This window comes from Spiroplasma endosymbiont of Polydrusus pterygomalis (assembly GCF_964030825.1).
GTDB lineage: Bacteria > Bacillota_I > Bacilli_A > Mycoplasmatales > VBWQ01 > Spiroplasma_E.
This window is the reverse complement of sequence record NZ_OZ034964.1, coordinates 57,672-173,014: the sequence shown is the minus strand read 5'-3', so window position 1 is coordinate 173,014 and position 115,343 is coordinate 57,672. Positions and strand designations below refer to the sequence as shown.

General features: G+C 23.9%; 112 protein-coding genes, 1 pseudogene and 1 CRISPR repeat array (2 of these 114 cut by a window edge). Of the genes and pseudogenes, 29 read left to right on the top strand and 84 right to left on the bottom strand.

The genetic code is table 4. The features are described 5' to 3' along the window. From ACQH25_RS00835 to ACQH25_RS00815, 5 genes are all read left to right on the top strand, one after another. Nucleotides 1-988 carry the 3' portion of an APC family permease gene (locus ACQH25_RS00835; protein ID WP_425381396.1) on the top strand. Its footprint begins 425 nt before the window's first position, so the window shows 988 of its 1,413 coding nt (coding positions 426-1,413); the start codon falls outside the window, past its left edge; the stop codon is at nt 986-988. Between the two features lie 265 nt (nt 989-1,253). Then, nucleotides 1,254-1,937, top strand: coding sequence for a hypothetical protein (locus ACQH25_RS00830; RefSeq protein ID WP_425381395.1), 684 nt, complete (start codon nt 1,254-1,256; stop codon nt 1,935-1,937). 26 nt (nt 1,938-1,963) lie between these two features. Beyond that, nucleotides 1,964-2,320, top strand: a complete 357-nt coding sequence (locus ACQH25_RS00825) for a GIY-YIG nuclease family protein (RefSeq protein WP_425381394.1) — start codon at nt 1,964-1,966, stop codon at nt 2,318-2,320. A 210-nt stretch (nt 2,321-2,530) separates the two neighbouring features. Next, on the top strand, nt 2,531-3,778 hold the full coding sequence (locus tag ACQH25_RS00820) for an ankyrin repeat domain-containing protein (protein ID WP_425381393.1): 1,248 nt from the start codon (nt 2,531-2,533) through the stop codon (nt 3,776-3,778). 757 nt (nt 3,779-4,535) lie between these two features. Continuing rightward, a complete protein-coding gene (locus tag ACQH25_RS00815) occupies nt 4,536-4,733 on the top strand; it encodes a hypothetical protein (RefSeq protein WP_425381392.1) in 198 nt (65 codons plus the stop codon). 96 nt (nt 4,734-4,829) lie between these two features. Here ACQH25_RS00815 and ACQH25_RS00810 read toward each other — a convergent pair whose 3' ends face one another. Both ACQH25_RS00810 and uvrB read right to left on the bottom strand, forming a co-directional pair. Next, complete coding sequence (locus ACQH25_RS00810) at nt 4,830-5,285, bottom strand: methylated-DNA--[protein]-cysteine S-methyltransferase (RefSeq protein WP_425381391.1); 456 nt, start codon at nt 5,283-5,285, stop codon at nt 4,830-4,832. Nucleotides 5,286-5,299: 14 nt separating this feature from the next. Continuing rightward, nucleotides 5,300-7,285, bottom strand: a complete 1,986-nt coding sequence (uvrB, locus tag ACQH25_RS00805) for an excinuclease ABC subunit UvrB (RefSeq protein ID WP_425381390.1) — start codon at nt 7,283-7,285, stop codon at nt 5,300-5,302. A 273-nt stretch (nt 7,286-7,558) separates the two neighbouring features. Here uvrB and ACQH25_RS00800 point away from each other — a divergent pair, with 273 nt between their 5' ends. After that, a complete protein-coding gene (locus ACQH25_RS00800) occupies nt 7,559-7,687 on the top strand; it encodes a hypothetical protein (RefSeq protein WP_425381389.1) in 129 nt (42 codons plus the stop codon). A gap of 60 nt (nt 7,688-7,747) precedes the next feature. On the opposite strand, the gene ACQH25_RS00795 is transcribed toward ACQH25_RS00800, so the two are convergent. Together ACQH25_RS00795 and ACQH25_RS00790 are read right to left on the bottom strand one after the other, a co-directional pair. Next, nucleotides 7,748-8,005 (bottom strand): PTS lactose/cellobiose transporter subunit IIA, encoded by a 258-nt coding sequence (locus ACQH25_RS00795; protein ID WP_425381388.1) that lies wholly within the window; start codon nt 8,003-8,005, stop codon nt 7,748-7,750. A gap of 4 nt (nt 8,006-8,009) precedes the next feature. Further along, nucleotides 8,010-8,327, bottom strand: coding sequence for a PTS sugar transporter subunit IIB (locus tag ACQH25_RS00790; RefSeq protein ID WP_425381387.1), 318 nt, complete (start codon nt 8,325-8,327; stop codon nt 8,010-8,012). Nucleotides 8,328-8,617: 290 nt separating this feature from the next. Between ACQH25_RS00790 and ACQH25_RS00785 the strand changes: the two genes are divergently transcribed. After that, nucleotides 8,618-10,183: a sodium-dependent transporter gene (locus ACQH25_RS00785; protein WP_425381386.1), complete on the top strand. Its 1,566-nt coding sequence runs from the start codon at nt 8,618-8,620 to the stop codon at nt 10,181-10,183. Nucleotides 10,184-10,341: 158 nt separating this feature from the next. Here the strand turns inward: ACQH25_RS00785 and glyA are convergent, their stop codons facing one another. Together glyA and rpiB are read right to left on the bottom strand one after the other, a co-directional pair. Further along, entirely contained in the window at nt 10,342-11,640 is a 1,299-nt protein-coding gene (glyA, locus tag ACQH25_RS00780; RefSeq protein ID WP_425381385.1) for a serine hydroxymethyltransferase, read from the bottom strand. 30 nt (nt 11,641-11,670) lie between these two features. After that, nucleotides 11,671-12,099: a ribose 5-phosphate isomerase B gene (gene rpiB, locus ACQH25_RS00775; protein WP_425381832.1), complete on the bottom strand. Its 429-nt coding sequence runs from the start codon at nt 12,097-12,099 to the stop codon at nt 11,671-11,673. Nucleotides 12,100-12,292: 193 nt separating this feature from the next. Here rpiB and ACQH25_RS00770 point away from each other — a divergent pair, with 193 nt between their 5' ends. Continuing rightward, nucleotides 12,293-12,730 (top strand): PPC domain-containing DNA-binding protein, encoded by a 438-nt coding sequence (locus ACQH25_RS00770; protein ID WP_425381384.1) that lies wholly within the window; start codon nt 12,293-12,295, stop codon nt 12,728-12,730. On the opposite strand, the gene fba is transcribed toward ACQH25_RS00770, so the two are convergent. The 11 genes from fba to ACQH25_RS00715 form a co-directional block, all read right to left on the bottom strand. Further along, a complete protein-coding gene (gene fba, locus ACQH25_RS00765) occupies nt 12,727-13,596 on the bottom strand; it encodes a class II fructose-1,6-bisphosphate aldolase (RefSeq protein WP_425381383.1) in 870 nt (289 codons plus the stop codon). The genes ACQH25_RS00770 and fba overlap by 4 nt on opposite strands. 142 nt (nt 13,597-13,738) lie before the next feature. Next, nucleotides 13,739-15,337 carry a CTP synthase gene (locus ACQH25_RS00760; protein ID WP_425381382.1) on the bottom strand — a complete coding sequence of 533 codons (1,599 nt, stop codon included), beginning with the start codon at nt 15,335-15,337 and terminating at the stop codon, nt 13,739-13,741. Nucleotides 15,338-15,375: 38 nt separating this feature from the next. Then, on the bottom strand, nt 15,376-15,774 hold the full coding sequence (gene rpoE / locus ACQH25_RS00755) for a DNA-directed RNA polymerase subunit delta (protein WP_425381381.1): 399 nt from the start codon (nt 15,772-15,774) through the stop codon (nt 15,376-15,378). Between the two features lie 63 nt (nt 15,775-15,837). Continuing rightward, nucleotides 15,838-17,478, bottom strand: coding sequence for an arginine--tRNA ligase (argS, locus tag ACQH25_RS00750; RefSeq protein ID WP_425381380.1), 1,641 nt, complete (start codon nt 17,476-17,478; stop codon nt 15,838-15,840). 83 nt (nt 17,479-17,561) lie between these two features. Further along, nucleotides 17,562-18,656, bottom strand: a complete 1,095-nt coding sequence (locus ACQH25_RS00745) for a hypothetical protein (RefSeq protein WP_425381379.1) — start codon at nt 18,654-18,656, stop codon at nt 17,562-17,564. 39 nt (nt 18,657-18,695) lie between these two features. Continuing rightward, nucleotides 18,696-19,889 carry an HD domain-containing protein gene (locus ACQH25_RS00740; protein WP_425381378.1) on the bottom strand — a complete coding sequence of 398 codons (1,194 nt, stop codon included), beginning with the start codon at nt 19,887-19,889 and terminating at the stop codon, nt 18,696-18,698. A gap of 99 nt (nt 19,890-19,988) precedes the next feature. Then, nucleotides 19,989-21,443, bottom strand: coding sequence for a glutamate--tRNA ligase (gene gltX / locus ACQH25_RS00735; protein ID WP_425381377.1), 1,455 nt, complete (start codon nt 21,441-21,443; stop codon nt 19,989-19,991). Nucleotides 21,444-21,520: 77 nt separating this feature from the next. Further along, nucleotides 21,521-22,258, bottom strand: coding sequence for a hypothetical protein (locus tag ACQH25_RS00730; protein WP_425381376.1), 738 nt, complete (start codon nt 22,256-22,258; stop codon nt 21,521-21,523). A gap of 67 nt (nt 22,259-22,325) precedes the next feature. Further along, entirely contained in the window at nt 22,326-22,928 is a 603-nt protein-coding gene (locus ACQH25_RS00725) for a hypothetical protein (RefSeq protein ID WP_425381375.1), read from the bottom strand. A gap of 14 nt (nt 22,929-22,942) precedes the next feature. Continuing rightward, nucleotides 22,943-23,446, bottom strand: coding sequence for a hypothetical protein (locus tag ACQH25_RS00720; RefSeq protein WP_425381374.1), 504 nt, complete (start codon nt 23,444-23,446; stop codon nt 22,943-22,945). A 321-nt stretch (nt 23,447-23,767) separates the two neighbouring features. After that, a complete protein-coding gene (locus ACQH25_RS00715; RefSeq protein ID WP_425381009.1) occupies nt 23,768-24,922 on the bottom strand; it encodes an Mbov_0401 family ICE element transposase-like protein in 1,155 nt (384 codons plus the stop codon). 68 nt (nt 24,923-24,990) lie between these two features. Between ACQH25_RS00715 and ACQH25_RS00710 the strand changes: the two genes are divergently transcribed. After that, nucleotides 24,991-26,697, top strand: a complete 1,707-nt coding sequence (locus ACQH25_RS00710) for a hypothetical protein (RefSeq protein ID WP_425381236.1) — start codon at nt 24,991-24,993, stop codon at nt 26,695-26,697. A gap of 216 nt (nt 26,698-26,913) precedes the next feature. Continuing rightward, nucleotides 26,914-27,312, top strand: a complete 399-nt coding sequence (locus ACQH25_RS00705; RefSeq protein ID WP_425381237.1) for a hypothetical protein — start codon at nt 26,914-26,916, stop codon at nt 27,310-27,312. Nucleotides 27,313-27,396: 84 nt separating this feature from the next. On the opposite strand, the gene ACQH25_RS00700 is transcribed toward ACQH25_RS00705, so the two are convergent. From ACQH25_RS00700 to ACQH25_RS00600, 21 genes are all read right to left on the bottom strand, one after another. After that, nucleotides 27,397-29,427 carry a hypothetical protein gene (locus ACQH25_RS00700; protein ID WP_425381006.1) on the bottom strand — a complete coding sequence of 677 codons (2,031 nt, stop codon included), beginning with the start codon at nt 29,425-29,427 and terminating at the stop codon, nt 27,397-27,399. Then, nucleotides 29,372-30,619: a hypothetical protein gene (locus ACQH25_RS00695; RefSeq protein WP_425381005.1), complete on the bottom strand. Its 1,248-nt coding sequence runs from the start codon at nt 30,617-30,619 to the stop codon at nt 29,372-29,374. Before ACQH25_RS00695 ends, ACQH25_RS00700 begins: the two co-directional genes overlap by 56 nt. A 16-nt stretch (nt 30,620-30,635) precedes the next feature. Next, complete coding sequence (locus ACQH25_RS00690; RefSeq protein ID WP_425380902.1) at nt 30,636-30,758, bottom strand: hypothetical protein; 123 nt, start codon at nt 30,756-30,758, stop codon at nt 30,636-30,638. Between the two features lie 4 nt (nt 30,759-30,762). Further along, a complete protein-coding gene (locus ACQH25_RS00685; protein WP_425381238.1) occupies nt 30,763-33,234 on the bottom strand; it encodes a hypothetical protein in 2,472 nt (823 codons plus the stop codon). Between the two features lie 3 nt (nt 33,235-33,237). After that, nucleotides 33,238-34,935 (bottom strand): hypothetical protein, encoded by a 1,698-nt coding sequence (locus ACQH25_RS00680; RefSeq protein WP_425380802.1) that lies wholly within the window; start codon nt 34,933-34,935, stop codon nt 33,238-33,240. Nucleotides 34,936-34,949: 14 nt separating this feature from the next. Continuing rightward, nucleotides 34,950-36,131: a hypothetical protein gene (locus tag ACQH25_RS00675; protein WP_425381002.1), complete on the bottom strand. Its 1,182-nt coding sequence runs from the start codon at nt 36,129-36,131 to the stop codon at nt 34,950-34,952. Between the two features lie 18 nt (nt 36,132-36,149). Beyond that, the gene (locus ACQH25_RS00670; RefSeq protein WP_425380725.1) at nt 36,150-36,527 is read right to left on the bottom strand and encodes a hypothetical protein; all 378 of its coding nucleotides are present in this window, start codon (nt 36,525-36,527) and stop codon (nt 36,150-36,152) included. Between the two features lie 13 nt (nt 36,528-36,540). Next, complete coding sequence (locus tag ACQH25_RS00665) at nt 36,541-36,735, bottom strand: hypothetical protein (protein ID WP_425380726.1); 195 nt, start codon at nt 36,733-36,735, stop codon at nt 36,541-36,543. A gap of 17 nt (nt 36,736-36,752) precedes the next feature. Beyond that, nucleotides 36,753-37,568, bottom strand: a complete 816-nt coding sequence (locus tag ACQH25_RS00660) for a hypothetical protein (RefSeq protein WP_425381239.1) — start codon at nt 37,566-37,568, stop codon at nt 36,753-36,755. Nucleotides 37,569-37,631: 63 nt separating this feature from the next. Continuing rightward, the gene (locus ACQH25_RS00655) at nt 37,632-37,817 is read right to left on the bottom strand and encodes a hypothetical protein (protein WP_425381240.1); all 186 of its coding nucleotides are present in this window, start codon (nt 37,815-37,817) and stop codon (nt 37,632-37,634) included. Continuing rightward, nucleotides 37,817-38,071 (bottom strand): hypothetical protein, encoded by a 255-nt coding sequence (locus ACQH25_RS00650; RefSeq protein ID WP_425380729.1) that lies wholly within the window; start codon nt 38,069-38,071, stop codon nt 37,817-37,819. The genes ACQH25_RS00655 and ACQH25_RS00650 overlap by 1 nt, the downstream gene beginning before the upstream one ends. 229 nt (nt 38,072-38,300) lie before the next feature. Then, nucleotides 38,301-38,594 (bottom strand): hypothetical protein, encoded by a 294-nt coding sequence (locus tag ACQH25_RS00645; protein WP_425380730.1) that lies wholly within the window; start codon nt 38,592-38,594, stop codon nt 38,301-38,303. Next, nucleotides 38,584-39,021: a hypothetical protein gene (locus ACQH25_RS00640; protein WP_425380731.1), complete on the bottom strand. Its 438-nt coding sequence runs from the start codon at nt 39,019-39,021 to the stop codon at nt 38,584-38,586. The genes ACQH25_RS00645 and ACQH25_RS00640 overlap by 11 nt, the downstream gene beginning before the upstream one ends. Before the next feature lie 193 nt (nt 39,022-39,214). Beyond that, nucleotides 39,215-39,376: a hypothetical protein gene (locus ACQH25_RS00635; protein WP_425380732.1), complete on the bottom strand. Its 162-nt coding sequence runs from the start codon at nt 39,374-39,376 to the stop codon at nt 39,215-39,217. Between the two features lie 696 nt (nt 39,377-40,072). Further along, entirely contained in the window at nt 40,073-41,170 is a 1,098-nt protein-coding gene (gene ychF, locus ACQH25_RS00630; RefSeq protein WP_425381373.1) for a redox-regulated ATPase YchF, read from the bottom strand. An 82-nt stretch (nt 41,171-41,252) separates the two neighbouring features. Then, nucleotides 41,253-44,177, bottom strand: a complete 2,925-nt coding sequence (locus ACQH25_RS00625) for a hypothetical protein (RefSeq protein ID WP_425381372.1) — start codon at nt 44,175-44,177, stop codon at nt 41,253-41,255. A 197-nt stretch (nt 44,178-44,374) separates the two neighbouring features. Next, the gene (locus ACQH25_RS00620) at nt 44,375-45,412 is read right to left on the bottom strand and encodes a hypothetical protein (protein ID WP_425381371.1); all 1,038 of its coding nucleotides are present in this window, start codon (nt 45,410-45,412) and stop codon (nt 44,375-44,377) included. 1,458 nt (nt 45,413-46,870) lie between these two features. After that, nucleotides 46,871-47,218 carry a hypothetical protein gene (locus tag ACQH25_RS00615; protein ID WP_425381370.1) on the bottom strand — a complete coding sequence of 116 codons (348 nt, stop codon included), beginning with the start codon at nt 47,216-47,218 and terminating at the stop codon, nt 46,871-46,873. Next, nucleotides 47,200-47,445 (bottom strand): hypothetical protein, encoded by a 246-nt coding sequence (locus ACQH25_RS00610; RefSeq protein WP_425381369.1) that lies wholly within the window; start codon nt 47,443-47,445, stop codon nt 47,200-47,202. The genes ACQH25_RS00615 and ACQH25_RS00610 overlap by 19 nt, the downstream gene beginning before the upstream one ends. A gap of 387 nt (nt 47,446-47,832) precedes the next feature. Beyond that, nucleotides 47,833-48,006 carry a hypothetical protein gene (locus ACQH25_RS00605; RefSeq protein WP_425381368.1) on the bottom strand — a complete coding sequence of 58 codons (174 nt, stop codon included), beginning with the start codon at nt 48,004-48,006 and terminating at the stop codon, nt 47,833-47,835. Further along, nucleotides 47,997-48,239, bottom strand: coding sequence for a hypothetical protein (locus ACQH25_RS00600; RefSeq protein WP_425381367.1), 243 nt, complete (start codon nt 48,237-48,239; stop codon nt 47,997-47,999). Before ACQH25_RS00600 ends, ACQH25_RS00605 begins: the two co-directional genes overlap by 10 nt. Nucleotides 48,240-48,363: 124 nt before the next feature. Between ACQH25_RS00600 and ACQH25_RS00595 the strand changes: the two genes are divergently transcribed. Then, nucleotides 48,364-48,504 (top strand): hypothetical protein, encoded by a 141-nt coding sequence (locus ACQH25_RS00595; RefSeq protein ID WP_425381366.1) that lies wholly within the window; start codon nt 48,364-48,366, stop codon nt 48,502-48,504. A 64-nt stretch (nt 48,505-48,568) separates the two neighbouring features. Here ACQH25_RS00595 and ACQH25_RS00590 read toward each other — a convergent pair whose 3' ends face one another. The 13 genes from ACQH25_RS00590 to ACQH25_RS00530 all read right to left on the bottom strand — a co-directional run bounded on the left by ACQH25_RS00590 (nt 48,569) and on the right by ACQH25_RS00530 (nt 61,917). After that, the gene (locus ACQH25_RS00590; RefSeq protein WP_425381365.1) at nt 48,569-49,456 is read right to left on the bottom strand and encodes a ParB/RepB/Spo0J family partition protein; all 888 of its coding nucleotides are present in this window, start codon (nt 49,454-49,456) and stop codon (nt 48,569-48,571) included. Next, nucleotides 49,449-50,213, bottom strand: coding sequence for a ParA family protein (locus tag ACQH25_RS00585; protein ID WP_425381364.1), 765 nt, complete (start codon nt 50,211-50,213; stop codon nt 49,449-49,451). Before ACQH25_RS00585 ends, ACQH25_RS00590 begins: the two co-directional genes overlap by 8 nt. A gap of 77 nt (nt 50,214-50,290) precedes the next feature. Continuing rightward, the gene (rsmG, locus tag ACQH25_RS00580; RefSeq protein WP_425381363.1) at nt 50,291-50,986 is read right to left on the bottom strand and encodes a 16S rRNA (guanine(527)-N(7))-methyltransferase RsmG; all 696 of its coding nucleotides are present in this window, start codon (nt 50,984-50,986) and stop codon (nt 50,291-50,293) included. A gap of 489 nt (nt 50,987-51,475) precedes the next feature. Then, entirely contained in the window at nt 51,476-51,772 is a 297-nt protein-coding gene (locus tag ACQH25_RS00575) for a hypothetical protein (RefSeq protein ID WP_425381362.1), read from the bottom strand. Between the two features lie 126 nt (nt 51,773-51,898). Beyond that, on the bottom strand, nt 51,899-52,813 hold the full coding sequence (locus tag ACQH25_RS00570) for an ABC transporter permease subunit (RefSeq protein ID WP_425381361.1): 915 nt from the start codon (nt 52,811-52,813) through the stop codon (nt 51,899-51,901). A gap of 2 nt (nt 52,814-52,815) precedes the next feature. Beyond that, the gene (locus tag ACQH25_RS00565; protein ID WP_425381360.1) at nt 52,816-54,039 is read right to left on the bottom strand and encodes an ABC transporter permease; all 1,224 of its coding nucleotides are present in this window, start codon (nt 54,037-54,039) and stop codon (nt 52,816-52,818) included. A gap of 3 nt (nt 54,040-54,042) precedes the next feature. Then, nucleotides 54,043-55,737, bottom strand: coding sequence for an ATP-binding cassette domain-containing protein (locus ACQH25_RS00560; RefSeq protein ID WP_425381359.1), 1,695 nt, complete (start codon nt 55,735-55,737; stop codon nt 54,043-54,045). Between the two features lie 15 nt (nt 55,738-55,752). Then, nucleotides 55,753-56,859 (bottom strand): hypothetical protein, encoded by a 1,107-nt coding sequence (locus ACQH25_RS00555; RefSeq protein ID WP_425381358.1) that lies wholly within the window; start codon nt 56,857-56,859, stop codon nt 55,753-55,755. Between the two features lie 430 nt (nt 56,860-57,289). After that, nucleotides 57,290-58,000, bottom strand: coding sequence for a hypothetical protein (locus tag ACQH25_RS00550; protein WP_425381357.1), 711 nt, complete (start codon nt 57,998-58,000; stop codon nt 57,290-57,292). Between the two features lie 115 nt (nt 58,001-58,115). Further along, a complete protein-coding gene (locus tag ACQH25_RS00545; RefSeq protein ID WP_425381356.1) occupies nt 58,116-58,322 on the bottom strand; it encodes a hypothetical protein in 207 nt (68 codons plus the stop codon). A 314-nt stretch (nt 58,323-58,636) separates the two neighbouring features. Continuing rightward, the gene (mnmG, locus tag ACQH25_RS00540) at nt 58,637-60,520 is read right to left on the bottom strand and encodes a tRNA uridine-5-carboxymethylaminomethyl(34) synthesis enzyme MnmG (protein WP_425381355.1); all 1,884 of its coding nucleotides are present in this window, start codon (nt 60,518-60,520) and stop codon (nt 58,637-58,639) included. A 345-nt stretch (nt 60,521-60,865) separates the two neighbouring features. After that, nucleotides 60,866-60,994 carry a hypothetical protein gene (locus ACQH25_RS00535; RefSeq protein WP_425381354.1) on the bottom strand — a complete coding sequence of 43 codons (129 nt, stop codon included), beginning with the start codon at nt 60,992-60,994 and terminating at the stop codon, nt 60,866-60,868. A 155-nt stretch (nt 60,995-61,149) separates the two neighbouring features. Further along, nucleotides 61,150-61,917: an exonuclease domain-containing protein gene (locus ACQH25_RS00530; protein WP_425381353.1), complete on the bottom strand. Its 768-nt coding sequence runs from the start codon at nt 61,915-61,917 to the stop codon at nt 61,150-61,152. Nucleotides 61,918-62,636: 719 nt separating this feature from the next. Here ACQH25_RS00530 and cas1 point away from each other — a divergent pair. Together cas1 and cas2 are read left to right on the top strand one after the other, a co-directional pair. After that, nucleotides 62,637-63,572: a type II CRISPR-associated endonuclease Cas1 gene (gene cas1 / locus ACQH25_RS00525; RefSeq protein ID WP_425381831.1), complete on the top strand. Its 936-nt coding sequence runs from the start codon at nt 62,637-62,639 to the stop codon at nt 63,570-63,572. A gap of 16 nt (nt 63,573-63,588) precedes the next feature. Continuing rightward, nucleotides 63,589-63,897 carry a CRISPR-associated endonuclease Cas2 gene (gene cas2, locus ACQH25_RS00520; protein ID WP_425381352.1) on the top strand — a complete coding sequence of 103 codons (309 nt, stop codon included), beginning with the start codon at nt 63,589-63,591 and terminating at the stop codon, nt 63,895-63,897. A 1,180-nt stretch (nt 63,898-65,077) separates the two neighbouring features. Further along, a CRISPR array of direct repeats spans nt 65,078-66,961; the repeat unit is 36 nt; unit sequence GTTATATTTTACACAAAAATGTCAGAGGACTAAAAC. Between the two features lie 49 nt (nt 66,962-67,010). Here the strand turns inward: cas2 and ACQH25_RS00515 are convergent. From ACQH25_RS00515 to ACQH25_RS00490, 6 genes are all read right to left on the bottom strand, one after another. Further along, nucleotides 67,011-67,409, bottom strand: a complete 399-nt coding sequence (locus ACQH25_RS00515) for a hypothetical protein (protein WP_425381351.1) — start codon at nt 67,407-67,409, stop codon at nt 67,011-67,013. 72 nt (nt 67,410-67,481) lie between these two features. Then, complete coding sequence (locus tag ACQH25_RS00510; protein WP_425381350.1) at nt 67,482-68,153, bottom strand: hypothetical protein; 672 nt, start codon at nt 68,151-68,153, stop codon at nt 67,482-67,484. A gap of 65 nt (nt 68,154-68,218) precedes the next feature. Next, complete coding sequence (cas9, locus tag ACQH25_RS00505; RefSeq protein WP_425381830.1) at nt 68,219-70,129, bottom strand: type II CRISPR RNA-guided endonuclease Cas9; 1,911 nt, start codon at nt 70,127-70,129, stop codon at nt 68,219-68,221. A gap of 21 nt (nt 70,130-70,150) precedes the next feature. Continuing rightward, nucleotides 70,151-70,435 (bottom strand): hypothetical protein, encoded by a 285-nt coding sequence (locus ACQH25_RS00500; protein ID WP_425381349.1) that lies wholly within the window; start codon nt 70,433-70,435, stop codon nt 70,151-70,153. A gap of 299 nt (nt 70,436-70,734) precedes the next feature. Then, nucleotides 70,735-71,304 (bottom strand): GNAT family N-acetyltransferase, encoded by a 570-nt coding sequence (locus tag ACQH25_RS00495; RefSeq protein ID WP_425381348.1) that lies wholly within the window; start codon nt 71,302-71,304, stop codon nt 70,735-70,737. Between the two features lie 17 nt (nt 71,305-71,321). After that, complete coding sequence (locus ACQH25_RS00490) at nt 71,322-71,615, bottom strand: hypothetical protein (RefSeq protein ID WP_425381347.1); 294 nt, start codon at nt 71,613-71,615, stop codon at nt 71,322-71,324. 255 nt (nt 71,616-71,870) lie between these two features. Here ACQH25_RS00490 and ACQH25_RS00485 point away from each other — a divergent pair. The 11 genes and pseudogenes from ACQH25_RS00485 to ACQH25_RS00435 all read left to right on the top strand — a co-directional run. Then, a pseudogene (locus tag ACQH25_RS00485) lies at nt 71,871-72,194 on the top strand (transposase family protein); the annotation flags it as partial. A gap of 534 nt (nt 72,195-72,728) precedes the next feature. Then, the gene (locus tag ACQH25_RS00480; RefSeq protein WP_425381346.1) at nt 72,729-73,895 is read left to right on the top strand and encodes a restriction endonuclease subunit S; all 1,167 of its coding nucleotides are present in this window, start codon (nt 72,729-72,731) and stop codon (nt 73,893-73,895) included. A 1,060-nt stretch (nt 73,896-74,955) separates the two neighbouring features. Continuing rightward, nucleotides 74,956-75,267 carry an HU family DNA-binding protein gene (locus tag ACQH25_RS00475; protein WP_425381345.1) on the top strand — a complete coding sequence of 104 codons (312 nt, stop codon included), beginning with the start codon at nt 74,956-74,958 and terminating at the stop codon, nt 75,265-75,267. Nucleotides 75,268-75,304: 37 nt separating this feature from the next. Continuing rightward, nucleotides 75,305-76,318 carry an alpha/beta hydrolase gene (locus ACQH25_RS00470; RefSeq protein ID WP_425381344.1) on the top strand — a complete coding sequence of 338 codons (1,014 nt, stop codon included), beginning with the start codon at nt 75,305-75,307 and terminating at the stop codon, nt 76,316-76,318. 77 nt (nt 76,319-76,395) lie between these two features. Further along, on the top strand, nt 76,396-77,847 hold the full coding sequence (locus ACQH25_RS00465; protein WP_425381343.1) for an FAD-dependent oxidoreductase: 1,452 nt from the start codon (nt 76,396-76,398) through the stop codon (nt 77,845-77,847). Between the two features lie 35 nt (nt 77,848-77,882). After that, nucleotides 77,883-79,229, top strand: coding sequence for a cation:dicarboxylate symporter family transporter (locus tag ACQH25_RS00460; RefSeq protein WP_425381342.1), 1,347 nt, complete (start codon nt 77,883-77,885; stop codon nt 79,227-79,229). Nucleotides 79,230-79,392: 163 nt separating this feature from the next. Beyond that, nucleotides 79,393-79,560: a hypothetical protein gene (locus tag ACQH25_RS00455; protein WP_425381341.1), complete on the top strand. Its 168-nt coding sequence runs from the start codon at nt 79,393-79,395 to the stop codon at nt 79,558-79,560. A 221-nt stretch (nt 79,561-79,781) separates the two neighbouring features. Further along, entirely contained in the window at nt 79,782-80,540 is a 759-nt protein-coding gene (locus ACQH25_RS00450) for a hypothetical protein (protein ID WP_425381340.1), read from the top strand. A 14-nt stretch (nt 80,541-80,554) separates the two neighbouring features. Next, nucleotides 80,555-80,950 carry a hypothetical protein gene (locus tag ACQH25_RS00445; RefSeq protein ID WP_425381339.1) on the top strand — a complete coding sequence of 132 codons (396 nt, stop codon included), beginning with the start codon at nt 80,555-80,557 and terminating at the stop codon, nt 80,948-80,950. A 462-nt stretch (nt 80,951-81,412) separates the two neighbouring features. Continuing rightward, nucleotides 81,413-82,099, top strand: coding sequence for a hypothetical protein (locus ACQH25_RS00440; protein WP_425381338.1), 687 nt, complete (start codon nt 81,413-81,415; stop codon nt 82,097-82,099). Nucleotides 82,100-82,164: 65 nt separating this feature from the next. Further along, entirely contained in the window at nt 82,165-82,572 is a 408-nt protein-coding gene (locus ACQH25_RS00435; RefSeq protein WP_425381337.1) for a hypothetical protein, read from the top strand. Between the two features lie 295 nt (nt 82,573-82,867). Here ACQH25_RS00435 and ACQH25_RS00430 read toward each other — a convergent pair whose 3' ends face one another. The 4 genes from ACQH25_RS00430 to ACQH25_RS00415 form a co-directional block, all read right to left on the bottom strand. Continuing rightward, nucleotides 82,868-83,017, bottom strand: a complete 150-nt coding sequence (locus ACQH25_RS00430) for a hypothetical protein (RefSeq protein WP_425381829.1) — start codon at nt 83,015-83,017, stop codon at nt 82,868-82,870. Between the two features lie 713 nt (nt 83,018-83,730). Beyond that, nucleotides 83,731-86,418, bottom strand: a complete 2,688-nt coding sequence (locus tag ACQH25_RS00425) for a cation-translocating P-type ATPase (protein WP_425381336.1) — start codon at nt 86,416-86,418, stop codon at nt 83,731-83,733. Between the two features lie 22 nt (nt 86,419-86,440). Then, nucleotides 86,441-87,316 (bottom strand): aldo/keto reductase, encoded by an 876-nt coding sequence (locus ACQH25_RS00420; RefSeq protein ID WP_425381335.1) that lies wholly within the window; start codon nt 87,314-87,316, stop codon nt 86,441-86,443. A gap of 23 nt (nt 87,317-87,339) precedes the next feature. Beyond that, on the bottom strand, nt 87,340-87,993 hold the full coding sequence (locus ACQH25_RS00415) for an NAD(P)-dependent oxidoreductase (protein ID WP_425381334.1): 654 nt from the start codon (nt 87,991-87,993) through the stop codon (nt 87,340-87,342). Nucleotides 87,994-88,305: 312 nt separating this feature from the next. Between ACQH25_RS00415 and ACQH25_RS00410 the strand changes: the two genes are divergently transcribed. Continuing rightward, nucleotides 88,306-88,473, top strand: a complete 168-nt coding sequence (locus tag ACQH25_RS00410) for a hypothetical protein (protein ID WP_425381333.1) — start codon at nt 88,306-88,308, stop codon at nt 88,471-88,473. Nucleotides 88,474-88,916: 443 nt separating this feature from the next. Here ACQH25_RS00410 and ACQH25_RS00405 read toward each other — a convergent pair whose 3' ends face one another. From ACQH25_RS00405 to ACQH25_RS00370, 8 genes are all read right to left on the bottom strand, one after another. After that, nucleotides 88,917-89,342 (bottom strand): hypothetical protein, encoded by a 426-nt coding sequence (locus ACQH25_RS00405; protein ID WP_425381332.1) that lies wholly within the window; start codon nt 89,340-89,342, stop codon nt 88,917-88,919. A gap of 61 nt (nt 89,343-89,403) precedes the next feature. Continuing rightward, complete coding sequence (locus tag ACQH25_RS00400; protein WP_425381331.1) at nt 89,404-89,733, bottom strand: hypothetical protein; 330 nt, start codon at nt 89,731-89,733, stop codon at nt 89,404-89,406. A 27-nt stretch (nt 89,734-89,760) separates the two neighbouring features. Next, nucleotides 89,761-90,408, bottom strand: a complete 648-nt coding sequence (locus ACQH25_RS00395; protein ID WP_425381330.1) for a nitroreductase family protein — start codon at nt 90,406-90,408, stop codon at nt 89,761-89,763. Nucleotides 90,409-90,506: 98 nt separating this feature from the next. Next, nucleotides 90,507-91,763, bottom strand: a complete 1,257-nt coding sequence (gene tuf, locus ACQH25_RS00390; RefSeq protein ID WP_425381329.1) for an elongation factor Tu — start codon at nt 91,761-91,763, stop codon at nt 90,507-90,509. A gap of 106 nt (nt 91,764-91,869) precedes the next feature. Then, nucleotides 91,870-93,960, bottom strand: coding sequence for an elongation factor G (gene fusA / locus ACQH25_RS00385; RefSeq protein WP_425381828.1), 2,091 nt, complete (start codon nt 93,958-93,960; stop codon nt 91,870-91,872). A 28-nt stretch (nt 93,961-93,988) separates the two neighbouring features. Further along, nucleotides 93,989-94,456, bottom strand: coding sequence for a 30S ribosomal protein S7 (gene rpsG, locus ACQH25_RS00380; protein WP_425381328.1), 468 nt, complete (start codon nt 94,454-94,456; stop codon nt 93,989-93,991). 14 nt (nt 94,457-94,470) lie between these two features. Next, entirely contained in the window at nt 94,471-94,890 is a 420-nt protein-coding gene (rpsL, locus tag ACQH25_RS00375; RefSeq protein ID WP_425381327.1) for a 30S ribosomal protein S12, read from the bottom strand. A 192-nt stretch (nt 94,891-95,082) separates the two neighbouring features. Then, nucleotides 95,083-96,285, bottom strand: coding sequence for a hypothetical protein (locus ACQH25_RS00370; protein WP_425381326.1), 1,203 nt, complete (start codon nt 96,283-96,285; stop codon nt 95,083-95,085). Between the two features lie 244 nt (nt 96,286-96,529). On the opposite strand from ACQH25_RS00370, the gene ACQH25_RS00365 reads away from it, so the two are divergent. Beyond that, nucleotides 96,530-96,850, top strand: coding sequence for an HU family DNA-binding protein (locus ACQH25_RS00365; RefSeq protein WP_425381325.1), 321 nt, complete (start codon nt 96,530-96,532; stop codon nt 96,848-96,850). A gap of 184 nt (nt 96,851-97,034) precedes the next feature. Here ACQH25_RS00365 and ACQH25_RS00360 read toward each other — a convergent pair whose 3' ends face one another. Further along, the gene (locus ACQH25_RS00360; protein WP_425381324.1) at nt 97,035-98,642 is read right to left on the bottom strand and encodes an MATE family efflux transporter; all 1,608 of its coding nucleotides are present in this window, start codon (nt 98,640-98,642) and stop codon (nt 97,035-97,037) included. Between the two features lie 713 nt (nt 98,643-99,355). On the opposite strand from ACQH25_RS00360, the gene ACQH25_RS00355 reads away from it, so the two are divergent. From ACQH25_RS00355 to ACQH25_RS00345, 3 genes are all read left to right on the top strand, one after another. Then, a complete protein-coding gene (locus ACQH25_RS00355; RefSeq protein WP_425381323.1) occupies nt 99,356-100,963 on the top strand; it encodes a lipoprotein in 1,608 nt (535 codons plus the stop codon). 79 nt (nt 100,964-101,042) lie between these two features. Beyond that, nucleotides 101,043-102,722, top strand: a complete 1,680-nt coding sequence (locus tag ACQH25_RS00350) for an ABC transporter permease (RefSeq protein WP_425381322.1) — start codon at nt 101,043-101,045, stop codon at nt 102,720-102,722. An 11-nt stretch (nt 102,723-102,733) separates the two neighbouring features. After that, on the top strand, nt 102,734-103,639 hold the full coding sequence (locus ACQH25_RS00345; RefSeq protein WP_425381321.1) for an ATP-binding cassette domain-containing protein: 906 nt from the start codon (nt 102,734-102,736) through the stop codon (nt 103,637-103,639). A 619-nt stretch (nt 103,640-104,258) separates the two neighbouring features. Here ACQH25_RS00345 and ACQH25_RS00340 read toward each other — a convergent pair. From ACQH25_RS00340 to ACQH25_RS00275, 14 genes are all read right to left on the bottom strand, one after another. Beyond that, nucleotides 104,259-105,377 carry a restriction endonuclease subunit S gene (locus ACQH25_RS00340; protein WP_425381320.1) on the bottom strand — a complete coding sequence of 373 codons (1,119 nt, stop codon included), beginning with the start codon at nt 105,375-105,377 and terminating at the stop codon, nt 104,259-104,261. Then, nucleotides 105,370-106,923 (bottom strand): type I restriction-modification system subunit M, encoded by a 1,554-nt coding sequence (locus tag ACQH25_RS00335; protein WP_425381319.1) that lies wholly within the window; start codon nt 106,921-106,923, stop codon nt 105,370-105,372. The genes ACQH25_RS00340 and ACQH25_RS00335 overlap by 8 nt, the downstream gene beginning before the upstream one ends. Before the next feature lie 848 nt (nt 106,924-107,771). After that, nucleotides 107,772-108,137, bottom strand: a complete 366-nt coding sequence (locus ACQH25_RS00330; RefSeq protein WP_425381318.1) for a hypothetical protein — start codon at nt 108,135-108,137, stop codon at nt 107,772-107,774. Nucleotides 108,138-108,153: 16 nt separating this feature from the next. Next, the gene (locus ACQH25_RS00325) at nt 108,154-108,534 is read right to left on the bottom strand and encodes a hypothetical protein (protein ID WP_425381317.1); all 381 of its coding nucleotides are present in this window, start codon (nt 108,532-108,534) and stop codon (nt 108,154-108,156) included. A gap of 169 nt (nt 108,535-108,703) precedes the next feature. Beyond that, nucleotides 108,704-109,384: a 50S ribosomal protein L1 gene (gene rplA, locus ACQH25_RS00320; protein WP_425381827.1), complete on the bottom strand. Its 681-nt coding sequence runs from the start codon at nt 109,382-109,384 to the stop codon at nt 108,704-108,706. Between the two features lies 1 nt (nt 109,385). Then, complete coding sequence (gene rplK, locus ACQH25_RS00315) at nt 109,386-109,832, bottom strand: 50S ribosomal protein L11 (protein ID WP_425381316.1); 447 nt, start codon at nt 109,830-109,832, stop codon at nt 109,386-109,388. Between the two features lie 351 nt (nt 109,833-110,183). Beyond that, a complete protein-coding gene (gene nusG, locus ACQH25_RS00310; RefSeq protein ID WP_425381315.1) occupies nt 110,184-110,798 on the bottom strand; it encodes a transcription termination/antitermination protein NusG in 615 nt (204 codons plus the stop codon). An 18-nt stretch (nt 110,799-110,816) separates the two neighbouring features. Then, nucleotides 110,817-111,248: a preprotein translocase subunit SecE gene (secE, locus tag ACQH25_RS00305; protein ID WP_425381314.1), complete on the bottom strand. Its 432-nt coding sequence runs from the start codon at nt 111,246-111,248 to the stop codon at nt 110,817-110,819. Between the two features lie 12 nt (nt 111,249-111,260). After that, nucleotides 111,261-111,410 carry a 50S ribosomal protein L33 gene (rpmG, locus tag ACQH25_RS00300; protein WP_425381313.1) on the bottom strand — a complete coding sequence of 50 codons (150 nt, stop codon included), beginning with the start codon at nt 111,408-111,410 and terminating at the stop codon, nt 111,261-111,263. Nucleotides 111,411-111,622: 212 nt separating this feature from the next. Continuing rightward, a complete protein-coding gene (locus ACQH25_RS00295) occupies nt 111,623-111,775 on the bottom strand; it encodes a hypothetical protein (protein WP_425381312.1) in 153 nt (50 codons plus the stop codon). Nucleotides 111,776-111,919: 144 nt separating this feature from the next. Then, nucleotides 111,920-112,324: a hypothetical protein gene (locus ACQH25_RS00290; protein ID WP_425381311.1), complete on the bottom strand. Its 405-nt coding sequence runs from the start codon at nt 112,322-112,324 to the stop codon at nt 111,920-111,922. Between the two features lie 73 nt (nt 112,325-112,397). Further along, nucleotides 112,398-112,724: a hypothetical protein gene (locus tag ACQH25_RS00285; RefSeq protein WP_425381310.1), complete on the bottom strand. Its 327-nt coding sequence runs from the start codon at nt 112,722-112,724 to the stop codon at nt 112,398-112,400. Between the two features lie 286 nt (nt 112,725-113,010). After that, complete coding sequence (locus ACQH25_RS00280) at nt 113,011-114,132, bottom strand: hypothetical protein (RefSeq protein ID WP_425381309.1); 1,122 nt, start codon at nt 114,130-114,132, stop codon at nt 113,011-113,013. Between the two features lie 21 nt (nt 114,133-114,153). Continuing rightward, nucleotides 114,154-115,343: the 3' portion of a replication-associated recombination protein A gene (locus tag ACQH25_RS00275; protein ID WP_425381308.1), read on the bottom strand. It continues 55 nt past the right edge of the window; the window shows 1,190 of its 1,245 coding nt (coding positions 56-1,245); the start codon falls outside the window, past its right edge; its stop codon occupies nt 114,154-114,156.

The following is a 115,343-nucleotide window of genomic DNA, read 5'->3' as shown; positions in this document are numbered from 1 at the left end:
ATTTATTAAAAATAGTTCAGGAAAAACACAAATTATTTTTACAACTTTAAAAGGACTGCCAATTATTTTTGTCTTATTTATTGCTATGATTTATGGTAATACCGATAATTTTAATAGTGAAATAATTAAAAAAGATTTATCAAAAATTTTTCTAGCAACTTATGTGTTATTACCAGCGACAACAATGACATTATTTGCTTACTCAGGAATTGAAGCAATAACCTATGTTACTGAAGAAGTAGAAAATCCCAGAAAAAATATCCTTTGAGCATTAGTTGCTGCGACAATATTAATTATTACTTTATATTTAGTATTAATAATTGCCTTGTTAACTATTAATAAACCTTGATCATGAATAGATGAAAATGGTGGATTTAGTAATGTTTGATATTATGCCATTATTAATAATCCTAATATTCCTTCAGTTTTAGCTTATATTTTTTCGGGATTAGCAATTTTATTATTTGTTGGATCATTAAATGCCTTTTTACTTTATCAATCACGATTAATTTTTAAAATGAGTGAAGAGCAAGATTTATTTAAAGTTTTCCAAAAAACGACTAAAAAAAGTAATATCCCATGAGCAGCAATGCTGCTATTAATATGTGCTGCTTTAATTTATATTTTATGAAATCAATTATATGAAGTAACTAATTATTTTATTATTGCTATTAGTTTTTTAAAGTTAATTGTTAATTCAGTTATTATCTTTTTACGAAGAAAACATCAAGCATATCAAAAAATTTTTAATAATTTTTGATTTTATTTTTTTATTATTATTGGTTATTTAGGTGCAATGATAGCGATTGTTGGATCATTTTTGGCGATGTATTATTATGGTACACATAATAATAATATGTGAGCATTATGAAACGCATTAATTTTAATTGCCATCATGTTAGCTGGATATCCAATTTATTATCTTAAAAATTATTTAGTTAAAGTTGTTAATAATTCTAAAAAAGCAAAAAGTCATAAAAACACTTAAAAAAGTTATTATAACTATGATAAAATTAATAATAAACAAAATATTAACATTAATAAATGAAATACTAGGTACATATATAATTATTTATTAATTGATTATCCACCAACAATCCAACAATTAGTTTTAATTTTATCTAATTTAGTTATTATTCTAAAAAAAATTATTTTTATAAAAATCGAAAATAATTTAAATAGTATTTTAAATAATTAATATTACTAATATCAAAAATAAATAGATGAAGAACTGATTAAAAAAGGGCAATAATATGTGGAAAAAAGTAATAAAAGAAATTTATAAAAATAATAATTTTGATGGAACTGATATTATTGAATATGATTTTATAACAAACCTAAACTTTGCCAAAGCAACAAATAGATTACAATTTACTATTAAGCATTATACTAAAAAACCAAAAATTACTAGATATGTTACATCAAATTATGTAAAAACTCCCATATATGAAGATTATTCAGAACGAACTAAAATAGTGAAAAAATTTAATAAAATCATTAATCCTTTAAAATTTGTCAATGAAGATATTTTACAATTAAATTTACAAAAAAAATTTATTTTAAAAATTATTGATGAAATAAAAATTATTCCAGAGTGAAGAAAAAAAGAAATCAAGTTGGAAAAAATAGATAATGAAATAAAATTATATAAAAATTCTTTTAGAAATTTTGATACTGAAAAAAATAAATATAATTTTAAAATTATTAATTTAAAAGAAAAAGCTAGTAATTTTTGATTAACATTGTTCGGAGGATTTTTTACTTTTTTTCTAACTTTTATCTGGTTTATAAGTAAAAAACAAGCAGCAATCAACAAAAATATAAATCAAAAAAATAAAAAATGAAATGAAAAACATAAAATCAAAATTGATTTAAAAAATGAAAAACTTTTAAATGAAATTAACAATTTTAATCAAGATTTAAAATTCAAAATCTAATAGATAAAGCAAATAAAATTAAAGAAATGAAAATTAAATTGGAAAAAACAGATAAAGATAAATGAATTGATTTAAGAAATGCTTCAAATTTTAATTACTCAAATTTAAATTTAAAAAAAGGCGTTTATATAATTTGAAATAAAACTAAAAATAAATATTATGTTGGACAATCAAAAAATTTAAAAAACAGATTGTTGCAACATTTTAAAAATGGTAATGTTAAAAATATTTTATTTGCAAAAGATTGATATAATGGTGATGACTTTTTTTATAAATATTTTTTTTGCGAAACAAAAGATGATTTAGATAAATTAGAAAAAAAATATATTGATGAATATTTTGCATTTGAAAAAGGATATAATTCAACTAATGGCAACTTATAAAAAAAATAATAAAAACACTTAAAAATATTAGTAATAAAATAAACAATAATTGCAAATAATAATTTATTATAAATTAAATATTTTTTAAAAATTTTTTATGATAAAATCATAACTATGATTTAATAATTGTCTTTTCCTAGTATAGAAATTTATCTATATTAGGTTTTTTTATTAAATTAAAGAATTAAATAAAGGAAGATTAAAATAATTATGATTAATAATAAAAAATTAATAGAAGCAATTATATCGAATGATTTAGAAAAAATTAAATCATTAATTAGTAAAGACAATATTAACTACCAAAACAATGAAGGCAACACCGCCTTACATTTTGCTACAAAATATAGAAATTTAGATGCACTTAGTTTTTTAATAGCAAACAAAGCAAACATCAACATTCAAAACAATGAAGGCAACACCGCTTTAATGAACATTGTTAATAATATACATTTATTAGATACAGTTAAATATTTAATAACACATGGGGCTAAAATCAACATTGAAAATAAAGATGGCAATACAGCTTTAGATTTAGCTGCTATGTATGATGTTTTCTATGTAGTAAAGCATTTACTTGAAAAAAAAGCGAATATCAACTTTAAAAATAATGCATTATTTTTGTATGCTGCTAGAATTGGTGATTTAGAAATAATAAAAGCATTTTTAGCAAATGGTATTGATATCAACACACAAGATAAAGATGGCAATACCACTTTACATTTTGCTACAAAAAATCGCCGTTTAAAGACAGTTACATTTTTATTAGCACATGGCATCAACATCAATCAACAAAATAAAGATGGCAATACAGCGCTACATCTTGCCACAAATTATTGAAATTTAAATATTGTTAATGTTTTAATAGCAAATAGCGCCAATATCAATCAACAAAATAAAAAAAATGAAACAGCATTTATGAATATCCAAAAAAATATAAATAAGGACTTATTTGCACCAACACATTTTTGTTCAGAAATTGATTCAATATTAACAACATTTTCTCAATTTTTAAATCAACAAAATAAATTTGGTGATTCACCATTAATGACCCAAATAAGATATAAAAATATCGCTATGATAAATTGTTTACTAACGAAAGATGTTAATCTTAATTTACAAAATGAAGATAATGATACTGCATTTAGTCTTAGTCTTATCTTTCTGCTTAACAAAACAGCATTACATCAGCAATTTTTTAATCCAGAAATAGCCAAAATTACTTTAAATCAACAAGCAACAAAAGAAATTGCTACTTTTTTTATAGGAAAAGATGGTACAAATTACAAATATATATTTACCGTTAAAAAAGAAGAAAATGATGAATACACTTTTAGTAAACCAGTTATTACTAAATCAAAAGCAATAACTGCCAAAATATTTGTTGTTGATTTTGCTATTAATATAATAATAATAATAATGGTATTCAAAAAAATAGCCTTTTTGAATTACAATCACTAGATGACTCTGGTTTAGACGGAGAGGAAGCACATCATCATACGCTATATTTAAAACAAGTATTTAAACAATTATTACCAAACAGCAATTTTTATTATCCTGGTGATCACAAAAGAAAAACGATATTTTTAAATGCAAATCATAATGATAATAAAATAGTAGTTTTTAAACAATGTCATTCCGATATTAATCATAAAGCGTTACAATTATTTATCGCTCATGTTAAGTGTAACCTTAAAAATGATGGTTCAACATATCCAATTAGCAAAATTTATTGCTCACAAACAAATGATGAAAAAATAGCAAACATTTTACAAACTATAAAAAATGGGAATATTGAACAAGGAGTTTTAAAAGCATTTCGTGAATATCTAGGAAATGGTAACACTTTTGTTGATTTTAGAAACGAACAATTAAATAAACGTCATCTTAAAGATAATAAAATTCTTTTTCAAGAAAATATTAGTTGTCTAAGTCAAGAAAATGGTAAATATAATTCTTTTCGCGGACTTGTTATTTTTTTGAAGATGATAATTATCAACAATATAATAATGCTATCATCTTCTCAAAAACCTGCACTAGTGACTGTGACTCTCATAATATCCAAAGTAATGATTATAAAGAATTTTTTTATTGTAATCCAAAACATTCAACACAAAATAAAAAATATCTCGGTATCGTACCAGAAGTAAGTCAATTAAAAAAATATAATAAACAATCATTTGATTTTTTAAGTAGTTTCATTCCCGTTGTCAAAATAATGGATAACTATTTACAGCAACAATGAAAAGAAAAAGAATGAATGGAAAAAATGGAAAAAGAAGTAACTATCTTTAATAATGCCGCTGATAATGCGCTTGCTGCAAGAACTAAAATAGAACCATTTAATGCAAGTTTTATTAATTTATTAAACAGCAATGTTAATAACAAACCAATAAGACAAATAATTAGTTTATAACAAAAATAAGCAAAGATACAAACAACAATTTAGCAAGAAATAATTCTTGCTTTTTTGATAATGTTAAAAACTAATAATGATATTTTTATTAAAAATTTATTTACTTTCTTGCGCTAATAAAAACTTTTTAATATCAGCACCATAAAGATAATTAACAATATTCTTATTTTTATTAACAACGCGATGACAAGGAACAATAATTGCTAATGGATTTTTTGCTAATGCTGTTCCTACTGCTCTACTTGCTTTTGGATAACCAATCTTTCGTGCTAACTCTTGATAAGTTACAGTACTACCAGCTTTAATACTACAAGTTTTACTCCATACTAATTCTTGAAAAGGAGTTCCTTTCAATGCCAGTGGTAAATTAAATTCAGTTAATGTTCTATCAAAATACATTGTTAATTGTTGCTGACAGTTAGCAATTACCATATCACTGCTATCTTCAACAAATTGACGACTATTAACAAAACTAATTTTTACTACTTGTCCAACAACTACTGCTATTTCAATTAATCCGATCTTAGTAGTTAAATAGCCATATTTTTTCATATTTATGTGTTCCTTTATTTTTCACTTTCAATACTTAAAATTAAATCACGAAGTGAAGCTGCCTTTTCAAAATTTAAATTCTTAGCTGCTTGCAACATTTCAACTCTTAAATCAGCAATTATTTTTGCTTTAGCAGTAGTTTTTGCTTTTCCTTTACTTTTATTTAAAATTTTTAAGTCAACATCTAATTCTCTAGTACTTACAATTTCACTTAATGGTTTTTTAACAGTAACTGCCACTATCTCATTTTTTTTATTATAAGCAATTTGAATTTCTCTTCTTCTTTGTGTTTCTTGTACTGCTTGCAACATTGCTTCTGTTTTAATATCTCCATATAGTATAACATGACCATTAACATTTCGTGCAGCACGACCAATAGTTTGAATTAAAGATTTAGTATTACGTAAAAACCCAGTTTTATCAGCATCTAAAATACAAATTAAAGATACTTCTGGCACATCTAATCCTTCTCGTAATAAATTAATACCAACAATAACATCAAAAACACCTTTTCTTAAATCTAATAAAACTTTAGTTCGTTCTAATGTTTTTAATTCATTATGAATATAGGCAACTTTAATATTTTTTTCTTGCAAAAAATTTGATAATTCTTCGGCCATTCTAATTGTTAAAGTAGTAATGAATACTCTTTCATTATTTTTTATTCGTAATTTTATTTGATTAATAATATCTTCTATTTGATTTTTAGTTGGTTTAATTTCTATTGTTGGATCTAATAAACCAGTTGGACGAATAATTTGTTGCACTGGAATATTAAAAGGTTGTGGTTGAACTTTAATTAAAGATAATTCATAATCAGCAGGAGTTGCTGAAGTATAAATAACCTGCTTTAATTTATTAGAAAATTCATTAAAATTCAAAGGACGGTTATCTAAAGCACTGGGTAAGCGAAAACCATATTTTACTAATGTTTCTTTTCTACTGCGATCAGTATTATACATTCCTCTAATTTGTGGTAATGTCATATGCGATTCATCAATGATTGTTAAAAAATCATCAGGAAAAAAGTCAATCAAAGTATAAGGGGGTGTTCCTACTGCTCTATTTTCTAAATGACGAGAATAATTTTCAATACCACTACAAATGCCAAACTCTTTTAATGATTCCAAATCATGTTCTGTTCTTTGCTCTAATCTTTGTGCTTCTACTAACATATTATTTTTTCTTAATTGTGCTAACGTTACTTTTAACTCTGCAGTAATCTTAATAATCGCCTGTGCAACACGTTCTTTACTAGTAATATAGTTTTGTGCTGGAAAAATGGTAATAAAGGGGAAACGTTCTAAAACATTAGCACCTAATGTATCAATGCGTGCTATTTCTTCAATTTCATCACCAAATAAACTAATTCTTAAATAAAACTGATCATTTCAAGATGGTGCTAATTTTATCAAATCACCTTTCGCACTAAAACTACCAGGTTCTAAACTAACATCATTACGAAGATATCCATTTTTAATTAATCGTAATAATAAATCTTTTCTATTAATTTGTTGTCCTTTTCGTAATTCAAAAAAATTATTTTTATATGCTGTTGGTTCTTGTTCACCATAAATTGCTGCTACTGATGCAACAACAATCACATCTTTACTAACTGACAAAGCATTTAAAGCACTTAATCTTAACATTTCGATTTCTTGATTTTGTTTAGAATTTTTATCAATATAAGTATCAGTTTTTGGTAAATATGCTTCTGGTTGATAAAAATCAAAATATGAAACAAAGTACTCAACACGATTTTCTGGAAAAAAAGTTTTTAATTCTCCATACAATTGCATAGCTAATGTTTTGTTATGAACTAAAATTAAAGTTGGTTTTTGTACTTGAACAATAACATTAGCCATAGTAAAAGTTTTACCAGTCCCAGTAGCTCCTAATAATACTTGGTATTTAATATTATTTTTAATACCTAATACTAATTTTTTTATTGCTTGAGGTTGATCACCCGTTGGTTGATAAGGTGCTTTTAATTTAAACATAATTTTATATTTCCTTTAAAATTGCATAGATTATCCGCCATTATTCAAATAAAATAATTATAAAGTAACATTGATATGATATTAGTTTCTAATTTCTATCGATATAAGCATTATAATAAATTTCTTAAAAATTTCAAAGTTTGCCATTATCTTTTTTATTTTATTTCTCAATTTGTAGCAAGACAACAAAAATAGTAAAAATCACATTTTAATTCGCAATTTACAATATAATAAAAGCAAAAGTAAAAATAATAGAAAGTGAGAACAAAACAAATGTTTAAAAAAATTTTTAAAAAGAAAAAATGACATTGTGATTATTGTAAAAATAATTATCCTGAGATTTGTCCAATCAAAGGATTAGAAAAAGATAGAGAAGACTTTGAACAAAAACCAAAAGATTAATTTAATAAACATATAACTTTATATTATATTATTTAATTAAAAATAAGCATTTGCTAATTTTTAATTATTTTTAAATTCGATAAACTTATATAAATTAATAAATTCTTTACTGATTTCAATTATCATTTGCGAAGAATTTAACTGATCCTCAGCATGCATAAATAATACTGAAAAAGGTAACTGGTATCCTTGACCTTCTTTGGCAATACTAATTGCTTGCATCGCTAAAGATTTTGCTTTTCCAGCATAAGTAATTATTGTAAAGGAATTTGTTTCCAAATCAATACTAATATTTTTCTGATTTGATTTCACACTCATAATTTTAGTTTTTATTTTCTAATGAACTCATTACTAATTCTATTGTTTCTTTACCCTGTACCATGGCATAAATTGCTGCTGGAATAATATTAAGAACAGCATTACCAATAATATTAGTAAAATCATCTTTCATATAACTTACTTGTGGACCTAGTAATACTACATCTCACTTTTCACCTTTAGCAAAAGATTGTTTTGCAGCAAGAGCTGCTAATGCTTTAACTTCATAATCCAAATTTGCTTCTTTAATGTACTGATTCATATTTGCTTCCAGTCTTGAAGTACTCATTCCTGCTGAACATGTAAGTAGTATCTTTATCATCTATTTTCCTCCTAAATAAACAAAAAAATTATATACATAACCTAAGAATATTATACATTTATATTTTTTAATTTCAGTTTTAATGTTTTTAATAAAAAATTAACATATTTATAATTTTAATTTAAGACAAAAGTTCATTAATTAACACACATAAAATTAATGATATTTTATTAAAAATATTATTTAATGTTATTTTTAATATAAAAAAACTACATATTTATCAATAAATGTTGTAACTTTAATAACTATTGTGTACAATTCATAATACTATCTAAAAAAGGACTGATTATATGAAAGGTAAAAAGAAAAAACACATAACTAAATGAGGATTCATTATGGCAGTGCTTGGCGCTGCTGTTGGATTAGGAAGTATTTGAGGGTTTCCTAATCAAATGAATAAGCACGGTGTTATCTTTTTAATTCCATTCTTTATCGCACTAATCATTTGTGCGTTACCAATCTTATTAATAGAAGTTAATTTAGGAAATAAATATCGCAAAAATCATGTTGAAATTTTTAAAGATTTAGGCAAAACGCCTGGTACTTTCTTTAGATTTCTACAAACGGCAGTTATTTGAATCATGAGTGTTTTTTTTAGTGTTCTTGTTGCATGATCATTACTAGCAGTAGTTATGGCCTTTCTTCCTAGTTTAACGCAACAGGGATTTTTTTTAAATAAATTAATTGGTCAAACTACTAATAATGCACCACAAAATTCTAATCAACTAGGTAATATTAGTATCTGAGTACTAATTAGCTTAATTATTGTTTGAATTATTACTGGTGTTATTTTATTAGGTGGTGTTGTCAAAGGGATTGATATCGCAAATAAAATCTTTATTCCTAGTTTATTTATTATGATTTTAATGATGATGATTTATGTTTTAACTTTACCGGGTGCTCTTAGTGGTTTACAAACAATGTTTAATTTTGATGGTAGCAAAATCTTAAGTAGCAGCATTTGAACCGATGCCTTTGGACAAGCTTTCTTTATGCTTTCAACTTGTACCGGTGTCATTATTATTTTTTCAAGTCATGCTCCAATTGGCACTAGTAATACTAACAAAGGTTTCATTATTATGATTGGCACTGTTGTTGTTGCGTTACTAACTACTTGTACTGTTTTTGGTGCCATTGCCCATAGTCAACATAAAACTATTGATGAAATCTTTATTCCAGGCCCAACTTTAATTTTTCAAGTTTTTCCACAAGTTTTTGCAATAATTACTGAGCAAACACATGTTCCATTTTTAAGTCATACTTTAGCTTTCATTTTCTTTTTATCAGTATTTTTTGCTGGTATATCTTCACTAATAGCAATTGCTGAAGTAGTTGTTAATCCACTAATTAGTTGTTATGGTATTAAACGTTATCAAGCATTATTAATAACTATTATTAGTAGCTTTATCCTTAGTTTAGTATTCTGCTTTAATAATAGTGGTGCTTTAATTGATGGCATTGCCGTTTGAGTAACTGGAATTTGACAAATGATAATTGGTATTATTGAACTAATTGGTGTTATTATTATTTGAAAATGCTATGATACCTTGCAACAATTTAATAATCAATATTCATGAATTAAATGAAATAAAGGTTTTAAATACTTATGTTTAATTATTATTCCAATAATTATTTTAATTAATTTAGGTTTTGCCTTATATCAATTAATTAATAGCATAATTAATAATCCTTTTATTTTCTTAACTATTGGTTTGACACTGGGTGTTGTTGCTGTCTTATTATTTACTGTAATTTTTACTTTCTGAAATGATATTAAACTATATTTTACAAAAATTAATAATAAATTATACGAGCGAAAAGCAAAAACTAATATCACAAAAATTACTACTGAATAATTTTTCTACAAATTAATTACTTTTTTATAAATATTTTAATATTGATAAAGTTGAAAAAATAATAATCAATAATAATACTTTATTATTATTGATTGATTTATAAAATAAAAAAATTCTAGTAATTAATCTAGAATTTTTAGTTATTAAATATTTTTTTGCTAAGGTAATTTTATATCTTCATAAATTGGAAATTTTATTAAAAGAATATCAACTCTTTTTCTTAAGGCATCTAAACCTTGATCATTGATACCATTAGGTAATTTTCAAGCACTAATAATAATTTTTCCCAGTTCAATAAATTGTTCTTCTTTAAAACCTCTTGTTGTCATAGCAGGACTACCAAAACGAACACCACTAGTAACTGCTGGTGGTAATGGATCAAAGGGAACACCATTTTTGTTAGCAATAATATTAATTTTTTCCAAAATATCAACGGCTTCTTTACCATTTAACCCATTAATGTTAGTAACATTAACCGTTAGCAAATGATTATCAGTGCCACCTGCCACCACATGAAAATTGGCATCAAGAAAAGTTTTTGCTAATGCTTGTGCATTTTTAATTACTTGGTTCTGATAGATTTTAAATTCTGGTGTCAATGCTTCATAAAAAGCTTGTGCTTTAGCAGCAATAATATGTTCTAATGGTCCACCTTGATTTCCAGGAAAGACTGCACTATCAACTTTCTTTTTTAATTCTTCAGTGCAAAGAATGGCACCACCACGTGGTCCTCTTAATGTTTTATGAGTTGTTGTTGTGGTAATATCAGCATAACAAATTGGATTTTGATGTAATCCAGCAGCAATTAATCCTGCAATATGCGCCATATCAACCATTAAATATGCACCAACAGTGTCAGTAATTTTGCGAAACTTTGATCAATCAATAAGTCTTGAATAAGCACTAGCACCAGCGATAATAATTTTTGGTTTACATGCTTTAGCTATTTTTAAAATTTCATCATAATCTAAATATTCATCTTTTTTACTAACACCATAATTAACACCTTGATAAATTTTACCAGAGAAGTTAATTTTATAACCATGAGTCAAATGACCACCAGCATCAAGTTCCATACCAAGAATAGTATCACCTGGACTTAATATTGCAGCATACGCTTCAGCATTAGCCTGACTACCAGAATGAGGTTGGACATTGGCATGAAAATTACCTTTTTTACATTGACCTGGTTGATGATGGCAATTAAATAATTGTTTAAATCGTTCAATTGCTAAATTTTCACTTTTATCAACAATTTCACAACCATTATAATATCTTCTACCTGGATACCCTTCTGCATACTTATTAGTTAATACTGTACCACTAAGCATCAACACTGCTGGTGATACATAATTTTCTGAAGCAATTAATTCAATATGATTTTGTTGACGTTGTCATTCATCTTTAACAACTTTTTTAAGTTCTGGGTCAAGACCCTTATTAAACGATTTATCCATTTTTAAATATTCCTTTCTTTAAAAGCAAATTTATTTTAATTTTTCAACTCTTAATTGATGCCTTTTGTCAATACTTGTTTTAGTTTCTAAAAACAATTTTACAAGAGCTACTGCTTTACAACTAGCAATAATGCGAGCACCTAATGCTAAAACATTGGCATTATTATGAAGTCTTGCCAATCTTACTGTTTCTTCTTCATAACAAAGCGCACAACGAACACCATTAATACGATTGGCAGCAATGCTAATGCCAATACCAGTACCACAAATTACAATACCAAAATCTGCTTTTTTACTAACAATAACAGCTGCAACATCAAAACCAAAATTAGGATAATCAATGGCATCACTAGTATTTGTTCCTAAATCTAAAACTTGATAACCTTCTGTTTGTAAATATTTAATAATTGGTTGTTTAAATTCATAAGCAGTATGGTCATTACCAATAGCAATTACTAACCCATGAGTTTTCAAATTTATCACTTCCTTAATTAAAATATTAGTTTCATTATACCTATTAATTTTAAAACTTAGTATCATTTTCTTTTTAAAATATTTTTTTCTTATAATTATTTGCAATTAGGAAAGTTAAGCATTATTATCATTATTAAGTATGATAAAATACAACTAAAAGAAAAATGAGGTTATGACTATGAAAAAGAAAAAAATGTTAGCAAATAAATATGCGTTAATTATTGAAAAAGATGAAATGATTATTAAATCTTTAGAACAATTTGCTATTAACGAAAAAATAGGAATGGCACAATTCCAAATGATTGGTGCTATTACCAATGTCATTTTAGGCTATGTTCCAAAAAACGGTACTGATTATGTAAAAAAAGAATTTCTTCAACAATATGAATTATTATCAACTATTGGTTCAATAGTTTGAGATGATAAAGTTGAAAATAAACCAATTATTCATTGCCATACAACTTTTGGTGATAATAATTTTAATGTGATCGGTGGTCATCTGTTAGAAGCAAAAGTTGCCCTTAAAGTTGAAGTAATTATTGATGTTTTAAGTAATGAAAAAATAAAACAAGTTATTGATAATAAAACTAATTTTCCGATTTGAAATTTATTTTAAGATTTTCCTAATGAACCAAATTCTGTTAACAATTCTTTAACTTTAAGTTTAATTGCTTCAATACCAGGTTTAAATACTTTTCTTGGATCAAAACCTTTATCTTCCTTAAGTTTTCCACTGGTAACATATTTTTCGATAGCAGCAGCAAATACTTCTTGTAATTCAGTATTAACATTAATTTTACTAATTCCCAAACTAATAGCTTTTTGAACTTGTTCTTTTGGTATCCCAGAACCACCATGTAATACCATTGGTTTATTAGCAGCGACTGATAAATTTTTTAATACATCAAATTTTAAGCCATCTCAGTTTGGAGGATATTTGCCATGAATATTATTTATTCCCGCTGCTAATAAATCAATTCCTAAAGCTGCTAACGCTTTACAATCTTCTTCACTAGCAATCTCACCACTACCAATAACTCCATCTTCTTCGCCACCAATTGTTCCTGCTTCTGCTTCAACTGATGCATTTTTTTTCTTAGCATACATAACTACTTCCTTAGTTCCTTTGATATTCTCATTAAAATTTAAATGAGAACCATCAAACATAACAGAACTAAAACCAGCATCTAATGCTTTTTTACATGAAATTACTGATTGACCATGATCTAAATGTAATGCTATTGGAACAGTAATATTTAAATCATTTAATAAGGCTAAACTCATAGCAACAACAGTATTAAAACCACCCATATACTTGATAGCACCTTCTGAAACACCTAAAATAACAGATGTTTTAGTTTCTTGTGCGGTTTCAAGAATGGCTCTTGTTCACTCTAAATTATTAATATTAAAATGAGCAATAGCATATTTACCTAACTTTGCTCTATCAACCATTTTTTTTGCATTAACAAATTTATGCATATCTTTTCCTTCTTTCTCAAAATATTATAATTTTATATCATATATTTTTACAAAAAATCTTGCTGCATATATCTTTTAAAAATATACAATTCATAGAAATTATAACAATTTTAAAACTAAAATATCTTACTTTATTATTTTTTTAAATAATACTTTTAATTAATCCTAAAAATAAAGGATTTGACCTATTAATCCTTGATGTAAACTCAGGATGAAATTGACTTGCAATAAAAAAAGGATGGATCTCTTTTGGTAATTCAATTACTTCTACTAATTTTTCTTTATTATAGATGCCACTAAAAACTAAACCTTTTTTTGTAAATAGTTCTTTATAACTATTATTAAACTCATAACGATGACGATGACGTTCAATAATAACATCTTGCTTATAAAGTGATTTTGCTAAAGAACCATTAGTTAAGGTAGTTGGATAATTACCTAATCTTAAAGTTCCACCAATTTGATCATTTTTGTTTTTTCCACGTAATAAATCAAAAATAGGATTTTTAGTTTTTTCATTAAATTCAGTAGAATTAGCATCTGGTAAATTACATACATTACGAGCATACTCAATACAAGTTAATTGCATACCCAAACATAATCCTAAAAAAGGAATTTTATTAGTACGAACATAATTAATTGCAGTAATCTTTCCCTCAACGCCACGATTACCAAAACCACCAGGAACAATGATTGCTTGAAAAGGAGCAATCATCATTTCAATATTTTTACTATTCAAACTTTCGGCATTAATAATTTTATAATTCACTTTTGTATTAAGATTATAACCAGCAATTTTTAATGATTCAATTACTGATAAATATGCATCACTCAAATTTGAATATTTTGCAATAATACCAACGTTAACTTCTTGCTTAATATTTTCTAACTTATTAACAATTGCTTGTCATTCTGACATATCTGGCTTATTTTTATTTAACTTCAATAACTCTGAAACAACTTCATCAATGTTTTGTTCTGCCAATGATAATGGTACCTTATAAATACTATCACAATCAGGAATTGCTAAAACATGACTACGCTTAATGTTACAAAATAATGATAATTTATCAAAAATATGATTAGGTGGCATTGTTTCACTACGACAAACTAAAATATCAGGCTGAATACCTAAAGATAATATTTCTTTTACTGAATGCTGACTAGGTTTTGTTTTAAATTCACCAACTGAATGTAAATAAGGAATTAATGTGGTATGAATAACAATAACATTTTCATGACCTTTTTCATTTTTAACTTGTCTAATTGCTTCAATAAAAGCTAGTGATTCAATATCACCAACCGTTCCACCAATTTCAGTAATAATAATTTCGGCTTTACTATTAATTGCAGAATTAAAAATATGCTTTTTAATCTCATCAGTAACGTGAGGTACAACTTGTACTGTTTTTCCTTGATAAAAACCATCACGTTCTTTTTTTAAAACAGTCTGATATATTTTTCCAGCAGTAATATTAGAATCTTTAGTAAGATTTTCGTCAATGAATCGTTCATAATGTCCTAAATCTAAATCAGTTTCTGCACCATCACTAGTTACATATACTTCACCATGTTGATAAGGACTCATAGTCCCTGGATCAACATTAATATAAGGATCAAACTTTTGCATAAAAATTTTAATTTTTTTTTGTTTTAAAATACGACCAAGTGATGCTGCAGTAATTCCTTTACCCAAAGATGAAACAACACCACCAGTAATAAATATATATTTTGAATTCATTGCTAACTTCTCCTAAATATCATTAATAAACAAGATTACTACTCATCATCATAACTATCTTCTAATGGCTGAATATTAATCGTATCTAAATCATCTTCTTCATTATCTGATTCATCAATTAAATTTGTAGTTTCATCATCAGCAAAAGTTTCAGTACTATCAATTTCTTCTTTATTATTTTTCACTCGTATCATATGTTGTTCTTTAATTTCTTCTAATGAAACTTCACTACGTGGATATCAAAACTTATCATTTTTTAAGAAAAAATTAGTATTTAAAATAATTCCGGTATAAAGTTCACCAGCAACTTTTTCTTCATCTTCTTTAGCAATATTACATTGTTTCTTAACATGCGTTCAAATTTCATTAAAACTACTTTTTTTCTTTTTGCATAAAAAATTATATGCTATTTCTACTAACGTTTGTTTACTTTCCATTTCTTAATCACCTTCTAAATTGTATACTATATTGTATATTATAAAAAATAAAAAACATATTTTTTACATTTTTTTAGGCGCATCAACACCAATCAAATTTAAAGCATTAGCCATTATTTGTTTAATCGCCAAAACCAATGTTAATCGTTGAACAGTCAGCATTTTATCTTCACTAATAACCTTATATTTATTATAATAAGAATGAAATAATTTGGCTAATTTTTGAATATAATTTGTTAATAAATGTACTTGATGTTGTTTTTCAATTTTTTGTAAAACAATCACATATTCATCTAAAGTAATCAATAATTCTCTTTCTTTTTGTGCTACTAATAAATTAATACTATGTGCAATCTCAAACTTTGGATAATTCTCAATAATTTGATTGATACGGGCATGAACATATTGTGCGTAAAAAACAGGATTTTCATTAGATTGTTGCTTAGCAAGTGCTAAATCAATATCAAGATGTGATTCAGCAGATCTTGATACTAAAAAATAACGCAATGCATCTTTTCCAATTAAATTTATCATCTGTCTTAAAGTTATTGATGTTCCTGCTCGTTTTGACATTTTTTGTTCTTTACCATTATCAATAACTTTTACCATTTGCATACATAAAATGTCAAGTTTACTAGCATTATCATTAAGCATGGTTAATCCTGCTTTAATTCTTGGAATATATCCATAATGATCAGCACCTCAAACATTAATCAATAAATCACTACGTTGAAACTTAATGTGATGATAAGCTAAATCAGGAAGCATATATGTATAAGTTTTATCTTTTTTAACAATTACACGATCTTTATCATCTTTAAATAAAGTAGTTTTTAAAAAAATAGCACCACCAAGTTGATAAGTATTGCCTTGCATTTCTAATTGTTTAACTAAATTAATAATAATATTTTCTTTATATAAAGTTGATTCGGAAAATCAAATATTAATTTTAACTTTAAATTTTTTTAAATCTTTTTTAATTTCTGAAAGCATATAACTAATACCGAATTCTTTAAAAATTAAAGCAACTGCTTTATTAAAAGTTTTATTGGCAAATTTTTTACCATTTAATGTCAAAAATTTTTGGGCTGCAGTTAATATTTCAGATCCATGATAACTTTCATTTGGCAACTTAATAGGATTACCACAAAGATTTTGATAATTTACAAAAATAGAATGCGCTAAAATACTAACTTGGTTACCGGCATCATTAATGTAATACTCACGAACTACATCATAACCTCGATGTGCTAAAATATTAGCTAAACTATCACCAATAGCTGCATTTCTGGCATGTCCTAAATGTAAAAGTCCAGTTGGATTAGCACTAATAAACTCAACATTATAAGTAATATTTTTCCTATCAGCTTGACCAAATAATGACTTCTCATTAATAATTGTCATTAATAACAAACTAAATATTTCAATGTTAATGTTAATGTTAATAAAACCAGGAATAACATAATCAATTTTTTTAATTAATGGATGTTTTTGATGAATATTTTTAACTATGATTTCAGCAATGTCTAATGGCTTTTGTTTATATTTTTTTGCTAATATCATTGCGATTGATGTAGAGTAATCACCTAAAGCATTGTTTTTATTAATTTCAATAGTAATTTGATTGAATTCTACTTCATAATTTGCAAGTGTTACTGCATCAAAAATAATAGTAGTAAGCTCATTAATAACATAACTATTCACAATTCAAGCCCCTTTCAATATTTGAAGTATTATACTGATAAATTTAATTTATATCATATAAAAAAATAAAAATAAATACTTTTCTATAAAAGTTGTTCAATTATATCATTAACATACTGCATAAAACCAATTCTAATTAAAAACTCTAAAATAACAACATCATTATATTTTAAATCAATTAATTCTTGATAATTACCAAAAATTTGATTATCTAACACATTTCTTAATTTATCGTTTATTTTTATTGAATCATCTTCACTAGTAATTCCAGAGACTTTAACCAATTCTGAATCAATTGTTTTTTGTGCTTTAACTTTAGTAGTATCTTTATCTCTATATAATTCTATTAATTTTAAATATAGTTCTTGAAGTAAACTTAAAGCTTTAACAAAATTACTTAGTAATTCTTTTTCATTAATGAAATTTGAATTTAAATTATGAAAATAACTTTGATTAATTTCTGCTTCATATCGTGCTGCTTGACCACCAGGATTAATTTGTTCAAAATAGCGTAAATGTTCTCTTAAAGTAAGTAATAACTTACTCATTTCCTCATCTTCAACTCTTGTTGTACTAATTAATTTAATTAATCTCACTAAATTATGAAAATTAAATTTTTTCTTACTAGCTGAAGGTTCAACCTGAATATATTTTCTTAAACAATGTTTTAACTTTAATTCTAATGATTGATATACCGAAAAAAGAATAATATGAAAATTATCATAGCCAATACCTTTCTTAATATTTAAAATAGCATTAACTGCATACATATTAGCGCGATCATTATCATTACCTAAAACATTAGTTAAATGTAAAGTTCGGGGAAATTTATTAATCATTGTCATTAATGTTGTTTTAAATTTTGCTTTTAAAGTCTTATCCATGAGTTTAATTTGATTTTTTTGAACTAAGTTTATATCATTATATTCATTACCAATAATAAGGTAAGCAAAAACAGCAAAATAAATAATAATTTTTTCTTTAACATTTATTCAACTAAAATTTAAAGTTTTAATAGCATTTTCAATTTTTTCTTTATTAATTAAAATGCCCAATATTACTATTACTTCTTGCGTTAGTAAATGATATTGATGTGAATTTAAGTAAAAATCTCCTGGTGTTAAATCTAAAATATCCGCATGTTCAAAAACTTTATTAATTGATTTTAAAATTTTCATAATTACCTCATTTTATAATTTCTTTAAATAAATTAATTACTATTTTTCTTTTAAAAAATATATTGTACTTTTCATCTTCATTGGATCTTGTAAAATTTGTGAAATTTTTTCTAAAGCGATATATTGTTCATTTTTAGTTTTAATAATAATTGGATCTTTTTTAAAACAATAAAGTACATTTTTTAAATCTTGTTTAATACCTACAACATGAAGACTATTTTGACTTGTTAATAACAACAACTCACTTTCTCAATTAAAACAAAATAAAATTAATTTTGATATTTTTACTAAATTATTATCATCTTCTAACCTAATAATATCTTGCATTAACTCAATTAAAGTAGCATCAATTAAATTTAAATATGTTTCTACTTCAATGCTTTTACCCTCAAAAATAGCAATAAAATTTTGAATATTAATTTTAAATAAATAATTTTTATCAAAATATAACTCTGTCATTCTTGCAAATAACTTTTGTAAATTAAGATCAAAAAAAACTCCACTTTTGTGATAATAAACTTGCGAATACATATGAAATCTTGTAATTAAATAATTCTCAATAGCAGAAATTGCCTTATATGAAAAAACCAAACCTTGCTTAATATCTATTATCATATTGGTAATAATTCAATCAAGATCAATACCTCCGTATTCAACACCCGTAAAATATCCATCACGCATTAAATAATCAATACGATCACAATCTAATTGTGAAGACACTAATTGAATTTGATATTTAGGATAATTTTTATAATCTTTCCTAATAATACCAATAATAGCATTAATATTAATATTAAATTGTTTTAAAATCATATTAATCTCACTATTATTATCATTAATAATAGCACAAGTATAATCTTCATGAGTAAAATCTTGCTTTTTATTAACATTAAGATTTATAATTTTTTCAAAAGTATGTGAGAAAGGACCATGACCTAAATCATGTAGTAAACCAGCAATTTTAATATTAGTTTTTTCTTTTTCATCAAGTGAAGAAGCACCATTAACTTCATTAAGAACTCGATTTAAGATATGATATACACCAATACTATGAACATATCTAGTATGAGTAGCATTAGGAAAAGCAATTTGTACTCCACCAAGTTGATTAATTCATCTTAATCTTTGAAATTCTTTACAAGCTATTAATGATTGAATAACAGGTTCACTAATATTAATGTTTTTGTGGACAGTATCACGAATAAAAGTTAATTTATAATTGCTAGTTAACATAAGTTTTATCCTTTCATAAATTATTTTATAAATTTTAAACTTACTAATTATTATTTTTATTAAAATTAATCATATATTATTTATATATAAAAGCAATAACTATTTTTCTTTAATTTTAAAATTCAAACGTAAATTATTAATAATAGTATTATATCCTAATAATTTAATTGTACTAATTAAATCAGGACCATGCATTTGACCAGTACTAATAATTCTAATTGGCATAAATAATAATTTACCATTAATATTAGTTTTTGTTTTTACTTCATTAATAATCTTTTTAATATTGTCACTAGTTCAATTTTCACAGAGAATAACTTTATTAATAAAAGTTGTACAAACTAATTTACAATCATTATTATTTAAAAAAACTTTAGCTTCGGCATCTAATTTATAATTACTTTTAAAAAATAGAGTTACTAATTCATTAATTTGTCTACCATATTCTAATTGTGATTGATAAATTAATAATACTTCTTTTCATCATTCACTAGTTTTACTATTTCAATCATATTTTTTTTTAATAAAAGGTGTAACTAATGCTAAATATTGTTCAACATTTAATTTTTTAATATAATAATTATTCATTCATACTAATTTTTCTGGATCAAACATGCTTGGTGCTTTACTTAAATACTTTGGAGTAAATAATTTAATTAATTGTTCTTTAGAATAAATTTCTTTTTCTTCATGGGAACTTCATCCTAATAAAGCAATAAAATTAAAAATTGCTTCTGGTAAATAACCTTCATCACGATATTGATGAATAAATTGCATAACACTACCATCCCGTTTTGATAACTTTTTACGTTCATTATTAACAATTAGTGTTAAGTGAGCAAAAATTGGAATTTTTCAATTAAAATATTGATAAATAACTAATTGTTTTGGTGTATTAGATAAATGTTCTTCACCACGAAAAACATGACTTATTTCCATTAGATGATCATCAATAACAACAGCAAAATTATAAGTAGCAACACCATTAGATTTAATAATAATGTAATCTCCTAAATCTACTGAATTAAATTCAACATCACCACGAACTAAATCTTTAATTTTGTAACTTTTATTAGCGGGAATTTTAATTCTAATTGCATATGGGATTTTATTTTTTAAATTATTTGCAATTATAGATTGTTCTAATTTTAAACATGTGCCATCATATTGAAATGCTAAAATATTTTTTGCTTTTTGTTTATTTCTCATTTTATCTAAATATTGAATTGTACAAAAACAATAGTATGCTTTTTTTTCTTTTATTAACATTAAAGCATATTTTATGTATATATTTAAACGTTCAGTTTGTCTATAAGGACCATATTTACCTGGTAAATCAATTGTTTCATCAGGAATTATTCCCATCCAACGCAAATTATCTAATTGTGAACTAATACCATCTTTAATATTACGTTCTAAATCAGTATCCTCAATTCTAACAATAAAATCTCCTTTATTATTTTTTGCAAATAAGTAATTAAATAATGCTGTTCTAGCACCACCAATATGCAAATACCCAGTAGGACTGGGCGCATATCGTACACGAATTTTCATATTTTCCTCCAACCGTATTAACTTAAGAAATCTTAAGTTTATTATTTTTTTATTTTTATTAATTCTATTTTTAGAATTTAACTTTTTTTCTGTTTTTTCCTAGTAGATTTTTTACGTTGTTTCCTTGATTTTATTTTTTCACTTACTTCTTCATCAAGAAAAATAGTAATAGTTTGCGTATCATTTGGATCAAATTCATTAGAACTTGGTAATGGCTGTTTTAATTCTGGTTCAAAATCTGTTTCTGCTTCAAGACGCTGACGATAAAAATGATACGTTTGAATATTAATTAAATTTAATTTAAATAATAAAATAACAGCCGCCACCAGTAATCCAAAATATAATCCAAAAATTGTTCAAACAATTGTTGAAGAAACTCAATTTTGATAGTAAAAATTTGGTGAATTAACTGCTCCTCCTTGATTAGGTAAAATTTTTGCATCTCTATTACTTCATTCACAATAAAGTAATTGACCTGAAAAACTTATTAAAAATCCAATAAGAAAGATAACAAAAGTTACAACCAAAAATATAAATTTAAAAGAAGGAGATTTTTCAAGAAAAACTCTAGCAGTAAAAATACAACTAATCAAAGCAAAACTACTCATTGCTAAACCTATTACTGGTAAATAATAAATTGAAAAATAATTTGAAGGGTTAAAACTTGGTGAAGATTTTACAACTTCAAAACCATGATAATATAATTCCTTTAAAACTGTGTTTTTTGACAAAGCAATTAAAAAAAATAATTCATAAATAATAAATGTACTTAATAATAAATAAAAAATAATAAATCAACCATTGCGAATTCTCATAAAATTCCCCCCTTTATTTAATATTAAGATTTTTTTACTTAATTCCTTTTCATGTTCTCTATTTTTTTTAATTCTTGTTTTTTCATTTTTCGCTGTTTCTTTTCCATACTTCTAGTAGTGTAAATCTCATAATCTGAATTCATAAATGTAAATTTTCTACGCATAATTCAAAAAAAACTTGGAAAACTAAAATTAAAAAAAGACTAATAATAATAAATATTTTTGCCACAATTGGATTAATTCAATGATAATTTTCATTATCAAGGATTGCAGATGGTGAAATATACATTAATTGTACTTCTGAATTTAACATTACACTCAGAATTAATAATCAAAAAGCAGTATAAAACATTCTACTACTATACTTTGAAGATATAATACTTACTTTAGGAGCAAATATTAATAAAATTATACTAATAATAATTGCAATTAAGCAAACAATTGGTGCATATAATAAATTCAAAATATGATACTTAAAGTCAGTAAGTTCTAAGTTATATAGTTCATACTTTGAGATATTAATAGTAGCAAATAAAGAGAAAATAAAAACCGATAAAAAAAGAATTATTGATATCCCCAAATAAACAAAATATGCATTTTTAGTTTTTTGTTCATATGGAATAAAAACTGATTTTTTTTCTTTAATATTATCTAAATCTTTAATATTCACTGTCTTCACCTACTTTATTTTTCATTAGGTAATTCTTCAACTGCTAAAATTAAAATAATTGCTGCGATTACTTCACATATTCATACAATTAATGATATTAATGAAAAAAATAATAATACTGGTATTGTTCAAAAAACAAAACTGCCACTTAATATTAATGTTGATAATATTAATGTTGAAATAGCAGTAATTCTAAATGAAGATTTCTTTTTAAGTTTTCTAGCAGGTATCATAAAACAGATAATATTAATTAAAATTGCTACGCCAACATATGATAATGATAAAGCTAGTTGTAATTTAGTAAATTCAAATCCCATTTTTTTGCCAACAGCAGCATCAACTATCAATAATATTAGAAAAGTAATAGCAGCAATAATTTGTACAATTGGTGTTCAAAAAAGTAAGGTTCTTGAAACTTTAATTTTACTAAGAACATCAAACCTTTTAGATTTTTTATTTGGAATATATTTGTTTTCTTCAGACTCAGGATCAGAATTTTTTAAACTACTTTTTGACATAAAATCAATATTCCTTTCTTTTTAAGGGAGCATAACGATGTTGTCTATAATATTCATTATTTGTCTTTAAATTATAAAGTTAGACGAGAATAATTTAGACTTTATATGCAATTGTATATTAATCTTAACACTTGTAAAACATAAGTCAACAATAATGCTTAGTTTTATAATTCAAAAATTCTTATTAAAATAATTTTTAATAAGTTTTTAAGTATGTTATAATAAATTAAAGTCCTTTAAGATAAACCGTATACCCTTTGATTACTAAGCGTATGTTAAGTACGTGGTCTCTTAGGCAAATCCCTTTAATTAGGGATTTTTTTATAATAACTGTATTTCTGTATTTATTTGATAGCATTTAAAATTAACCATTTTTGAATACATATCAATATTATAGGTTCTACTTCCAATCATATGTTTTAAAATTTGTTTAATATTAGTTTCAGTAAAACAACCAATATTTTCAACTAATGCTTGATTTAATACGCCATCTTTTGCATTAATGAAATAACCAACTTTTAATTTTGGATATTTTAATATTAATGAATTTAAAAAATCAATTAATTCATAATATTGACCTTTTGAAAATAAATTTTGTGCATATTCATAATGTAGTTTAGCAATTTTATTTTTTCTTCTTCCTGCCATAATTCCAAGAAATAAAACATGAAAAGCATGAAATTTATCTAAAATAAATTTAGCATTTAAAATTTCAGCAGTTTTTCTAATTCATTTTGCACTATCACCACAAATTATTAAATTTGCTTGGTCAAAATTTTCATAATATAATCTACCATATTTTTGAATTAATTGTGCAGTTTTATATGCACCAATTTTTGTTTTTGATAATCTTATTTTACATGCAGCTCTTTTATTAATTAATTTGCCATTTTTCTTTTTACCAATGCAAAATATTATTAATCTCATAGAACATTTTTTACATTTTTTACTATTATGGTTATCATTAAACTTAAATTTTCTATGTCCATCATCAATATTTATATATAAAGTTTGGTTTGGTTTTAATTTGATTTTAGGAATTTTTATTTTTTGTAATTGAAATTTTTGATATGTTCTAAAAACAGCACTATTACTTATTAAGTCTTCTATAAAAGTATCACAAACATCACGATACCTTTTTCCGTCAGTAAAATATTTTAAAATTTGTTTAATAACATCGGGTGCTAATTTACTATACTTTTTAACACCAAGATATATATCTAGTAATGACACATATTCAATTTTTTGTATTTTTTTGTTATAATATGTACAAATACGTCGCTTATAAGTTAATAGGCCTTTTTTTGTTTTTAATTTTCTTTTTCTAAATTTACATGGTTTATATATAGATTTATCACATTCATTTCATAATTTATCATCTATTTGTTTAAACAATTCTTGTGTTTGTTTTAAATTTAATTCATCTTGATTAAAATAATGTTGTTCTCAATTAAAATGATTTTGAAAAAATAACATTCTTTATTTCCTTTCTAAATTTATTAATAATTAAATTTTAACTTATATATGTTAACTAAGGAGTAAATATGCCATTCATTAGTAGTTATGCACAATTAAATAAAAAATATGACCTTAATTTTAGTGATAATAATTATGGTTTTAGTTGAGATATTTTTAAAGCATTTGTTGGTGATGAATGAGCAGAATATTTTACTACTAATTGTTTTTATCGTTTTATACCAACAGCACGGGGAACAAGAAAAACTTGAAACTGTTTAGCATTTGATTTATTTATATGCTGTAATTTTAATGATAGTAGTGTACAAGAAGTAAGACGATATGAAAATACTCATAGTGAAACCACTATTGGTGCTTTAATGAATGTTTGTCAAGTTTTATTAGATATATATGATATTAATTTATTACCTAATAATTCCCATGATATTAAATGAAAAATTACTAAGGATGGTGGGTGTATTATTTTTCCTAATAATCAACAAATTGATTTTATTGGTTATGCTAATGGTAATAAAATTTTTGGAAAAGAAGCAGGTGGGTCAAGTTTTTTAGGTTCACGTACAGATGAAATAATTATGGAAGAAGAAAAAGAAACGTTGACAGAAAAGCAATTAACATATCGCTATGAACGCTTACAAAATTCTATGTTTAGAAGTAATCGTATTAAAGTATCAAATGAACCAATTAAAGAATGAAGTTGAACATTTATTGATAAAAATATATATAGTTCTACTTTTGGACAAAAGATTACTCGTTATTTTTATAAAAGTTTTTTTATTACTTTTACATGTAATCCATACGATAAATATCACCCATTTTATTTAAAGTACTGTACACCATTTTTACCATTAAATGATAAAACTATGGATAATCTTAAAAAAGTTGGTAAAGTTTATTATGAAAATAAAGAAGTGTTTAGTGGTTTAGGTTTATTTATTTTAAGATTTACTATTCAACCGTTTTGAAATAAATTACCAGAAATTCAAAAAAGAACATTAATAGAAATGAAAAAAAGTAATCCCGATGAATTTAATACTGTTTTTTATGGTTTTGAATTTTTAGATAGTGATGCTACAATTTTCCCATTTCAAAAAACATTAAAATATTGACAAACATATGATTTAAAACAATTTTATAATCAAGAAAAAGATATATATAAATTTGATTTTTATAGTATTGGTATTGATTGAGCAACTGGTCATAAAGACCATACTGTATTTATGGTAGTTGGATTTAAAGAATATAATAATACTGGTTATTATGACGCTTATATTATTTGTGAATTAGTAGTTACACCAAATGACTTTATTAATGAAAATGAAAAGATTAATGCTTATGCTAATGAAATTTTAGGGTTAATTGATAATTTTGAAAATTTTGAACAAACGGTTTACTTTTATGATGATAAAGCACGAACAGCAATGGATTGATTAAATCAAAAATTAATAGATGAACATAATACTATTTTAATAACACAAACTGCTATTAAACATGCTTCAAATCTAAATCAAGAAGCAGGATTAACTAATCGCGTAGTTTGAATGAGAAATATTATGAGTTATGGAAACTTTTATGCAAATAAAGATGATTTACCAAAAACTACTCAATGTTTAGAAGAGTTAAGATATGACCAAACAAAAACTAACATTCCAGATAAAAATATGTACCAAGATCCTTATGATGCTCTGTTTTATGCACTATATCCATATAAAAACGTAATTCGTGGTAAAAATAATGCTACTGTGAAAAAAAGCATCTTCACATTTGCCATATAATAAACAAGTGACATAAAATTAATAGTATAGGTCTCACAAAATAAACACCTTTTATTTAGGCGTTATTTTGCGTTTAAAAGTATACTTGTAAAAATAATAAAAAATAAGTACAATTAAACAATAAGATGTTAAGAAATAAGGAGTAAATTATGATGAATAAAGAAAAAGAATTAAAAGTTATGAATAAATTAAAATCTTTAAAAGAGATTTTACAAAATGAACGTTATTTGCCAAAATAAAAATTGTAATAAAAAATGAACAAATATTATATTATTAGAATTAAAATCAACAACATTTAGTCTTTTTCTTTGTGAAAATCATACAATTAATTTAGAACATGAATTATTACCAAAATGATTAAAAACTTGTGAAAAATTAAGAAAAAATAACAAAATAAAAAAGGAGAAATTTATCATGAAAACATGAATAAAAACAAATTTAAGTAAAATAACATTAGCATTAGCACTAATTGGTGCAGTAAGTGGAGTAACAGGTTTAATAATTGGTTCAATATCACATCATAAAACTAATGATTTGAGTTATTTTTTAGACCACGATTATAATGCGCATTGGGGGGGCTTCTATATGACAAAGTCCGAGAAGTGACCATTATAAAATAGATTTATATTTTGCAATTAAACCAGCTAATAAGAATGATAAAAAATGAGATGGTAATTATCCCTATGGATATTTTGATAATTAAATTTCTAAATTAATATAAGAAATATTTTCATTATATTTATCAAATAAATTAATATTAGTTAGATTTATTTCTTGTTTATCAGTTATTAAAATTAAATCATAATTTCCAGAACCAAATATACCACTAATTTCAATCCGATTTAAGTTATTAATCGGATTTTTAATTTGTAATTCAAATTCACTATTATTATCAATTTGTGAAATTTCTTTATAAAATTCTAATTTAGAAAGTAATTGAGATTTATTTGAACCATATAAATTTAATGCATTTTCAATTTTATTATTACTAATAATTGCTTTTGTAAAGTATTTTCCATATTCACCATTACCTAATGTTCAATCAGCAGGAATTAATGACGGTATATTGTTACTTTCTAATTCATTTGTAATAGATAATCAGTTGAATTGATTATCATCAAGTTTAAATAATTCATTTTGACTAATATCATTATTTTTTAGTTTAATGTTATTCATATCTGTAAAGTCAAAATATGCTGATTTTAACATTACTTTTGCATCTTTAAATTCTCAAACTTCATCAGAATTACTATGTATAGGATTTGATTTTAATTCAAAATAATAGGGTAATAAAATTTTATTATCATCATTTAAACCTTTATTAATTGACATTGTTGAATAAATATTACTTGATAACATGATGACTAGTTGTTTAAAAATCTGAACTTGTGGTAAATTTATATAATTTGGATAATCTAATTTTCATTGTTTGAATAAATTAGTAATTACTTCATCAGGTTTTTGTCCTTCAAATTTTGCTCTTAATTTATCTAATTCATTTGGTTTTTTCGTTGGGTCTAAACTTGCCCCATCAAAGTTTCTATTATATGTATATGTATAAGTTAACATATCTAATAATACTTTTTGTAAACTATCAATTGGTGGTCTATCTTTTATTTCTATTTCAACATCATGAAATTTATTTGTTGTAGCAATATTTAAAACTCAATCAGCTGTTGTTCAAGGCAAATGCCATACTTCATTATCTTTTAATTCTTTTTCTTCATTTAATGGTCATAATTGTGCACTCTTAGTAACTTTATAACCTAATTTAGTATATGTAACTCTTGCATTATTAATAATTTCTTTTCTTGTTTCAGTTCCACCACCAATAGCAATTAAATCTAAAACTGATTTTTCTTGTCCTATAAATTGCTTTGCTAAATTTCAAGGTAATATTTGTTCGCTAAATCATTGTTGTAATATTCTAACTTTTGGTTGAGTTTCAATAGGCATTGATAACAGCGGAAATGCTATCTTATCTTTAACAAATAACTTTGGGTATACTTCCATATTGTCAACTTCACCAAGTACCTTTATATTGCCGAAAATCATGCTTCTAGGTGCTTTAATTTTTAAACCAATAACTTTGGTATCTTTATCTAATGGTTTTTGTAATTTAATAATGATTGGATAACCATCTCTTGTTTTAAAATCTTTAATTTTAATAATAGTAATACTTTTAGTACTTCTTGTTTTTGGATTTTGATAAGGCTGAGAATAATTATTAATGATATATAAATTATCAATATTATTTTCAGTTAATGGTTCATTTATACTAACTGCATATAACTTAAATTGATTTAATAAATTTATTTCTTGAAAAATTAAATTTTTAATATCAGTCATACTATATTCAATTGTATTATCATTAATATTAGTACTTGCTCTTTGATTTAATTGCATAGTAAAGTCAGATGTTTCAACAGCAGTAGTTTTTAAAACTTTTTCAATATCAATAAAACCAATTTTAATAGTATTTGCTGAAAATTTTAAACTATTATTTTCATTATTTTTAAATAAACGCTCAATTTCATAAATATAAATTGTTCTTTTTTTAAATTCATCATATGCTCTATTAATATCAGGGTCACTAGTAGCACGCATCATATTAGTAAAATCATAAGGAATATTATCAATTAAATAATCATTTTCTACATCTGCTTGATTAAGTTTAGTTTGCTTTTGTTTCTGTGGAAACTTGGTTTGTGGTTTGTTGTTGTTTTCCATTGTTATCTCCTATTAATTGGTTATTTTCAGGGTTAAATAATTTTAATTTAACAGTTAAATTATTAATTTCTTGTTCATCATCAATATTAAATGTTTGACTATTTAATAAATCTTTATCTAAATTTACTAACAATTTAATAAATTTAAGAATATCAATATTAAATTGTCATAATTTTTGTTCAATATAATTAATAGTTGAAATATTTACAGCTGTACTTTCAGGTACTGATTGTTGTGCAGATTTCTTTTGACTTGGTATATGAATACCACAGCGCTTAGATATTTCATTTACCAATCAGTCATATATATCAGTTAAATTTTTACCTTTAAAATTACTACTAGTCATATTGACACTTTCGTTTTGTTCGTTATTATCACCAGCACTTTTAAATATATAATTCTTAGTAACTAATGTTCTTACTGCTTCTTCCATTAAAGATTGAACATTACCATAAGTTTGACTAAAAATAAACTTCGGTGAGTTTAAAATAGTATCTAATACAATTTGTTCAAATATAACATCTAATGCTTTAATTTTATCCATTACTTTATTACAATCTGCTAATTCATTTGCTTTATTTCGCATAATTGTAATTGGTATATAGTTAATATTTAATGTTTGTTCTTGTGTTAAATTAGGATTATTAATATATGTTTTAAAATCTAATGGAAATTGTTTTTTATTATCACTAATACTATAAATTGCACGATTAATTGTTACTTGTTCATTATTTAATGTATAAACTTCAAATAATCTTACAGTTTGTGAATTTTGTTCATAACTATCATAAAAAATAGTACATTGAATTAATTTACCAGTAATATCATAAACTCTTTGTTGTATATCAACTACTTGAAAATATAAATTATCATTTGCAATATAAATTAAATAACCACTAATTCCTAATTTACTTAATTTAAAAATAGAATTTCAATTTTTTCTATAAAATTCTTGTTGAATTAAATATTGTTTAATAGTTTCATTATTAATATCTAATGGAGCATTATATAAATTAGCGTTATTTTCTGCTACAAAATCAGTAAAATAAGTTTCATGGTTAAAATTATTAAAACCAAAATAACTTAAAATAGAAGCATGAGTACTTTTATTTTTATTAGTTAAAAACTTTAATTTTTCACCTTGATTATCAGTAATATTTGTTTTTTCTTTTCTTTTAAAGAAACTTAACATAATATTCACCACCTTTCTAAAATATTTGATTAATTTTTAACATAATTTTGACAATAATAAATATAACTAAAATTGCTGTTGCTGCTGATAATAATAAACCAATTAAACCTAAAATAATTTTTAAAATTTTAAAAAACATAATCTTATTCCTGTAATTCTTGTAATTTTCATAAATAACCTTGATCAGTTATTAATTTATTATTTACAATATTAATATATGAAATTCTTTTTAAACTTGGAAGAAAACATACTCAATTTGATGATGTTTGTGGTTGTCAAAATATTTCTATTGTTTGTGTTGGAGTTTTGCCAAATGTACTCGTACTAAAAGGATTCAAATCATAAAATATTTTATAAAATGTATTTGATTTTAATTGATAAGAATGAATAGAATTACCACTTAATGATATTGCTACATCTTTTCATTTTGGATAAGGTGTTGGTGTTGGACTTTCTTTTAAATTTATTTCTCATTCATTTTCTCTAATTTCTTTTGTTAATAAAGTTTTTGAATCAATTTTTATAGGCTTTTCAATATCTATTACTTCTGGTGATTTTATTTCTAATGTATTACTTTTAATTTCATATAAATCCTCTGCTTTTAATTCTTCAAGCCTATATATTGCTCCACCAGTATCGCCACCATCTAATTTTAAAGTTCATTTTGTATTATCATAAATCATATTTAAAACAGCATCACTATTACCTATTTTTCTAGAAGTAATACGATAAGCACCAGTTCCAATTGCTTGTGCAGGTGTAAAAAAGATAACTTCTTTATAACCATTTTGTAAAGGTATACTTGTTTCAGTAATTAAAAATACACGATAAAGAGCATTTAAACTAGGTGAAAAATTACTTCAAGTTCTATCATCAATTCGCTCACCTATTGTTTTTCATACAACAAGTTTTTTAATTAAATCTTTTATTTTTATAATTTCATCATCAACATATTTTTTATCTGGAATATCTTTATCATCTGTTACATTAGGATTATTTCTATAAATTAAAGTTTTACCACCAACATTTGTTTTAATAATTTCATTAACTAATCTTGTAGTACTATCTTTATCATCTTTATTATTGAAGATTCTATTTTCATCAATATTCCCACCATTTGCTTTAATTTCATTAATAGCACCAACAATAGTTTTATCAGTAGTTTCTAAATTAGGATTTTCAGTACCAAGAGCATTTACAGCAAAAGCATATGGAAATTGTTCTACATCCATTTTTTTATCTATATTTACTTTATTTTCATTAATTGCAGGAACAATTTGTTTAGCAACTGTTTGTAAATTATCGTCATTTATATTTTGTTTTTTATCTAATAATTCATTAGTTTCTTGTTTTGTATAATAATCATGTTCTGTACTATCTTCTGCTATAAATTCAGTTGGTGTCCCTTTTCCTATATATTGGTATAATTCAACAGAAATAGGTTGATAATTAGCATCATTAGAAGTTACAGTAATATCATTTCATTCCTGAGTAAATAATAATTGTATTTTAACATTATCATTTACAATTAATTCATCTAATTTAATACTTTTTTGTGTTGTTCTTTGAACTTCTCCACCTAAACTAAATATAGTTTTTTTATTACTATATATATAATTATCAGTTGGATTAGTAGTGGATTGGTAACTATAACCCCATATTGCTAAATATATTTTTCCAAATTCATTACTAGGAATAATAGAAGACATTTTTTTTCATAAAGGACTAGTTGCAATATTAAATCAATTATTTTTAATATCATCAATATTTTGTTTATTAATATCAACTTTATTTTCTAATAATTTAATATTATTTTCATTGGTAGTAATTCTTTTTTGTTGTTTAGCAGAAAAGTCAGCAGTTGCAGCATGAGTAAAATCACCAACTTGTGGATTATTTTGTAATGCTTCTGGTGGTAATGTACCAATTTCATCAGGTCAATCTAAAATCATTGTTTCAGTTTCTTTATCATATTCAGTTGCTACATAACCTTTATTAACAAACTTACTAACAGGACCCCTATATATTTCATTTTCATTATCATCAACTAAATCATCATATAATTTCATTTGCTTTGATAATGTAAATGCTTTTTGTTCTTTAATTAATTCATCAACTTGATTTCTAGTATAGAATGCTTTTAAATCAATTTTTTCAATATCTATTTCATCATTATTATAACTTGAAAATATTTGTTTTAATTCTGTTAATCTTGCTCATATTTTCATTCTACTAGGTGCTAAATCTCAAACATTAATACTAGGAATACTATTTGCACTAAATGATGTACCATTATTAAATTGAATAGTAGCATCAACATTAAACTCAATTGGTGTACGATTAAATACTCAATGTTCAACACAAACATAAACCATATCTCTTAATGTTTCTTTAATTAATTCATCTTTAAAACTATCAAAAGGAAATTTAGATAAAATAAAATTAAGATAAGCATTAATATCATTTTGAGCACGAATAGCAAAAGTTGTAAATCAATCCTTAACATTAGGTCATGTATTTATATATTGTTGTGGTGTTTCTATAATTTTTCCAGTTAATGGATATCAGTTATTATAGTTTTCTAAACTGACATCAGTTCAAAGTTTATTAATCATAATTTATCATTCCTTAAAAAATGCTTTTTTATAATGCTTAGTTTTTGTTTTAGTTTTCCTATGCACTATATGAATAACTTCTTTTTGTAATTTCTTTTTACCTTTTGCTACAACTTGACTATATACAAATTTTTCTAAATGATGTAATAATCCTGTACCAAATAATGTATTAACTGAAAATTTTAAACCAACACTTTTAAATGATTTATTAATATTTTCAATAGGATTATTAATAACATTAACTACTTTATGGTAAGTTCTTACTATTCTAAATATTTCTCTATAAACTTTAAAACTATCTCTAATTACTTGTTGAACAACTGGTGGAGCAAATGCAATTGCTTTTAATCATTTATTACGACTAACTCCATAACCAATGTATCAACCACTATATCAGCGATATCAATGGAATGGATGTATTTGAGTGATAAAAGTTTCTGCTTTAAGAATACTATCAATAACTATAATTGGTTTATATTTAGGATTACGATGATAAATAGTAATTGCACATTTACTTAATGATAAAGGTTGAATTTTGCAACCCATAAATACAGGTGAATTTAATGGGATTAATTGTGCATGTTTAATTGCTTTCTTTTCTGCACTAGTAAATAAATCTGTTGCTTTTTCTTTTAATTTATTAATTTTTTCAAATACTTGTTTTTCTAACTTTTCAAATTTTTCTTGTAATTTATATATACTTTCTCGTAATTTTTCAAAATATGGAGTATCTTTTCAAAATTTATTTAAACCTTTTTTTAAATAAAATCTAATATCAAAATACTTAAAAATTTTATTTGCTTTTAAAACAACCTTATGAATTGAACTCTTTTTAAAATTAAATTTAATAGCATTAGCACGAATTTTTTGTAAATCTAAAATTAAAGATTTACCATATCTATTATCTGTATGTATTGTATGAACTAAATTTAATCAATCATGTTGATTCATTTTTAATACTTCTTTTAAATCAGTATTATATTTTTTAAAAAAATTATTTGCTTTTTCAATATCTTTAATTTTAAACTTTGGAGTTAATTGTGGACTTAATTTTATTAATGTATTTTGTAATAATAAATAATCTTTTAACTCTTGTACTTCTAATTTTTGAAAATTATTTTTATATTGTCTTTCAGCAACATAACCTAAATTTTGGATTATTGTCTCACGATTAGGAGCAAAACTATAATTAAATAAATAACGTTTATTACCAATAATTTTATCTGTTAAAATTTCTTTACCACTTACTTGACTAATAATTTCTTGTAAGTTTTTTGCTTCTTTAATACCAATTTGTTCTAATGTTTTAGTTTTTTGTGCTAATTTAATAAATTTAGTTGTACGATAACCACGACTAATTTTATTAAGTCCAGCAAATGCAGGTAAGATATTAAAAAAAGTATTTAATGGTGTTACATTTCCTTTTAAATAATCATAAACTTGATTAATAGTAAAATCAGTTAAAAACTCTACACCAACAGCACTAATACTAGCAAGTAAATCACTTGCACCTAATCCAAGTGCTATACTTTCACTTAATCCACCAGTAAAAGGAGCAAGTGCTACTGCTATTACTTGTACACCAATCATTTCTAAAATTTCTCATCAAAAACTTTTATTTTCTTGTTGTTTACTTATTCTAGTATGTTTTGGTTTATTGATATTTAAAAGTATTGCTGTACTAGTTGTACCAATTGGCATGATATTAATTTCCTTTATTTAAGAGTTATTTTAATTGGATTTGTTGACCCTTTATAATTTATATCATTAACATTGGCAGTAATAGTTATATACAAGTCACCTACTTTTTGTTTTTGATTACTTACATTAGTTTTTCCTTGGACATCACTAAAATATTTAATATTTGGATTTATTAAATTTGGATTTAATGATTTAAGTTCATTAGTACTTTTTATTTCTGTATCTAATTCATTATTATTTTTATTAACATTTGCAGTAATATTTGTTGTTAAACTTGTAATTTTAGTTTTTAAATCAATTTTATCAGTATTAATAATTCCACATAACATTCAACGTGAAGTTTTTTCTTCATCTGTTATATAAGGTATTGCTTCACCAGTTAATTCTCCACCAACTAAATATCTTCTTCCAACTTTACCATCATTTATGTCTTGTACATATACAACTGTATTTTGTAACATATATCTTTTCATTGCTCTTGGTGTTGCTAAGACAAAAGACATAATTTTAGTTTCATTATTATCAGTAAAAGTCATATAGTCATCCATTACAATTTGACATAATACACCTTTGATATATAAATTTGTTCCATTTAATCTTAATTGTTGTGCTATTTGATTATCAGTAATTAAACCTTTATTATCAGCTAAATAAACTAAACTATCATATAAATTATTAGTAATAAAAAATTGACAATTATTACTATTTCTTAATTGAAATAAAGTATTTCAAGCAGATAACATTGATTTTAAATAGCCTACTGGTGTTGTATCAGTAATATCTAATCTAGTTGCATATTTTGCAATTACAGTTGTATCATTATTTGCTAAATAATCTGCTAAATCATTTGCTACTTCATATTGCATTGTATTTAATAAATTTTGTCCATTTTCAGCGTTTAAATCAACATTAGCAATTATTTCACCTGCAACTGCTTCTTGTTTAATTTCTTTTAAAATTTTAATAGTTTCAGCATAACTAACATCTAATCCTTTACTTTTATCATTTCATTTTAATACTTTAATTTCTGAATTTTTTGGTTTTTTAACTATAAATTCAATTTTTGTAGAATTAACCATTTCAATAGGAAAAAAACTTGCTCATGGTGAATTTGATTGTTTATAAAATTCTATAAACTCTGGTGCTTCTACTAATTTTTCGGTATTATCTAAATTTTGATTGAATGGTACTGACATTTTTTCATTTCCTTTCTGTTATAAATTATTTTTCTTTTTATAATCCAATAAAGTACTTTTTATTGAACTTGGTTGATTTGTTATTATTGTTTGTTGTTTACCACCTGTATTTATTATTTCTTTAAATACTGGTTGTTCTTTAATCATTTTTTTAATAGCTTCTTCTATTTTTGAATTTTCTATATTATTAGTTTTAAATTTTAAATAATCATAAAATTCACTTTTAACTTGATATTTTTTAAATATATTAATTATTTCTTTTTCCTTAATTTCGTTATTTAATTTATTTAACTTATTTTCTGCTTCATTAACTTTATTTTCTATTTCTTGTGAAGAATCATTATTTTTAATTAAAGGTTCAGTTGCTTGTTGAACATTATTTTCATTTTCTAACATTTACAGTACCCCATTATTTAATTTCTTTATTAATTTTTTCATTAAGTTTTGCTAATTTTTTTTGATGTTTTATAATTTTATTATTTGCTCTAACATGTTTTGGAGTTGTAATAAATCTTTTTAATAAAACAATAATTTCTCGACAAATTAATATACCTGTACTTATTCCAATTGTTTCAAGTGCTTTTAAAAATTCTTGCATTTCCATATTTTCCTTTCATTTTTTTATAAAGTAAGATTACTATTACTACGTTGTAAAGCATTATTAGCTGTATCATCTCAATCTAATGAAACATTAGAATTATGACTGCCATATTGACTACTTGTTTCACTATTAATAGTAAATCTATCATCATTAATTAATCTTGTTGTTTCATTTGTAAAGGAAGTTTCTTGCATTTCTATACTATGATTTGTTTCCATAGGTAATAAATTATGAATAATTTCACTTATTCCTGCAATAATAGTAGGTATTGCATAAGCATTATTAAAATCATTATTAATCCCCATCGCAACACCACTACTAATTAAACAACCACCAGTTGCCATATTTGCTATTTTTTGTATCATTGCAAATTTATTAGGTATTAACTCAGTTAAACCATTAATAACATTGGCGATACCATAAGCATTTAATGAAATATAAGTATCTCAATCAATTAATGACTGATTTTCTTGTTTATCTAATAATAATCATGGCGGTCCTTCCGTAGTAGTTGGAATTGGTGTTGTTGGAATAATAGGATTAATATTATTTTCAGTTCATTTACTATAATTTGCTAAACCCATTGTTCCTAATCCTAATAATATTTTTTTACTACTATTAATTAATTTAGTTTTAGTAGTTGGTTTTTGGTTCAAGTTTCAGATATCTAAACCTAATTTTTTACCAAATAATAAAGAATTAATACTTCCTAATATTGGATTTGCTATTACTTGCCCATAATATGCACTTGTACCAATCATTGCACAAATAGGACTAATTCCCGTTCTTATTAATTTAGTTAAAGTATAATTTGATTGATTTTCTATATTTGGCATTTTAATCTCCTTTAATTTTCTAATTTTTTAATTGTTACTTTAATTCAACCTTGATAAACATCATTATCACCAACTATTAATGCAACATCACTTTCGGGGGTCAGAAACAATGATGTGTTTTGATTTAACATTTGGATATTGTCTTAAAATAATTGCTCTAATATCATTACTTGTATGAATTGCTTTGGGAAATGGTGATAATATTTCAATTTCATCTTTATCACCAAATAAAGTAGGTAATATAATCATTAATGAAATTCTCCATTTTCTATAAACTCAATTACTTTATAATAAGCAGTAAGTTTACCTGCTTCTTTTAATGAATCACATAAACAAATACTAATTTGTTTATTTAACCAAATAATTAATTTTTCATTATATTTATTGATTACTTTTTGTTTAAACTCTTCTCTTATTTTTTTTATATTATTCAAATGTTCTTCTGTTATCTCTTTATTACGTTTTTTATTATATTCATTAATAATTTTTTGGTCTTTATTCATTATCAAACTCACCACTTCTTATTTTTTGAACTAAAATATCTAATAATAAGTCTATTTATGTATTCTCATATTCTTTTTGTGATTTTTTAATATAGTTAATTAATTTTTCTTTATTCATTATTATTCTCCTTATTTTTAGTTAAATTATTAACTATTTTTTCTAAACATTTCAAACATCAATTTTTACTTAATCAAATTCTTTTATTACAATATTTACATTTCTTCATTTTTACTCTTTTCATTTTTTAAATCATTTAACATTAATTGAACAAAATGCACGATTTTTAGGAATATTTAAAGTATTAAAGATTTGACCACTTACTATAATTTCATCATTTTTGTTTAATAAAATACATCGTTTATAAAATTTTGGGTTATTAAAAATTAAAGTAACATAGTTTAATCCATTTCATTGTCCACGAACACTATAATATAATTCTTTATTACCTTTTTCATAATGTTTTGCTTCAATAGTGTTACTCAGTTTTACTGTTAATTTCACATAATTTGATTTATCTTTCATTTTTAAAATTCCTTAAACAATATTGAATATGTTTATATGCATCTTCTTCATGTTTTGTTAATTTTATATTTCCTTTATAATTTTCTATTTTGTTTTTATTTTTTGGATGGTTTTCTAAATAATCTCAATTCATAACATCTTGTACTAACACCATTAATGCACCAATAATTTTAGGAGTTGCTAATGGATTAGTTAATAATTGTTTTGCACTTAAAAAGAAATTTTCTACAATAACTAATATTTTTTTATTATTAAACTCTTGTTTAATCGTTAAAAAGTATTCTTTAAACAAATTTTTACTTTCTAAAACAGTTTCTGCTTTAAATGTTTCATTAAAAATAATATTATTAGTTTCATTTGAATATATAATAATTCCATTACTACCTATTCCTGCTGGGTCAATACCAATAATTAATTCATATTGCATTATTTTTTATATCCCCTACTTAATCTAATATTTAAAATACAGTCATAACAAATTGCTTTACCGTTTTTATCTCTTAAAAAATATTTTCTTGTTTTAATATCATTAGTATTAAAAAATAGATAATCTAATTTATATTGTTTACATGTTCAACAAAAATATTTTTTCATTATGAATTAAAATATTCTTAGTAATATTATTTTCATACAGTAAATGCAGCAATTAAAAGAGCAACAGTTATCATTAAAACTATTGTAGATATTACAACAATAGTAGTTAAAGCAAATTTATTATTATAAATTTTATCAATAAATTTTTCTTTCTTTATTTCATGAGTTTTAATATTTTTTGTTTTCATAATTAATTTTATCCTTTAAATATGCCCTGTTTGCTTTTAGCATAAATGGCATATATTTTTGTTTTTTTATTTATTAATACTATTAATATTATTTTTCTTAGAAAAATGGGCTCAAAAATAAATTTAAAAAAAAATAAAAAATAAAACCAACACTCGCTCACTAGGGGAGTGGCAAGGTTGGTTAAATAAAAAATAGAATTAATATAATAGGTCCCTACAACAGGTCTATATATACTAATTACTAATTCGCTCTCACCCCAAGAATTACCATTTAATGGTTAGTATAATTTATTAGGTATCACTCCACTTTTTATTTATCCATGCAAGTCCACATGTTTTAGCTACTATTTTTAACAACTGTGGTGTAGTTCACTGTTTTAGTTCCCTAACACGTGTTGATAATAGTGTTAAAGAAGGTTATTAATTATTAACTTTCTCCTACTTGGTCACTGCGTGTAGTAGATATTTAAAGCGTGTTAATAATAAAAATTTTAAAATTTTACAATTACAAAAAAAGACAAGATTTTTATTCTCGTCTTTTGTCATTTATTTTAATTTAAGGATTTAAAAAGGAAAGGAGATATTTACACAAAAATATTAGTTATAGACATCTTCGCTAAGCTCCCCTTTTTAATATACTTTCAAGTTAATTATAACAAAAGTATCATCTTTTTATAATTAATATTATCTTAAAAACTAAACGTTAAAAAGGAAATGACAAATATCACCATCTTTAACTATATAATTCTTACCTTCAACTCTTATTTTTCCTTTTTCTTGAACGTTTTTTTCACTACCCAATAATTCAATATCTTGATAATTATAAACTTTAACCCTAATAAAACCTTTCATAAAATCACTATGAATAATACCTGCACATTCTGGTGCTTTCATGCCCTTAATAAAAGTTCAAGCATGAACTTCTTTTGGCCCGACAGTAAAATAAGTACCTAAATTTAATAGTTTATAAGTTGCTAATACAATTTGATCAATTCCTGACTCAAAAATATTTAACTCTTTAAACATCTCTGTTTTTTCTTTTGCATCTAATTCAGAAAGTTCACATTCTATCTTAGCACATACCACAAGCACAGTAATATTTCTTTTATTCATATATGCTTGTAACTGTTCAACATATTTATTAGTTTTAGTTGCTAAATCTTGTTCATTAATATTAGCAATAATAATTATTGGTTTAGCAGTTAAAAAATTATAAGGTTTAATTATTAATAATTGTTCTGAAGTTAACTTTTGATTACGAATAGCAATACCTTTATTTAAATCAGCACTAATTTTTTCTAATAAAGCAACTTCAGCAATCATTTTTTTATCCCTAGTTATTTGTGATTTTTTACGAACTTTTTCTTGCCGTTTATTTATTACTTCTTGATCAGCTAATATTAATTCCAACTCAATAATTTCAAAATCATTAACTGGATCAATTTTGTTTTCAACATGACTAACATTAATATCATCAAAACAACGAATAACTTCGCATATTGCATCAACAGTTCTAATATTAGCAAGAAATTGATTACCTAAACCTTCACCTTTACTAGCACCTTTAACAAGTCCTGCAATATCATGTAACTCTAAAATAGTTGGGACAACTTTTTGAGGATTAAATATTTTTATTAAATTTAAAATTCTTGTATCATTGACGGCAACGCTACCAATATTTGGTTTTATCGTAGCAAAAGGATAATTTTCAATTAATACTTGTGAATTAGTAATGGCTTTAAATAACGTTGATTTACCAACATTAGGTAAACCAACAATACCAGCAGTTAACATATAATACACCTGTTTCTTTATCATTTATATGATTACATCGTATCATATAAATGATAAAGAAAAATATAAAATTAATTATCAATTAAGAAAATTTTAATTTTGCAGGTAATTTTGATAGTAATGATTTATTATCTAGTAAACTATTACATTCATTGAAAAGAACACTTGTAGTTTCTTCAAATTGATCAGCACAACAATTTTTAAAAGGACTATTATCAACAAATTCTTCTTTATCAAAAGGATTTGTACTAACTAGTTCAGGAGTACTTTGGCCAGAACAAATACCACTATCACTAGAAGGGGTTCTACTAATACGATAATTAAATTCTTGACAAGATAACTCGGTACTATTTTGTAAATCACTATAATTTATAAGATTATTACTATCAAATTCTCTTAATATTTTATCAATATTATCATTAGAATAATCATTTTCTTCAGATTCAGAAGAAAGCAAACTTATCGCACTATCATTACTACTTTGACGTGATAACCTAATATCATTTTTATATTTAGGTTCTTTTTTAATTATTCATTGATCTCAAGGTTCAGATGTTGGTAGTATTAATCAATTATTTTTTTCTTGTAAAGAGATGTTTATTGCATTTGGTAAACTAACATTTGAATCTACCTTAATTAAATTTTCAAAATCTTTTTTATTATCTGCTTTAAGTGTGCTAATAGCTATTTTTGTTTTGGTTCATGTTCAAGATATTTTATTTATTATTTTTTGTCATCAACTAAGTTTTTTAAATTTTATTTTTGATATTTCTACTAAATTTTTTTTACAGTATTCGATATCAATAGTTTGAATATCACTTAAAAATTCTGTTTTATACTGATCAAAATTATCATAACCAGTAGCTATTTTTAAATTATTTTTAATAATTTGATAATTTTGATCTCAATACAAACATTTTTCTATATCTGAAAATGTAACTTCGCTAACTTTTTGATAATATTCAATAAAAGTTAGATATTCTCTATAAAAGAATGAATTTTCTATTTTTTTGTTACATAACTCAGAAATTTTATTATTAATAAAAGTTACTTTTTTAACAAGTTGTTTGATATCTGATTTTAATTGCGCTAGTATTTGTTGATTTTGGAGTTGAACTTTTAAATTTGTATGATTACTTAATGTTTCTCATTCTTCTTTTTTAGTTTGTAAAAGTTTAATAATACCATTCCGTAAATCATTTAAATTCTTAATTGCAGTGTTCATCTCTTCATTAATATTCGATACTGCTGCTGTTATTTTTTCAATTTCTTTTTTTATTGATGCTAATCTATTTTTTGCAATTGAACTATCTCTAAGAATTCTAAAATTGATAGTAGCTGCTTGAGTTTTATAATTACCTAAAAACTTTGAATCATAAATAATATCAAATATAACACCTAATTCATTTACATTTTCATTTAAATTTTTAATTTTCTCTTTGCAATTTTTAGTAAAATCAAATTTTAAAATATCATCAATAATAAATTTTTTTAAATTTTCTACTTTTAATTTCTCATTTAATGCTAGTTTTAACTTTTCATCTAATGCTACTTTTAATTCCTCATCTTCTGCTGCTTTTAATTTATCATATTGTGTTATTTCTTCATCAATAATCTTTAATAACTTTTCTTTAATTTTTTGTACATTAATTTCTCATTCTCAATCATTGAAAGAATTTTGATTTTTAACTTTTACAAAATTTAAAATTGGATTATTAATTTTATTTAATTTTTCCAACAATAATTTTACATATTCTGGTATTGTTTTATCTTTTCAAGTTAGATAATCATTTATCAATAACTGTAATTTCAAGATTTCTTGTTGATTTGGAAATGTAATTTCTTCTTGAGTTAAAGCAAAATTAAATGTTCTACAATTATTAATAGTAATGTCTCTTATTTTATATTCTAATTGCTTTTTTGAATTCAAATATTGAAAGATAACAGTAAAATCATTTTTATTTTTTGTTAAAACTTTAAATGAAACTGCTTGATTTTCATTAATACCATTAATATTTAAGATACTATCAACTATAATAATATCATCAACTTTTCACTTATCTGTTTTTATTCTTTCTTCATTTAATTTCTTTTTTACTCTTTGTTTTGAAATTTGAAATGCATCAGATAATTCTTTTTGAAAACCCTGTGCTAATTGTTGATTTATTTTTAATTTCTTTATTACATTAGTAAATTTTTCTTCTGTTTTGTTTTTATAATCGTTATTAATAACGTCATTTTGTAATATTTGTTCCTCTAATAAAAAATGTTCTTCTAAGGCAAAATTAACTAAAATTTCTTGCTTCTCATTAGGAAAATAAATATTAATTAATTCATTAATCAATGTAGTAAAATCATATGATTTTCAAAAATTAACTCTTAAATCTTTTAAACGCTGTTCATATCTTTTAAACTCTTCACTATTTTTTACAAACTTTGATAATTTCATTTCTAAATCATTATCTTCTGAGACAAATGATGAAAAAGGTCCTTCATACTTTGAAAATTTTAATAAAGAAAGATAAACTTTTGCCATATTTTCTTCATTAATAGTATTATTTTTTGCTAAAAGTTTATTGAATTCTATTTTTTTAAACTCATCTAAAAAATCTAATAATTTTGCAATAATATAAACTCCTTTATTCTGAAATTCAATTGGTAATAACTTATATATTTCAACAAAGTCAGAAAAATTGTTATTTAATAAATTATCAATTTCAACAAAGGAATCAATAGCATGAAAATTGTTACCTTCATTTTTACTGTTTACATAATAGTCAACATATTTTTCAATTGTTGGAAATGAAAAACGTGAAAATAAATTATGCACCTGACAAAAAACATAACTTGCTATTAAATATTGTTTACTTTTTATAAATAAACTCTTTTGCAAATAACTTAACATTTGCAAATTATTAACTAATTTCATATTTATAAATAAATCATTAAGTATTTTTTGTTTATTTTTTTCATTTTCAATTAAAAGTTTTTCATTTTTTTTAGTCATATTATCTAAATTTTCTTTGTCTTTTTCAATACCTGCTAAACGTTTTATTTCAGATAATCCTTTTTTATTTTTTCAATTATCAATATTTTCTTTTCATTGTTGCTGTGCCTGTGGTAAAGTATGAACTACGCTGTCATATTCATCAACTAACTCAATAAATTTTTTTATTTTGTTATCTATTTCATTAATTACTGAATCTAATTTAGGAAAAAAATTGCTACCTTTTCTCTGTCTTGTGCAGTCATTAAACTTGCATACTTATTCATTGAAAACATTGAAAAACCACCAGAAAATAAATTAAATAATAAACTTACTTTACTTTTAACTTTAGATTTAATTTGAAATTCAGAAGAAATAAAATTTCAACTTCCTTCATTATCATTAATCTTATATTGAAGATTTAATTTTACTGTTGAAATACCTGTTTCGTTATTAGTTTCAATAACTTTTAATTGAGTTTTAAATTTAGCTAATTCTTCTTTAGAAAAATTACAACCAGTTTCAATATTTAATTTATGTAATAATTCATCTTGCGAAATTACATCATTAATTTCTAAAATAGCCTTATCTTCTAATTCTTGATAATAAACAAAAAGTTCTATCGCCTCAGGTAATTGCTTGATTGCTTCTATAAATAAATTTATTTTTCCTGGCATTGTTAATAATTTAGTAGTACCAAATGTTGAAGAAACTCCAATTCTTTCTGATGCTTGTGCAATAAGAGAAATGTTTTCAGTCATTGGTAATGTTGCTATATTATTTTCTAATAAAATTCTTGAAACTTTCTCTTTTAAAAAAAAGAAATTTAAATCTTCAAAATTATAAGCAACTCCGCTAGACACATAAAAATTACTTCTTTGAAAACAAACTTTACAAGAAAAAGCACCATCATATTTTCTTAAACTACCTTCTGCATTTAATAAATAAATTTCTTCTACATCAAGGAAACGAGGTGTTTTAATTCCAAATCAAGTTTTACTTTTCCAATTAGTACAATTGTTAGTACGTTGCTGTGATGCTTGATAATTAACACGAGGGTCATACTTAATATCCAATTCTTCTGCAGTAAAAGCAGGAATTAATACTTTTTCTCCTGCTAATGTTTCACCAAATACTACAAATCTTGTACCTTGCGAACTATTCTCTGTTTTAAAAATTAATGTTTTTTTATTATCAAAAAAAAGTTTTAATTGTTGACCTTTTACTATGTTATTAAAATTAAATGTATTTGTCATTATTTCCTTCCTTATTTCTTTTTTAATTAAGTTTAATATTACTATCATAATTTTATTATTGTTATTCAAATATTTAAAACAAAAAATACCAACTTGATTTTTAAATCAAGTTGGTACGTTATAACCTTTTAAAATAAATAATATTAAAAGAAATTAACTTTTAATAATTATAATTATACATATTTTTTTTAAAAAAACAACTAAAATAATTTTACTGTCATTATTTAGTGATAATTTCCTATTAGTCATCAAGTAATAATTTGTAACTGTTAAGTTAAATATACTTGATGATAAAGTTGGAAAGAAGTATGACTATGAATGAAAATATAAATACAAAATTATAAATGACATTAACATTAATAAATTATCTAAACATCAAGTTAAGAATAAACTTAACCTAACTATTAGAAGAATTAACCAATTAATTCAAATTTTTAATAATAGAAGATAAAATTGGTTTTATTCATAAATTTCAAAATAAAATTTCTAATAAGGCAACAAATTTTGAAATCAAAATTAAAATTATCAACTTATATAAAACCAAATATTAAAATTTTAATTTTCAATATTTCCATGAGAAATTAATAAAGAAAAAATTAAAATTTCATATAGCACGCTTTATACTCTATATTAATTAAAGATATCAAATTTTAACTAAATATGGCATACCACAAACATTTTATACTGATAATAGAACAGTTTTTAGACATAAGAAAAATTATCGATGCTGGTAAAATAAACACAGAAAATGACACTTATACTCAATTCCAAAGTGTTGTAATGATTTATTTGGGTGTTGAAATAATTAGCACTTCAATTCCACGAGCTACGGTCAAATTGAACGCTTATTTGAAACACATCAAAGTTGATTAATTAGTAAACTAAGACTTAATAAAATTAAAACTTTAGAAAAAGCTAATCAATTTTTTTAAAACATACATAAGTATTTTTAATAAGCAATTTGTACTGCCTATTGATGATAATAAGTCTACTATGGTGTTAAAACTCCTACACAAAAAGAAATAAATATTTATCTTTCAAAATTTTCTAAAAGAAAAACAGACAGTAGTTCAACAATAACATATTATGGTAAAAAGTATTTTCCTTATAAAAATAACAAAGTTCAATATATAAAACCTAAAATTGATGTAATCGTACTTAAATCATTTACTAATGAGTTATATCTTAGTGACAATAATCAAATATATGAACTAACAGAAATACAACTAAAACCAATCATCAAAGACAATGTAATAAAAAATAAAAAAGTTTATATACCAAATAAAGATCATCCTTGAAGCTATGGATATCAATAATTCCCAATTCCAATTATATAATTATTATATTTTTTGAATAAAAACCATATAAAATTTTAAAGCGTTTGTATATGAACAAATTTAGTGACTTAAAATTGATTTAAAAATATATGCCGAGATTGCAATTATAATATCTTGTTTTTTAAATTTTTGGTAAGATTGATTTATATCAACTTGTTGCAGGTTGTGAATTTTGAAAATCGTTTCAATTTATTTCGTTTTTAAAATATTCTAAAGCATCTATTCCTTGTTCTATACTATTTTTCATTATTTTTTCATTAATATTTTTTAAATATTTTTGTTTTCAATTTTCATATTCTCTTTTTTTATTATTAGATTTAAAATTATTATTAATAATTTGTTGTTTTTGTTTTTGATTTGAATGTTTAATAAATAAATTATAATTATTAATTATTTTTTCTCTTAAATCTAAATCGAAATATCAAAAATCTAAAGTTCAATGAATATGACTTATATATTTTGTCAGCATTTTCTTTCAATAATATAATTAAGTTCTTCAAAATCAAAATTTAAAATATTTGTATTTAACTCATCTTTTAAAACAGTAAGAAAATGTATATCTTGAATTAATTTTTTTTCATAATTAATACTCTCTTTCAATAAAGTTTTATAAGTTGCTAATGCAATAATATTTTTTTGCCAATCATCATTTACAATATTTTTTAATTGATTATTACTTATGATTAATTTATCCATAAATTTCTCCCTTCAAAATAAAAAAACGTAATTACTTTAAACATAAAATAATTATTAAAACTAATATTAAATTTACATAAATTAATTGTAAAAAAATTAAAAAATATTTACTAAAAAATAAATTATTTTGGGAAATTTTCACTCGATATTGACACTAAAATAATTTTACACTTACTATTTTAATTTAATGATAATTAGTTTTTTAATTATTTATATCAAAATTATTATAATAACATAACAGCAGTACTTGACTTCACCAATTTGGAATTTGATAAACTATTATCTAATATATACCACTATCAATTAAATTTTGTTTAGAAAATGTTTTTTCAAAATTAGAAATAGATATCTTTTTTTCTTGATTTAAACTATTACTTTCTGTGATCATTATTTTACTTTCATTTTCAATATCTTCTTCATATCAATATATTCTCAGTTATCAATAACAAAATAATATGGAAGAAGATCATCTAATAATCTATTAATACTATCTAAATTATCTGCATCTTTAAGTAAATTAGCAACCGTAATAATTTTTGGAATTTCATCACTTATCTTCATTTTTTTTCCTTAAATAATTCAGTTAAAATTTCTACATTTTCTTCAAAACTTTCAGATTTTTGTAATGATATATTAATTTTTTCACTAAATGCTTTAGTTAAAGTTAACATATCTTCATTAGAATTTTTTTTCTTGTTAAATAAAAAAATAATTCTTTTATGAAATAAAAATATTGAAGGAATTTCATCTTTATACTTTTTATGAATAATAGATTTAAATAAATTTTTTGGCATAATTATTTCCCTTTCAATTTTTAAAATAAATTATAATATTAAAGAAAATAACAAAAAATTTTTTAAAAATAGTATATAATATAAGCAAGATTTAAAGACTAAATATCACTTTTGGGAGGAAACTATGAAAAAAAATGTTTTGAATTATCCTCATGATATATCAAAAAAATTATTAATGTTATTAGGCATAAGTAAAATTATTATTGGTTTATCTATTTTACTTTTTATTATCGCCCACTCAATTGCTTATCCTACTATTAATTAAATAATTTCCTCTTATATACTATTATAAAATAATAAAATAATGAGTATCGATACTTATTTTAAATTTATATTAATTTTAAAAATTCTAAAATTCGATTTAATTCTTTATGATTACGATAACTAATAATTAATTGTTTTTTACTTACTTTTACTTTAGTATCTAACGTTCTTGATAAAGTATTTTCTAATGCTGCTAAATGTAAATCCGATTTTTTATTACTTTTTTGTTTGTGCTGTAAACTTAGTTGTTGCATCTTAATAACATCTTCAACTTTACGCACGCTTCATTGTTCACGATATGCTCTTTTGGCAATAGTTACTATCAAATTAAGATTAGTACCCAAACCTAATAATGGTTTAACATGTCCCATTGTTAATTCATTGCGTTGTAACATTTGCAAAACTTCTATTGGTAATTGTAAAATACGTAAAGTGTTAGTAATATGACTACGTGATTTATTAACTTTTTGTGAAAGTTGCTCTTGCGTTCATTTCATTTTACTAATTAAAGTTTGATATGCTTGTGCTTCTTCAAAAGCATTTAGATCAACACGTTGAATATTTTCAATCAAGGCAAACTCCATTAATTGCTGATCGGTTACATCAATAGTTATTGCCGGTATTTCTGTTAAACCTGCTAACTTTGCTGCTTTCATTCTACGTTCGCCAGCAATTAATTGAAAAACACCATCTGTTATTGTTTTCTTAACAATAATTGGTTGAATTAAACCATGAGTTTTAATTGATTCACTTAATTCTTTAATTTCTTGCTCATTAAATATCATTCGTGGTTGATAAGGATTAGCAATAATTTTAGTAAGCAAAATAGTTTGCGCAAAGGTTTTAGTCATCTCTGGTGAACTTTCAATGTTAGTTATTAAATCATTTAATCCCTCACCAAAAATTGATGCTAAACCTTTAGTAGAAAGACGATTTTTTTTATCATTAGCCATGATTTAACACCTCATTCACTAAATTTTGATAAGCAATGGCACCACTACAACGTGGTCGATAACTAAAAATATTTTTACCATAACTTGGTGCTTCGCTTAATGTTACATTTCTTGGAATATAATTTTTATAAACTTTTTCTCTAAAATTTTTTTGAATTTCTTTCATAACTTCAATAGAAGAAGTTGTTCTAATATTAACCATTGTTAATAAAATGCCTTCAATTTCTAAATTAGGATTAAATAATTGTTGTACTAAACGAATCGTTGATAATAATTGCACTAGGCCACCAAGCGCATAAAATTCAGCTTGTAAAGGAATAATAACAGAATTAGCTGAAGCTAAAGCATTACGATTAACTAATCCTAAACTAGGAGGACAATCAATAATGATAAAATCATATATATCCTTTACTGGTTGTAATTTTTCTAATAAAATATTTCTTTGATTACGAGATTGTTCTAATAAAAATATTTCAGCTCCTGCTAAAGAAATTGTTGATGGTAATAAGTCAACACCTTGATAAACTTCACTCTTAATTACCTTTTCTACTGCAACATCATGTACTAAAACATCATAGATATCTTGTTCAACTTTATCAGCAGCAAACCCCATTGAAATAGTAGCACTACCTTGTGGATCTAAATCAATAAGTAATACCTTTTTATTTTTGATACCTAAGCCTGCAGCAAGATTAGTAGCAGTAGTTGTTTTACCAACACCACCCTTTTGATTAGCAATTGCGATAATTTTGCCCATAATAATTACCTCTCTAAATTAATAGACTAACATTTTATCCTATTATTAAGTTTAACACTAATTTTACTTAAAATTATTTATAAATGTTTACTTTTAATTTGGTGATATGGTCTTGGATATTTTAAAGCACATAATTTATATTTTTGAAAATGGACAATTGTCCGTTGACCATAATTATTAGGTAATTGAAAAGTAAATTGATTAATTAATTTGCCACCCATAGTAGTAATACTATTTTGTGCTAAATTAAGTTCTGCTGCAACTTTAAGTCCTTTATAAGCAATAAATAAACCACCAACTTTAACTAAAGTTAAACATAATTCACTTAAAATATTTAATGGTGCTAATGCTCTTGCTGTTACAATATCAAATGTTTCACGATATTGATGAGCAAATGTTTCTACTCTTTCATTAACTAAATAAACATTTTCTAAATGTAATTCGTTAATTACTAACTTTAAAAACTGACATTTTTTTGTATTAGTTTCAACAATAGTTAGTTGTAGTTGTGGAAAACAAATTTTTAAAATTATTCCAGGAATACCTGCACCACTACCAACATCACAAAGATTTTGATTTGTTAAAATAACATTATTGCTTACTAAAAGTGCATCATAAAAATGTTTATAATAAACATCATTTTCTTCAGTGATAGTTGTTAAATTATATTTTTTATTTTCGCTAATTAAAATTTGATAATATTGTTTTAATTGTTGTTCCATTATTGGCGTTAAAGTTAAATTAGTTAAACCAAAAACTCAATTTTTATTCATTATTTGCTCCTAAAATAATTATTTAAAATATTTTTATAATAATTGATTCTCAATATAATATTAATATTAAATAACTACATAAAATTAAAAGATATTCTTTTTTTACAATATTTTTATTATATGTTTGAAATTTTACCATATAACTAAAAATTAAATTGATATTATTACTTTAATTTTAAAATAATTACTATCTTTTAAAATTAACGATACCTATTTCACTTCTCTTTCTGCTTTAAATTATTATCTAATGCAGTTAAATTAAGCAGAATTAATATATCACTGTCATATCAACTCTACTTGATTATAATCAATAATATTAGTATATAAAATTAAAAAATTAAAGATAACAATAAAAAATGCCATAAAGAAAAATAATGTCTGTTAAGGACACAAATTTTCTCTATGACAATAACGAGGAATTTACAAGTATTTTTTAAAAAAACTAAATATTATAATTTTGTATAAAATAAAGTTACTTCACCTTCATAATTATTTTTTCCAACAATTATAGTCTGTACTTCCTTTTTTAAATCCAAAATCATTTTCCATTAAAAACTTAGTAGTATTAGGATTTTTATTTTTAATAGCAATCAAAAGCTCACTTCTAGTTGGGACTAATATATCTGTAAATCTTATTGTTCCTAAATCTTTCTCTAATATAATAGTATCTAATTCAATTTTTTTTGAAGGAAAAATTGGATCTTCTGCTTTATGACAAGCAACAACGTTTATACTTGTTATGCCACATAATGTTATAATTGCTAAAAAACTTAGTATTTTTCTCATATCTTAAATACCTCCTAATTTTTATATAATTTATTTTAAACTATTTTTAAATAAAATAAATTTTTATAGCATTTTCCAATGCAAAATTTGCTTATTATTTATGTTATATTTTAAATTAGTTAAATATTATTGTCACCTGCGACCAGCTTTAATATAAGGTTGTGCTCAACTTTTTACCAACTCAGTATTAGGATGAAAAATCATTAATGCTAATAATGCTATTAAATATGGTAACATTCCTCATAATCAACTAGGAATGTTGTTACTAATAACAATAAATGTTTGTGAAGCATTAACATATTGGTATATAAAAGAAAACGTAAAACAAATAATAGATGTTAAAAAAAATCGACTATGTGCCATCATTCATAAAACAATTGCTAAAAATCCAATTCCAGAAAAATTATTAGTACTAATAAAACTGCTAGGAAGAATATAAACAAATAAAGCACCAGAAAAACAAGCTAAAGAACTAGAAAATAATGAAATATAAAAACGAGAACGACGAACATGAATATAGTTTAAGGCTACTGCTGTTGGATTTTCACCAATTCCTCTAATATATAATCCAAGTTTTGTTAAAAATAAAATAGCTGCAAAAATATAAATTGCTAATAAAGTTAATAAAATAGCAAGTCAAGAAAATTGTGGAATATAAATACTTGATAATGAGTAATGAAGTTGTCCCATAACCATTAGCGGCAAAACTATCGCCAATCCATAACCAAAATAATTAATAACCATTGAAACTAAAAACTGATCTGACCTAAATAATAAAGTTGCTAAACTATGAATTAAACCAAAAATAATGCCAACAATAATTGTCACAACAAATGCTAAAAACACAACTCAATCACCAAGATTGCTCTTTAATTGCGAAATAATTATGCAGTAAAAAGTAGCACCAGTGCACATAATCCCATCAAAACCAAAATTAACAACTCCCGCTCTAGTATTTAAAATTCCACCTGTGCATAAAAGTAACAATGGACAAGCAAATAATAATGTATTAACTAAAATTGTTGAAAATGAAAGCATCATAATTATTCTTTTTCCCTTTTCTTTTTAATCATTTTATTTTTAGAATTAATCATTTTATCTTTTTTTATTAATTTTGAAGATTTTAAGTCAACATTAACTATTTTAATTTTTTGTTGATTGGTTACCTGTTGTTGTTTTTTTGATGACAGTTTCTTTTTTAATTTTACTACATATTCTTTAATAACAATAGAATGGGTCAAATAATGTCAAATGAAAGGATAAATACCAATAATATAAACAGTTATTGATAATATTATTATTGCAATTTCTGGATTTTTTAAATAAATAAAAGCATTACTTTCAATAGGACTAACAAATAAACTGATAAAAAATGATGAAAATAAAATAATTACTGGTGTATATTGTGCTAAGGCAGCTACCACTATTCCATAAAATCCCTCTTGCATTGGAGCAGAAAGTGAAGGTAAAGTATTATTAATTCCTAAAAAATAAAGATAACCAGCAATTCCTGCTATTGCCGCTGAAATTGGAAAAATTATTAAAAACTGATATTGAGGATTTAATCTAGCATATTTAGCAGCAACTGGATTTTTTGCAATTGCATTTAATTTAAAACCAATAGTACGATTATTAAAAATAATGATCGCAATTAACAATACAATAATAGCAATGATAATCGCAGCTGAAAATAAATTACTAATACTAAAAGGACCACTAATTAATGAAAAACGTAAATTAGTAATTGATGTTGGAATTTTTAAATGTTGATAAACACTGTTGGCAATTAAACCTTTATACCCTTCTCAAGCAATAAAATTAAATAAAAGAGTACTAATAATCTCATGAATCCTAAAATAAGTTTTTAAAATGGCAATGACTAATCCAACTAAAGCACCAACTAAAATCGCAATTAACAAAAGAAAAGGCGTAATTCATTGACTATGACCACCACTTTTATAAATGGCAACGGCAACAATATATGTTATCATGGCACTAAATAACATTTGCCCACTAACACCAAAATTATAAATATGATATTTAAAAGTGACAGCTACTGCTAAACCTGTTAATAATAAAACACTACACGTTTCAATTAAATTACTAAAACTTACTAAATTAGTTAATGGGCTAATAAAAACTGTATACCAAAATGATAATGGATTAACTTGCATACATAACATTATTAAACTAACAAATAATAAAGTTATTACTAATAATAAAATACCTACTAATCAAAAAATTCATTTTTTCATATTTTCCATCATTTTTTAACCCCACCTTGACCTAATATTTTCCATTTTTTTATTAATTCAATTATTAATTTTTATAAATGGTTTTTTAAGAAAATTAATTGTTTTCATTATTTTTTCTTTTTTAACACTTCACTTTGTCTGGGGTAATTGATACATTTTATCCGTTTTAATAATTATTTCATTAGTAAGTGGATAATCATGTCACAATGCTGGATTATTCATTACTGCAACTTTAACATTTTTATTTTCTAATTTGCAAACAAATTGTTTATGATAAATAACTGCTACTCGTTGACATAACAATTGTAGTAAATATGGATCAGTATCAATAATTAAAATACTTGATCCATTCTCTCGTAAATTAATTAATTTTTTAATAATTAATAATGAAGAATTTTCATCTAAATCAGAAAATGGATTTGATAAAATTAATAATTGTGGTTTTTCTTCAATGCTTCTTGCTAAAACAAATTTCTGAATTTCACCTTTTGATAATTTATTAATTTTAATAAAAATATCATTATCATTAAATATTTGATATTCTTTAATAATTTCGCGTACTTTTTTATTAACAATTGCTGTTTTTACAACACCAGATTTTGTTACATATTTTTTTTTATTGTAATGTCAAAAAGTAAAATTTTCAAACAAAGTTGCATCAAAAATTATTTCATTATTAATATACTTTCCTGATACTCAATCAATTCCTAAATTACTAATTTCTTGTGGATTAAAATAAGTTACTTCCTGTTCTTTAAAAAAGATACGACCATTTTGTGTTTTGATAATACGCACGATACTCTCCAGTAAAACTTCGCTATAAAAATTTTCATAATCATAAATCCCATATATTTCACCAGGACAAATCGCAAATTCAATATTATGAAAATTCGAAATATTAGGTTTATTTAAAGCAAGATTATCAATATAAAGCATTGGCACTGTCGTTATAGCTTTTGGTTTTTTATAATTAAAAATCTTACTTCAATAATCAGGAGCAAATAATTTAGTATTTGTTGCTAACTTCATCGTTTTTGTTTTAGTAATATTTAGGTTTTCAATTCAAGATACTCTATTAGTTACCATTTTCGCAAATTCTTCATCTCTAGTTGTAAATAATACTGTCATTTCTTCATTACGAAAAGTTTTAAAAATCATTCAAAATTCTATTTTTTGACTATCAGATAAACCAACAGTTGGTTCATCTAATAATAATATTTTAGGTTCTTTGAATAAGGCACGAAGCAAAGATAACTTTTTCAATTCTTCAATTGCCAATGTTGATACTTTCTTGTTTAAATTAAGTTTAATTTTATACTTATCCATTAATTTATTAATTTTAAATTCAGCTTCTTTTCAATTAGGAAAAATTTTAGCAATCGTTGGTTCATTACCAAGAACAATATTTTGTTTAACAGTAAGATTGTCTAGAAAAAAATCATCTTGTCCAGCGTAAGCCATTTTAAAATAAAGCATTTCACTAGGATCACGAGGAAAAAGACATCCTTTTTTAAAACTCTTAATAATTATCTTTCCCCTAGAAGGTTGTTCAAAACCAGCAAGCATTCTAATTAATGTTGACTTACCAATACTATTTTTACCAACAATAGCATGAATTTCGCGTGTTATTTCTAAATTAATATTTTCAAAGATAACATGTGAACCATAATATTTACTGATTTTTTGTAATTTCAATATCGCTTTTTGCATAATTATATCTCCATACTAATTAGTAAAATCAATAGTATTAATGCCATAAGTTTGAACACTACTTTCTGGAGCAGTATCAGGTTTAATTTTGAGATTAGGATCAATTTCTTTTTTTTCTGTTTCATCAAAGATTTCTAAACCAGTACTAAAACCAAAAACTAAATAATTATTATTATCATAAACATAATCATCTTTACTAATAACATTACAACCAATAAAACTAATAGTTTTACTATAAGTGGGACGTGAAGATATTAAACGAGCAGTATAAGCAATAATATTGTTATATCAATAATTAGTATTAATAATAAAATTAACACCATGCATTTCATATAACGATTGAGCAATTTGTGCAACATCAGTTACACTATCAGCGCTATAAATATTACTTGTTACAAAATTATCATGTGGGTTAGCAAAAATAATTTGATACCTAATTTTTGTATCATTAACATTATTAATTTCTTCAACAAACTGATTCAAAATAGTTTGATCATAATTAATACCGATATTATTAATAATTCCAATTCTAACAACTGATTTTCCACTAGCATCAACATCAAAATTATATTTTTTATCTTTTATTCCCATTTTAACATTATCAACAAAGTGATCGGCAATGCGATTACCATAATTGAAAGGAGCACTACTAATATTATCACTATTATATCTAATATCATAGATATTACTATTACGTTTAATAGTATCAGCAATAATATTATTAAAAAAATAAAATTTAACATATTGAAATTGTTGTAATACGCGAATTAAATTATTAGTAGCATAACTAGTAGTTTTACTAGTATGTGGCATATATTTTTGAAAAGCAGGATTTAAAATAAAAACTTTCTTAATATTATATGTTGATAGAAAATTTCTCAATGCGATTGCGTAATAATTATCATCTTGTGAATTAAATCATGGCACGACATGCTCTTTACCATAAATATTTTGTAATTTTTGATAAACAAGTCGATCATAAGTATTTTTATTTTGTGCTTGATGATAACTTGTTATGAGCAAAACTGTTGGTTGTAAATCTCAAGCACAAGCATAAATACTACTAGAAATAGTAGTTACCGTTGGTAAAATTATAGTAAATAATAAAAAACGTCGAAACATAGAAACCACCTAGCACTATCCTTATTTATAATTATACAAGAAATATTGATTTAATATAAAAGAATCAATTAATTTTATAATAAATTGATTGATTCTTTATCAAATAAATTTTTATTCTTATAATTTTATTGTTAATAATAATTTTATAATCAATCATACTAGTACTTATGTTAGAATAATTAAATAATAAATAAAGGGCAGGAGTTAGATATGAAAAAATTTAATTTTACAAAATTGCCTGATAGTAAGTCTACATACGGAAAAAAATATTGAACAACGATTAAAAATACAAAAAATAATGATTTTCTAATAGAAACCTAAAAAGATTAGTAGATAAATAGTAATTAAAATGGCATCAAAATAGATGATATTTTTTATAATCAAAAGATAAAATTACTATATATGTTATTATATTTTTAATTTTTAATTGTTATAAATTAATTATTGTTGAACTTTTACTTGTTGATGGTTGATTATAAAAATCATAATTATGAATTTCTGTTTCAATATCAACAAAATTAGAACTTTGAGTTGTATTAACATTTAAAAACTCACCTTTATTATTAATTTCATCTTGAAATTGTTGTTCATCATTTTTTTTATTTTCCACTTTAAATGTTTGATGAATTTTAACTAAACCATTAGCTAATCAATTAGTTTCTGTAATATTTTCAGAAATTAAAAATTGACTACCATCTTCAGTTATGATAGTAACTTCTTGCAAAATTTTGCTAATATCATTATTACTTATTAAACTATTTTCATTTTCTTCATTATTGCTACTTATTAAATTAAGAAAATAATCACCAATGTTAATTCCATACCTAAGTCCTAACATAATTCCTAATAAGAAACATGCTCCGTTAATCCTATTAATATTTTCGATATCAACAGCAATGTTATTTTTTATTGCTCAACATAGTGAACCAAGATATAATCCAATTGTTGAAAATGACAATATTGATAATGTTGTTGCACCACAACAAAAAACATCTTTTCGTGTTGGTCCCAAATTTAAAATAGATTCTCTTGTTGGCATAAATTTAAAAATAAAATTCTGTCAATAATTAATATAAGTTACATTTTTTTGTAATAAAGGTGTTATTTCATTTGTTGATTGTTCTATTGAACTATTTATCATTTTTACTACTCCTCTTTTTTGATATTGATTATCTGATTTTTATTTAATTTTAATTTTATTTATAAAATTTTCAAATCTTTTGATGTTCACTTAAAACATTAATAGCAAGATTTTATTAAAACATTGCATTTACTATTATTTCTTTTTGGTAATCATTATTTTCTAATTGTAATTGTCATGCTTCACTATTTTGATATCAAATTTTATTATTGTATTTTCACTGTTTTTCTTTATTAAGTTTACATCTTTTTTTATTATATTCTTGTTTTCTTGCTTTGACATCTGATCTTTGATTATATTCTTGTCTTTTTATTTTACTCATACATATTACTCTCCCTCCCTTCAATTAATATCCTATTTTCTTCTTTAATTTTAACCCCAATAAAATTATTTTTGATTTTAATTTTATATATAATTTATAATATTTAATATTTTTTCACTATTTTATTATCTTCAATTTTAATACGATTCTCTTTTTTCTTCATTGATAATTAAAATAGTCTTATTTTTATCTTTTTACTTTAGTTTACAAAGTAAAAATTATAAACTATTTTGTTTAAATACTATATAATTTTTCTTAATCAGAAAAAAGATTAAATAGAAAAATAGTGAGTTTAATTGAAAAGTCACTATTTTTTAAATATTTAAATATGGATATTTACGTTTTAAAAAAAATAATAAAACTTGAATATCAGCAGGACTAACTCCAGAAATTCTAGTGGCATGACCAATTGTTAATGGCCTAACACGCTTTAACTTCTCTCTTGCTTCACCAGTAATACTTTCTACTAAATCATAATTAATATCATCAGGAATCTGTTTTTTTTCTAAACTATTAGCTTGTTGTGCCATTTTTAGTTGCTGATTAATGTATCCTGAATACTTAATGGTAATTTCTAATTCCATTAATTCATGATATTGTAAATCATTGATTAACGGTATTTGCGAACTAAATATTGATAATTTAACACCTGGTCGTTTCAATAATTCATAAGCAATAATATAATTATTAGGAATTGGACCTAAATTATTACTATTAATATATTCAGCAAATTGAGAATAAGGACTAATTTTAATACTTTTTAACTTTTCAATAATAGTTAACATTAATGCTTGTTGTTTGTTAAACTGTGATCAGCGTTGCTCGCTAATTAAACCAACTTGATAACCATATTTAATTAATCGTGTTTGCGCATTATCATTTCGTAATAATAAACGATGTTCAGCTAATGAAGTTAATAAACGATAAGGTTCAATTGTTCCTTTTGTTACTAAATCATCAATTAAAACACCAATATATGCCTCATCACGTTTTAAGATTAATGGTTTTTCTTTTTTTATTTTTAAATGAGCATTAATACCAGCTATTAAACCTTGACATGCTGCTTCTTCATAACCACTGGTACCATTAATTTGACCAGCACTAAACAAATTTTTAACTAATTTAGTTTCTAATGTTGGTCACAATTGTGTTGGCTCAAAAGCATCATATTCAATAGCATAAGCTCATTTTAAAACCTCACAATTTTCTAAACCAGGTAAAGTTCTTAACATTTTATCTTGGACATCAATTGGCATTGATGTTGAAAAACCTTGAACATAAATTGAATCTAATGTCAGTGATTCTGGCTCTAAAAAAATTTGATGACGAGGTTTATCAGCAAAACGAACTACTTTATCTTCAATGCTGGGACAATAACGTGGGCCAGTACTTTGTGCTTCACCATTATACATTGGTGATTTATCTAAATTGTTATTAATAACAGTATGAGTTTTATCATTTGTATATAATAAATAACAAGGTAATTGTTTTGTTAATGATAGAAAATCTTTAGTTTGATAAGAAAATGCTAAAGGTAAATCACTACCCAATTCAATACTAGCTTTGCTAAAATCAATACTATCTTTTTTAATTCGCGGTGGCGTACCAGTTTTTAAACGAATCATATTGAAACCTAAAGTTTTTAATTGTTGTGAAATACCATTACTTGTTCTTTGACCATCTGGTCCTTCTGACTTTTTATCCTGACCTTGTAAAGTTAATGCTGTCATGTAAGTACCTGTCGTTAAGATCACAATTTCACTAGTAATTTTTTTACCATTTTCTAAAATAACACCTTTAGCAGTTCCTGCTTCAATGATTAATGTTTGCACCATAACTTCTAAAATTGTTAAATTTTCTTGTTTATTTATTGTGTTTTGCATATATTGTGAATAAGCAATTTTATCAGATTGCGCACGAATAGCCCACACTGCTGGACCACGTGAATTATTTAATAATTTCATTTGTAAAGCAGTAGCATCTGCTGCTTTAGCCATTTCTCCACCAAGTGCATCAATTTCACGAACAACAACTCCTTTGGCGGGTCCACCAATGGAAGGATTACATGGCATTAATGCAATTTTAGTTCTATCAAGAGTAATAATAGCAGTTTTATGTCCTGCTCGTGCACAAGATAATGCTGCTTCAACGCCAGCATGACCAGCACCAATTACAATAATTTGATAATCATTTTTCATTGATTTCACCTCCATTTCAAAGTTATTAATTATTAAAATTAATAATATTAAAAATAAAAAATTATATTTTTTAATTTCTTTAGTAATGTTATCATAAACATTTAAAATATTCATGTACTTTTTGTGATTTTATTAATGAATATAACTTTTAATTAAAAAATTACTATATTTTAACTTATTATATTTATATAAATATAATAAGTACTTAAAGCTAATAACTTAAAAAAGAGGTAACATTAGATAATAACTGTTATTAAAATATTAATATTGCATTTAAAAAATAATAAATATATTAATTATTACTAATTAATATTAATAATTCTTCTTTTTAAAGTAAATAAATACTTATTTACTTTTAAACATTTTATTTATTAACACAAGATGTGTTTTTATTGAAAAAACACTTCTGTCATTAACATTGTTGACTGTACCTAATGCTGATAAAACATATGCAACATCTATTTCTTTTTCCATAACTGTAACCTCTTTTGTATACAATTTACTTAAATAATTTATTTTAATAATATCCCTACATAGTATAATTATAATGTTAATTTTTAAATTTGCAAACTTTATTTGTAATCTCATTTTTAATTAACATAATTTCAAGCTTTCAATATCTGAAAATACTATGATAAAAAATCATCAAATAATTTATTAACTTTAAGATTAAGATTCTCACATAAATTTTTTAAATGATATTGTTCACTAAAATGTAAATTAATTAATTTATGTAAAGTAATAATATTTGTTAATGGATCTTGATAATCAAATTTAATTTGATTACTATGGGCAAGAGCGCTTAAACGGGTATTGGGATAATCATAAGCTTTTTGAAATAATTTAACTGAACAAATATAAAAGAAATTTGGACATTCTAAATTATAATGATTAATTAATGTTCTTAAAACATTAACATTAAAATGAGCGTGATGAGCAATAACAACAGTATTTTCGTTAAAAAATGTAACAATATCGATTCATAATTGTTTAAAATTTACCATTAGTGATACATCTTCACTAGTAATACCATGAACATGAGAAAAAGTGAATTCTTCAGGATATGGTTTAATTAATGAACTATAACTTTTAACAATCTTACCCTGTATTACTTTAATCATAATTAACTGACAAGCACTTGTCTTATTTACATTGGCAGTTTCAAAATTAATAAAAACATAATCAGTATCATCAATTCCTCATTGATGGATACTAAATTTTTTCTTGTTATTTAATTTTTCTTGTTTTTTCTTTACTAACATTTTCTTAGCAAAAAGATTTTTACTATCTTTACTATTATAATGTTTAAAAGGTGTAATTAATTCTTGTTTTTCTTCTATCTTAATATTTGTTTCAAATTTATCATTTGTTTCAAAATCATCATCTGTTTTTTTCATTTTTACACTTTTAAAAAACATATTAATGGTAATAGCACCTTTCTATCTAAATTTTCATAATTTAATATTGGTTATTCCTTTGATAAATTATAACATTGATAGGTTAAAGTAACTATATTTTTAGTTATAAAACTTTATTTTTTCCTAAATTAATTAATAAAATATTACCAATATTTAACATAATTTTAACTTGTCAATATCTTAATGTCATATATTTACGACTTTATTTTTTATATTTTTATAAAATTAGATTAAATATTATTTTTAATAATTAACTACTAATATTTATTTCTTCAATATTATGATAACAAATATTGCTTTAATTAATATTTTATTTTTAAAATAAAAACTAATCTAAATCAATTAGTGTAAAGTTTTATTATTAATGTATTAACATTTATATTATTCATTTTCTAATTTATAAGATAAATATCTTTATATTATTAAAATAATTTATTAAAAATAATTAATATAAATAAATTAAAAAATCTATATTAATATTGAATATTTACTAAATTAATCATAATCATTCTTAACTAATGTTACTAATTATTAATATCATATGTTAAGATTAATAATCCAATTATCATTTTCACGCATTAATGTGCTAATTTTTAGCACATTAAAATTATATTAAATTTACACTTTAAACGACTATTATCTTTATCTAGTATTGAAAAAAAATACAAATAAATGTATAAAAGAATTATTAACATAAAATAAAAGGAGGAATTTTTATTTCATGAAAATCTGTTATTATAAAAAAATCGGAAAAAATTTTCTTAAAACAAAATCAATTATGTGTAATAACAAATGAAAAAGAAGCGTTATTTAACTTAAAAGATATAAACTGTATAATTTTAGAAAATAATTATACTTATATTACTACACAAATATTAGCAAAATTAGTTATGAATAATATATTTATTATCATATGTAATAATAAATATGATCCAGTGGGAATAACTTTATCATTAAATCAACATTGACAACCTTTAACTATTTTTGAAAAACAAATAAATATGAAAGAACATTTTAAACTTGAACTAAGAACTTTAATTATTGAATATAAAATAAAAAACACTTTAATCGTAATGAAAAAACTAAAATGCAATGATAAAAGTATTAGTATGATAGAAAATTTTGCAAAAATAATTATTCTTGGTGATAAGACTAATAGAGAAGGTTTAACAGCAAAAATATTTTTTCGTGAACTTTATGGAAGTAATTTTATCCGTTTTAGTGACAATGCGATTAATAGTGCATTAAATTATGGATATAAAATTTTAATGAGTGCTATTTCTAGAACTATTTCTAAATATGGATTAAATAATTATTTAGGAATTTTTCATATTGGTAAAACTAATCCTTTTAATTTAGCATGTGATTTTTTAGAACCACTAAGGCCTTTAGTTGATTACTGAGTAACAAAACATATTAACACTATTCAAAATCATATTTCTTATAATCATAGATTAGAATTAATTAATTTATTAAATCAAAAAATTATTATTAATAATAAGGTTGTTACTATAACAAGAGCAATTGATTATATGATTAGATCATTTATTACATGTTTAAATGAAAAAACTATAAAAAAATTAGAATTACCAACACTAGATTTTAATCTATTAGAGGATGAAAGTAATGAATAATATGAGGTATCGATATATGCGATTATTTATACTATTTGATTTACCAACAATTACTAAAAATGATCAAAAAAATTATAGTAAATTTCGACAATTATTATTAAATCAAGGATTTTATATGATTCAATTTTCTGTATATGCTAAATTATGTGCTCATCATGATGAAGTTATAAAAACGAACAATATTATTGAAAATCATTTACCACCGAAAGGTAATATTCGTTCTTTAATGGTAACTGAAAAACAATATGAAATGATGAAAATAATGATTGGATCTCAATCATATCAAGAAGATATAACAACTATAAATGCTATTATTGAACTTTAAGGAGAATATTATGAAGAAAATTCAATTTACAAATCATATATTTGATAAACAAAATATTAAAATCAAAAATAATCTTGCTATAATTATTGGTGATAGTAGAAGTGGAAAAACTGAAATTCTTAATACTCTAGAACAAGGTTTAAAAGGCAAAATCAATGAATTTTATGTTGATGAACAAAAAGTTAATAATGATAGTTTTCAAGTCATTCATTTACAAGAATATTTTAATTTAAAAGAAAATTTAAAATTAAATAAAACATCAACTTTACGTAATCTTTTAATACAAAATATTAATAAAAATGTTATTAATTCTAATCAAAAAAAATATCAAAAAATAATTATTAAATTAACCGAATTACATGAAAATTTTTATGAATTATTAAGCGAAAGTTCTCTTAATTTACTTAATAAAACTGATGGCATTAATAATAATTTACAATTAAAAGCAAATCTAGAAATATTTTCTATTAATAATATAATTGATAAACTTTTAAAAATTCAAATTATTAATAACGAAACTAATAACATAATTGATGAAGAAAATTACAGTCATTTTATGTTACGAGTATTATTATTTAATATTTTAAAAAATAGTCTAGATTTAAACGATAAATTACGTCCAATTATTATTTTAATAGATTTACCTGAATTATATGGTACACCTAAAATATTATTTGAATTAAACAAATGATTTAATAAATTATTAACTAAAAATATAACTTTAATTATCGTATCAAATAGTCCTGAATATTTAATTTCTTTAAAACCTTCATTAAATAGTATTAATCTAATAACTAATAATAGCATAACTTCAATAGAAAATTTATCGTTAATAATTAAAAATGCTATTATATTATTTTCATTTTGGGAATCTAATCAAAGAGATTTAATAAGTTATAAAAATAGTTTATTTTGTTTAATTGACGATGAGGATGTTAAAAATGAAAAAAAGTATATTTATGAAAATATTTTAGAACATATAATTAAGAGCTTATTTGCCGATGAAGTAAATTTAACTATTAATAAATTAAAAAATGTTTCAAATGAAAAATATGCTATTCAACATGTAACTTCAATTAGAAATTTAATTTTTATTTATACAATTCTTTTAAGTGGTTTTAATATTAATTCAATTTGAAATAGCGAAGGTATTAATAACTTTGAAAAAATAAATAATTATTTTAATTAATAAACAAAAATGTCAGAGGACTAAAACAAATAGATAAAGTTAAATTAGAAAAAATTAGTTATATTTTACACAAAAATGTCAGAGGACTAAAACAAGGGAGAGAAAATATTATAATGGACACATGTTATATTTTACACAAAAATGTCAGAGGACTAAAACATGAAGTATGTAGTTTAATTGATAAAGCTGGTTATATTTTACACAAAAATGTCAGAGGACTAAAACAACAAATAAAAATTTAAGAGAACAAAAAAAGTTATATTTTACACAAAAATGTCAGAGGACTAAAACAACAAATAAAAATTTAAGAGAACAAAAAAAGTTATATTTTACACAAAAATGTCAGAGGACTAAAACTTGCATTACCTCTAATTCCCCATTGAGTTAGTTATATTTTACACAAAAATGTCAGAGGACTAAAACGTTTAAAGTTCAATTGGTAAATATTGAAAAGTTATATTTTACACAAAAATGTCAGAGGACTAAAACTCTTGTCCTGGTGTAGTTGGTGTTCTTTTAGTTATATTTTACACAAAAATGTCAGAGGACTAAAACTTCATTTGTCTTTTAGAAAATACAACTTTAGTTATATTTTACACAAAAATGTCAGAGGACTAAAACAACTCCTTGTAAATGCATATATTAATCCTAGTTATATTTTACACAAAAATGTCAGAGGACTAAAACATTGTGTAGCGTGCTGTATATCCGGCACTTGTTATATTTTACACAAAAATGTCAGAGGACTAAAACTGAGTAACAAAACATCAATATTTACTTGCAGTTATATTTTACACAAAAATGTCAGAGGATTAAAACAACATTAATTGATAAGTCGTTAAATTTTTCGTTATATTTTACACAAAAATGTCAGAGGACTAAAACTTCCTTGAACTTGATTTAAGCGGTAATTTTGTTATATTTTACACAAAAATGTCAGAGGACTAAAACATTCTTTATAAAAATAACAATTTATATTTTGTTATATTTTACACAAAAATGTCAGAGGACTAAAACAATAATAAAACTTTAACAGTTAAATATATCGTTATATTTTACACAAAAATGTCAGAGGACTAAAACAGGTTTTGGTTTCGGTATCATTCGTTATATGTTATATTTTACACAAAAATGTCAGAGGACTAAAACATATAACTAATATTAATAATGTTATGTTTAGTTATATTTTACACAAAAATGTCAGAGGACTAAAACTGAGTAACAAAACATCAATATTTACTTGCAGTTATATTTTACACAAAAATGTCAGAGGACTAAAACAATAATAAAACTTTAACAGTTAAATATATCGTTATATTTTACACAAAAATGTCAGAGGACTAAAACCTGTTGGAATATAGTCATATTTATATATTTGTTATATTTTACACAAAAATGTCAGAGGACTAAAACTAAACTACAATTGAAAAAACGAAACAATGCGTTATATTTTACACAAAAATATCAGAGGACTAAAACTCCGTATTCACTAGATGCTAGGTATCTTATGTTATATTTTACACAAAAATGTCAGAGGACTAAAACACTTAAATTTCTAATATATGGTTCAATTGCGTTATATTTTACACAAAAATGTCAGAGGACTAAAACTGCTGGTGTTCCTTTTACGCTGTATTCTTTGTTATATTTTACACAAAAATGTCAGAGGACTAAAACTGCTGGTGTTCCTTTTACGCTGTATTCTTTGTTATATTTTACACAAAAATGTCAGAGGACTAAAACTTTGCACTTGAATAAATAACATTTGTATAAGTTATATTTTACACAAAAATGTCAGAGGACTAAAACTTTGATTTTCCTTTTAATGAATATATTGTTGTTATATTTTACACAAAAATGTCAGAGGACTAAAACCTCAAATTTATTTTAACAAATATAAATATTAAGTTAAAGTAGTTATACATTAACTTGGAACTATTTTCCCTAATATACTAGGATTCAATATCTTAAATTGATCTTTTCAATTGCTTATAGAATCATAATAATTTTGTGTTTTAAAAAATTTCTTATTTTTTTCTAAATCTTGAATATTGATTGTACCTAAAAAGTTTGCATATACTGAAGCACTCATTTTACCATGAAATACTTTAATTACTTTTTTATTTTGTTTTTTATCATAATATTCAACAATATTTCTAGGAACTAAAACTATACTTTTCTTTTTAAATTCTTCTAAGGTTTCAGGTTTGGCATCAACTCTTCTAATTCATTGATGCTTATCATTAAAATTAATTACTACACCATAATACTTATTAACTTCCCAAAAAGTATTATTTTTGTCTCTTATATAAGAGTCTTTCAAATTGCCATTTTTATCAAATAAACTACGAATAGTCTTTCTTTTAATTTCTTTATTATCTTTATCTAATTTTAATTAAAAATGACTATTAACAGGCATTTGACTAGAAGTAATAGCGCCTGCTAACTTATAATCAACTTTATAAGAGATAAATGGATAATGAATATTACCTTTAAAACCGCATTTATTCATTTTTTCTTGATATTCTTCTTGATTCAAAATGCCATCATATTCAGGTATTTCTCTTTTTCTTATAACAATTTTATCAGGAACTTGCATTTCTTTATTATCTTTATTAGTTAATTTAATTTCTTCTGCTATTTCAGTTTTTTTTAAAATTACAGGTATTCTCTGTTCGATAACTTCTTTTAGATCTTTAACTAATGAAGACATAACTTTAGATGGTTGCTTTTCAGAATAAATTATTTGTTTTAATCTTTTTTCTGCTTCATGAACATACAATTTAGTATCACTTCTTCTTCATTTAGCTAAAATATCATTACATTGTTGGTGATATTCTTCTTTAGAAATTTTATTCTTAAATAATATTCGTTTTAAATTAATAATTCTAGCAATATCACTTGCAAAAGTAACATATGAAGTTGAAATAAACTGCGTTAAAATAATAGCATCAACAGCATGATGAAAGGGAGTAATGTCACGAACCTTTGTATCTAAACCTCAAGCACTGTCTCATAATCAAGTACGACGAAATCTGGAAGTAACATTACCATTAATAGCCTGCACATCTGTTGATAATACTTCACCAGTATTTCTTTCTCAATTTTTAAATTCACTTTTTAATCAATTAGTTATATAACGATATATATATATATATATCTTGTATCATTTAAATTTCTTGATACAAACTGATCCAATAATTCATCATCAATATCTTTAGTTATTAAATATTCATATTTTTTATCAGATAAATTTTTTCTAATCACTTTTGTAATAAAATAAAGATAAGATTTCTTATGTGCCTCATTCATTTTTAATCATTGTAATGGTGTTTGCTTTCCCTTTTCTTGATTTGCTTTACTACAAACAAGCACTAAGTTATTAAATGAATCATCAGCCATTACTGATTGTGGAATAATGTGATCAACTTCCAAGCCATAACTTCTTCCAATCTCTTCGATAGTTATTTGATGATGATCTTGGCAGTAAATACATTTTTTATCTTGCTGTTGTCATAAACGATATTTTAGGATATTTCTATCATTTGATTTTATTCCATTGAGCTTTAATATTTCTTCAATATTAACTTTTTCGTTATAATTAAGTTCATTATTTTTTTTAATTGCTTTTCTTTCGACAAATGATTTTGCTAATTCTCTGGCGACTTCAACATTTATTACAACAAAAGAACCATACTCTTTATGCAAAGCACTAATTATTTTTCGTGCTTGATTAATCGCTCGAAAAACAACAGCATTTTTGCTCATATCTTCATCTTTAATTGGTTGAAATAATTTCTTCTTTATGTTATTTGTAAAATTATATATTTCATTTTCATGTTTTTTAATAAATTCTGAATAAAATTTTCCATACGATATTCCTGATGCAAAAGCATCTATTGCTTCTTGCATGTATTTAAATGAAGTATTAGCAGTACTAGTATTAACATTAGATGGTAATTCAACAAATTTTTCAATTTGTTCATTTGTTAAATTAATTTGTTGAACTTTAAAAAATGCTGTTAGTTTATCTCTACGTCTTTGTGGTGTAATATTTTTATGTAAAATTTCTCCTATTTTATTAAAAATATGATTTGATAAATTACTAAAATCAATTGTTTTAAAATGTTCAGGTAATAAAGAATTTAAAAGTTTTAAAAAACCAAAATTAAATTTTAATTCTTCATTACTTCATGTATTTTTATCAAAAATTTTCTTATCAATATTAGACACTGCAATAATAAGTTTTTTTAACTTATTTTTATCTAAGATATTACCATTCTTAATTTCTTTAAAAATAATATTAACAACTGCTATGACTTCATCCTTTTCTAAATATTTTACAGTAAAAGTTGAAAGCGCAGATACCAATTGAAATATTTCAAATATTAAAGTACAACGATAACCTCTTTTTTCCTGACGATAAAATGAACAAGTACCTTCAGTTGCTAAAAATGATTCAAATAAACGATGTTTTTTCATTTTTGCTTTTCATTTATTTTTTTGTTCTAAATCTTTTGGTCCAGGACCATCTTCAAAATCTCTTTGTCTTAAAATAAGATCATTAATAATATTATTAATAACTTCTTCAGTTAATTGATGATAAAATTCTGCTTGTCTTGTTAAGATCATTTCTAATTCTTTCTTATAATCTTCACGAGAAAATAAATAACGATAATTAACATCTTTATTTTTTGATTTTTTATCATCTTCTGATGCTATTATTTTTACTTTTTTATTCTTATTATGAATTAATCCTAAAGTATTATCATTAATCTTATGTTTAAAACTGGCATCAGAAATAATTGCCTGAGCAATAGTACCATAAGTTTTTACAAGATTTGTTGCTTTATTGATTAAATCATCTAATTTACTTTCTTTATCTTTTTCATCTTCATTTTCTTTGGTATTGTTATCATTATAACCACGATGATTAGCAATATTTATTAATACTACTGCTAGTTCCTGTTGAGTTAATTTTGATGTTAACCCTTTTACTCTAATAACATAAGGATTAAAATATTTAGTTTCATCATATTTAATATTATTAGTAATTTTAAAATTTTAAAAAAAATTATTTATTTCTTCAATTTTAATAATTCCTTTAGCTTGTAAAAATCTTTTTAAATCATTTATTCTCTGTTTTCTTCTTCGAATTAATCTTCTAGAACCTCTAAATATCCTTCTTTGTTCAGCATTAGTCCTACCATCTTTGGGATTTTCTGAAGAATCAAATAATCTTACCCCAAAATCATCAATGTAATAATCTTTGTTTTCTTCTGTCATAACTGCTCATCCAACTGATGAAATTCCTAAATCTAAACCTAAATAATATTTTTTAGCATTCATTAATCTGAACCTCCTAAAAATTATTGTTATAAAATATTGTACACAATAAAATGTAAAATAAAAAGAGGCATAAGCCTCTTTTTAAAGGAATTATAACGGATACCTTTTACCGTTCAGGGACTAAAATTAAAAGATTTTATCCTAAGATCTTACTCCACTGTCATTTTTGTGTAAATATCTTTGTCTAACAAAGATAAGTAAATAATAACAAAATAAAATCTAATTGTAAAGTATTATATTTTTTTTAATAAAGAAAGAACAAAAAAATTATAAAATTATTCTTTATAAAATAAATAACACTACTTAAAATATTCACTACGAATAATACTAAATATTTTACAATCACTAACTTTGCCATCTTTAATAAAGTTACTACGTGAAATTCCTTCAAACTGCATACCAACACTAAGCATTGTTTGTGCTGAAGCAATATTTTCTTTAACACAACTACCCTCAATTCTAATACTATCAGTATTTTCAAAACCATACTTAATAATAACTAATAGTGCTTCTTTGGCATAACCTTGTCCTCATACTTCTGGATTAAAAGCATAACCAATTTCTAAACATTTAGTATGAGCAAAATAGCGAATAAAACCACAAGTACCAATTATGGTATTATTTTTATCATTTTTTAATTGTACTGCTCACATTAAAGAAGTTCGTTGCTGATACTCTTTTAATAAACTATTAATAAAATTAATACTATCATTAATGCTTTTATGAGTTGTTCATGGGACATATTTCGTCATCTTTGCATTTTTAGCATAATTAAATAATGCTTGTCCATCATTTAGGGTAATAGGACGTAGTTTTAAACGCTGACTTTCAATAATGGTAATAGTTGGTAAATGATTACTATCATTCATAAATTTCTCCTTTAATATTAAGTATCCTTGTTATATATTTTCATAATTTTGGCAACACTAGGTAATATTTTATTAACTTGATCAACACTATAAGTAACTTTCATATTTCTAACAACACCATGTGAAACAAAAAAAGTAATTATATAATATATACCATAATAATATTTGATGGTATTCAAACTACCACCAGCAGTCAAACTAGTAGCAATAAAACGAACATTTTCATCTTTCATTAAATCTTTAGCAAAATAATATTGATGATATAATAACTTATACTTATTAATAGCAGCATCTTCAATATTAATTCGCACATTAGTATTTTCATCATCAACTCATATTGTGCTCCAAATTAATAATATTTACTGTAATTATATGATAAATTTTAATAAAATACTTAAATTATTAAATCTTTTTTTATAAAGAAAAAAAATTATTAATTTCTACTATTTAAAAATCATTGAGATTAATTAACAAAAATAATTATTCAAGTTTCTTTACCCCCCCCTGCATAAATTTAACTTTTATCAATCTTAAATATTCTTTCTTCATAAAATCATGATTTTAAAACTTTTAAGAATTCAAAATTAAAATTTTCACCAGAGACTATAATTCTTGCAGATAAAGGTTATCAAGGTTTACAAAAAATTCATGCTAAAACATTTTTACCCTTTACAGCTAGTAAAAATAATTCTAAAACAAATAAAAGTAAAATCTTTAATAAGATTATTAATAAAACTCGCAACAAAATTGAACATATTTTTGCATTTTTAAAATGTTTTAAAATTATTGGTTATAAATTTAGAAAAGGCAGAAAACAAATATTTTTAAGATTTAATTTAATTGCAGGAGTTTATAATTTATCATTAAAACTTAAAAACATTATGCAGTAAACATATTAATAATTAATTTTCAATGGCAAGTTTGCTTGTTGTTACTTTTAAAACTTCTTGTTTAATATTTTTAAAATTAAGGTTAATTATTTATTTTTTAAACTTTAAATAAATTTATAAAATATAAAAAAACATTATAAGCAACTGTTTGCATAAATTATGTTAAAATAAAAAAAAGAAAATAGTATAAAAAGATTGTTTATTTCTCTATCTTTCTATAACAATTTTAATATAATAAACTTATTGCATAACCTATAAAAATAATAGAAAATTAAAATTTCGCCAATCAAATTAAACTTTAAAATAAACATTTTTCTAAAATATAAAATAATATTGACCACAATTAACTAGGTTATACAAGAAGTCTAATAATATTTTAATTTTATTACTTTAATAAAAATTTGATTTTTTATTATATAATATAACTAATTAAATATTTATAATAAAAATTAATAGGAAGATTTAAAAATGGAAAAGAAAATAATGAATTAAATGAAGAATTTAAGTTAATGTTAAAAGATTTGGTGATTAATAATGAATAAATCTCTGGTGCCAAAAATTAGATTTAAAGGGTTTAATGATTTTTATTATAAAACAACTTTTAATAAGTTTTATAATAAGGGTAAATCTGGAGGAACTCCAAGTACAAAAAATAAAGATTTTTATAATGGAGAAATATCATTTTTATCAATTAAAGATGTTACCAATCAAGGCAAATACATTTTTGAAACTGAAAAAACAATAACTAGAAAAGGACTTTTAAATTCTAGTGCTTGATTAGTACCAAAAAATTCATTAATATACTCTATATATGCTTCTGTTGGATTTCCAACAATCAATAAAATTCCATTAGCTACTAGTCAAGCTTTTTTTTCTATGGAAATTAATAATTTATATTTTTCGATAGAATACTTATATTATTTATTACTTAAATTTAAGAAAAAAGAATTAAATAAATATATTATAAAACAAACACAACCTAACCTTTCTAAGGAAATAATTAACCAATTTATTTTTAAACTACCTAATTTACAAGAACAAAATAAAATTGCTGATTTTTTTACCATTATTGATAAAAAAATTGAATTAGTTAAAGAACAATTAAGTTTATTAACAAAACAAAAACAATATTACTTAAATAATATGTTTGCTAATGAAAAAGGTTATCCCCAAATTAGATTTAAAGGATTTAATGATGAATGAGTTTTAAAACAAGTTCAAGAAGTATTAACAACAATAAAATCTTTAAAAATTAAAAAAAATTTTGAATCAAATACAAAATTACCTTTAATATCACAAAAAAAAGATTTTATTGATTCATATATTAAAAAAGGAAACTTAGTAGAACAATTACCAATCATTCTTTTTGGTGATCATACAACTATTTTAAAATATCTTGATAAATATTTTTTTGTTGCAGATGATGGTATAAAACTTTTAGAACTAAGTAATAGTTTTAAAAATTTTAATTTAAAATTTATTTATTATTCAGTATTATTAAATAATGTTTCACAAAGTGGATATAAAAGGCATTTTTTAATGTTAAAAAATGTTTTTATTTCTTTGACAAATAATATTAATGAACAAACTAAGATTGCACATTTTTTTACCATTATTGATAGAAAAATTGAATTAATTAAAGAACAATTAAGTTTATTAACAAAACAAAAACAATATTACTTAAATAATATGTTTATTTAATTTATGGTTTTTATTTGATTTTTAGATACAAATAAGAATTTTACATCGTTTTGTGGTTTTTGCAAATGTTTATATTTGATTATGGTAAAAGTATTTAATGCTATTAATTATTTTCTATAAAAATTAAAAGAGACAATTACTGACATCTATTTAAAATCATTATATAATTTCAATAATTAAGTTATTAACACTTAAAAGGAGTAAATTTATATCACTTTAAATAGTTTTAAAACTATAAATTTTGTTGAAGAAGTAAATATTAATGTTAACATGATAGAAAAACAAAAAATAAAAGAAAAAGATGAAAACCTTGATCAAGAATTAAGAGAATAAAATGGTAATGGCAAAAACGGTTATATTTTGTGTGGGAAAAAGAATAAAACAATAAAATCTCCTTTTGATGATATTACAATTAAAGCATCTCGTTTTGTTATTAAAATATTCTAAAGCATTTATTCCTTGTTATATACTATTTTCATTATTTTATGTTTAAAGTAATTAATTAAAAACTAATATTAATAAAAAAATAAATTATTTTGGGAAATTTTCACTCGATAACTAATAAGAAATTATCACTAAATAATCACAAATTTTGTGTTGTAAATTATTAATTTTATGATATGTTTAGTTAATTAAAAAAGATAAATTTGTCTTTTTCTTAGGAGTTTTATTTTAATAGATAAGTATTTCTTAGAATAAAGATATCACCAACCGAATATTTTATGCGCTCTTTTAGATACCGATTTAGAATAATTATAAATTATATCTTTATCTTTATTCTGCAATCGTTCAATATTTTTAGTAAAAAAGCGTTTAATTCCAATTTATTATAAGTAAGTTTTGCTTTATCACGAAAAAACTTTGCTTTCAAATTGTATACTAACCTAAGTCACAAGATATCACTCCTTTATTTTAACACGTAATTAAGGTTTGCTGAAAATGTTACACCCCAATATATTTTTTTATTAAACAAACAAAAATTTATAGATTACAATTTATAAATAAAATAAGATAAAATTATACTAGAAAGATATTAGCAAAAAGATAGGGTTGATTTTAGATGAACGAAAAACAATTAGTTGCAAGAATATCAAATAAAACCAAATTTAATATTCAAGATGTTGAAGTAGTTTTTAATTGCTTAATTGAAGAAATTAAAAACATTAATCAATTGGGTAAAGTTATTACTATTGTTAATTTTGGTACTTTTAAAATTAAAAAAATTAAACCATGCTTACGCCGAAATAGTAAAAATAACGGCCAACACATAGTTAGTAAATACAAGTATATTAAATTTATACCTTATAAAAAATATAAAAAATATATTCATTCTAAACCAAAACCAATAATATTACCTGATAATACTAACTAACTATTAAAACCTATAACTTAAAATGTGGGGAAAACTAATGAAGCAAAGCAGTATCAATCGCATAAAATTAAGAAAAAAAGTTAATATCAATTCAATTGAAATGTTTAAAGCATGCTTACAATATAATTCACAATCGCAACCCAAAATTAAAATTGAATTAGTGAAATGACCAATGTATTTTGAATATTGAAAATACTTAGAAAAGCAACAAAATGTAATTGCTTTTTCTGTTAAAACAACTATTGATAATTTAACATTACATGGTAATCTTTTAAAAAGCCCTCTTAAAAATGAAAATAATAATAAAGCAATAATTTTATTACATGGGATAACTAATACCAGATTTTGAATATTTAAACAAGCTTTTATTTTTTTACGTGCTGGTTATAATGTGATTTGATATGATGCTCGTAATCACGGTGAAAGTGATGCATCACCAACAACTTATGGTTTAAAAGAATCACAAGATTTACAAGATATTATTGACTACTGTTGTAAAACATTCAAACAAGAAACTACTGACTTAGGATTATATGGTTTTTCATTAGGTGGCGCCACAGTGGTAATATGAAGTGAATTATATGCAAAATATCAAATTAATAAAAGAGTAAAGTTTATTATTTCAGATTGTACTTTTAGTCGCTTAGATCGCACTTACAATGAAAAATTAAGTAATTATGCTTTTTTACCTACTAATTTAATGTTGAAACTAAGTCGTAAAAAAGCACAAAAAACATTTGGCGTTGAAGGGTTGCAAGAAATACAACCAATTAAATACTTAAAACTGATACCTAATATCCCAATGTTATTTCTTCATGGTCAAAATGATCATTTGATTAATTACACTAATGCTAATGAATTATTTCAAGAAAAAATACGATATGAAACTCCAAAAAAAAGTTCTTTATATACTATTATTGATGCTAATCATGGTCAAAGTTTTTTAATTGGTGATTTAGAAAAATCAGTTGTTAATGAATACAATGTAATCACTGATAAAACAATTAGTGACACTACCTTAGAATTTATTAAAAAATGAACCAATTCCTAAATAAACACTATTAATTGATATTTTTATTAAATATATATTATAATTAAGGAGTTAATGAAAGTGGAGCGATGATAAAAATGAAAATTAAAGTTGTTATTATTGGCGCCGGTGCTACTGGAATGGGCGTTGCAAGTAAGTTATTACGTAGTAAAGAAAATAGTGATAAAAAATTTGATATCCATGTTTATCAAGAAAAAAACTATATTTCGCTTGGTGCTTGTGGTATTCCTTATTATATCGCTAACGATTTTAGAGATAAAAAACTTTTAAATGATCGTACAAAAAAAGATTATGCGAAAACAAATGATGATAAAAATAAAATTAAAATTCATTTAAATCAACATGTTATTAAAGTTGATACAACAAAACAAGAAATTCATGTTAAAAAAACAACAGATCATAAAAATAAAGCAAATGTTGTCTCTTATCAAGCATTAGTTATTGCAACAGGAGCTAAACCAAAAATCCCTCCTCCTTTTAATAAAGGTGAGCTACCACATAATGTTTATAATGTTTTTACTAAAGAAGATGCTGTTAATGTAAAAAAAGCAATGAAAAATTCCCAAAAAATAGTTATTATTGGTGCTGGATTTATTGGCTTAGAAATGGCAGAAGCATGCTTAAAACAAAAAAAAGATGTCACAATTGTTGAAATGAAAGATCGAGTAATGGCTAATGTTATTGATAAAGAATTTAGCCAATTAATTTATCATGAACTAACAACTAACAATAAAACTGATAACAAAAAACATTTTAAAAAGTATCCAACTATTTTACTAAACTATCAAGTTGAAGAATTAATGATGACTCATAATAATGTTAATGATTTACGTTTAAGAAACATTAATAATAAAAAAATTGGCAAAACAGTACCTTGTGACCTAGTAATATTAGCAGTTGGTTTTGAACCAAATACTCAATTTTTAAATGACAGTAATATCAAACTAAGTAAAAATAAAAGTATTATTATTAATGAATTATGTCAAATTCCATCTGAAAAAAATGTGACAAAAAAGTTTTCAAATATATATAGTGGGGGTGATTGTGCACAAACATATAGTCAATTTGATAAATCATCAATATATGTTCCTCTAGCAACTAACGCTAATAAAATGGCACGCATCATTGCTAATAATATCAAAAATCCAGAACATAAATATCCTGGAACTTTAGGTTCTAGCATTTTACGTGTTGGTAATTTAGAAATAACAAAAACTGGTAGTTTTGATAGTATTGATAAAAATAAAATTCATAGTGTTTTTATTAAGGATTATGATCTACCAAGATATTTAAAACAATCTCGTCCCTTATATTTAAAATTATTTTACGATAAAACTAATTTCCAGTTATTAGGAGCACAAATGGCGGGTTATAACCATGCTACATTAAGAATTAACGCCCTTGCTACTGCCATTTGAAATAAAATGGATGTTCGTGATTTACAAAATCTAGATTTAGTTTATTCACCACCTTTTGCCCGTACTAATGATATTATTCATATAGCAAGCAGAAAAATAACATCGTCATAACCTATAAAAAAATAAAAAGAATGAGGTAGCAACTTATGACAATCCTTAGTAATGACAATATTAACTTATTAAGAGATTTCGTTGGTATTTCATATTGACAAAGTTTAGTAGGAATTATTGTCTTTTTTAGTATTATGATAATACTTTCAATTTTTATTAAAAAAACGAAACCAAAATTTCCAATTCGCATTTTCATTGCGATGGGATTAGGATTAATTTTTGGTATCACCATCCAAGCAATTACTGGATTTAATAGTCATAATATTAGTTATCCCAATTTACCTAATAACGATCCTAATCCTAACTATAATCCTTGGGTTGGTGAAATTACTCGTTGAATTGAATTACTAAAAAATATCTTTATTACTGGCATTACCATGATAACTATTCCATTAATATTTTTAGCTATTGCCAGAATTACTAGTAAAAAAACTAGTAATTCAAAAACAATAGCTAACATTTCAGGAGCTGGAATTGCCATTTTATTAATAAACGTTGCTATTGCTTTTTGTATTGCTTTTGGACTAGGAATCGCTTTTAAAATTGGTCATGGTTTTAATTTATCTGAAGGTGGTAATTATGATAAAACTGCTGCTAAATCAATTCCTGAAATTATTATTAGTTATATTCCCAGCAGTTTTATTGGTGTATTTACCCAAACTTTAATTATTCCAGTAATTGTGCTTGGTGCTTTAATTGGCATTGCTATTAAAAAATCAACTAAACATTATGAACAACAAATGGATAAAGCTAGAAATACTTTAGAAATAATGTGAAAAATTATTATTTCGATTTTAATGATATTTATTAAAATTATGCCATTTGCTGTTATGAGTATGTTAACAGCAGCACTTATTAATCAACCAATTGGTGCCCTTGGTGATATTGGTATTATTATTGGTGTTGCTTACTTAGCATTATTTATTACTTTCTTATGACATTTACTATCATTATATCTATTTGGTATTAATCCTCATCGCTGATTAATAAAAACACAAAAACCAATTATTACTGGTTTTACAACACAATCATCTAATGCTACCTTACCAATTGCTATTACAAGTTTAAAAGAAGATCTAAAGATTAAAGAAGAAGCGACAGATACCGTAATGCCACTTTCAACAACAATTGGTTTAAGTGGTTGTGCTGGTGTCCAAGCTGGAATTATTTTATCTTTCTTATGATTTAGTGTTATCGTTCCTGGTAATTTTTCCGGTTGAACTATTGCCATTTTATTTATTAACGGTCTGATTGTAACAATAGTTGCTTCATTAGGAATTGCTGGTGTACCTGGAACTGCTGCTGTGGTAACAGCTGGCGTGTTAGGTGGTCTTGGGTTTGGTAGTTATGTACAGCTGTTTATGGTATTATTGGTGCTTTAGATGGATTATTTGATATGGGAAGAACTGCTGTTAATATTTCTGGGGTTTACAAGCAACCACTATTGCTGCTCGTAATCGCGAATTAATTGAAGATGAAAAACTATTATTAAGCCATTATCCACTAAAGGGATTACATAAACTAACAAAGAAAGTTGGGATAAAATTGTTAATTAGATCTGAAAAAAATGAAAAAATTCAAGCATTAAAAAAAGATACTAAAATTAAAATTGAAGCTTTAAAGAAAGTAAAAAATAGTGAAAATGATATAAAATTTTTAAAAGAACAACTAAAAAAAGACATTAAAGCAATTAAAAGTGGTAACAATATCTAAATTTATAAAATTAGAAATAAATATAATAAAAAATACTAATTGAAACAAATAATTTAGTGAGTGATATTAAATCTGCTGGTTCGGATAAATTGGATAATATTTTAAAGAAAAAAGAAAAAAAGTGTTAGAATAAAATTCTAAACTTAATATAAGTTTTTAACTCATTATTTATTTAATTAAAAATAAATGAGTTTTTCATATTAATAGAGGAGAAATATAATATGCCAAATACTCAAAATTATCAATCAATTAACAGCGATATTGAAAATATAAATTCAGAATCAAATATAGACATTATTTATTATAATATTAGATGAAATGCTTTTAAAAATTTAATCAAAAATGGTAGTATATTAGGTTTTTTGTGTTGTTTTGCAGCATTAACAGATGCCTATATTCAAAACGAATTAACTGAGGATAAATTTAATAATTTTTCAGAATTCTTTCAAAGAACGAAAAAATATCTTTCATGAGGATTAGCAGCTATGGGTTTTAGCATTTTTGTAGATAAAAGTACTTTTCATTATATTGATGATATTATTAAAGATATTAAAGAATTAATAACAGGTAAAAAATATTTTACAAACGAAGAACAAACCGAAACATTAATAAAAGAACTACAAAAGCAACGAGCAGAACTAGAAAAAGATAAAGCAGAAATTCAAATTAAATTAAATGAAGCCACTCAAGAAATTGAAAAACTAAAACTAAAAGAAGAAATAAAAGTATTTAAAGAAAATATGTTAAAAGAAATTGATACTTTAAAAACTCAAATTTTAACTTTAACACATGAAAAACAAAAATTAAAAACAACCGATAAAGTAGTTATTGATACTAAAAATTTTATTAAAGCCCATTCTAATTATAATATAGAACATATTAATAATTTTATAACTTCAACTGAATTTGACAAACAAAAAATATATGAATATAATGAAAGTTCAACAAGTGGATATAAACAAAATTTACCCAAAATGTAAATAAATTCTTATTAATGGGCAGCCAACCAATCAAGATTCTTATTGGCCGTAGGGGGTATGTGGGCTATATAGCCCACATACCCCCTATAAATTTGAAAAGACATCATACAAATGAAAGTCGATGAAGCCGAAAAGAAAAGGAAAAAAATATGAATATAAAGAGTTATACCACAGTTGGTCCAAATCTTTGAGGGAAAAATAGATTTAATGAAAATGAAAAAATTATTATCGAAATTTTATCATTTAAATTTCCAAATATTTTTATAAATAAATTTACTTTTTATTACCATTTGCATTTTAGGTTTTTTTGTTTAGGTCGATTTCCCATTTTTAATTATTGATGAGTGATTGACCAAAAATACCTTAAAATTTCTAAAAGAAAATTAAAAAAAATATTTATTAATTTTTAAAAAAATTGTGCTAATGAATTAATAAATATTGATAACTTAAATGATAAAATTAGATTTGTTCAACTAGCATTTACAGAAGAAAACGTTGAAAAAAAATATCAATTAATAATAGAAAAAGAGTGTGATAAATAAGGTATGAGTTAGTTACGTTTACTTCTATAATTTTTTACTATTTTAAAAACTATCCATGATTACGATTTTTTAATTCAATTAAGGTGTAACATTTTCAGTTATTGTTTTTTATGTTTATATTGTTGTTTTATATTATTGTATGTTTTTGTTTTTGGTTTATTATTTATTTTTCTTTATTTTTTTTGATTTAGGTACGTTAATGATATTTTGTTATAGTATGTCCTTAGGAATAGGGACTTTTATTTTAATTTTTTTTATTTTTTAAAAAAAAGTTGTAATATAAAAATAAGATTTTAGATTTATAAATTAAAAAAGAGAAAGGAAAAAAATATGAAAAAACTTATTGTAAGTAGTTTTGTACTTTCAACACTGTTAGCTACAACTCCACAAATTAATACCTTAACAACAGTAAATACTAAAATTCACCATGAAAATAATTTACAAAAATGAACACCAACACCAGAAGATTTTCAATATATTGAAAAATATTTTAAAACCAAAACTGTACAAGAAATACAAGAATTAAAAGAAAATTTATTAAGTGCTATTGGTTTAAAAAATGATGTCGTAACTTTTGATAAAACAAAATTAAATCAAAAAATATGAGATTTAAAAATTTATCAAATTATTACTAGTGATAAATATTTACAAGTATTAAATTGATATTATAAAAACAAAATTATAATTTTTGATGAACAAGGTAAAGCACATTTTAACTTCTTTTTATCAAAAAAAGTTAATGAAAGTAGTTGATGAATTGAATCATATGCATATTGATTTGGATATTGACGATTACATTTAAGTTCTAGTGCTATTGAAGTATTTATTAACCATAGTGCAGAAGCAACTGAGATTGCTGAACAATTAGCAGAAGTACCATTTATTAATGTCGGAGCAGTAGCTATTGCTGCAATATTAACTGCAAACGCTGCAATGCTAAAATCTTATGATTATGGTCGTGGTGCATGAATGGGTTGATATATTTTAATTCCATGTATGGGTTTTGGAAGTAATTAAAGGTGATTTAAGTGTTTAAAAATCTATGAAAATATTTTAAAAATGATCCGTGGTGAAAAAATATAATGAAAATATGTGTTATTTATTCTGTTGCTGGTTTTTTTGGATTTTGAATCTATTTTATTTTAATGTTAACAAGTTGAATAAACCATTGACATAATGATAAAGATATTTATTGAATGCTATTTTTTATAATAGAATCATCTTTTATCTCATATAGTTTAAGTATTTTTGTAGTTAATAGTAATGAAATTCAACAACAAAAATATCGATTTTTATGATTATTTCTATTTGTTTTTGCATTAAATCCTTTGGGAATTATTAGTATTTTATTATTAATGAAAAAACAGAAAAAGAAAAATGGTGGTGTAGAAATTAAAGAAACATCACAAATGATTAAAGTTGAAAAATGATTATTATTATGATTAACCTATAGTTCTATTGCATCATTATTTTTTTTAGTAGTGATATAATTTTAATGCTTGCAAGTAAATTTGCTTTTTAAAAAAAAATCAATATAAAAACAATCAAATTTGATTGTTTTTATTTATAAAATGAAAAAAATATCCTTGTTTGAAATTAGTGCTTATTTATTGCATAAAAAGAACTTTATTATGGAGCATATCCAATTTATTAGGGTGTAACATTTTCAGTAATGTTTGTTGTTGATTTTATTTTTTTTCTAAATTATAAATTAAAATTTGTTTTTTGTATTTTTGCTATTTGTTGTTACTTTATTAATTCAATTAAGTTCATAATTTTGTATTATTACTTTTTGTTTTTAAGAGAAACGGTTATATTTGTTTTTTTGTTAATTTCAATAATTGTTGGATTGATAGTTCTCTTTTCAAAATCAGCACGATTAAAATTACTTTTGTAAATATAAGTATCAATAGATAAACCTAGTAATTCTTTTAATTCTTTGGTTGTTATATATCTTTGATTTTTATTTTGATTTTCATGGGTACACTATTAATACTAATCATTTTTCATTGTTATTTTGATAAATTAAAAATATTATTAATAACTAAAAAATTATGATTAATATAATCATCAAAATATGCTGGTTCATCATATTTCATACTAAAAGAAATATCATATTGCAAAAAATAATAATGGATAATTATTTAAATCACTACAAATGTAAAAAAGAGATTGCAATTGCAATCTCTTTTCATGTTTAAAATCAATTTTAATTTATCAAATTTGCTTATAGACAAATGATTAAAAATTTATATGGCTTTATTATATTCAAAAAATAAAAATCTCTAATTAGAGATTTTTAAGTGAAATTATTACTCGCTACTAATAGGAAATTTCTCACCCAATATTAATCCCTTTAATAATCAATAAATCAAATTTATCAAAAATATAAAAAAATAGTCATAATTATACGAACATACTGAGACTATAAATAAATTCATAGTCTCAGGAACATCATAGTTACTATAAGATAAAAGAAGAAGTATTTATAAAAGTCTTTAAACGTATTACTACTATTATTTCGATGATGTATGTTATACGTTACTATTATTTAAATTTCCATTTATTTTTTCTTAAAAACTAATGTATGGGGACAAGTGAGAAAACAAAAATAGTTATTTTAATTAAATAATTTTCGTAATCAATACTTATTTTTTCTTAAACTTAGTCTTAACATTATTTTCTTTTACTGCTACATCTTTCTTAAATCACTTCTTAAATAAAAATCTAATCCCTTTATACATTTCTAACAATCACATTGGTATCGTTGATAAAACAATACAAATTAATCAATCAACGGCACAAAATCCTTGACCGATACCAAAAGCATCACTAACAAATGGGGTAAAAATAATAAAAGTATTAATAGCAAAAGCACTAATAGCAGCTATTCAAATATATTTATTTTTTCAAGTAATCTTATTGATAATACTTGTATTAGCACCTGAAACAAAAGAAAAAGCATAGAAAACAGGAGCATTAGCCATTATTACAAAAACATAAATAAAACCTTCATTAACATCTTCATGTAAAATTGATGGTAAATAATGAAACACCAAAAGCAACAAAGCACTTAAAATAATACTAACAATACCAATAAATCCCCAACTACCAGTAAGAATCCGATCATTACGGTTAGTTGGTTTTTCAAGCATTAAACCAGGATTATTAGGACCCATTGACATGGGAATGGCAATAACTGATTCAACAATTAAATTAATTCATAAAATTTGAATTGGTTGCAATAATTCATTTCAGCCAAAAATTGCCCCAACAACAATTGCAAATACCTGTGCCATATTAGTAATTAAAATAAACATAACAATTCTTTTAATTTTACTATAAATATTACGACCTTCTTCAATAGCATCAACAATAGTAGCAAAATTATCATCAGTTAATACTATTTGTGCCGATTCTTTGGCAACATCAGTTCCAGTAATACCCATTGCTACACCAATATCTGCTGCTTTTAAACTAGGAGCATCGTTAACACCATCACCAGTCATGGAAACAACTTTCTTATGACTTTGTAATGCTTTGACAATTTTAACTTTGTGTTCAGGTGAAACACGAGCAAAAACTCGATATTGATTAACATTAGCATTAAATGATTTCTCTGAAAAATCATCAATAGCATTACCACTAAGTGCTTGTGTTTTATTTTCAATTAAACCCAGTTCTTGACCAATAGCAACAGCAGTATTTAAATGATCACCAGTAATCATAATTGTATCAATACCTGCTTTTTTAGTTTTAACTAAAGAAGCTTTAACTTCATTTCTTGGTGGATCAATCATGCCCACTAATCCTAAAAAAATTAAATTATTTTCAATTTCACTAACATTACTATAATCTTGTTTATTATTAATAATGCGGTAACTTGCTCCTAAAACACGTAATGCTGAATTTGACATTTCATCCATCCTAGCAACTATTTGCTGTTTAATTTGTGCCGTTAATCCTACTCTTTCATTGTTAATAAGAGCATGACTACACATATTAATCATATTATCAACTGCACCTTTAACAAAAACATATTTCTCTTTATCATACTCATGAATTGTTGACATTAATTTACGATTAGAGTCAAAAGGGATTTCATAAATGCGAGGATATTTAGTAATAAGTTTCTTTGTTGAAAAATTTAATGTTTCTGATCAATTCATAAGTGCTACTTCGGTGGGATCACCAACAGTTTTATTTGTGCTAACTGAACTATTATTACATAATACTAAACAATCTAAAAATAATTGTTCTTGTTTAGTTTGCTTTTTAAAAGCATTACTATCATTGACTGATTTTGTTAAATAATATTTTTTAACTGTCATTTTATTTTGCGTTAAAGTTCCAGTTTTATCAGAACAAATAATATCAACTTGGCCCAATGTTTCAACGGCAGGTAAATGTTTAACAATAGCATGTTTTTTTGCCATTCGTGAACTTCCCAATGATAATGAAACAGTAACAATTACTTGTAAACCTTCTGGAATTACCGCTATTGTTAATGCAATTCCAAAAATTAAAGCACTAGCAACTGGGACTTTAATTAACAAAAATTGTAACAAAAACATAGCTAAACCTAACAATAAAGCAAAAATTGAAATTATTCTAATTAAAAAAGACATTTGTTGTGTTAATGGTGATTTTGGCTCTTTTTCTTCTTGTAATAAAGTGGTTATTTTTCCAATTTCAGAATTTTTTGCTGTTGCATAAACTAAACCTAAACCACTACCTGTAGCAACAGTTGTAGACATAAATGCAAGATTTGTTCTTTCACCAATTGATAATTTTTTTTCAGTTAACGCTTCTGCCGTTTTATTAACTAAAGTTGATTCACCAGTTAATAATGATTCGTTAGTACGTAAGTTATAAGATTGAATAACACGTAAATCAGCAGGAACAAACATCCCAGCATCTAAATAAACTAAATCACCTATTACTAAATCCTTAGCATCAATATCATATTTATTGCCATTCCGAATTACCACTGCTTGCGAAGAAACTAATTTTTTTAGTGAATCTAAAGAAGCTACTGCTTTTACCTCTTGGCAAGTAGCTAAAGTGGCATCAACAATTACAATTAAAAAAACAACTACCGCCTCTTGTCATTGACCAATAACAGTAGCAATAATTGCTAATGCAATTAATACTAAAACAAACGGTTCAATAAAATGTGCTAATACTATTTTTCAAATTGGTTTCTTCTTCGTTGTTGGTAGTTGATTAGGTCCTGTTTCTATTAGCAATTGAGCAGCAGCTTCTTCAGTCAAACCTGTAACAAAATCAGTATTTAACTTTTTTGCTAATTCTTTCGTTGTATCATTTCAAATCACAATTATTAACTCCTTTTTTAATTTAATCCATCATTATTCCTTTTCAAAACTTTCGATCATCAGATTGTGGCCCTAAAGCAGATTGTGGTAATTTTTGAATTTTTAACATCTCTTCTGCTGTTAACTGAAAACCTCCAATATCAGGATTACTAATAATTCGTTCTACAGTAGTTGACTTAGGAATCACTATTTGTCCTAATTGTCAAGCTCATCTTAAAGCAATATGACTACTAGTAACATTATATTTAGTTGCTAATTGTTTTAATAATGGTACTTCATCAGCTCTACCACCTAACATTGTTCGTCATGAAACAATCGCAATATTATTTTTATGACAATAATTTACTGTCTCAGTTTGATTAAAACCAGGATGAGTTTCGATTTGATTAATTGCTGGTTTAATATTCACTTTTTTTAAAAAGTTTTTCAATTGTGAACTATTAAAATTTGACACACCAATTACTCTAATTTTACCATATTGATAAAATTCTTCTAAAGCTTTTCAACAATCAAAACTTTGTTTAGTTGGTCAATGAATTAAACATAAATCTAAATATTCTAATTTTAAACGTCTTAAAATATCACGAAAAGCATCTTTGGCAAGTTCATATTTATGATTGTCATTTCAAATTTTAGAAGTAATAAATAAATCTTGTCTTGTAACTTCTGGATTTTCTGATAAAAAATCTTTAATCGCATTACCAATTATTTCTTCATTTTTATAATACTCTGCAGTATCAATATGACGATAACCATTTTGTAAAGCACACATTACTGAGTTATAAATAGACTTGCTATCAGTTATTAAATATGTACCTAATCCAAACTGTGGAATTTTTACACCATTATTTAATGTTATTTTTTTTTGCAAAATTTGATCTTTTGTTAGTTTTACCATTTGTTTAGTATCCTTTCAAAATGTTAAATATAACCTGCTGTAAAACGTTTCTTAATAAATTTCTGTTCTTTAATTTCACTAATAATAGCAATAGCAGCATCACCACCATAACTAAGCTCACTTCTGCCCTCTTTGTTAACAATTAAATGATTATTACCAATTTTAAACTTAGCCAAAGTTGGTAATTCTGGATCATAATATAAAGAAGGACTAAAATATGTTCAATTAATATCACTATTATGATAAGTTTCCAATGCTTTTACTTGTTGTCGTGCTTGTTTTTTTCATGCTTCAGGAAAGATACTTGTTTCCACTAATAATTGATTTTTATCATTTAACAAACTACCAGCACCACCAACAATTAATAATCTTTTAATATTTTGACATTCATGCATGATAGTAATTAAGTTTTTAGCAACTTGTTGATGAAGATTTTGTGGATTATCAATAGTAGGACCATAAGCACTAATTAAAATATCAATATTACTAACAGTTGCTTTAATACTACTTTTATTAGTAAGATCAGCTTTTTTAATAGTTAAACGATTATCATTATTAAAATTTGGCATTTGAACAGGATTACGAGTAATAGCAATGACTTGATATCCTTGTTTTAAAGCTTCTTTAGTCAAAGCAATTCCTGATTTTCCCGATGCTCCAATAATTCCAATTTTCATAGTTAGTACCCCTTTTGTAAATTTAATTTCAACAAAGAGTCGATAATATACATTATATTATAACATAGGTACACCTTATATTAGGTATTAGTAAAATATAAAATTAACATTTATTTTATGATATTATTATTTTTATTAATAAATTTATAATAGTTTAAATTAGAAACATTTTTAAAAAAGAAAAAATATGATACTGTTAATAGTAATTTAATAAAATTAAAAAATAAGAAAATATTTAAATTTAAAATTTACTATATATTTGGTTTTGAATAAAAAATTTATTTTAAAAAATAAAAAGATAAAGGAGAAAATATGTTATTTAAAGAAAAAATAACAAATTCAAGTATTACATTTTGTATTAAAAATCCCACTATAAAATATCGATTTCAATTATATCAAGATAGTAACCCAATAGAAAAAGTAACAGTAACTTGTCATCAAGGTGATTATATTATGACAAGAGTTATTGATGAAAATTAAATTCTTAATGAAAAAAATTAAAGATACCTATATTTCTAATCATTGACAACTCAATTAAAAGTGTAACTTTAGCAAATCCTGATTCTAAAATTAAAACAGTTAATCTTAATAACGATGATCAAAGTGGAAAATTATCACTACCTTGGAGTCCAAATGGTGCAAAAAAAAGAAATAGAATATACTAAAGAAGATGTTTTAATTTATGAAGAAAATGAAAAATATTGATATTCTTGTAAAAATCAGGATTTGCAAAAACTTATCTAATTAATGAGTCTAAAATAGAACTTGAAAAATAATTTAAAGATTTACTGCCAACTTTAAATTCAGATAATCAAAAGCAATTAAATGTTAGTGAAATTAATGATTGATCATCATCATTATTATTACCAACAATAAAAAAATAAATCTTTAAAATAATGAACTAATATCATAAAGACATTAAACTAATTAAATTTAATCTCTTTATTTTTTTGATATTTACTAGAAAAAACATAAAGCAATGATAAAATGGCAGCACCAATTAAAACGTCATTTTGATTATGATTTGCTACTTGCGTCGTGAAATTAGGTAATAAGCAAATATTATTAAAAAAATATTGATCAATAATTCTACCAATATTGTTATTTGTTAATAAAAATTGTGGTTTAAATATTTTTTGATAATCCTTATTTTCCTTAATTAGAATATAAGTTTTTTTAGTAGCACCGACATCAAATTCTAAACCTTTTTTATATAAAGGTAAATTTAAAACTTCATCATTATTTCAAATATCATATAGATCAAAAATTTTATGTTTTTGAAAAAAATAAGTAACTTTATTTTTAAATTTTTTGCTATCAATATGATAAGTTAAATAGTTTTTTAACATTAATATTTCAGTTCTTGCACCAAGTAATATTAAAGATTTAATACCATATTTTACTAATTTATTAATTAAAAAATTGTTGCTGATATTTAATAAGTTCTACATTTTCATTTAAAATATTTGGTTGTGGAATAATAGTTTTTACAAATAAACGTAATTTTTTATTTTGTAAATTTTTAACAGTTAACTCTTCTTTTTGATTAATAACTAAGATTGCAATTGAAAAAATTTTCTCAAAATCATGTGCATAAGAATGTTCCTTATTTTTATGTAATAAATTTTGAAAAGTTTCAAAATCAAAAATAAGAATAGGATATTCAATCTTATCTAAAAATTTATTAATAACATTAATATTTATTTCAATATCTAAGTCATTTAACTTTAATTTTTCCATTTTAATTCCTTTGTCCATATTTGATACTTACTTAATAATTGTACTAATTTCGCTCACTTCATTTTTAATAATTTTAGTTTTTGATTGAAAACCATATCCCGCAGATACTAAAATTGTAACATGATATTTATTAGGTTCAATAATATTATTTGATTCTAGATATGTTAATAATTGATGTTGGTTAAAGCCTCCTAACACTACATTATCAATTTCATGAGCAGTTAGTAATAACAAAAGATTTTGTAACAAAATAAAAGTTTGACATTGTGCTCAATGATTGATTTGTATTTTTTTATCAATATCAAAAAAATTATTAAATGTTAATTTATAAATTTCATATTGTGATTTTGTTAAATTACGTTTTTTCATTACTGTATCAATAAATCATTGATTACTAGTATTAAAAGTTTCACCACTATAACTCAATAAAATAAATAAGTGGGAACAAGTGCTTACTTGTCGTTGATTATTAACAATTGGTTGTAATTGTGCTTTCATTTCAGGATTGCTAATAACTAAAATTTTTCATGGTTCTAAACCATATGAAGAGGGAGTATGACGCACATAGTTAAGAATATCATTAATTTTACTATCACTAATAATTCTACTAGGATCATAATTACGAACTGACTTACGATTTAAAATTAAATTTTGCAATTCTTTAACATGAGGCATTAGTTATCATCTCTTTTCTATAAATTAACTTTACTAAAACTAATTTTACTATTAAAAATCTTTATTCTAAAAAGAATAAAGATTTTTGTTTTAATTGATTATTCAATAACTTCAGTAACTTGTCCAGCTCCAACCGTTCTTCCACCTTCACGGATTGAAAATTGAGTACCTTTCTCAAGAGCAACAGGGTGAATTAATTCAACGGTAATAGTAACATTATCACCAGGCATAATTAATTCTGATTTTTCGCCTTTATTTTTAAAATCCCCCATACTTCCGGTAACATCAGTTGTACGGAAATAAAATTGTGGTCGATATCCTGGATTAAATGAAGTATGACGTCCACCTTCTTCTTTAGTTAGAATATAAACTTCACCTTTAAACTTAGTATGTGGAGTAACTGATCCTGGTTTAGCAATAACTTGTCCACGTTGAATATCTTCACGTTTAACTCCACGTAATAATACTCCAACATTATCACCAGCTTGTGCTTCATCTAATAATTTTCTGAACATTTCAATACCAGTAACAATAACTTTTTTAAGACCTTTGTTAATACCAACAATATCAATTTCATCATTAACTTTTAAAGTTCCTCGTTCAATTCTACCAGTGGCAACTGTTCCACGTCCAGTAATAGTGAAAACATCTTCAACAGCTAATAATACTGGTTTATCAACTTCTCTTTTTGGTGTTGGAATTCATTGATCCATTGCTGTTAATAATTCTTTAATTTTTTCTTCTCATTCTTTTTTACCATCTAGTGCTCCTCTTGCCGAACCACGAATAATTGGTGTATCATCACCTTCAAATTCATATTTATTTAATAATTCACGAATTTCCATTTCAACAAGTTCTAAGACATCATCATCGACACTGTCCATATCACATTTATTTAAAAACACAACAATTTTCTTAACTCCAACTTGACGTGCCAATAAAATATGTTCACGTGTTTGCGGCATTGGACCATCAGTTGCTGAAACAACTAAGACTGAACCATCCATTTGTGCTGCTCCTGTAATCATATTTTTAATATAGTCAGCATGACCCGGACAGTCAACGTGTGCATAGTGACGGCTTGGTGTTTCATACTCAACGTGAGCTGTATTAATAGTTATTCCACGTGCTTTTTCTTCGGGAGCAGCATCGATAGAAGCATAGTCTTTAAACATACCCTTATATCCATCTGCTTCATGTTTTGAACAATAACTAGTTATTGCAGCAGTTAGTGTTGTTTTTCCATGATCAACGTGACCAATCGTTCCAACATTAACGTGCGGTTTTGTACGTTCAAATTTTTGTTTTGGGCCTGTTACTGCAGGCTTTGATTTTTTTACTTCTTTTTCTGCCATTTTTGTTTCCTCCTTGAAAATAATTAATACTTATTTTTTATTTAATTAAAAATTAAACACTAAAATAATTTTAAATTAAAGTTACTATACTTGCAATTAAATTATTCTATTTTTTAGTAATTCTTCCTTTTTGATATTTACCAGCAACTGCTTCAACAACTGATTTTGGTGCTTCTTCATAGTGTGAAAAAGACATTATGTATGTTCCACGTCCTTGTGTCATCGAACGTAATTCAGTTGCATAACCAAACATTTCAGATATTGGAACTTTAGCTTTAACAACCTTACTATTACCACGCATTTCATCTGCTTCAATAGTTCCTCTTTTTCCAGAAATTTTACCAATAATTGAACCATAATATTCATCTGGGATAATAACTTCAACATTCATAATTGGTTCTAACAATACTGGTTTTAATAATTCCTTATTATCTTGTAAAGATTTAGAAGCAGCAATATTAAAGGCACGTTCTGATGAATCAACAGGGTGGAATGAACCATCATATAATGTTGCTTTAACATCAATAACTGGATAGCCAGCAATTAAACCATTAGCTAGTGATTCAATTAATCCTTCTTGAACTGGCTTAATATATTCACGTGGTACTCTACCACCAACAATTTTATCAACAAACTCAAACCCTTTATCTGGATTTGGTTCAAATTTAATAATAACATGACCATATTGTCCACGACCACCTGATTGATGAATATACTTACCTTCAGCACGCTCACAAACTGCTTTAATGGTTTCGCGATAAGCAACTTGTGGATTTCCAACATTAGTCGCAACGTTAAACTCACGCTTTAAACGATCAGTTAAGATGTCTAAGTGTAATTCTCCCATTCCTGAAATAATTGTTTGTCCTGTTTCTTTATTTGATGAAACACGGAATGTTGGATCTTCTTCGGCAAGTTTTTGCAAACCTAAACTCATTTTTTCTTGATCAGCTTTTGTTTTAGGTTCCAGTGCTAATGAAATAACTGGCTCTGGAAATACCATTTTTTCCAAAATAATTTCATGTTTTTCATCACATAATGTATCACCAGTAGTTGTGTCTTTTAACCCAACAATAGCAGCAATATCACCAGCATAAACTTTTTTAATTTCAGCACGGCTATTAGCATGCATTTGTAAAATTCGACCAACACGTTCTTTCTGATCTTTAGTTGAATTTAGTACATAACTACCAGATTCTAATGTTCCTGAATATACTCTAAAAAAAGTTAATCTTCCAACAAAAGGGTCAGTCATGATTTTAAATGCCAACGCTGAGAAAGGTTCATCATCACTAGCATGACGTTCTGCTTCTGTTTCATCAGATAATACTCCTTTAATTGCCGGTACATCTAATGGTGAAGGTAGATAATCAATAACTGCATCCAACATTAATTTAACACCTTTATTTTTAAAAGCACTACCACACAATACTGGAAAAAAATGAGCGGCTATTGTTGCTTTACGAATTACGTTTTTAATTTCAACAACTGTTAATGTTTCTTGACCAGCATATTTCATAAAGAAATCATCATCAAAATGAGAAAGTGCTTCAAATAATTCTTCACGTCTCATTATAACTTCATCGTTAAGCTCTTCTGGAATTGGAATTTCTCGATAATCTTCATTTGGTTTACCATCAAAATGGTATGCTTTCATTTCGATAATATCAATAATTCCATCAAAAGCATCTTCAGCACCAATTGGTCATTGAATGGCATGAGCATTAGCACCCAAACGATCTTTTAACGTTTCAATTGAATAGGAAAAGTCGGCACCAATTTTATCCATTTTATTTGCAAAAACAATTCTTGGCACATTGTATCTAGTTGCTTGATTTCAAACCGTTTCTGTCTGTGGTTCAACCCCAGTTTGTGCATCTAACACTGCAACTGCTCCATCTAAAACTCTTAATGAACGTTCAACTTCAACAGTAAAGTCAACGTGACCTGGAGTATCAATAATATTTATTCGGTGATTTTTTCAAACAGCAGTTGTTGCTGCTGAAGTAATAGTAATACCACGTGCTTTTTCTTGTTCCATTCAATCCATCGTGGCAGCACCTTCATGTACTTCACCAATCTTATGAATTTTACCAGTATGATACAAAACTCTTTCTGTTGTTGTGGTTTTACCAGCATCAATATGAGCCATAATTCCAATATTTCTAGTATTTGCTAGTGAATATTGTCGACCTAATTTTTCTGCCATTTTCTATTCTCCTTTATTATCATTTATAATGAGCAAAGGCTTTATTAGCTTCAGCCATACGATGAATTTCATCACGTTTTTTAATTGATGAACCATTACCAGCAGCAGCATCCATAATTTCGGCTGCAAGTTTATCTTGCATACTATTACCATATCTTGCTTGAGCATAAGACACTAATCAACGAATTGCTAAAGTTATCTTACGATTAGCACTAACTTCAATCGGAACTTGATAGTTGGCACCACCAATTCTTCGGGTTTTAATTTCTAATTGTGGTGTAATATTAGCAATTGCTTTTTCAAATACTTCTAAAGAAGGTTGTTGAGTTTTTTCACCAACCATTTTAAAAGCATTATAAACAATTTTTTGCGCGATACTTTTTTTACCATTGGTCATAATGGCATTAATTAATTGAGTAACAATTTTTGAATTATAAATTGGATCAGCAATTAATTCCCTTTTAATAGCTTGGTTTTTACGCATTGATTTTTACCTCCTTATTTCTTATCTTTTGGTCTTTTAGTTCCATATTTAGAACGACCTTGTTTACGGTTTTCTACTCCAGCAGTATCAGCATATCCACGAATGACATGATATCTAACCCCTGGTAAATCTTTAACTCTCCCACCACGAATTCCGACAATAGCATGTTCTTGCAAATTATGACCTTCTCCAGAAATATAAGCTGTAACTTCCATACCATTAGTTGAACGAATACGAACAATCTTTCTTAAAGCTGAGTTAGGTTTTTTTGGTGTTCTTGTAGTAACTACAAGTGCTACACCTTTTTTTTGTGGACTGCTAATTGAAGAAGTTGTTTTTGTTAATGAGTTGTATCAAACATTTAACGCTGGTGATTTAGATTTATATTTTTTATCTGTACGTCCTTTACGTAATAGTTGATTCATTGTTGGCATTAATTGTTAGCCTCCTTTTTTAATTTTAAAGAATTAATTATATACACAATTCCTAGTGTGTCAAAATTTAGTCCAATAAGTATAATACCAGTTTTTAATAGTAATAGTCAAATAAATTTAAAAAAAATTAAAAAAATAGCATAATTTAAATTATGCTATTTTTATTATCAGAAAATATTATTTTTTCATTAATTATTTAGTTGTTACACCAGTTAAATTAACTGCAATAGCAACACCTTTTGCTTCACCAAAAGTAACGTTAATATCAACTTTATTATCTCCTGCAGTTAAAACTGTATCACCATTAACAATGGTAAAGTCTGCTGCTGCAACTTTATCTGCATCAGTAACTTGTTTTATTGCTGCTGTAATAAGATCTTTAGCATCACTTTGTTTTTGTGAAGTATTTAATGAACTACCATCAACACCTTCTTCTAAAGCTGTTTTAATATCATTAATAACTTCAACATCTGTCTTTTTATGCGCTGTTACACCAGTTAAATTAACTGCAATAGCAACATCTTTTGCTTCACCAAAAGTAACGTTAATATCAACTTTATTATCTCCTGCAGTTAAAACTGTATCACCATTAACAATGGTAAAGTCTGCTGCTGCAACTTTATCTGCATCAGTAACTTGTTTTATTGCTGCTGTAATAAGATCTTTAGCATCACTTTGTTTTTGTGAAGTATTTAATGAACTACCATCAACACCTTCTTCTAAAGCTGTTTTAATATCATTAATAACTTCAACATCTGTCTTTTTATGCGCTGTTACACCAGTTAAATTAACTGCAATAGCAACATCTTTTGCTTCACCAAAAGTAACTTTAATATCAACTTTATTATCTCCTGCAGTTAAAACTGTATCACCATTAACAATGGTAAAGTCTGCTGCTGCAACTTTATCTGCATCAGTAACTTGTTTTATTGCTGCTGTAATAAGATCTTTAGCATCACTTTGTTTTTGTGAAGTATTTAATGAACTACCATCAACACCTTCTTCTAAAGCTGTTTTAATATCATTAGTAACATCAACATCTGTCTTTTTATGTATTAATGTAAATGTTACCGTAATTTCATTACCATTATAAATGGTACCATCTGGTGTAACTGTTGCACTAGTAATTGACGCTGATCCTTCAGGAATGACAGCTTTAACGATAATTCCCTTTAAATTAATATCTTTATTTTCTGGTACTGCTTTAATAGCATTTTTAAGTTCTTGTTCAGTTGGTTTTGTAACATTAGTAACTTTGATTTCACCTAATTTTTTATTTTTCAACACCGTATCTAAATTAACTGCTGCTTGTTCACCACAAGCAACAGCTGAAGTGGCAACTCCTGATGTTAAAGCTAATGAGCCAATAAGTCTCAATAAATTTCTCATTTGCATAATATAAGTACCTCCAAAATAGTTATTTAATTATTTCTAAGATTTTAACATACAATAAATTAAATGTAAAGATTATTTTATTTTCACTTCAGAATTAAAACCCTAATTTTATGTTTTAAATTACTATCTTTTTATTTTCATTAAATAAGGTTTTAAAAAAAAATGTTATATAATAATAAATATCATTTAAGGCATGTTTTATAGCATAACTTATGGTAAGTGGTTAAGAAAGGTTGAAGATTTTATGCAAAAAACTCATATAGCAGAAATTGTACAAAAAGAATTACAGATATCAGATAAAGAATACAAGGAAGCATTAGAAGTAATGTTAGAAAAAATTGGTGCTGCTTTAATTAATGGTGAAAAAGTAACATTACGTAACTTTGGCACTTTTATTGTTAAATGCCATGAAGCACGAAAAGGAGTAAATCCACAAACTGGAAACACAATGCCGATTCCAAAAAAATGAGTAGTCAAATTTAATTCTTGCAAAGCATTAAAAAAAGCAGTTGATGAAGGAGGACGTGCTAGAAGTAATAAAGCAAACCGTGATAAAAAAAAATAAAATAAACTTATAAATATAAAAACTAAAAGTTAATTACTTAGGAATGAGAATATCATTTAACTGATAAACTTATTCCTTTTAATTTGTAAATTTAATATTTTACATAACATTAAACAATTAAAATCTAATATCTATATTTAAAAAAGAATAGTTTATAAAAAAACTATTCTTTTTAATAAATATTTTATACATTATGAGTTACATTTTTGTCTGTTAAATTATGATTAATTTCTTTTTCTTTTTTCTTACTTGCATGAATAAATGGTTTAGCTTTTCAAAAGGTATAACCTAATAATGGTAATAATATAACAGCAGCAAATAAATCAATAAAACCAAGAAACAAGTAAAAATAAAAACCATTATGAGTAACATTGGCAACATAATACCCTAAACTTAAACAAATAATTGGTATGATAATTGTTCGTTGTAAACTAGCAAATAAAGACAATTTGCCACGATTAATTGATTGATAAAAAATAACAGCAACATAATGTAGTGTGGCTAATGGATAAAAAGCAAACTGCATAATAATATAAATTTTAAAAAATGTTGCCATTTCTAAATCGACACCAAAGGCATGCATCATATATTGGCCAGCAATTACTACTATCAATACTGAAACAATTAGTAATAATAAAAGTAATAATGTTAAACGTCACATTAATTCTCAAACACGACCAAAATCTTTTGAACCATATACATAACCAATTAATGCTCTAGCACCTTGTGTAATACCAATAATAGGCGCATTAATTAATATTAATCACGGCATAATGCCACCATATAATTGGACATAAACGGGAATACCACTGTCACCACCATGATAATTTGGAGGTGTTAATGTATTTAAAATTTTAGTAGTAACCATTGCTAAAATACTTTGCGCAATATTTTGTAACAACGATGTTGCTCCAATTAATAAAATACCTGTAACTATTACTCATTTAAGTTTTAAATCTCCTATTTTAAATCTTAAATTATCAACACTATATCAAATAATTGCTATTGAAAATAAATTAATGCTTACTCAAGCAATAATTGTAGCATAAGCAGTACCTTCCATTCCTAACTTACCAGGAATAACAAAAATAAAATCTAACGATATATTTACTAAACATGCAGCAACATTAATTAAAATTGTTCATAACATCATTCCTTCACTACGTAACAACGAAACTAAAAAATAAGCAAAAAAAAGTAATGGTGTGGCAATAATTAAAATTTGAGAAAATCTAACTGCTTCTTTAATTATAATTTTTCTAATTTCTGGATCACTTCCAGCATCACTTCCTGCTTGAAATTCAATAATACTTTGACAACTAAAATACATAATAATCATCAGAATAATAGAAACCAGAAAAGATAATAAAAAACCATTTCCTAAATACTGAGACATTTGATGACGCTTATTTTGACCATATGCAATTGAATATTTAATTCCTGTTCCTGTTGCCACCATTAACGCAAAAGCAACCATCATTGAAGATGGAACAGCTGCATAAGTAGTAGCAATATTAATAATTTTTAATGCTTGTTGCAAACTAATTATTATCCCTGAACTTTGACTATAACGATCAATAATGCTTTGTCCCCCTCATTGGGTAGCAATTCATTTATCAAAAATTTGATAAGTAGAAAAAATAATTACTGCAATTAAAGGTGGAGTAACCATAATAAAAATAGCTTTTCATGGTTTTGCTGTACTAAAAATAGCTTGTCGTTTTAACATATTAATTGAATTTCTTTGCGCTTTTTTATTTAATCTAACTTCAACAGAGTTTTCTTTTTCCATAAAACACCCTTTCTAATAAAATTAACATTAATTTTTTTATTATAATTAATATTATGTTTTATAAAATTTGATAACTAAAATTTCTATCTTTTGCACAAAGAAAAATACTAAGTGTATTTTAAACAAAAAAAGAAAATTAAAATATAAACTTTTTATAAAAAATATAATTATATTATAACCCATTAGTAAATAATATTTTAAAATAATTATTATATTTTTATATAGTCAAAGTAATTATTTATTTTTCAATTGGCAAATTGGCAAAGCAATTGGTATTCAAATTATCTTTCATTTTATTTTTTGTATGATAATCAAAAATAATATATACTGTACTGTTTCAATTTTTTTATAATGGTAATTTTTCACCGTAAATTATTTCAAGCAAAACAATTATTAATGCAACTATAAGAAATAAATTAGAAAATAGATAAAAATGTTTATTTTACAAAAAAAGAACACAATAAAATAAAAAAATATATTTTAACTGAACAGCAAAAGAAAAACAAATAGTTAAATTACTAAAAATAAATAAATTTAATCAAAAATAAAAATCAATATCACAAGAAAAGTTTAATGATATGTTAAATGATATTAATAAGAATGAAAATATGTGTGAACTAATTCTACTTATTAAAGTAAAAACGAATATATCAAGAAATTATTGCAGAATAATATAAAGTTAAATTATACAAAATTTAAGGAGGTATAAAGATATGAAGAAAATACTTACTATGCTAGGAGCAATAACTTTAATTGGCACAGCAAGTACAAATGTTATTGCTTGTGGTGGTGGTCAAGAACCAATAAATCCAACAAATAATGATGGAAATAATATACAAGAATTATTAATTAAAGCACAAGATAAAATTAAAGAAGGATTCGGAGATTTAATAAATTCAAATAAAAATTTATTTTTTGAAAATGAATTTGTATCAGGCAATGATTTTTATAAGCTTTTAAAAGGGCTTCCTTCTTCAACAGATGAAAAAATTGATGATGCTAATTTTACTAATGCTTTTACTAAAAGAATACAAAGCATGATTGATACTAATATCACTAATAAATTAATACTTGATGATAATTTAAGATTATTATTTAATGGAATATCAAACAATGATGTATTAAAGATTTCTGTTAATAACACCAATTTTAAAAAAATTCCTTTTAAATGAAAAAGCGAAGATAAGGTTGATTTTGGCATTAGAAATTATAGTCCAAATAAATTAAAAATAAGATTTTGATATTCTATTAAAATAAATTTAAATTTATTATTATCATATAAAGATGATAATAATAAATTGCAAAATAAGGGTTTAAATCAAGAATATATTATCTATTTTGCCAACACAGGTGCTAATATAAAGTCAGTAATTCAAGCAGCTTCATTAGAAATTAATAATAAAATAAAAAATTATCTTGTGGATATTGATATAATTACAAATGATGAAAATATAATTAAGCAAGCAAATGCTAACTTACGTAATATGTTAAATAATAAAAATATTTTTATTAATAAAAGTATTTTTTTGGAAGATAATAATGTAAGAATGAAAGAACACGTATATAAAGAAGCAAATCATTTTTATAATGCATTTAATAATTCAAGTATTGATTCAATAAACTATTTAAAAGATTATTTTAAGATAATAGTTGAAGATTTTAATGAAAATTTAGATAAATGAATTGATTCAAATTTAAATAGCACAACAAAATCAGAAATTACAAGCAAAAAATCAAAGATTAAAAGTTTTGGAAAAATTTCATTAACTGATTGAACTATTTCAGGTTTAACCTTAGAAAGAATTAACTTTAATTTTATTACAATTCGTAAAAATCAGACAAGAGAACAATGAGCAGAGAAAGTAGCAACAGCATTAGGAAAAACTTTTTCTTTAGATGGTTTTATTAAAACACCATTTAATATTATTAACAATGAAAAAAATTTAATTATGTATATGGATAGAAAAGACTTTGACTCATATTTTTTTGACAATAAAAATTTAATGGATATTAATAGTTATTTTAGTAACAAAATTAAAGAAAAAGCAGTAACAGAAAACGCAATTGATAGTAATACAAAATTTCAAATACAATTAAATGGTTGCGGAAATGAATATGCAACTTTGCAAAATTCTGAATTTGTTAAAAGAATAGATAATTCTACACTAGAAGTAACTAAAAACCCTCAAGATTATTTTTCTTACATACACATTAGTATTGATGGATTTAATTTTATTTTTGGTAGTAAAAAATATGAAAATAACTATATAACATTTAATAAATGAATAATTAAAAGAGCAGATAGTAATATTTGAAATTAAAATCATCTTTTTAATTTTTAAATAGCAATAATATAATAAATTATAGGTTTAATAATAAAATTAAAAAGAAGGACTATTTATGAAAAATAAAAATAAATCTTGAATTAAGCTTTTTCAATTAATTTTATTTAAAATTAATCATTCTTTTATCACAATTTTTTTATTAATATTTTCATTAACATTTTCATTAATAACTTCTTTAATTTTATTTTCTTTAAATTTAGCAAATGATATCTTTTTCGTTGACTTTCAATATTATTTTATAATTTTTTATAACATTCTTTTATTTATTTTTGTTGTAATGAATGCGATAAAAATATTTGGTATTCAAATTGAAGATAGTTCTTTTTTACTTTTAATTACAAAACCATATTCAAGAAAAAATATTATTCTAACACAATATATTGCTCTTTTTTTTACTAATTTTATCTTTATTTTATTTAATTTTCTAATTTTATTAATAATAGCTGGTACTCTTGGTTTCATGTTTAATGAGCAATATTTAATTTTTCATGTTATTACTATTCTTAAATTTTTTGTTTTTTGTTTTTTATTTAGTATCTTATTAACGATTGGTGTTGTCGTATTATCAGTTTTTATACGTTCACAAACTGTTTTTTTAATTTTTATTATTTTTTGTAGTTTATTTTTATTAGGTGGTTTACCTTATTCATTTAATAAAATAAAAACTGATAACATTATTTTAAGTTTTAAAAATAATGAATCATATAGTGTAAGGCAAATTAAAAATTCAATTTTGTTTAAGGAAAATTTAAAAAACAATTTAATTAAATACCATAATTTAACAAAGACTATTTTTAATTTCTATTCTGGATTAACTTCTTTCGAATTAAAGAACATTAATTCAGAAAATGTTATTAATAAAAGAATTAATTTTTTTAGAAGTTTAGGACTTATTTACCAAGACTCCGTAGTCAAAAAATTTGAGGGCAAAGTTGCAGCATGAAGACCAGTAGAATATATAAATAAAACTATTATATTACAAATTACTTTTAATAGTTATTTTAAAGATTTAGACTTTTTAAAACTAAACTTAAATGGTAATAAAATTTTTCAAGATTTATTGAATTTAATAAATGATTATAATCTTGAATGTAATAACATTAATACATTTATGTTAAATCAAAAAACTAAAGCAACAACTTTAGTAACTTCTGATAATGATATTAATAAAACCTTTATTGCTATTAAAGGAGAAGATAATACTACAAAAGCAATTACTGATGATGAAATTAAAAATATATTTTTATCAAATTATGAATATCAATTTGATTTTCGAAATCAATTTAACAAAATTTTCTATAACCCGATATATTATGTTATTAGAACAGTTGAAGATTATATTTATGAACAAGTTCGCATTGATAATAATATCATTAATAATGATATTATTATCAATAATAACTATAAAAAATACATTGACTCTGTTAATACATATCAAATTTTAAATTATATCAACATAATTGAACATTGAAATCAAATATGAACCTATTTTATGGGATATTATGGTGATTTTTGATTCGAAATTTATCCTTTATCTAATATTGATTTTGACACACAAAAAAATGCTTTATTTAGTTACCATGATTTTAAACTAACTTTTATTAAAAGTAAAATAAATATTGAAAAAATTCAATATTTTCAAAATATTTCAATAATTATTTATGGTTATATTATTATTTCAGTTATTTTATTTTATATATCTTATGTAACATTTTTGAAGAAAAAAATTAGTTAGGAATGGCAGAAATGGATAATAATATTATGATTAATGTGCAAGATTATAGTATTAAATTAAAAAATTTTAATATTAACAATATTAGTTTTAAAGTTTATAAAGGAACTATTCACGCATTAGTTGGCCAATCTGGGAGTGGTAAATCTGTTTTATTAAGATCAATTATTGGTGCAATATCCGCCAATAATTATAATGGTATGATTACTATTAATAATTATAAAGCTGGCAGTGCAAAAGCAAAAAGCAGTTTAGGATTTTCTTTAAACTTAGAAAATTTTCCTCACGATTTAACAGCTTTTATTTTTTTAAAAATATTAGGACGAGCAACAATCATTAGTGATGAAATTTTAAATCAAAATATAAAAAAGTATTTAATAATATTTAATTTATGAAAACATCGTAATAAAAAATTAAATTCTTTTTCTTCAGGAATGAAAAATCGTATTATGATAATTCATGCATTAATTAATAATCCAGATCTAATAATTTTAGATGAGCCAGGAGCTAATTTAGATTCAGAATCACGTAAACAATTTAATACTATTTTAAAAGATTTAAAATCACAAGGAAAAACTATTCTTTTAACTACTCATATGATTAATGAAGTTAAAGATATCATCGATAATTTTACTATTATGGAATTAGGAAAATTACTTTATGATGGTTCAATAAAAACTTTTGATATTAATAAGGTTTGAGTTTTAATTACTAGTAATATTTTAATTACTATAAAACTATTAAAAGAATATAATTATAGATTTAAGTTTTATGAGCAAAATAATGAACTTTTAGTTATTTTAGAAAATAAAGAAGTTATTAATAATCTTAATTTTATATTATTTAATAATAAAATTTTTATTCAAACTCTTTATAAAAAAGAAGTAGATTTATCATATATAAAATTATTTTTGAATTAATAAATAGTTTTAAAACCTGTTTAGAATCTTTATCAAATCTAATTACTTCATATATTTTAAATAATGTATGAACTTTTTATCAATTCGTTTTTAGAAGTTAATAATTAAAATTAACATTGTTTATTACTCTTTTTAATATTGTTAGTAATACTAATTTTAACATAAATAGTACTATCAACTTACTTTTGCTCATCAATTGCTATCACCCTCATATTTAAAATGATTGATAATAAAATTAGTAAAAATAACAATTATTGATAATTAATATTAATAAATTATTTAATTAAGTGCTACTTGTTTTTCCTTTATCGCAAATATTTTAAATTTGAATAACTTTATATATTGTTTTAAAAGAAAAGTACAAAACAATATGAGAAACATTAACATAAAAAAGTAACGATGGCATAAATTATTCGGTTGATAATATCTTATCCTAATAAATATTTATCTATTAAAATAGAATCTCTAAGAAAAAAACAAGATTATCTTTTTTAATTAACTAAATCATATCATAAAATTAAAAACGGTTGCTATTAAAAAATACTTGTTTAGATTACATTATTTTGTTAAATTATGTAAAACTTTTATTTGTATGTAAAAATCAGATAGAAACCATAAATTAAATAAACATATTATTTAAGTAATATTGTTTTTGTTTTGCTAATAAACTTAATTGTTCTTTAACTAATTCAATTTTCCTATCAATGATACTAAAAAATTGTCCAATTAAATTTTGCTCCTTGTAATTAAGTGAAGTAAAAATCTCAATATTTTCAATTATAAAAGATGTTAAACTTGGAACACCAGTTGATTCATTATATTTTTTTCAATTAATTGTTTGAAATAAGTAATATATAAAACGAGGATATGCATTCGATTTTATTATCGAATAAAATAATGTATCGACTGTTCAAAATGGTGAATCCATAAATTGTGGCTTATCAATTGTACCCTTTCTTCCAATAAGAACAGATTCATATTGATATATAGGAGTATTTGTTTTTCCTATAATACCACCAGTACCTAAAATAGGATATTTTCCATTATCTATTTCAATTTTACTTTGATTTTTACCATGCTTAATTTTTAATATTTCTCCTATTTTTTTACTTTCTCATTCATCATTAAATCCTTTAAATCTAATTTTGGGATAACCTTTTTCATTAGCAAACATATTATTTAAGTAATATTGTTTTTGTTTTGCTAATAAACTTAACTGTTCTTTAACTAATTCAATTTTTTTATCAATAATAGTAAAAAATTGTGCCACTTTTGTTTGTTCATTTTTTGATTTTGAATTATAAAAATTAATATTTCCCATAATATTATTCATTAACTTTGGATTTCCATTTTTATTTACATGTTTTTTTGCTTCTAAATTAATTGAAATAGCAAATGAATAATTATTATAATGATCTTTTTTACCAATCAAAACTCCGCAAACATTAGATGCATAAAATTTTTCATTCACAAATCTAATAGTACCAGCATTAGCACCGTCAGTTGTTCAAATAATTTTATTTTTTTCAAAAAGATAACTATTAGTTCAACCCATTATTCCATTATTTGATGTTTGAGATGAATATACAAGAAAAAAATTAGCTTCTTTATTTTTAGAAAGTATTTCTTTACTTATAACGCATCCTCTTTTTAATTTATAAATTTCATTAATTTTATATTTTTTTCATTCATCATTAAATCCTTTAAATCTAATTTTTGGCACCAGAAATTTATTCATTATTAATCACCAACGCTTTTACCAGTAACTTAAATTCTTCATTTAATTTTTGCGTTGCTTGTTCATTAGTAATTAATTTCTCTTCTAATTCTTCAATATTAATGATTTCTTTTTCTGCTGTATTATCAATATAACGAGCAATATTTAAGTTATAATCATTTGCTTTAATTATTTCGATCGCAACTAAATTAGAAAATTTAGCAATAGTTTTTCTGTTATTAAAAACATTAATAATTTTAATAATATTTTCATCAGTTAAAGTATTTTTATTTCTTTGCTTGGCAAATTCTTTCGAAGCATCAATAAACAAAATGGCATTATCACTTTTCCATTTTTTCATTACAATAATACAAGTTGGAATTGATGTCCCATAAAACATATTAGCTGGTAAACTAATAATAGTATCAATTCAATTTTTGGCAATCATATATTTTCTAATAATTAATTCAGCATTACCTCTAAACAAAATTCCATGTGGAATAACAACGGCCATGACACCATTAGCTGCTAATTTATAAATCATATTTTGAATAAAAGCAAAATCAGCTTTTGTTTTTGGTGCTAATTTGCCATAAGCACTAAATCTTTCATCGCTTAAAAATTTTTGATTTGCCGATCAATGAGAACTATATGGTGGATTGGCAACAATTATTTCAAATTCTTGTCCTTTAAAACCATCATCTTCTAATGTATCACCATGATAAATATCAAATTTATTATACTTTAAACCATGTAACATCATATTCATTCTTGCGATATTATATGAATTGGTTTTTAATTTTTGGCCATATAAATGACCAATTTTTAATTCTTTATATACTCTTAATAGTAATGAACCCGAACCACATGTTGGATCATAAACCGTTTTAATTTCCGTTTTTCCTTGACTAACTAATTTAGCTAATAATTTAGAAACAGGTTGTGGTGTATAAAATTCACCTGCTGCTTTTACTGATTCAGAAGCAAATTTACTAATTAAATATTCATAGGCATCACCTAAAATATCAATTTCTGCGTCGTTAATTTCAAAATTAATTTCATTAATTTTTAACATTACTTTAGCAATGATGTTACTTTTCTCGGTTTCTGTTTTTCCCAATTTACTAGAATCTAAATCAACAGAATCAAATAAATTTTCAAATTCTTTTGCTGATGCATGACCAACTGTTGATTCAATTAATTTATTAAACGCTTTTCTTAAGATGAAGATATCAAATTTTCCACTATTAATTTTTTTAATTATTGCTTGTCATAAATATTCTGGTTCAATATAATATCCAGCACTATCATTATCATATAAAACTCCTAAAAAATCATTGCGATATTTTTCATTAGTTAAAGCAGTATAATAATCAATCCCTTCCATTGTTAAATCTTTTGCTATTATCGATTGGACATTATCTGATAAATAACGATAAAATATTAATCCTAAGATATACTCTTTATATTCGGATGGTTCCATTGTTCCCCGTAGCGTATTAGAAATATCTCATAATTTAGAAAATAGTTGTTGTTGTTGGACATTTTGTTTTTCATGTGTTGTCATAATATCTTTTCCTAACTTTCAAACTCACTAATTAAAGCAATGATATTTAATGCTAACTAGTTTTACCTTGTTAGTAATTTTACTGATAAATATTTAATTATTTTTACGATATAATTATATAATAAAAAACTAAATTTTTAGCAAGGCAATAATATTTTAATAAAACTTTAATATCTTAAAATTGTTAGCGAAAAATAGAGAAATCCCATGTAGTATTTAATTTAATTGGTTGTTTTTACTGTTATTTTCTTAAACTAAGCAAGGTTAACGATAATTTTAACCTAATTAAAAAAGATAGAATTTTATATCTATCTTTTTCTTAGTTTTTGGAAAATTATCCATCAACCGAATATTTTATGCGCTCAAAAGTAACACCATAAAATAAAAAATTAATAGTTTTACTATCATCAATATCAAATATAAATAAAAATAACACTTGTAAAATTGCTAATATATCTTAATAAATTAATGGAAAATAAAAAATCATTCAACAACTAGTAATGGTAATAAAGAAAAACTAAAGACTGCATAACTTAGTTTATTTTTCATTTTTTGTCAATTTATTCAACATTGATAATTAAGATTAACTAAAAAACTAATAACCCAAGCATTAATTGAAAACCACCTTCTCGAAATGATATCTTGATTAAAGTCATTATATTAACTAATTTTACTAATAAATTTGCAAATAAATAGTAAATGCTAAAGTTATTATTACTAAAATAATAGTAGTAACTTTTATCAAAGCAAAATGATTACTAATAATTTTCATTAGAATCCCAAGGCCTTTTTCTAATGAATAATATTAAATGTTACTATAAATAAAATTATTAAAAAGCTTTTATATATTAAATTCTTGACTTTCATCATCCTCTAACTAATAAAATAGTAGCAAGAATAAAAGATATTGGTGTAATAATCACTAAAAAAACAATAGCAAAATAAACTTGCAAAAAGGGATGAGAAACATCAGCATTTTTAGCAGCATTGATATCAAATTGATTTCAATTAACAAACAAATTAGTGATACCATAATGTTTTAAACTTCAAAAACCATTACCAAAAAAATTGTTATAATTATCATTAAAACTAGCGGTTGCTAATAATACTAAACTAATGATTATTAAAAGTACTACTAAAATGTACAAAAATAATCCTAGTTTTTGTTTTCAATCTCAAGATGTAACTTTTTTATATTTTATATTTTTATCCATACTTAACACTTACTAATTAAGAATATAATCAGCGTTTAAAATAACCAAATATTAAAGATAAAACACTAACTCCAAAGAATATAGCCGTTAAAATTACTGTAAATATAATTCCAATTAATACTTGAGCAAAAGGATAAGATAACAACTTAGCACTATAAGCATCTAACACCATTTGATTATAAGCAGCTTTATTTAAAAAAGCATTAAATCCTCATACATTAATAGCATGAAAACCATTACCTGCATATTGTGAGGTATTACCAAGTGAGTCTTTAAAATTAGCTGTTGCGATTAAAATTAGTCCTAAGACTAAGCAAAAAATACTAATTACCAGTGATGCAAAACCAATTTTTATTCCTCAATTTTGTTTCTTAAAATTATTTATAAGATTTTTCATTAAGGTTTCTCCTTTACTCTTCATTATTGTTTTACCAAAATGGTATGCCAATTGGTACTAACACAATAAGTAAATTATAGCGTAAAATATTTTAAATTAATAATAAATTAGTGAATAAAAATAGAAAAAATCACTAGTAAAAATTACTGATGATTTTTAAATATTTTTATTATTCTTCAATTAGTACTTTAATGCCAGGACCCATAGCTGTAGTAATACTTATATTTTTAATATAAGTACCTTTAACTGCTGCTGGTTTAACTTTTCTCAAAGTATTAAGGATTGTAAGATAATTATCTTTTAAGTTTTCTTGTGTAAATGAGACTTTACCAAGAATAACATGAATATTACCTTGTTTATCAACGCGATATTCAACTTTCCCCTTACGGATATCAGCTATTGCTTTTTGAACATCGATTGTTACCGTTCCTAGTTTTGCTGTCGGCATTAATCCTTTTGGTCCTAAAATTCTACCAATTTTTCCCAATTCTCCCATCATTTCCGGTGTTGCAATGATTACATCAAAATTAAATCAACCTTTTTGAATTTTTTCAATCATTTCTTTACCGCCAACAAAGTCAGCTTGGCTTTCCATTGCTTCTTTTTGTTTTGTCGTAGTTATTACTAAAACACGTTGTGTTTTACCAGTTCCTGCTGGTAAAATAATAGAGCCACGTAACATTTGATCAGCATGTCTTGGGTCAAGATTTAAACGAAATGCTGCTTCAACTGTTGCATCAAATTTTAATGATGAAGTTTGTTTAGCTAATTCTAAAGCACGATCAATTGAATAAACCTTAGTGTTGTCAATTAATTTTGCAACTGCAAGATATCTTTTACTTCTTTTCATATTAAATACCTTGCTTTCCATTTTCAACAGTAATACCCATATTTTTAGCTGTTCCTGCAATAATTTTAATTGCATCTTCCAAAGAATAAGCATTCAAATCAGGTAATTTAATTTGGGCAATTTCTGTAATTTGAGTAATAGTAAGTGTTCCTACTTTTGTTAATTTAGCATTTGGTGAACCTTTTGCAAGCTTCAATGCTCTTTTTAAAAGAAATGTTGTTGGTGGAGTTTTTATCTTAAAATCAAAAGTTTTATCTTTATATGCTGTAATAAAAACTGGAATTGGAACTGGATTAACATCATCTTTTTGGTCTTTAGTTTTATCGTTAAATTCTCTACAAAAACGTGGCATATCAATACCAAATGATGCTAAACTAGCACCTGGCTTGGCACTACCAGCGGGTAATTGAATAATACCTTCACGATTAATATTTTTTTTATCTGCCATGAGCAACTCCTTCTAAATGGATTCTCACTGTGGTCCAAACGAATAAATCTTCCACAAGTTTAAACATAAATAAAGTCTATTTATCTAGATAAATAGTACTTACAAATAATAACATTATTACTATTAGTAGTCAATTATAATTTAATGATATTTAAATATTATTCATGATTTTATAAAACTTATTAGTTTGATTTAATTACGTTAATCAAATAAGAAATATTAATAATAAATAAATATTTTATTGATTTAGTTTTTAAAAATTAAATTGAGTTTATTAATTTTTTTAATAAACTCAATTGTTAAAAATACAAACTTTTTATAAGTAACTAATTATTTATATAACTTAGTTACTTAAACTTTAATTTTTTTACAACTATCATATTCTACTTTAATTTCAGTTTGACGACCAAACATATCAACAGAAACTGTTGCTACACCCTTATCCTCATCTAACTTAACAACTTGTCCCTCTCTGTTTTGCAAAGCACCAGAGGTAATATGAACAAAATCATTTAATTCAAAATCACGAATAATTTTTTTTGTTTCTTTAACTTTAGATTGTAATTGATTTTTAACATTACGATATAACATTTCATTAACTTCTTTAGTAGACAATGGAGTTGGGGGCACACCTTTACCACTAGATCCAATAAATCCATTAATACCTGCTGTATTACGAATATCATATCAAGTGTCTTCAGTTAAAATCATATGAATAAAAATATAACCTGGAAAAATATTTTTTTCAACTATTTTTTTATCTTTATCTGTTATTGTTTCTTTAACAACCCTAACTTGAAAAATATTATCTTTCAAATTTAATTTTTTCTCAATTTTATTTCTTAAATCGGCAGCCACTTTATCTTCATGACCTTTATTGCAATTAACAATATATCATTGTGCTTGTTCAATTCGATGTTTATGTGTTTCTTCTACTGGCATCGTTTTAAGGGTTTCTTTTTTCATTTTTTTGGCATCTCCATTTTACATTATTTTTAATAAAGGTAATACAAGTAACAACAACTGCTCAATTCCATAAAAGAATAATGCTAACACAGCAATAAATATCACTGTTGTAATAAATTTATTATTTAATTGTTTTCTTGGTGTTCAACGAGTTCTTCTAATTTCTCTTGATAAATACAAGAAAAAATATTTACGATAAGTTCTTGCTTCTTTTTTATAATAAAAACGTTCTTCAGAACTACGATCGCGGCGTTCTTTTTCCCAAATTTCACTAATATTAACTTTTTTATTTTTATCCGCTGTTCGTGGGTTAAAAATTACTTTTCCATCAATATTTTTTTTTGTTTTTAATGGTTTAATTCTACGCAAAATATTAAATTTACTTTTTAAAAGAGCCAGTTTTTCGGGATTAATTTTTGGTTTCTCTTTTGTTTTATCTTCGGTACTCATGAAAAATATCTCCTAACGTGATTCTTTATGTAAAGTATGTTTTTGACAATGTTCACAATATTTTTTTAATTCCATACGTTCTTTATACTTAATTTTATTTTTGTATGTATGATAATTGCGATTTAAGCAAACACTACAAATTAAAATTATTTTTTCGCTCATTAAATTCACCTAGAAAACTTAACCATTTTTAATTATATTATTATTTAAAATAAGTGTCAATTTTAAAATATTTTTTTATTTTAAAAATAAAGTTAAATTTTAAATCTTTCTTTAAATTTTTGCATTTCTAAAATAATTGTACAAGAAAAATTAAAATAATAAATAAAAATAATGTTTTTTTAAAAAAAACATTATGATAAAATAAGAATTTTTTAAATACTACTATTTGATGATATTAATGATTGTGAATCACCAATAATAATTTCTGAGATACCATTATTAGTATTTTCAACAAATTCTGGTGCAAAATCATAATCAGGTATTTTTAGTTTTAATTGTTCTTGATTATTATCAAATTCCACCATTACTATTTCTACTTTTTTATCTTCAGGAGTATAATTATCTATTCACTCTTTAAACTTTGTTAACGTTGATCGTCAATCTTTTATTTCTCCAAGTTTAAAAAAAGTAGCAACTGCATTATTTGAATGCTTTAATTCAAATTGATTTTAATCATTATTTTCTAAAAACTTATATATTTCACCTAGATCCTTATTACTTAAAATACCTTTATATAAAGGAAAGAATTTTGAAATATGTTCTTCTCTTTTATTAAAAATTTTAATAATAATTTTTTCTTCACAATTATTAATACCATTAGTTTTTCTTATTATTGTAGGTAAATAGATATCACTAATATCAATAATTGCTGAAATTAACATTAAACTACCTCCCTTAAAATTACTGTCTTTAAAATTAAAACCTGCCGTTGTAAAAGTAGTAAGTGATTTTAAATATTCAATAATTTTTGTCACTTTTTGTACCTTATACAGATCAAAAGCCGATAAACCACTAACTAATTTAACTAATCCGTTTGTAGCAAAAAGTACTTTACTTAAAGCAATAGTAATCATTTCTGGAGTTAATTCATTACTGATAATATTTTCTGTAAGTTGATCAGCAACAATTTGATAATTTATTCCCCTATTAAGGGGGAAAGGTAGGTAAATTTCCTTCAGTAGTTGTGGCTGGACTTATAGTGGTACTACCACTAGTCTCATTTAAATTATATGCTTGTCAAATAATTCAAGCACCAAATGTTGCATATAAAATATCAGTTACTCCACTTTTAATTAATTGATAACGTTTTTCAACACTATTGTTTCTAGTAGCAGATTTAAGTCCTGCTGCCACTAATAATACGTTTGCAGTAATATTAGTTCAATTTTGTGCAACTAATGCTCCAGCTCTAATTGGACCATGTAGATTTTTTATTGCCCATTGTACCTCTTGTCAAGTTTCTTCTTTTTTCATTTTTTTAATTCCTTTCATAATTAAAATAAGTAAATCAAATTTTTAGTTTTATTGATAAATTAGTAATTTTTTTAAAATGCTTAACTAATTACTTTAATATATTACTAATTGTTCATTTATTAATATTTATTGAAAAAGATGGTCCCACATCAAAACATCTAGATATCGAAGTACTTTTAATTTGCTGATATATAATATTTTCATCATGTCAAATAAATATGTAAATAACTAATCCTTGCGATTTATGGCCAGGAGGAGGTTGTTTTATTACCTTTCATATTGGTAATTAATTATCTTTAACTTCAATTTTTTTTGTACTAAAATTTAGCTTATCACTTTTAACAATTGTTGTATTCCCCATAACAGTATAAATAATATTATCGCTAACACCAGCAAAAATTATTGGATATAAAAAAATAAAATTAGTTCAAGAATCAGTATAATCACTTCATTTTAAAAGTGAAGTTATTTTTGAATCATATTCGATAAATCGCGCTCCATCTTTTGGAAAATTATAAGAAAATATTAAATTATTAATAGTATCCAAATCACTAATATCATATTGATAGTATCCAACACTAATAATATTATGGTCATCTAACAAATATCTAATACTTATATTTTTACTATCATTTTTTATAGGATAACCATTAATAATAGCTTCTAAATTTTTACTATCAATTATATTATTTAAAATATTTTCAAAAATTTTATCATTAATATTTTTACTATTTTTTAGACTACTTTTACTAATAAACTGTTTAACAAAATCTAAACAAATTGTTCTACTATTTTTTGCATGTGATTTAGCAATATAATATATTGCTAATGTTTCGCTTAAATCATTATAATTAGTAATTTTATCAACAATTCCCTCTGTACCTTCTAAAGGTACATGAAGATTAGCACCACCAAATTGAATAAATGTCAACTTTTTATCAGATTTTTTATGTGATTTATAAACTGTTGTTGATATTTTGCTTAAATTTTGTTTTTGAAAAATTTGTAAGTCATTAGTACTTGTTAATTGCTGTTCATTATAATTAATAATAGCAATTTCTTTATTAAATTCATCAACAATCTCCTTGCTAATATCATCAGGATTATAACTTAATTTATTATTAGTAATATTAATATATTTTGCATAAGGTTTTAATTTTGAATTATTAATAATATTTTTAATATCAAAAAGATGATATGTTCCATTGTTATCTTGACTACTAAGAATAGTACCATTACTTAAACTACCATATGTAGTATTAGTAACTATTGAATCAATTTTATTTTTTTTATTTTGTTGCAGATTACTAATAATTGTTAAATTATTAATACTACTTGTAACAGCAATAATATTACTTATTGCTAATATTAAACCAAACAACAACCATAAATATTTATTTTTTAACATTTTGTTTTGCACCTCATAATTTTATTTTTTAGTAAATTTACTATAAATTTCATTTAGTTTTTTTTCATAAATATTATGGAGTTTTGGTTGATAATATTTAATATTTTTTAATTTTGTTGGTAAATATTGTTGTTGTACATAATCATTATCATAATCATGGGGAAATTTATATAATTTTCCTTTAGCTACTTGCTTATTTAATGTTTTAGATCAATTATTTTTTAAATAATCAGGGATTGGATATATTTTACCTTGTAAAACATCACTATATGCTTTTTGCACTGCTAAATTAGCACTATTTGATTTTTCGCTAAGTGCCATCTCAATAACTACTAAACCAAGTGGAATTAAACCTTCAGGCATACCAACTTGACGAAAAGTATCAACAGCAGTTTTCACTCTAATTCCTAAAGCAGGATTAGCAAGTCCAATATCTTCATAAACAATAACTAAGATTCTTCTTAATAAAGCTTCATGGTCACCACTTGCTAATAACCTTGCTAAATAATATAAAGCAGCATTAGCATCACTACCTCTAATTGATTTTTGTAATGCTGATTTTAAATCATGATGTTCGTTTCCTGCTTTAGCATTTCAACTATTTGCTTGTGGCATAATTGCATTAATGATATCAACATTTATTACTTCATTAGGATATAATTTCATTAATATTTCTAAAATATTAATTGCTACACGAAAATCACCAGTTGCTAAACTGCATATTAATTGTAAAATTTCATCAGTAAGTTTGAAATTAAATAATGAATTATTAGTAATTATTTTTTTTAAACCAACAAACATTTCCTCATTACTAATTGGTTTTAATTCTAATACTAAACATCTACTGCGTAATGCTGGATTAACTACAAAGTAGGGATTTTCAGTAGTACAAGCAATTAATATAAAATTACCATATTCTAAATATTGTAATAATATATCTTGACGATCACGATTCATACGTTGTATTTCTTCAATAATAATTATATAAGGTTTATTATTTTCTGCTATTTTAATTAACTTTTCTAAATCTTCTTTTTTATCAATTGCAGCATTAAAGATACCAAATTGATACTGTAAATCATTAGCTAACGCTTGAGCAATAGTAGTTTTGCCAACTCCTGGATTACCATAAAATATTAATGATGTTAAAAATTTTTGACTTAATATTCGATTAATAATTCCATTATTGTTATTCAATAAATGACTTTGAC